102 protein-coding genes, 1 pseudogene and 1 other annotated feature (2 of these 104 cut by a window edge) are annotated in these 115343 nt (G+C 50.5%); of the genes and pseudogenes, 20 read left to right on the forward strand and 83 right to left on the reverse strand.

Annotated features, from left to right (window positions below):
• The 20 genes and pseudogenes from AC506A_RS16375 to AC506A_RS16470 all read right to left on the reverse strand — a co-directional run.
• Positions 1-518, reverse strand: partial view of an ABC transporter permease gene (locus AC506A_RS16375; protein WP_495462086.1) — the 5' portion only. It extends 442 nt beyond the left edge of the window; only the first 518 of its 960 coding nucleotides appear in the window; it begins with the start codon at positions 516-518; its stop codon lies beyond the left edge, outside the window.
• A 339-nt stretch (positions 519-857) separates the two neighbouring features.
• Positions 858-1736 carry a hypothetical protein gene (locus AC506A_RS16380; protein WP_495462087.1) on the reverse strand — a complete coding sequence of 293 codons (879 nt, stop codon included), beginning with the start codon at positions 1734-1736 and terminating at the stop codon, positions 858-860.
• On the reverse strand, positions 1705-1929 hold the full coding sequence (locus AC506A_RS16385) for a glycosyl hydrolase family 95 catalytic domain-containing protein (RefSeq protein WP_495462088.1): 225 nt from the start codon (positions 1927-1929) through the stop codon (positions 1705-1707). The genes AC506A_RS16380 and AC506A_RS16385 overlap by 32 nt, the downstream gene beginning before the upstream one ends.
• A 568-nt stretch (positions 1930-2497) precedes the next feature.
• Positions 2498-2641 (reverse strand): annotated as a pseudogene (locus AC506A_RS16390) (TCP-1/cpn60 chaperonin family protein); the annotation flags it as partial.
• A 113-nt stretch (positions 2642-2754) separates the two neighbouring features.
• The gene (locus AC506A_RS16395; protein WP_495462425.1) at positions 2755-2832 is read right to left on the reverse strand and encodes a topoisomerase DNA-binding C4 zinc finger domain-containing protein; all 78 of its coding nucleotides are present in this window, start codon (positions 2830-2832) and stop codon (positions 2755-2757) included.
• Positions 2832-3476 carry a nuclease-related domain-containing protein gene (locus AC506A_RS16400; RefSeq protein WP_495462089.1) on the reverse strand — a complete coding sequence of 215 codons (645 nt, stop codon included), beginning with the start codon at positions 3474-3476 and terminating at the stop codon, positions 2832-2834. Before AC506A_RS16400 ends, AC506A_RS16395 begins: the two co-directional genes overlap by 1 nt.
• Before the next feature lie 986 nt (positions 3477-4462).
• A complete protein-coding gene (locus AC506A_RS16405; RefSeq protein ID WP_495462090.1) occupies positions 4463-4603 on the reverse strand; it encodes a hypothetical protein in 141 nt (46 codons plus the stop codon).
• Between the two features lie 488 nt (positions 4604-5091).
• Complete coding sequence (locus AC506A_RS16410) at positions 5092-5667, reverse strand: hypothetical protein (RefSeq protein WP_495462091.1); 576 nt, start codon at positions 5665-5667, stop codon at positions 5092-5094.
• Between the two features lie 399 nt (positions 5668-6066).
• A complete protein-coding gene (locus AC506A_RS16415; RefSeq protein WP_495462092.1) occupies positions 6067-6597 on the reverse strand; it encodes a recombinase family protein in 531 nt (176 codons plus the stop codon).
• Positions 6598-6985: 388 nt separating this feature from the next.
• Entirely contained in the window at positions 6986-7711 is a 726-nt protein-coding gene (locus tag AC506A_RS16420; protein ID WP_495462093.1) for a stalk domain-containing protein, read from the reverse strand.
• Between the two features lie 32 nt (positions 7712-7743).
• On the reverse strand, positions 7744-7962 hold the full coding sequence (locus tag AC506A_RS16425) for a stalk domain-containing protein (RefSeq protein ID WP_495462426.1): 219 nt from the start codon (positions 7960-7962) through the stop codon (positions 7744-7746).
• Positions 7963-8815: 853 nt separating this feature from the next.
• Complete coding sequence (locus AC506A_RS16430; RefSeq protein WP_495462094.1) at positions 8816-9460, reverse strand: tyrosine-type recombinase/integrase; 645 nt, start codon at positions 9458-9460, stop codon at positions 8816-8818.
• A gap of 370 nt (positions 9461-9830) precedes the next feature.
• Entirely contained in the window at positions 9831-11468 is a 1638-nt protein-coding gene (gene groL / locus AC506A_RS16435; RefSeq protein WP_495462095.1) for a chaperonin GroEL, read from the reverse strand.
• A 141-nt stretch (positions 11469-11609) separates the two neighbouring features.
• On the reverse strand, positions 11610-11891 hold the full coding sequence (groES, locus tag AC506A_RS16440; protein ID WP_090983460.1) for a co-chaperone GroES: 282 nt from the start codon (positions 11889-11891) through the stop codon (positions 11610-11612).
• Between the two features lie 217 nt (positions 11892-12108).
• Positions 12109-12849, reverse strand: coding sequence for a twin-arginine translocase subunit TatC (gene tatC, locus AC506A_RS16445; RefSeq protein WP_495462427.1), 741 nt, complete (start codon positions 12847-12849; stop codon positions 12109-12111).
• A gap of 139 nt (positions 12850-12988) precedes the next feature.
• Positions 12989-13222, reverse strand: a complete 234-nt coding sequence (locus AC506A_RS16450; RefSeq protein ID WP_090983462.1) for a twin-arginine translocase TatA/TatE family subunit — start codon at positions 13220-13222, stop codon at positions 12989-12991.
• Positions 13223-13327: 105 nt separating this feature from the next.
• On the reverse strand, positions 13328-14359 hold the full coding sequence (locus AC506A_RS16455; RefSeq protein WP_495462096.1) for a molybdopterin-binding protein: 1032 nt from the start codon (positions 14357-14359) through the stop codon (positions 13328-13330).
• On the reverse strand, positions 14356-14850 hold the full coding sequence (locus AC506A_RS16460) for a MogA/MoaB family molybdenum cofactor biosynthesis protein (RefSeq protein WP_090983463.1): 495 nt from the start codon (positions 14848-14850) through the stop codon (positions 14356-14358). The genes AC506A_RS16455 and AC506A_RS16460 overlap by 4 nt, the downstream gene beginning before the upstream one ends.
• Positions 14851-14995: 145 nt before the next feature.
• A complete protein-coding gene (gene moaC / locus AC506A_RS16465; RefSeq protein ID WP_495462097.1) occupies positions 14996-15463 on the reverse strand; it encodes a cyclic pyranopterin monophosphate synthase MoaC in 468 nt (155 codons plus the stop codon).
• Positions 15464-15465: 2 nt separating this feature from the next.
• Positions 15466-16089 (reverse strand): 5-formyltetrahydrofolate cyclo-ligase, encoded by a 624-nt coding sequence (locus AC506A_RS16470; RefSeq protein ID WP_495462098.1) that lies wholly within the window; start codon positions 16087-16089, stop codon positions 15466-15468.
• 210 nt (positions 16090-16299) lie between these two features.
• On the opposite strand from AC506A_RS16470, the gene AC506A_RS16475 reads away from it, so the two are divergent.
• Positions 16300-18240, forward strand: a complete 1941-nt coding sequence (locus AC506A_RS16475; RefSeq protein ID WP_495462099.1) for an ABC-F family ATP-binding cassette domain-containing protein — start codon at positions 16300-16302, stop codon at positions 18238-18240.
• Between the two features lie 27 nt (positions 18241-18267).
• Here the strand turns inward: AC506A_RS16475 and AC506A_RS16480 are convergent, their stop codons facing one another.
• The 4 genes from AC506A_RS16480 to AC506A_RS16495 all read right to left on the reverse strand — a co-directional run bounded on the left by AC506A_RS16480 (position 18268) and on the right by AC506A_RS16495 (position 24007).
• Positions 18268-20478: a YhgE/Pip family protein gene (locus tag AC506A_RS16480; RefSeq protein ID WP_495462100.1), complete on the reverse strand. Its 2211-nt coding sequence runs from the start codon at positions 20476-20478 to the stop codon at positions 18268-18270.
• 528 nt (positions 20479-21006) lie between these two features.
• On the reverse strand, positions 21007-21855 hold the full coding sequence (locus tag AC506A_RS16485; RefSeq protein WP_495462101.1) for a class I SAM-dependent methyltransferase: 849 nt from the start codon (positions 21853-21855) through the stop codon (positions 21007-21009).
• 28 nt (positions 21856-21883) lie between these two features.
• Complete coding sequence (locus AC506A_RS16490) at positions 21884-22345, reverse strand: HIT family protein (RefSeq protein WP_495462102.1); 462 nt, start codon at positions 22343-22345, stop codon at positions 21884-21886.
• A 69-nt stretch (positions 22346-22414) separates the two neighbouring features.
• Entirely contained in the window at positions 22415-24007 is a 1593-nt protein-coding gene (locus AC506A_RS16495; protein WP_495462103.1) for a 2-isopropylmalate synthase, read from the reverse strand.
• Between the two features lie 456 nt (positions 24008-24463).
• Positions 24464-24773: a binding site (T-box leader), on the reverse strand.
• 548 nt (positions 24774-25321) lie between these two features.
• Here AC506A_RS16495 and AC506A_RS16500 point away from each other — a divergent pair.
• Positions 25322-27022 (forward strand): hypothetical protein, encoded by a 1701-nt coding sequence (locus AC506A_RS16500; RefSeq protein WP_495462104.1) that lies wholly within the window; start codon positions 25322-25324, stop codon positions 27020-27022.
• Between the two features lie 68 nt (positions 27023-27090).
• Here AC506A_RS16500 and tsaD read toward each other — a convergent pair whose 3' ends face one another.
• From tsaD to AC506A_RS16540, 8 genes are all read right to left on the reverse strand, one after another.
• Positions 27091-28128 (reverse strand): tRNA (adenosine(37)-N6)-threonylcarbamoyltransferase complex transferase subunit TsaD, encoded by a 1038-nt coding sequence (gene tsaD / locus AC506A_RS16505; RefSeq protein WP_495462105.1) that lies wholly within the window; start codon positions 28126-28128, stop codon positions 27091-27093.
• Entirely contained in the window at positions 28112-28615 is a 504-nt protein-coding gene (gene rimI / locus AC506A_RS16510; protein WP_495462106.1) for a ribosomal protein S18-alanine N-acetyltransferase, read from the reverse strand. The genes tsaD and rimI overlap by 17 nt, the downstream gene beginning before the upstream one ends.
• Complete coding sequence (gene tsaB / locus AC506A_RS16515) at positions 28602-29477, reverse strand: tRNA (adenosine(37)-N6)-threonylcarbamoyltransferase complex dimerization subunit type 1 TsaB (protein ID WP_495462107.1); 876 nt, start codon at positions 29475-29477, stop codon at positions 28602-28604. Before tsaB ends, rimI begins: the two co-directional genes overlap by 14 nt.
• A gap of 13 nt (positions 29478-29490) precedes the next feature.
• Positions 29491-29973, reverse strand: a complete 483-nt coding sequence (tsaE, locus tag AC506A_RS16520; protein ID WP_495462108.1) for a tRNA (adenosine(37)-N6)-threonylcarbamoyltransferase complex ATPase subunit type 1 TsaE — start codon at positions 29971-29973, stop codon at positions 29491-29493.
• A 13-nt stretch (positions 29974-29986) separates the two neighbouring features.
• The gene (gene thiL / locus AC506A_RS16525; RefSeq protein WP_495462428.1) at positions 29987-31123 is read right to left on the reverse strand and encodes a thiamine-phosphate kinase; all 1137 of its coding nucleotides are present in this window, start codon (positions 31121-31123) and stop codon (positions 29987-29989) included.
• A gap of 147 nt (positions 31124-31270) precedes the next feature.
• Positions 31271-32137 carry a YitT family protein gene (locus AC506A_RS16530; RefSeq protein WP_495462109.1) on the reverse strand — a complete coding sequence of 289 codons (867 nt, stop codon included), beginning with the start codon at positions 32135-32137 and terminating at the stop codon, positions 31271-31273.
• A 228-nt stretch (positions 32138-32365) separates the two neighbouring features.
• A complete protein-coding gene (locus tag AC506A_RS16535; protein WP_090984223.1) occupies positions 32366-32554 on the reverse strand; it encodes an H-type small acid-soluble spore protein in 189 nt (62 codons plus the stop codon).
• Between the two features lie 3 nt (positions 32555-32557).
• Positions 32558-32743, reverse strand: coding sequence for a hypothetical protein (locus AC506A_RS16540; protein ID WP_495462110.1), 186 nt, complete (start codon positions 32741-32743; stop codon positions 32558-32560).
• 135 nt (positions 32744-32878) lie between these two features.
• Here AC506A_RS16540 and ku point away from each other — a divergent pair, with 135 nt between their 5' ends.
• The 3 genes from ku to ligD are packed head-to-tail and all read left to right on the forward strand — an operon-like array spanning position 32879 to position 35772.
• The gene (gene ku / locus AC506A_RS16545; RefSeq protein WP_495462111.1) at positions 32879-33826 is read left to right on the forward strand and encodes a non-homologous end joining protein Ku; all 948 of its coding nucleotides are present in this window, start codon (positions 32879-32881) and stop codon (positions 33824-33826) included.
• 3 nt (positions 33827-33829) lie between these two features.
• Positions 33830-34876: an ATP-dependent DNA ligase gene (locus AC506A_RS16550; RefSeq protein ID WP_495462112.1), complete on the forward strand. Its 1047-nt coding sequence runs from the start codon at positions 33830-33832 to the stop codon at positions 34874-34876.
• Complete coding sequence (gene ligD, locus AC506A_RS16555; protein ID WP_495462113.1) at positions 34873-35772, forward strand: non-homologous end-joining DNA ligase; 900 nt, start codon at positions 34873-34875, stop codon at positions 35770-35772. The genes AC506A_RS16550 and ligD overlap by 4 nt, the downstream gene beginning before the upstream one ends.
• 560 nt (positions 35773-36332) lie before the next feature.
• On the opposite strand, the gene AC506A_RS16560 is transcribed toward ligD, so the two are convergent.
• Complete coding sequence (locus AC506A_RS16560) at positions 36333-37271, reverse strand: aldo/keto reductase family protein (RefSeq protein ID WP_495462114.1); 939 nt, start codon at positions 37269-37271, stop codon at positions 36333-36335.
• 173 nt (positions 37272-37444) lie between these two features.
• On the opposite strand from AC506A_RS16560, the gene AC506A_RS16565 reads away from it, so the two are divergent.
• Positions 37445-37777 carry a winged helix-turn-helix transcriptional regulator gene (locus tag AC506A_RS16565; protein ID WP_495462115.1) on the forward strand — a complete coding sequence of 111 codons (333 nt, stop codon included), beginning with the start codon at positions 37445-37447 and terminating at the stop codon, positions 37775-37777.
• A gap of 88 nt (positions 37778-37865) precedes the next feature.
• Here the strand turns inward: AC506A_RS16565 and AC506A_RS16570 are convergent, their stop codons facing one another.
• The 3 genes from AC506A_RS16570 to AC506A_RS16580 form a co-directional block, all read right to left on the reverse strand.
• Positions 37866-38885, reverse strand: coding sequence for an HD-GYP domain-containing protein (locus tag AC506A_RS16570; protein WP_495462116.1), 1020 nt, complete (start codon positions 38883-38885; stop codon positions 37866-37868).
• Between the two features lie 200 nt (positions 38886-39085).
• On the reverse strand, positions 39086-39667 hold the full coding sequence (locus AC506A_RS16575) for an RNA polymerase sigma factor (RefSeq protein WP_495462117.1): 582 nt from the start codon (positions 39665-39667) through the stop codon (positions 39086-39088).
• Positions 39668-39764: 97 nt separating this feature from the next.
• Positions 39765-40898 (reverse strand): glycerate kinase, encoded by a 1134-nt coding sequence (locus tag AC506A_RS16580; RefSeq protein ID WP_495462118.1) that lies wholly within the window; start codon positions 40896-40898, stop codon positions 39765-39767.
• A gap of 113 nt (positions 40899-41011) precedes the next feature.
• On the opposite strand from AC506A_RS16580, the gene AC506A_RS16585 reads away from it, so the two are divergent.
• On the forward strand, positions 41012-41701 hold the full coding sequence (locus AC506A_RS16585) for a Dph6-related ATP pyrophosphatase (RefSeq protein ID WP_495462119.1): 690 nt from the start codon (positions 41012-41014) through the stop codon (positions 41699-41701).
• Positions 41702-42019: 318 nt separating this feature from the next.
• On the opposite strand, the gene AC506A_RS16590 is transcribed toward AC506A_RS16585, so the two are convergent.
• Both AC506A_RS16590 and AC506A_RS16595 read right to left on the reverse strand, forming a co-directional pair.
• Positions 42020-43228 (reverse strand): stalk domain-containing protein, encoded by a 1209-nt coding sequence (locus AC506A_RS16590; RefSeq protein ID WP_495462120.1) that lies wholly within the window; start codon positions 43226-43228, stop codon positions 42020-42022.
• Positions 43229-43335: 107 nt separating this feature from the next.
• Complete coding sequence (locus AC506A_RS16595) at positions 43336-43950, reverse strand: phosphatase PAP2 family protein (protein WP_495462121.1); 615 nt, start codon at positions 43948-43950, stop codon at positions 43336-43338.
• Between the two features lie 116 nt (positions 43951-44066).
• Here AC506A_RS16595 and AC506A_RS16600 point away from each other — a divergent pair, with 116 nt between their 5' ends.
• Complete coding sequence (locus tag AC506A_RS16600) at positions 44067-44939, forward strand: SDR family oxidoreductase (RefSeq protein ID WP_495462122.1); 873 nt, start codon at positions 44067-44069, stop codon at positions 44937-44939.
• A 9-nt stretch (positions 44940-44948) separates the two neighbouring features.
• Here AC506A_RS16600 and AC506A_RS16605 read toward each other — a convergent pair whose 3' ends face one another.
• Positions 44949-45791: a protein phosphatase 2C domain-containing protein gene (locus AC506A_RS16605; protein WP_495462123.1), complete on the reverse strand. Its 843-nt coding sequence runs from the start codon at positions 45789-45791 to the stop codon at positions 44949-44951.
• Between the two features lie 115 nt (positions 45792-45906).
• Between AC506A_RS16605 and AC506A_RS16610 the strand changes: the two genes are divergently transcribed.
• On the forward strand, positions 45907-46092 hold the full coding sequence (locus tag AC506A_RS16610; protein WP_495462124.1) for a DUF1761 domain-containing protein: 186 nt from the start codon (positions 45907-45909) through the stop codon (positions 46090-46092).
• Between the two features lie 49 nt (positions 46093-46141).
• Here AC506A_RS16610 and AC506A_RS16615 read toward each other — a convergent pair whose 3' ends face one another.
• The 3 genes from AC506A_RS16615 to AC506A_RS16625 form a co-directional block, all read right to left on the reverse strand.
• Positions 46142-46417, reverse strand: a complete 276-nt coding sequence (locus AC506A_RS16615) for a hypothetical protein (protein ID WP_495462125.1) — start codon at positions 46415-46417, stop codon at positions 46142-46144.
• A gap of 5 nt (positions 46418-46422) precedes the next feature.
• Positions 46423-47922, reverse strand: a complete 1500-nt coding sequence (locus AC506A_RS16620; protein WP_495462126.1) for an alpha-N-arabinofuranosidase — start codon at positions 47920-47922, stop codon at positions 46423-46425.
• A 140-nt stretch (positions 47923-48062) separates the two neighbouring features.
• Positions 48063-48974 carry an apurinic/apyrimidinic endonuclease family protein gene (locus tag AC506A_RS16625; RefSeq protein WP_495462127.1) on the reverse strand — a complete coding sequence of 304 codons (912 nt, stop codon included), beginning with the start codon at positions 48972-48974 and terminating at the stop codon, positions 48063-48065.
• A gap of 99 nt (positions 48975-49073) precedes the next feature.
• Here AC506A_RS16625 and AC506A_RS16630 point away from each other — a divergent pair, with 99 nt between their 5' ends.
• From AC506A_RS16630 to AC506A_RS16640, 3 genes are all read left to right on the forward strand, one after another.
• Complete coding sequence (locus AC506A_RS16630; protein WP_495462128.1) at positions 49074-49394, forward strand: hypothetical protein; 321 nt, start codon at positions 49074-49076, stop codon at positions 49392-49394.
• 97 nt (positions 49395-49491) lie between these two features.
• Positions 49492-49848 (forward strand): YmaF family protein, encoded by a 357-nt coding sequence (locus AC506A_RS16635; protein WP_495462129.1) that lies wholly within the window; start codon positions 49492-49494, stop codon positions 49846-49848.
• 139 nt (positions 49849-49987) lie between these two features.
• Positions 49988-50722, forward strand: a complete 735-nt coding sequence (locus AC506A_RS16640) for an MOSC domain-containing protein (protein ID WP_495462130.1) — start codon at positions 49988-49990, stop codon at positions 50720-50722.
• A 144-nt stretch (positions 50723-50866) separates the two neighbouring features.
• Here AC506A_RS16640 and AC506A_RS16645 read toward each other — a convergent pair whose 3' ends face one another.
• The 10 genes from AC506A_RS16645 to AC506A_RS16690 form a co-directional block, all read right to left on the reverse strand.
• Complete coding sequence (locus AC506A_RS16645) at positions 50867-51649, reverse strand: ABC transporter permease (RefSeq protein WP_495462131.1); 783 nt, start codon at positions 51647-51649, stop codon at positions 50867-50869.
• Between the two features lie 9 nt (positions 51650-51658).
• Complete coding sequence (locus tag AC506A_RS16650; RefSeq protein WP_495462132.1) at positions 51659-52468, reverse strand: ABC transporter permease; 810 nt, start codon at positions 52466-52468, stop codon at positions 51659-51661.
• The gene (locus AC506A_RS16655) at positions 52465-53442 is read right to left on the reverse strand and encodes an ABC transporter ATP-binding protein (protein ID WP_495462133.1); all 978 of its coding nucleotides are present in this window, start codon (positions 53440-53442) and stop codon (positions 52465-52467) included. Before AC506A_RS16655 ends, AC506A_RS16650 begins: the two co-directional genes overlap by 4 nt.
• 76 nt (positions 53443-53518) lie before the next feature.
• A complete protein-coding gene (locus tag AC506A_RS16660) occupies positions 53519-54055 on the reverse strand; it encodes a GNAT family N-acetyltransferase (RefSeq protein WP_495462134.1) in 537 nt (178 codons plus the stop codon).
• A gap of 57 nt (positions 54056-54112) precedes the next feature.
• The gene (locus AC506A_RS16665; RefSeq protein ID WP_495462135.1) at positions 54113-54592 is read right to left on the reverse strand and encodes a hypothetical protein; all 480 of its coding nucleotides are present in this window, start codon (positions 54590-54592) and stop codon (positions 54113-54115) included.
• 85 nt (positions 54593-54677) lie between these two features.
• Positions 54678-55751 carry an ABC transporter substrate-binding protein gene (locus AC506A_RS16670; protein WP_495462136.1) on the reverse strand — a complete coding sequence of 358 codons (1074 nt, stop codon included), beginning with the start codon at positions 55749-55751 and terminating at the stop codon, positions 54678-54680.
• The gene (locus AC506A_RS16675; RefSeq protein WP_495462137.1) at positions 55748-56572 is read right to left on the reverse strand and encodes an ABC transporter permease; all 825 of its coding nucleotides are present in this window, start codon (positions 56570-56572) and stop codon (positions 55748-55750) included. The genes AC506A_RS16670 and AC506A_RS16675 overlap by 4 nt, the downstream gene beginning before the upstream one ends.
• An 8-nt stretch (positions 56573-56580) precedes the next feature.
• Complete coding sequence (locus AC506A_RS16680; protein ID WP_495462138.1) at positions 56581-57426, reverse strand: ABC transporter permease; 846 nt, start codon at positions 57424-57426, stop codon at positions 56581-56583.
• A complete protein-coding gene (locus AC506A_RS16685; protein ID WP_495462139.1) occupies positions 57423-58523 on the reverse strand; it encodes an ABC transporter ATP-binding protein in 1101 nt (366 codons plus the stop codon). The genes AC506A_RS16680 and AC506A_RS16685 overlap by 4 nt, the downstream gene beginning before the upstream one ends.
• Before the next feature lie 148 nt (positions 58524-58671).
• Positions 58672-59151 (reverse strand): DinB family protein, encoded by a 480-nt coding sequence (locus AC506A_RS16690; RefSeq protein ID WP_495462140.1) that lies wholly within the window; start codon positions 59149-59151, stop codon positions 58672-58674.
• Between the two features lie 136 nt (positions 59152-59287).
• Here AC506A_RS16690 and AC506A_RS16695 point away from each other — a divergent pair, with 136 nt between their 5' ends.
• Positions 59288-60136 carry a DMT family transporter gene (locus tag AC506A_RS16695; protein WP_495462141.1) on the forward strand — a complete coding sequence of 283 codons (849 nt, stop codon included), beginning with the start codon at positions 59288-59290 and terminating at the stop codon, positions 60134-60136.
• Positions 60137-60165: 29 nt separating this feature from the next.
• Here the strand turns inward: AC506A_RS16695 and AC506A_RS16700 are convergent, their stop codons facing one another.
• The gene (locus tag AC506A_RS16700; RefSeq protein ID WP_495462142.1) at positions 60166-61035 is read right to left on the reverse strand and encodes an aminoglycoside 6-adenylyltransferase; all 870 of its coding nucleotides are present in this window, start codon (positions 61033-61035) and stop codon (positions 60166-60168) included.
• Between the two features lie 14 nt (positions 61036-61049).
• Positions 61050-61982 carry a 5'-nucleotidase gene (locus AC506A_RS16705; RefSeq protein ID WP_495462143.1) on the reverse strand — a complete coding sequence of 311 codons (933 nt, stop codon included), beginning with the start codon at positions 61980-61982 and terminating at the stop codon, positions 61050-61052.
• A 161-nt stretch (positions 61983-62143) separates the two neighbouring features.
• On the opposite strand from AC506A_RS16705, the gene AC506A_RS16710 reads away from it, so the two are divergent.
• Together AC506A_RS16710 and AC506A_RS16715 are read left to right on the forward strand one after the other, a co-directional pair.
• Positions 62144-62692 carry a chromate transporter gene (locus tag AC506A_RS16710; RefSeq protein ID WP_495462144.1) on the forward strand — a complete coding sequence of 183 codons (549 nt, stop codon included), beginning with the start codon at positions 62144-62146 and terminating at the stop codon, positions 62690-62692.
• Positions 62693-62834: 142 nt separating this feature from the next.
• A complete protein-coding gene (locus AC506A_RS16715; protein ID WP_495462145.1) occupies positions 62835-63758 on the forward strand; it encodes a GH25 family lysozyme in 924 nt (307 codons plus the stop codon).
• 450 nt (positions 63759-64208) lie between these two features.
• Here AC506A_RS16715 and AC506A_RS16720 read toward each other — a convergent pair whose 3' ends face one another.
• Positions 64209-65159 (reverse strand): NADP-dependent oxidoreductase, encoded by a 951-nt coding sequence (locus tag AC506A_RS16720; RefSeq protein WP_495462146.1) that lies wholly within the window; start codon positions 65157-65159, stop codon positions 64209-64211.
• 161 nt (positions 65160-65320) lie between these two features.
• On the opposite strand from AC506A_RS16720, the gene AC506A_RS16725 reads away from it, so the two are divergent.
• Positions 65321-66202: a LysR family transcriptional regulator gene (locus AC506A_RS16725; RefSeq protein ID WP_495462147.1), complete on the forward strand. Its 882-nt coding sequence runs from the start codon at positions 65321-65323 to the stop codon at positions 66200-66202.
• A 62-nt stretch (positions 66203-66264) separates the two neighbouring features.
• Positions 66265-66486: an H-type small acid-soluble spore protein gene (locus AC506A_RS16730; protein WP_495462148.1), complete on the forward strand. Its 222-nt coding sequence runs from the start codon at positions 66265-66267 to the stop codon at positions 66484-66486.
• Between the two features lie 550 nt (positions 66487-67036).
• Here AC506A_RS16730 and AC506A_RS16735 read toward each other — a convergent pair.
• The 11 genes from AC506A_RS16735 to AC506A_RS16785 form a co-directional block, all read right to left on the reverse strand.
• A complete protein-coding gene (locus AC506A_RS16735; RefSeq protein ID WP_495462149.1) occupies positions 67037-67828 on the reverse strand; it encodes a carbohydrate ABC transporter permease in 792 nt (263 codons plus the stop codon).
• A 15-nt stretch (positions 67829-67843) separates the two neighbouring features.
• Positions 67844-68722 (reverse strand): carbohydrate ABC transporter permease, encoded by an 879-nt coding sequence (locus AC506A_RS16740; protein ID WP_495462150.1) that lies wholly within the window; start codon positions 68720-68722, stop codon positions 67844-67846.
• 88 nt (positions 68723-68810) lie between these two features.
• Positions 68811-70202, reverse strand: a complete 1392-nt coding sequence (locus tag AC506A_RS16745) for an ABC transporter substrate-binding protein (protein WP_495462151.1) — start codon at positions 70200-70202, stop codon at positions 68811-68813.
• Between the two features lie 149 nt (positions 70203-70351).
• Complete coding sequence (locus tag AC506A_RS16750; protein ID WP_495462152.1) at positions 70352-71938, reverse strand: response regulator transcription factor; 1587 nt, start codon at positions 71936-71938, stop codon at positions 70352-70354.
• Complete coding sequence (locus tag AC506A_RS16755; protein ID WP_495462153.1) at positions 71935-73725, reverse strand: sensor histidine kinase; 1791 nt, start codon at positions 73723-73725, stop codon at positions 71935-71937. The genes AC506A_RS16750 and AC506A_RS16755 overlap by 4 nt, the downstream gene beginning before the upstream one ends.
• A gap of 33 nt (positions 73726-73758) precedes the next feature.
• Positions 73759-76620 carry a GH32 C-terminal domain-containing protein gene (locus AC506A_RS16760; protein ID WP_495462154.1) on the reverse strand — a complete coding sequence of 954 codons (2862 nt, stop codon included), beginning with the start codon at positions 76618-76620 and terminating at the stop codon, positions 73759-73761.
• The gene (locus AC506A_RS16765; RefSeq protein WP_495462155.1) at positions 76617-78020 is read right to left on the reverse strand and encodes a glycoside hydrolase family 32 protein; all 1404 of its coding nucleotides are present in this window, start codon (positions 78018-78020) and stop codon (positions 76617-76619) included. The genes AC506A_RS16760 and AC506A_RS16765 overlap by 4 nt, the downstream gene beginning before the upstream one ends.
• Positions 78021-78065: 45 nt before the next feature.
• Positions 78066-79844 carry a glycoside hydrolase family 2 protein gene (locus AC506A_RS16770; RefSeq protein ID WP_495462156.1) on the reverse strand — a complete coding sequence of 593 codons (1779 nt, stop codon included), beginning with the start codon at positions 79842-79844 and terminating at the stop codon, positions 78066-78068.
• 8 nt (positions 79845-79852) lie between these two features.
• Positions 79853-80839, reverse strand: coding sequence for a glycoside hydrolase family 43 protein (locus AC506A_RS16775; protein WP_495462157.1), 987 nt, complete (start codon positions 80837-80839; stop codon positions 79853-79855).
• 206 nt (positions 80840-81045) lie between these two features.
• Complete coding sequence (locus AC506A_RS16780; protein ID WP_495462158.1) at positions 81046-81984, reverse strand: ArsR/SmtB family transcription factor; 939 nt, start codon at positions 81982-81984, stop codon at positions 81046-81048.
• Positions 81985-82306: 322 nt separating this feature from the next.
• The gene (locus AC506A_RS16785) at positions 82307-83098 is read right to left on the reverse strand and encodes a phytanoyl-CoA dioxygenase family protein (RefSeq protein WP_495462159.1); all 792 of its coding nucleotides are present in this window, start codon (positions 83096-83098) and stop codon (positions 82307-82309) included.
• Positions 83099-83297: 199 nt separating this feature from the next.
• On the opposite strand from AC506A_RS16785, the gene AC506A_RS16790 reads away from it, so the two are divergent.
• The 3 genes from AC506A_RS16790 (at position 83298) to AC506A_RS16800 (ending at position 84743) form a co-directional block, all read left to right on the forward strand.
• Complete coding sequence (locus tag AC506A_RS16790) at positions 83298-83948, forward strand: HAD family hydrolase (RefSeq protein ID WP_495462160.1); 651 nt, start codon at positions 83298-83300, stop codon at positions 83946-83948.
• 89 nt (positions 83949-84037) lie between these two features.
• Entirely contained in the window at positions 84038-84406 is a 369-nt protein-coding gene (locus AC506A_RS16795) for a MerR family transcriptional regulator (RefSeq protein WP_495462161.1), read from the forward strand.
• Between the two features lie 16 nt (positions 84407-84422).
• On the forward strand, positions 84423-84743 hold the full coding sequence (locus AC506A_RS16800; protein WP_495462162.1) for a thioredoxin family protein: 321 nt from the start codon (positions 84423-84425) through the stop codon (positions 84741-84743).
• Positions 84744-84745: 2 nt separating this feature from the next.
• Here the strand turns inward: AC506A_RS16800 and AC506A_RS16805 are convergent, their stop codons facing one another.
• From AC506A_RS16805 to AC506A_RS16885, 17 genes are all read right to left on the reverse strand, one after another.
• Positions 84746-85405 (reverse strand): hypothetical protein, encoded by a 660-nt coding sequence (locus AC506A_RS16805; protein WP_495462163.1) that lies wholly within the window; start codon positions 85403-85405, stop codon positions 84746-84748.
• A 479-nt stretch (positions 85406-85884) separates the two neighbouring features.
• A complete protein-coding gene (gene uvrA / locus AC506A_RS16810; RefSeq protein ID WP_495462164.1) occupies positions 85885-88788 on the reverse strand; it encodes an excinuclease ABC subunit UvrA in 2904 nt (967 codons plus the stop codon).
• A 3-nt stretch (positions 88789-88791) separates the two neighbouring features.
• Positions 88792-89751 (reverse strand): hypothetical protein, encoded by a 960-nt coding sequence (locus AC506A_RS16815; RefSeq protein WP_495462165.1) that lies wholly within the window; start codon positions 89749-89751, stop codon positions 88792-88794.
• Positions 89752-89914: 163 nt separating this feature from the next.
• Positions 89915-90583 carry a helix-turn-helix transcriptional regulator gene (locus AC506A_RS16820; protein WP_495462166.1) on the reverse strand — a complete coding sequence of 223 codons (669 nt, stop codon included), beginning with the start codon at positions 90581-90583 and terminating at the stop codon, positions 89915-89917.
• 39 nt (positions 90584-90622) lie between these two features.
• Positions 90623-91510 carry a carbohydrate ABC transporter permease gene (locus tag AC506A_RS16825; protein WP_495462167.1) on the reverse strand — a complete coding sequence of 296 codons (888 nt, stop codon included), beginning with the start codon at positions 91508-91510 and terminating at the stop codon, positions 90623-90625.
• A gap of 18 nt (positions 91511-91528) precedes the next feature.
• On the reverse strand, positions 91529-92428 hold the full coding sequence (locus AC506A_RS16830) for an ABC transporter permease (protein WP_495462168.1): 900 nt from the start codon (positions 92426-92428) through the stop codon (positions 91529-91531).
• A gap of 81 nt (positions 92429-92509) precedes the next feature.
• Positions 92510-94249, reverse strand: a complete 1740-nt coding sequence (locus AC506A_RS16835; RefSeq protein WP_495462169.1) for a type 2 periplasmic-binding domain-containing protein — start codon at positions 94247-94249, stop codon at positions 92510-92512.
• A gap of 177 nt (positions 94250-94426) precedes the next feature.
• Positions 94427-95845 (reverse strand): response regulator transcription factor, encoded by a 1419-nt coding sequence (locus AC506A_RS16840; RefSeq protein ID WP_495462170.1) that lies wholly within the window; start codon positions 95843-95845, stop codon positions 94427-94429.
• Positions 95842-97563 (reverse strand): cache domain-containing sensor histidine kinase, encoded by a 1722-nt coding sequence (locus AC506A_RS16845; protein ID WP_495462171.1) that lies wholly within the window; start codon positions 97561-97563, stop codon positions 95842-95844. The genes AC506A_RS16840 and AC506A_RS16845 overlap by 4 nt, the downstream gene beginning before the upstream one ends.
• 174 nt (positions 97564-97737) lie before the next feature.
• Positions 97738-98553, reverse strand: a complete 816-nt coding sequence (gene coaW, locus AC506A_RS16850; protein ID WP_495462172.1) for a type II pantothenate kinase — start codon at positions 98551-98553, stop codon at positions 97738-97740.
• 49 nt (positions 98554-98602) lie between these two features.
• Entirely contained in the window at positions 98603-98839 is a 237-nt protein-coding gene (locus AC506A_RS16855) for a hypothetical protein (protein WP_495462173.1), read from the reverse strand.
• Positions 98840-98944: 105 nt separating this feature from the next.
• Positions 98945-99769: a sugar phosphate isomerase/epimerase family protein gene (locus AC506A_RS16860; RefSeq protein WP_495462174.1), complete on the reverse strand. Its 825-nt coding sequence runs from the start codon at positions 99767-99769 to the stop codon at positions 98945-98947.
• The gene (locus tag AC506A_RS16865) at positions 99766-100842 is read right to left on the reverse strand and encodes a Gfo/Idh/MocA family protein (RefSeq protein WP_495462175.1); all 1077 of its coding nucleotides are present in this window, start codon (positions 100840-100842) and stop codon (positions 99766-99768) included. The genes AC506A_RS16860 and AC506A_RS16865 overlap by 4 nt, the downstream gene beginning before the upstream one ends.
• A complete protein-coding gene (locus AC506A_RS16870) occupies positions 100839-101756 on the reverse strand; it encodes a sugar phosphate isomerase/epimerase family protein (RefSeq protein ID WP_495462176.1) in 918 nt (305 codons plus the stop codon). The genes AC506A_RS16865 and AC506A_RS16870 overlap by 4 nt, the downstream gene beginning before the upstream one ends.
• An 833-nt stretch (positions 101757-102589) precedes the next feature.
• The gene (locus AC506A_RS16875; RefSeq protein WP_495462177.1) at positions 102590-105448 is read right to left on the reverse strand and encodes an S-layer homology domain-containing protein; all 2859 of its coding nucleotides are present in this window, start codon (positions 105446-105448) and stop codon (positions 102590-102592) included.
• 196 nt (positions 105449-105644) lie between these two features.
• Positions 105645-108857, reverse strand: coding sequence for a CARDB domain-containing protein (locus tag AC506A_RS16880; protein WP_495462178.1), 3213 nt, complete (start codon positions 108855-108857; stop codon positions 105645-105647).
• Positions 108858-109043: 186 nt separating this feature from the next.
• Positions 109044-115343, reverse strand: partial view of an S-layer homology domain-containing protein gene (locus AC506A_RS16885; RefSeq protein ID WP_495462179.1) — the 3' portion only. The gene runs 213 nt beyond the window's last position; 6300 of the gene's 6513 nt are visible here — the last part of the coding sequence; its start codon lies off the right edge, out of view — the gene reads right to left on this strand; its stop codon occupies positions 109044-109046.

A 115343-nucleotide genomic window follows, 5' to 3' on the forward strand; every position in this document is an offset into this window, starting at 1 on the left:
ATAAAGTTGATCGGCTCTAAGCCGAACAGTCCCGTAATCTGGTTGAACAAGCCATCGAGCGATGTGAACTCTTTGATCATCCCGACGAGAATGACGGTAGATATGAAGTGCGGGAAGTAGGAAACGGTCTGCACAAATTTCTTGAACGCAACCTGTCGAATCTCATTGAGCAGCAGTGCTAGTATGATAGGTGCCGGAAATGCGAATACGAGTCCGTATGTGCCGAGAATGAGCGTATTTTTGATCGTTCGCAAAGCCATCGGATTGTGTAGAAATTGGTTGAAGTATTTGAGGCCTATCCACTCACTCCCCCATATTCCCTTTGCCACATTGTAATCCTTGAAGGCTATGAGGACGCCGTACATTGGAAAATAAGCAAACACAAGCACGATCAAAAAGCCGGGGAGCACCATAAGGTACAAATATTTTTGCTGCAAACATTCACGCAAAAATCGGTTTGGCCCGCTTGTGCCGGAACGCGCCTTCATGGTGATATCCGCAGATACCGGCTGATTCATATACGATTCCTCCTTCTCTATTCGTCGACACAGTTATTGTTCATGTCGAACGTTCGTTGTATGGCCTACAATAGGAGAAACCGTTTTCATTCGCAATTTAAAAGATATTAGATCATCATCAATATGTTAGATTCGACCCTATATCATTTGTTAGGTACCCGGGAACTTGAGATAATTTCAGTTGTTTTGGCCAGGTGACTTGCATTTATATGAAACCCATCGTGAATTAACAACAAAAAAAGTTGCCCTTTGTGGGGCAACCTGTTGTGCTAATTTCCTTAAAGGAAGTAGTCTTTTCACCTATATCGTCAAGAAGCTCAATAAGCGAGATGCATAAGGCTAAGTTACATCAGCCACGATATGATAGGTAGTACCCTCATCGGTATCAAAAGTAATACTGTTACCAATGAGCTCGAAGGAAATTGGATCACCGTTCTCTTTCGTCACCTTGATAGACGCAGACCAAGGATTTACCAATTGGACAGTTTTTCCTTTCTCACTGGTGATATCAACATACTGAACCTCGTTCGTTGCTCCAGTATATTCGGACGAGACTACAAAAGCCCCTTTCTCCCTCAACCGAACGAATTTGGCGTTCTTATCTTTTACCCAATTTGGAAAAACCTTGATGACATAATCATCACTTTGTAACAACAAGTTATTAATGGCCTCTATTGCTCCCGCTTTCTCGATGCCATGAGAACCATCCGGTATTATAAAATTTTGAACCATTGCCGGGTATGTCTGCTGCAAGAAGTAATTAATAATACTTTCGGCCGGAAAGCCTACCCTGGCAGCCTGTGTATAGGCTTTTGGAGTATTATTTGCTTGGCCAAAGACCGCTGACTTTTGATTCAACGTATTAATCGCAATTTGTAATAGTTGAGGATCAGAGTTAAAGCCTAGTCTTTCCCCTGGATGAATGAATTCGAGTTCCACGTTTCCACTGGCTGGCCAGAAATCTCCGTTATCCGCCAAGGCAAATACAGTCTGTCCATTGCGCTCTATGGTTGGGGTATCTGCAAGATTATCCCGAATATCTTTCCATAGATCTGCTCTTTGCTGGGATATTCCTAATTGGTCCACACCCACTAGATCAACGGCTTCTGAAAGCATATCAAATACGTTCCAGGCAAGTCCTAACGTTAGCCCTGAATTTTTGGCGAAAGTATACTCATGATAACCATCATAAGCAATATACCGGTGCCCCCCCTCCATCACTCTCTTTTTCTAACCATTTTTCATAGAACTTCGCAACTTTTTCGAGATAAGGAAATAACATTGTTTTCAAAAATTTCTCATCCTGCGTATATCTATAATAAGAAATAATCTGTGTCGCACCATATGCGGCATTTATGGTTTGACCGATATAGGTTCTTCCCTCTGGAGCACTGCCCCATCGTTCCAGCACTCCAAAAATCACCTTTAGAAATTAGAAATTCTTTTGACTTGCTATCGCCATAGGAGGTAACCCCAACATCTCCATTACCTAGAATTGCGGTATTAGGCATTTGAGTTGATACTGCTCCGGAGTAAGAAGGCGTGCTCCACTCCCCATAAATGTTAGATAGTTTACCGGACAACTCTTCATCCCACCTCTGATCCCTAATCCTTGCTCGTAGACATACCTGCTTTTTGGCGCTTTTACTAGTTTTCATTAGGCATTGACCTCTTCCAATCGTAGCTCAGAACAGCAAATATCATCCTGCATGCAACAAAGTTCGACACCAGGATGCCATTTCCTTCAACCTGGAAACTATAGAAAACTAGAAACGATCATAGCGCGTCTTGGCCATAAGGACGACGATACGACTAAGAATTTGTATCTGAACGTCACAAAATCAACGAAAAAAGAGGCCTCCCACAAGTTCGATGAACTCATGAGAAGCCTCTAGTTTTCTGCCGACGTTACCCTTTAGTTACCCTCAGGATACCCCGGCACCTTAAATCCCTTATAAATCAAGGGCTAAGGGCGCATCTTACATCATGCCGCCCATGCCACCCATGTCGCCCATATCAGGCATGCCTGGTTTGTTAGCTTCTGGCTTGTCAGCAACAACTGCTTCAGTTGTCAGGAACATAGCTGCAACGGATGCTGCGTTTTGAAGAGCGGAACGGCTCAAACTATTGATATTATCAAATAAAAAACTAAATATTCAAGGAATAGGCCACTAATCAAAGTGTAATTGCTATTTCAAGTATAAAGTAGTGATGACTTCCAGTAAAGTGGTGTATTCTACTCCTTATTAATGTACCTACATTTAGGATAACCACTACACCCTTTAAACTTGCCATACTTCCCTGACCGTTCCACTAGGTCATTCCCACATTATTTTTCACCATCGTCTGCTTTGCAGCAGCCACCTCTTTGATTGCCCTCACATGATCTCTATTTACCTTCTTACCGACTACCTTGCTTGACCTCAATACCTCTACAATATTTTCTACTTGTCCCATGCTAAGAACAATCTGATCATATTTCTCAATCGTTCGAACCAGTTTGGAAGCATACACAACGTTCTGAGTAGTCTTCACTTTTAACTCTGCCCTTCCGCTGAAACTGACGATGCCAACAAGCGGTAGCTTACTGCCATCTGGAAACATTGAAGCAATCGCTTGTATGTGTCCATAATTTTGTCGCAGAGGATTAAATAATTTCTCTTTGCGTTTGTAGATTACCTGTGTCCAGTATTCAGACCGTTCATCACCTACAATCCAACCACGATAATTTTTCGTTTCTATCACAAAGATTCCATAGACAGATACTACCACATGATCTATCTGTGTCGTTCTGCCTGAAACTGAAGGTATTGTAAGGTCATGTAGCGTTATGTACTTGGTTTTATCCAGCTTATTTAATTTGTGTACAACTGACTTTTCACCAATGATGCCTTTGAGTTTTGGAGATTTACTGATGGCAAAGAGTATTAATAGTAGAAGCGCAATTACATAAATCATATAAGTTTACCCCCTAAAAAATATTCATTTTTTTGTTTTTTCTTATGTTTGTAATGTTTTATTTTATGTTACATCTGTCTATTCTTGAATGAAAATCGCCTTTCGACAAATATATTTTTTATTTATACCTCAATATGACATTTTATTCATTAAAGATAATCTATAATTAACTTGAAAACAATTACAAACTAAGGAGTGGTAAGTTTGGAGCGTTTTAAGTCAATTAATGATGCATTTAGTTCATATCAACAGGGCTTAGACTATATATGCCATGAGACTGGAAAAGATATACTAGAGGGTTTCAAAGATAAGCAGCATCAGTTTGAATTCTACCTATCCAATATTCCTCATTCCATATTTGAGAGATTACGGTGGTTCAAAAATTCTTGCGGACTTTATTTAATCGAAGCAGATTTCAGAAATTTCTATAAGAATTGGGAGAATAAGCACCCTAAACCAAGCAACATTATAAAATCAGACTATAGGCACGAATTTTTCCATTATTTACAACAACTATGGCAGTTTAATAGAGGTGGACGAGTACCTAATATTGTTGGGTCTAGGCTTTCAATTATAGAATGACTAACCCCTTCATACACGCGAGTCATAATTTTTCATTAAGTAATTTCTGAGTGAAGATAAAAGTTCTTCAACAGCTTCTTCCTTTGTGTTACATCTTGCTTTCACATCATTAAGAGTTTCTAGGATGAAATCAACCAATAAATTTTGAGGATTTACTGGCGGTAGGGACGGTATCAGCAAATGAAGCCCTCTACCAAACTTTTTTCAAAGTTCATTTATAATCACCTCTCAATATGAAATATCTTCATCGTATACGAGTAATTCTAAGGTATATTCATTTCCTGTTATCACTTTCAGGACTTTGCATAGGAGATCACTATATTTTATGTAAATCCAATCAACATGCACTTCTGTCTTCGCTACGAACACTGCATGGTGGTCGCTTTCGTGATCATTCATTTCCGTCAATAGAAAAAGGTATCAAACCAAAAACCATACTCTTCCTCAGGAATTAATGTCTGAACCATAGTCAATAACTGATTCTCTAGCTTTACTCGTCGTTCTGAACTTAATCTTAGTTTTTCAATAAAACTATTACCACTCATATCATCACCTCCTTTCAGAATGTAAGATAAAATACCTAACTTAATTTAATAAAAAGAAAAACGGAGAGGCTGATTAGCCTCTCCGTTTCTTGTTATTAATCTATATAGTAGAAAATTACATGTCACAAGATCAACTCCGTTCAATACGGAATAATAGATATTTCATCATTACCATATTCAAATCATTAAGTAAATATCTGACTTTTCAGCTTTCTCGCCGGGCTGATGTGCCCTTACTCATTGGCATCTCAAAAACCGCAGATTTAGTACCCCCCCCCCCGTCCCTATACTCTACTAAATATAAAAGCCTCAAAATAAAAAGCCCTCACTAGGAAGACTTCTTTGCTGAGTTGCGTTTAGCCACTTCTCTGTTGAGCGTTAGCTTACATACACCTATGAGGTTTTGATACTATCAATAATTACATCAAATTCTCGTGTAGCTATACCTTGTTGTCAGGTATTGAAGGCTTCTAACTTTATGTCCTCACTCAAGTTGGGTTGTATTCCAATGTCTCTACGAACTCCCCGACAATATTATGGTCAGAACCTGTTTCAGAAAAGAAACTTAATGTATTAATAAACAATCCAGTAGTTAAATCTCCTGAAAAGCTTGCAATATGATGAATATTCAGCAATTCTAATTCACTTTGAGTTAATTTTCTATTTAAAGACATGTCACCATATAATTTATAACTTAGTTCAAGTGACTTTTTATTATCATGAAAATCGATTGAAGTCTTACTTCCATACTCTTTCACTAATTTATTGATAATTAATTTAATTTCTTCTTTGAATCCTTCTTTTTTTAAATCTAAAGGTTCAGTTAAAACATATACATTTTTACCACCATCAAATCGTTTCGAATCCAGTGTATAGATTATTTTGTAATCCATTTCAATGTTAACTTGCAGTGGTTCTTGTACTTTTTTAGGAGGTTCTGTTTTCGATTCTGATGATGCAGTTGTATTGTGGTTTGTTCTATTAGTTACTGAACTACATCCAATAACTCCTGTAGAAGAAATCAAGATTACAAGAAACAATAAGCATCTTTTCATTGAAAACAAAGCTACTCCCCCCAGCTTCATATTCCTCAACTTTTACATGGATTTCTCTGTGTTTTTTCTACTCGTTGGGACAAAGCGCTTCTTTTGGTTATCATACTAAACTTTTCACATGAAATTTTGAATCCAACACAGAAGATGGCAATTTCAACAAAAGAAAGATACGTTATGTATCATTATAATAAAGCATCCGTTGTTCCTTGTAAATAAAACCTTTCATTTAACGTCAGATACTCACTTTTCAACACTTCACTTCTCCTCAAAGAGACATTCTTACGCAAAAATAGTTATTGCCCCCAAACAAAAAACAAAGCCCTCACTTGGAGGGCTTGCTAACGGGATCTTTCTCCAGCTTCTTAATCTCAGCGTACAGTGTGCTTTTTGGTATGCCCGTAGCTTTGACTATCTCACTAAACTCAGACCATTTGTTTCACGTTCAGAATACTGCTTTAAAGCACGTTTAATAAGGTTAGTATCCTTTGCTGGTCTTCCCATATGAGTTCCTTTAGCTTTTGCACGTTCCCTACCTTCTGTGGTACGGTCTACAATTAAGTCACGTTCAAACTTTGCAAATGACCCCAGCATGTTAAACATTAGAGACTGCATAGGACTTGGCTTCTCAAGAGATTCAAAGTGCAAATTGTCCTTTAAGAAGCGCACATTGACACCTTTAGCAAGCAAATCGTTGACAATATTGTTTAAGTCGATGATGGAACGTGCTAGACGGTCTATCTTGGTTACAACCAGTGTATCACCAGATACCAATGATGCTACTGCCTTCTTTAGTTCAATACGTTTCTCAGTGCTCGTCCCTGTCACCTGCTCATTGAAGACGTAAGCACATCCTGCATCAGTCAGTAGTTGTAGCTGTGTCTCCAGTCCGTTGTCCTGACCTACTGTAGCCGTTCTAGCGTACCCGATTGTCTTAGCCAATGTAATCGCCCCATTCGTACAAAAGTTAACTATCTTCTGTACATTTAATTCTAAACTATCTTTTGGACGATTTTAAGAACAAAAGTAATAGAGTTCTGCACCAATTATTGAACTGTTCAATAGTTCAAACTTTTAGACCATTCAATTGGTCAGGTTCATGCAGGACTCAACAATAAACACTCCAACCCAATCACCTGATTCGCAATTTGTTCAGCAGCAATTAACAGATGATTTGCTGCGATGAAGTCTCCTTCATGATGAAGGGGTCTTTGTTAAACAAAGAACACTGCGATGAGTAAATGGATGAAGTGTCTGTTGAATGAATAGTTGGGCAGCTAAAGCTAAGTTGAAGTTAGATTAGACCAGGTTAAGAGCAGAGCAGGTTCGTTTATTCTATGGTGACACTTAACACGTACCTTACTGCTGAATTTTGAACATTAAAACTCACTACATTGAAAGGTAAAGAAAATCCTCGGGCTAACTTATCGTAATACGTCTTAATTCCCGATCCCGCGACTCGGTCATATGCGTCATAGAACGTGACTTTGATAGTAAACACTACGCCAGTCCCGTACTCCGACTCAATATCATGATCTGTGTTATTCGTAATCTCGCCTGTGACGTGAACTTGTCCGGCGCTATCCATATAATAGTTAAGACCACCGATGTCAAATCCATTATTGGTGTTTGGCGCTGGTGCTGGTGCTGGTGCTGGTGCTGGTGTTGGTGTTGGTGTTGGTGTTGGTGTTGGTGTTGGTGTTGGTGTTGGTGTTGGTGTTGGTGTTGGTGTTGGTGTTGGTGTTGGTGTTGGTGTTGGTGCAGGTGCAGGTGCAGGTGTATCGTAGACCTTTCTGACATAAACCGTTTGATTATCTTGATCCCATTGAACCATTTGTCCCAACGTCTCAGAGACAACCCTTAGTGGAACCATCGTCGTGCCATCGATAATCACGGCAGGCACGCTACCTCTTACTTGGTCGCCGTCAACGAATAGACGGATGATCGGATATCCCTTGAACGTTCCCCAAGTATTAGCAGCCGAAACACCTGTTGCGAATGTTGCCCCTAGAATTAACGTCATGATTGCGATTTTACCGAATTTTTTGATACGCATATGATTCCCTCCCCCGAATGATGCTGTTTAAATTACCTCTTGGAGCTAGCCTCTACCCTGCCGTTGATTGAGGTTATAATAATGACTTCGGGCGCTACGGGAACTGCCTTCATTACGCCATTAAGCCAAGCGCGTTTAGACCCGATAGTAAGGTTAATGGTTGTTGTTGTGCTTACAGCGGCAATAGTCTTATCTTTAGGATTATAGAAAACTTCAAAACCCATTGCCTTTAGCAAGCTTTTAAATGGCACAATTGTAGAAAATGTTAGGTTATTAGAATTTGAACCACGTTGCCTATTTCCCTGTGATTTCAATGCTTAACGCAGTTGTACCATATTTAGCATCCTCTCTGTTTTATATCCTAATGATACATTATGTATCATTATCAACGCAATATGTTTTCTTCCCTTAGTATCGATCTTCCTTTCGGTGCTATTAGCTAAAAAGGTACTCATATGGACATACCTACACTGGATGCAAGTATCATTAAAAGAGTACTGAAGCTATACACTGACATTGAGCAATGGTTTGTCATTTTAAGTCAACAGGCATTCCGAAGTCCAACTAAGACGCTTATCCCTCTATTAACGCCAAGCCAAAATAATGAAGCAGCTCATTTACGGCTGCTTAACGATTGACCAAATCGATTTTATATGAAAAAACGTCGTATAGATATGAGTCGTTAATATGATACTGTTAGTAGATATCGCCTGCAGGACAACTTTCTGATGTGGTATTAACCCTCTTAGATATTCAAAACGACGAAAAAGAACGCCCCGAATCTTGGCGTTCTCTCCATCACCTATAATAGTATTGTATCGCACTTGGGAACAAATGTAAAATTTATGCTTGATTCGCTAATGTTTTATTAGCTTTGTTGTGTCTTTTCATAGAGTTAATCGATCTACTACCCTTAACTTCACCCTTACGCTGTGCGGGCTTCTTTCTAGGCACGTCCATCTTTACCGTATCCCAAAACAAGCTTACAGCTACTCTGAGCGCTTTGCACCTTACAAGGGCTGTTGTTTGTTCGTCCATGTTTGTGGGCGAGTTTTTAGGTGCGTTCAAGCGATTTTGAGAAGCATATCCCCGTCACCGTACATCCTATATATCCAAATCGTTTAGAGGATTAAACTTTTGATTCTGCAGCCTAAGCTCATTGCCCCACATTGCAACATAACGCATCGTAACAGTAATGTTTTCATATCGCATTAACTTTTGAATCGCAAAAGCACTCATTCCCGACATGGCTAAACGATGACAGAATGTATGACGAAAGGTATGAGCAGATACCCTCACATCCTTAAAGTTCATCCTTTGTCCAAGATACCTGAAAATCAACATCAGCGCATTCTCAGTCATTTGGGTATTATCTCGCTTCACGAACACAAAATCGCTTATGTCTCCCCAATGTTGCTTACAAAAACTTCTATAAGCTGATAACTCTTTTGACAGCTTATCAGTTATCGGAAGCGTATCTTTTCTTCTGGTTTTCCCAAATGCACTAATTGTTTGATTAATAAAGTCAATATCTGACCACTTCAGATTAATTATTTCACCACGCCTAATGCCAGTCCCAAGTATAGTGACTATCATCATGTAGTCCCGATAAGCAACAAAACTTTTTTCTCGTTGCTTAATGCGTCTGTAGAAATTCAACATTTGACGTATCTGTTCATCAGTAAAAACATTAATCTTCACATCTTCTTTTTGCACTTTCACTCGTTGTGCAGGACTCTTTGTAATCACTTCGCATTCCACCATGTAGTTCATGAATGCTCTAATTCGCATTAGTTTGGTATTAATAGAGCCTGCCTTATTCCCGCGCTCTTGGCATTCCATAAGATGTTGTCGAACATGATATAAGTAATCTCCTCTACCCTCACAACCTCATGACTAATACAATACTCCACAAACTCACCAAGCATGGTCTTATAGTTTCTAATGTTCTTCTGAGTTGTATTCTTGAAGCTTCTGTTATCCTTAATAACATAAAAAAGACTACCTCCTTGGAATTAGGAAGTAGTCTATTCATTAGAAAAAAGTTTTTTACATAACCAGTTCTCAATAGGAGTGAAAAATAGCTTTCACTATTTCTCCAATGCAAGGCTCGAAAGCCTTACATCATGCCGCCCATGCCACCCATGCCACCCATGCCGCCCATATCAGGCATGCCTGATTTGTTAGCTTCTGGCTTGTCAGCAACAACTGCTTCAGTCGTCAGGAACATAGCTGCAACGGATGCTGCGTTTTGAAGAGCGGAACGTGTTACTTTAGCAGGGTCAACGATACCTGCTTCGAACATGTTAACCCACTCGCCTGTAGCTGCATTGTAGCCTACTCCGATTGCTTCTTTTTTCAGACGCTCAACGATAACGGAGCCTTCTTGACCCGCGTTAGCCGCGATTGTGCGTACCGGCTCTTCAAGAGCACGAAGCACGATGTTTACGCCTGTTTTCTCATCGCCTGTTGCGTTTACTGCTGCAACTGCTGCGTATACGTTCACGAGTGCAGTACCGCCACCGGAAACGATACCTTCTTCCACCGCTGCGCGAGTAGCGTTCAAGGCATCTTCGATGCGCAGTTTACGCTCTTTCAGTTCGGTTTCAGTCGCTGCGCCAACCTTGATAACCGCTACGCCACCAGCAAGTTTAGCAAGACGCTCTTGCAGCTTCTCACGGTCGAAGTCGGAAGTTGTTTCTTCCAGCTGCGCACGGATTTGGCCGATGCGAACATCGATGTCTTTTCTGTTGCCAGCACCGTCAACAAGGATTGTGTTTTCTTTGGTAACGCGGATTTGACGAGCTGTACCCAGTTGGTCAACAGTAGTAGCTTTCAGCTCAAGGCCTAGCTCTTCTGTGATTACTTGGCCGCCTGTCAGAGCAGCGATATCGCCAAGCATTGCTTTACGACGGTCGCCGAAGCCTGGAGCTTTAACAGCTACGCAAGTGAATGTACCGCGCAGACGGTTAACGAGCAATGTTGCCAATGCTTCGCCTTCAACGTCTTCTGCGATGATCAGCAATTGCTTGCCGGATTGAACTACTTTCTCAAGAACCGGAAGGATCTCTTGAATGTTCGAGATTTTTTTATCCGTGATCAGAATGAATGGGTTGTCCAGGACAGCTTCCATTTTATCTGTATCTGTAATCATGTAAGGGGAGAGGTAACCGCGGTCAAACTGCATACCTTCAACCACTTCAAGCTCCGTTACGAAGCCTTTGGATTCTTCAACTGTGATAACGCCGTCGTTGCCGACTTTGTCCATTGCTTCAGCGATCAGTTGGCCAACTTCTTCGTCAGCGGAAGAAATCGAAGCAACTTGTGCGATCGACTCTGTTCCAGCGATTGGCTTAGCAATTACTTTCAGCTCTTCAATTGCTGCACGAACAGCTTTCTCGATACCTTTGCGGATAACCATTGGGTTAGCGCCAGCAGTAACGTTTTTCAAGCCTTCGCGAATCATCGCTTGAGCAAGAACGGTAGCTGTCGTTGTACCGTCACCGGCAACATCGTTTGTTTTAGTAGCAACTTCTTTAACAAGCTGTGCACCCATGTTCTCGAATGCATCGTCAAGCTCGATTTCCTTCGCGATGGTAACACCATCGTTAGTGATCAATGGGCTGCCGAATTTCTTCTCAAGCACCACGTTGCGGCCTTTAGGACCAAGTGTAACCTTAACGGCATTTGCAAGAGCATCAACACCGCGCAGCATTGCGCGACGAGCGTCTTCGCCGAATTTAATTTCCTTCGCCATCGTAAGTAACCTCCCGAATAATTAGTTTAAGCAAGAAGAAACGGCTGTCGCCATCCTTTAGAAGGCGTAGTAAGTTTCTTCCCTTAGACATTATAGAAAATGTTAAAAAGCGTTACATGTATGTGGAGTTAGCACGAAGGCTTAACCCAAGATCGCGTGAATGTCGCTTTCTTTCATAATCAAAAGCTCTTTACCTTCGTATTTCACTTCGGTACCTGCATATTTGGAGAACAATACGCGGTCGCCTTCCTTAACTTCAAGCGCAATACGTACGCCGTCCTTAACCGCTCCGCTGCCTACAGCGATTACTTTGCCTTCTTGCGGCTTTTCTTTAGCTGTTTCCGGCAACAAAATGCCGCTAGCAGTCGTTTCTTCTTTCGCGATTGGTTCGATCAATACGCGCTCACCCAAAGGTCTGATCATGAAAAATAGCCTCCTTTTGATATTAATGCTGCAAATTGTTTGTCCCGTTAGCACTCGCAATCATCAAGTGCTAATAACATTTCTAATCATACCGATTTTGATTGCAGATTTCAAGTCTCTCGCACGCAATTTATATGATTTTTACATTCCATTCTTGGGGGAATACGGCCATCACCCATGCACAGCATACAAAAAAAGCCGGCTTTCGCCGACTTTCTTATTTGTCACCGTACTCTTCTTCCCAAGCTTGAGCAGCCTTCAATTGTTTCCGATAGACAACGCTCGATAGCATCACGCTTACTTCATAGAGCAGGATGAGCGGAACAGCCACTAAGGCATCAGATATGAAATCCGGCGGCGTCACAATGATTCCCACGATGATCAGTAAGAAATACGCCAGACGTCTCATTTTCTTCAGTCGCTTCGGGTTCACAATGCGCAGCTGCGTGAGAAACATAATGACGATCGGGAGCTCGAAGAGCAGCGAAATCGGAATGAGGATGTTAAACAGAAACGTAAAGTATTGAATGATCCCGTAGTTCTCTTCGAGGTTCAAATGCTTCGCTACATCGGTCGTAAAATTAAACGCCATCGGAAACACTACATAATAAGAAAAGGCTAAGCCGATTAAAAACATGATTAGCACAAACGGAACAAACATAAGAGCAGCTCGCTGCTCTTTGCGGCCTAGCGCCGGCCTAACGAAAGCCCACAGCTGATATGCAGTTGCCGGCAAGGCGAAGATGAGGGCAATGACAAGGGCAAACTTCATGTACATGCCAATACCGTCCCACAAGGAGAAGGCATAGAACTTCATGCCCTTTACCGGTTCTTGGTTCAGCAAGAATTTGTATACCGGATTTGCTAAGAAGAGCCCGATAATCATCCCGATGACGAGGATGACAAGGATAATAATAATTCTCTTCCTAAGCTCGCCGATATGGTCGAACAAGGTCATTAACTGATCGCCGCGTGCCGATTCCTTCTCGGCCGCTTCATCTTTTTCAACCAACGCTACGCTCACCTCTTCTCATGTATGTATACGGCTTGTACCGCCTTGACTCAAAGTCATCACTCATAAAAAAAGCGGGCCCCACTTACTCTGGGAGCCGCTTTTCGTCTTTTTGCTCATCGCGGTTGACTTCAACCCGACTCACTGGCTTGCGGTTGCGATCATCATCGTCTTCCATGATGTCCTTCGCACCGGCTTTAAATTCCTTCAGCGTACGGCCAAATGCGCGTCCAAGCTCAGGCAGCTTATTCGGTCCGAACAACAATAAAGCGACAAGGGCAATGAGTAGAAATCCTGTTACGCCAATTCCACTAAACATGGTTAGTTAACCTCCTTTAATTTAAATAGCACACACTCGGAATTCCGCTCAAACAAGCAGAAGAAAATAGTAAGCTTCGCAGTGGAACATCTCTCGCGCAAAAGGTTAGCAGCCGTGTAAGCCGCCATAGCCCATGGAGACAATGTCCTCTCTAGTGATGGTATCGCCTGCCAAGATACGCGGCAATAGCACATTAAACGAAGTATAAGGATCATGCATGACGCAGCCTGGGAGTCCCATAATGGGAATGCCGTTCAAGTACCCCATAAGCAGCATCGATCCCGGAAGCATCGGTGTTCCGTAGCTGACAATTTCTGCACCAGACTCTGCAATTGCAGCAGGTGTGCGGTCGTCGGGATCAACTGACATCCCGCCTGTTACCACTATCATATCATAGGACTGCTGCAGCAAGTAGTGTATTTCCTTGACAATTATATGGCGCTCGTCCGGAGCGAATCGCTGCTCGATCACTTCGGAGCCAAGTGACTCCACGATGCGCCGTACAGCAGGCCCGAACTTATCTTCAATACGGCCGGAGAACACCTCTCCGCCTGTCGTTAAGAGCCCAATTCTAAACTTGCGCAGCGGCTTAAGTCGCAGCGGCGACTGCCCTTCATGCTGCGCGCGGTAGCTGCGGATCAGCTCCTCCACCGCCTGCACTTTCGCCTCCGGCACGACGAGCGGAATGACGCGTGTCGCGGCTAGCTGACCTCCGGGCATAACGACTGCATGCGTGCGCAAAGTAGCCAGGGCGATTTCTCCTAAATCATTGATCGCGTGCACGATTGCTGGATCGATCTCGGCAATGGCCGGCACATCAAGCGCAGACTTCACCGCTACCTTACCCTCATGAGGCTCCGACAGCTGCAGCCCTTCGTATTGGAGTGCTGCCGCCATTCGCCGTGCCGCGTCATCTTCATGAAGCTCATCTTCGCCAAGCTCCATAATATAAATATGCTCCTTGCCTATATCAAGGAGCTTCGGAATGTCATTCTCTTCAATAACATGACCTTTTTTAAACAATCTGCCTTTAAATTGCCCGGGAATAATCTGAGTCAAATCATGAGCGAGCCGCAGGCCAATCGCTTCTTGAACCGGCACTTCCTTCAATATAGTCCCGTTCTTCGGCTTCGTCATTCGTTGTGCTCCCCCATTCGCCCAGAGAGAATATTGAGTGCGTGAGGCAGCTGATCCATGATGGCCATCAAATTCTCATGCACGCCTTTGGGACTACCCGGCAAATTGATAATGAGCGAGCGTCCTCGAATGCCGCACACACCGCGCGAGAGCATTGCCCGCCGCGTACGCTGCATCGCACCCATTCGCATCGCTTCCGCAAGTCCGGGCACGAAACGGTCGATGACCTTCATCGTGGCTTCCGGTGTTAGATCGCGCGGAGCAAGTCCTGTTCCGCCTGTCGTTATCACGAGATCCGCTTGAAAATAATCCGTCATTTCGATAAGAGCAGCCATTATTTCATCCTGTTCGTCAGGTACAATTCGGTAATCGACAATTTCGCCGCTAAGCTCCTCTTCCACCAGTTCCCGGATCACCTGTGCACTGGTATCTTCCCGCTCGCCGCGCGATCCTTTGTCGCTGGCTGTCAACAACGCCACTTTCCACCGCATGAGCTTCTCCCCCGTTCACATTTTCGAAAAAGATATGTCATGTACAGCATGAAACCTAAATGCCGTTAACTTTATTCCTCGCGTCGCGGAAGTACGACGCTGCGCGCTGAATTCGGCACATCATTTCATTTCACGCTCTATCGTTTTATCGCTTATAATCGCCGTTCTTGCCGCCGCTCTTCTCTGTAAGCATGGTTGGTCCAATCACCATATCCTTCTGCAGCGCCTTGCACATATCGTACACCGTCAGCGCAGCTGCTGAAACAGCCGTTAGAGCTTCCATTTCAACACCGGTTTTGCCGGTGGTCTTGACCGTTCCTTCTATGTACAGTTCATCCTTGCCATTATCTGTAAAAGCAAGGTTTACGCCGGTCAGAGGAAGCGGATGACACATCGGAATCCAATTCGACGTATTCTTCGCAGCCATAATGCCAGCTACTTGTGCAACGGCCAGCACATCCCCCTTGCCGATTGTTCCCGCTTTAATGCGAGATAATGTATCCGGTGCCATCGTAACCGTCGTACGCGCGACGGCAATGCGGGAAGTGATCTCCTTATCGGACACATCTACCATCCGCGCGCGCCCTTGTTCGTTGAAATGCGTCAAATCCACGCCTAGCGCCTCCTTGTTAGCCCATGTTCAGTAATGACTGCATCCACATAGGCATCATGATCATCCATAGGAATGGGAGTTTCATCCTCCATCCACTGCGCCTCATACCCTAAACCGATCCACTCGGGCATCGATCTGCCTGACTTCGCTGCGAGCCCTCTCATTCGCTCATAAAAACGGTCATAATAACCGCCTCCATATCCTAAACGGCCGCCGCGCTTATCAAAAGCAAGTCCCGGTACAAACACAATGTCAGGCATAAAATCCGGTTCGCAGCGCTGTGCAGCCTGAGGATCAGGTTCCTTGATGCCATAGGCTCCCGGCATAAGTTCATCCCAAGCCCGCAGCCGGTACAGCTCCATTCCGCGGCTTGCTTGAATGCACCGTGGCGCAGCAACCTCAATTCCTTTGCGCCAGCACCACTCAATGAGCAAGGTGGGATCAAGCTCCGAGCGAAATGGAATATAAACCATTACGCTGCGGACCGCCTTGCTTGGTCTAGCCTGCAGCCACTCTACCGCACGCTGGCAGGCCGTGTCGGACCATGCCAAACGCAGTTGTTCAGGGTAGCTGTCGCGCTTCTTAGTCGCGGATAAACGGGCTGTTTTCTTCTCCGATTGACTCATTCATGGTCACCGCTTTGCCTCTTATTGGCCGCAATGGCGTAAGTTTCAGTCATAGTTGTTATTTAGTTTACCACTGTTGCCCAGATTTCGCCAATAAGGCGAAGGCATCCCAAATCGGCGTCTAAAGGCATGAACATTGTCGCGTTATGCGTCTTTTTCATGTACACTAAAACGTATAGGAATTCAACTTATTTGGAGGTTTCACGTATCATGCTTCTTCAAGTATCCGATATATCCAAAAGCTACGGAGTAAGCAGTGTGCTCTCGTCCATCACCTTCCAAGTACAGCCTCGTGAGCGGGTTGGGCTTGTCGGAGTCAACGGCGCAGGGAAATCGACGCTGCTTCGTATTATCGCCGGCGAGATGTCTGCCGATTCCGGCACCATCTATAAAGCCAAAGAAACAACCATCGGCTATCTCGCGCAATCCAGCGGCTTGCAGTCTGATCAAACCATCGATGCAGAGATGCATGCCGTATTTGCTCATTTAACGGAAGCCGAGCAGGAGCTTCGCGCTCTGGAGCAGCAAATTGCCGATCCGAAGCTGCACGAGGATGCCAAACAATATGAGGCTGTGCTGAATCGATATTCCACGCTCTCCGATTGGTTCCGCGAGAAGGGCGGATTTGAAGTGGAAACGAAGATCCGCGGCATTTTGCACGGGATGGGCTTTGGTCAATTCCCACCAGATACCATCATCTCGACTTTAAGCGGCGGTCAGAAGACACGTCTGGCACTTGCGCGCATTTTGCTGCAATCGCCCGACCTGCTGATGCTCGATGAGCCTACGAACTATTTGGACATCGAAACGCTCACTTGGCTGGAGGATTACCTGCGCGGCTACGATGGCGGCATTTTGGTCGTATCTCATGACCGGTATTTTCTTGATGCAGTCGTGCAGACGATCGTTGAAATCGAACGCCACACGGCCAAACGTTACACCGGCAATTACTCCCGTTATATTGAGATCAAAGCGGCTGAGTACGAAGCGCAAATGAAGCAATTCGACAAGCAGCAGGACGAGATCGCCAAGCTGGAGGATTTTGTACAACGCAATATCGTGCGCGCCTCCACCACGAAGCGTGCCCAGAGCAGACGCAAAGCGCTGGACAAAATGGACCGACTCGACAAGCCGCTCGGCGACTTGAAGAAAGCGAACTTCTCCTTTGAAATTGAACGTCAAAGCGGCAATGACGTGCTGGATGTTCGTGATTTGTCGATTAAGTTTCAAGAGAAATCCGACCCATTGTTCCAAAATGTATCATTCCGTTTAGAGCGCGGCGAGAATGTTGCACTTATTGGACCTAACGGAATCGGCAAATCGACATTGCTTAAATCACTTGTCGGCCAGCAGCCGTATGAACAGGGTACGATCCGATGGGGTACCAATATTAAGATCGGTTACTACGATCAGGAGCACACCGGACTGAACCACGCCAATACGGTGCTTGAAGAGCTCTGGGGCACATACCCTTCTATAGAAGAAGCGCGTATCCGCACAGTGCTTGGCAACTTCCTCTTCAGCGGTGACGATGTGAAGAAACGGATCAGCTCGCTAAGCGGCGGGGAACGAGCACGCGTTTCATTGTCGAAGCTGATGCTGGCTCGTGCCAACATGCTCATTCTCGATGAGCCTACCAACCATTTGGACCTCTATAGCAAAGAGGTGCTGGAGTCAGCGCTAATGGATTACGATGGCACGCTGCTGTTCATCTCCCATGACCGGTACTTCCTCAACAAAATGGCGGAGCGGATTGTCGAACTGGAGCCGCAAGGAACACAGCATTTCCTGGGAAATTATGACGAAATGATCCAGAAAAAACGTGAAAACGATGAACTGCAGATGGAAACGCTGTCATTTCCGCAAGGAAAACAGGGAAAGCCTACAGCAGCGCCGGATCCGGCCCCTGTTTCCTCTTATGAAGCCGACAAACAAGCGAAGCGTGACGAACGAAATCGTCAGCGCAAACAAGAACAGCTAGAGAGCGAAATCGCACGCCTTGAAGGCGAAATTACGGCGCTTGAGGAGCAGCTCGTAGACCCTGACATCTACAACGATTATGTCCGTGTGCAGAGCATCCAAACCGAATTAGATGGATTAAAGGCGCAGCTGCAAACCGTTTACGAGTCGTGGGAAGAGCTGCTGGCATAACGAGCTCCCCGTGCCCGTACTAGCTTGTTACCGCTCAGCCAGCCTGATTTCCGCCATGATTTTACGTCGTTTAAGCAGATAAAATAATAGAAGTGAACCCAATCCGAATCCGGCCAGCACACCTGCTGTCCGGATTATTGTTTTCCAGCCGCCAATCGAGATCAAGTGGCGGAAGCCTTCCACGGCATATGTCATCGGCAGCAGTGGATGAATGTGCTGGAAGAAGGAAGGTTCCAGCTCTACAGGATACGAACCGGAGCTTGATGTCAGCTGAAGCATCAGGATAAGTACGGCCGCGAACCGTCCTTTGTCGCTGCCAAGCACTGCAATCAGCATGTACAATATCGCGGTGAACACGAGTCCAACCAGTACCGCGTAGCCATACATCGCAATTGACGGTACGACAGTCGGAATACCGAGACCAACATGAAGAATAAAGACAGACAGCAGCGCCTGGCAGACACTAATAGTAGCAAGTGCAATATATTTGCTCACGATGTAGGACAATGGCCCATGAGGCTGCTCCAGCACCTGCCAAATATCGATCACGAAGAACAGTACCAATGAGCCTACCCACAGGGACAGCGCGATAAAATAAGGCGCAAATCCGACACCGTTGTTCGGCACCGGATGCAGATTATGCTCCTCCAGCCTCACTGGATCATTAATGACGGCTTGGCGGGCATCAGCCTGACCGTCCTCTGAGGCAAGTCCGGCTGCATCGGTCAGCTTATCCGCCAGCTCGGCTTGGCCTTGATGAATTTGCGCCAGCCCTCCCGATAGGGATTCAGCGCCTGCGACAAGCTTGGCATTGCCCGTTTGCAGGGCACTCACTCCGCCTCCCAGCTCCGCCAAGCCAGACTTCAGCTTCAAGCTCCCCGTCTGCAGTCGATCAACGCCCTCCGTCACGTCCTTCACCCGGTCATCAATCGTATTCAATGCGATATGCTGCTGATCCAGCTCTCCGGCTGCTTCGTCCACAGCCGATTGGAGATCGCCAAGTTGTGACCGAAACTGTTCGAGAGCCGGGCTCAGCTGCGAGATCCGTTTATTAAACCTGCTTACAGATCCATCAAGCGAAGTCGTAAGAGAATCGATCGCTTGGGCGATTTCGTCTAGCTTCGTCGCTGCCGAGTTCCCGGCTTGCTGCGCATTCACCAGCTCATCTGAGAGCTGCTTGAACTTGGCATCTGCTGCAACCTTGGGAAATTTGCTCCCTATATTTTGTAATAGCTCTGTTGCCGTATCGAGGCTGCCACTCCCCTCATCAATCGACTTCTTCACCTTTTGCAATTGGGTAGTTAAGTCCCCGAATTTAGTCGATGATTCCTTAATCGCATTAAGATCGCTCTCTAGGCCAGCCAGATCACTTGCTAATTGTTCTAATGTAGACGCGAAATCAGGCTTGGAAGCTCCGAGTAGGGCAGCTAGCGACTGATTCACAGCAGTCAGCTTTCCGTTCCAATTCTTCCATTCCGCAGCTACACGCTCTGCATAGGTATTCATCATAGAGATCCCTTTGTTTAGCTCATCTGCGCCGGCTGTAAGCTGCTGCACCCCTCCTGAAAGCTTGGTGAGGCCCCCTTCTGTTTGCCGCAATCCTTGTGTCAATTGTGTCGCACCTTGAAAGGCCCGTTCCGAGGCAGTTGATAATGCAGCAGCACCGTTCGCCGCCTCTTGCAAGCCTTCTCCCCCATTGAGCACCTGTTCAAAAATCACGCTCAAATAATTCCCCTGCAGCTCTCTGCGCAAATTATTTTGGATCTTTCCCGCTATAGCACGGACAACTTTCGCAGATAAAGCGTTGGCTCCTTCATTTAACTCTACATCCAGTATTGTTGGCTTAGGATCATCGCCGCTCACGCTGAAAGCCAGCTTGGAGAAATTCGCCGGCAGATACAGCACCATCGCATACTTGTCTTCCATTAAGCCGTTATGGGCTTGCTTACGATTCGTCGAGATCCAATACGTTTCGTCGCTATTCACTAATTTGTCCGTAAGCTCCTTGCCAAGATTACGTTGTTCACCGCTGCGCTTCGCTCCGATATCTTCATTTACAACTGCAAGCGGGAGCTCGCCGGTTCTTCCGGTCGGGTCCCAGAACGCCCATAAATAGATGAAGCTATACAATAATGGCAGAACCAGCAGCCCTAATAACGAGATACGCACAGCTCGGGATATCCACATCGTTTTCACATCAAGCCAGGCCAGTCTCAGACCGCTTTTACTCTCACTCATGTTGTAACCGCCCTTTCGGCATCTTCTGAGAAATAGCATTCTCCCCAGAGATAGGAAACATGCTGCGATTTCAGCTCGCCTTGGGACAACTTAGCAATCTATCCCCCTTGTCCACAGACATATCCACAGCTGGGAGTAAATTGTGCGGCAATTCTGGCACTATTAACGACGTAAAACAATAATAAATTTAACGTTTCTTTAACAATTGATCGGATGTGGATACAGTCGGTGGCATTTTACCCACATTATCAACATTATCCACAGTTAAGCTGTGAAAAACTTATCAAGATTTTGTTCACATTGTAAACGCCCGATTTATGCGGGTTTCACAAGGTTATACACATTCCTTGCTGATATTGTGGGTAACATTGGGGATAAGTTCCTTTTTCTGCCGCTTCATGCTCATCTAGCTACTATTTTTCCCTATGATGCTCGTCTTCGGGGAAACCTGCACAGCAAAAAGAGGCATCTCAAAGTTCGCCTTACACACTTTTGAGAATGCCCCTTTTTACTAATAACTGCTAAATGTTATACACGCCTTCCGATATAGAGTAAATGTGAGGACATCCCCAGTACAGACGATTCCCTCGCCATTCGAATAAGCAGCTGGATAAGCTTCTGATACGTTTCCTCACCTTGCTCCGACCAATAGCGCCACTGATCCGCTCCGAGAGCAGTGCCAATGTTCGTGGATCCGATCAAATCCAGCGTCTGAAAACCGTGCGATTCCATAAATGGCTTTATAACTTCAAGCTCATAAAAGTAAGCTCCCGTATAACGCCCTTCATCTGCATGATCGAATATACCGTTCTCTTGGAACGTTTCAATGGCATCCATGCTATTAAGCGGCTTCCAATGCTCCGGATCCCGCAGCGCAGTAATCACTTGATTCACTCGGCTGCGAAAAGCTACGAATACGACGCCTCCCGGCTTCATCACTCGGTAAAGCTCACGAATGGCCTTGGCGCGATCCTCTGCATCCTGCAAATGGTAGAGCGGACCCATGAGGAGCGCAGCATCATAGCTGCAATCAGCGATCGGAGTAAGATTGCAAGCATTGCAGACATGGAAACCGCCTGTGAAACGCTCGGTAAGCCCCAGCTCAATAGCCTTTGCTTCGGCAAGCTTCACAAGTCCCGGCGTAAGATCCGTCAGCGTCAGCTCATAGCCTTCAGCTGCAAGCGCCATCGCATATTTGCCGGGCCCGGCCCCGTTGTCCAGCACTTGACCCGCAGTCGGCAGATACTGTTTCAGGTAATGCATATTGACCGTGAACTCCAGCGGTTCCCGGTCCAGCCGGCTCCACTCCCGCTCGCCAAAGCCGGTATAATACGCCAACACGCGGTCCTTGTTGCCTTGATCTGCTAGTTGCCCCATCGCGATCCCACCTTCCCGTGCGAACCTTTCAGATCGCTTTCAAATAAACGCGCAGCCTTGAGCAAATCTTCTCTACCTCTGCTTCTCCGCCACGCGGAGCGTCAGGCCAGTTCATGAGGTTCATCGGATTCCGGTAGTCACCTGGCGTACCTGCATATCTCGGGATGAGGTGCATATGGAAATGCGGCACGCCATCTCCTTGGACGAAGCTATAAATATGTTCCGCTCGCAGAACATCCTTGAGCGCTCGACTCACCTCGTTCACAATAACCCCTACTGCCGCAGCTTCCTGTACGGACAGGTCCCCGAGCCCCGGTGTATGGCGTTTCAACTCCACCATGACATAGCCTAAGTAAGCGGTTTGCTCTTCCCCCCGCAACCCCATATGACCCACGTGCACATGCCCATCCTCATAAATGGTGCTCCCTATAGTCTGTATGTCACCGCGATGCTTCCGGCAAATAAAGCAGTCTTGTACGTTCTTAGACACCTGTTCCGCCCCCTCACGAACGAACCTTAAACCTTGAACCTAAGACCCCAAAGCGCGAATTAAGCGGAATCAGCCGCTCTTCTTCTGAATGAGATCTTCCACTGCATCCTCCTGCACACTCATCAGGAGTTGATTGCATGCACTCACATAAGCCTCAGCCGCCGCCAAAATAATATCGTTATGCACAGCCGTCCCCGAATAGCGCCGATTGTTATGCACAATGCTGACAATCGCTTCCCCGCGTGCATCCTCGCCTGTTGATAACGAATGCAGCTCCAGATCCTCGAACTCTGCTGTTACCGGAATCGCCTGCTGCAGGCAGTGTATGACCGCTTCCAGCGGACCGGTGCCTGCCCCAGTCAGCGTCCGCTCTTCACCGGTATCCCGCTCACGAATCGTCACCGAAGCAATGCGAGAACGCTGCGTTCCCGCAAGCACTTGCAAATCAACAAGCGTATACGGGTCGTGCTGCGTATCTGTTGACTCGCTGGCAATGCGGACAAGCACGTCGTCGGGTACGATTTTCATCTCGTCTGCTTTCTCGATGAAACGGTTATACACATCCAGCAGCTGATCGTCATTCAGTTCAATGCCGAATTCAGACAAACGATGCTTAATGGCATGACGTCCGGAATGCTTGCCGAGTACGATCATGCTGCGCGGAATGCCCATCGCTTCTGGATCCATGATCTCGTACGTGTTCCGGTTCTTCAGCAAGCCATCCTGGTGAATACCCGATTCATGTTGAAAAGCGTTCCGCCCCACGATTGGCTTATTATAAGCAATCGGGAAATTCATCGCCCGGCTTACCATGCGCGAAGACTCGTAAATCTCGCTCATGACGATTCCTGTCTGTGCGCCGATCGCCGATTTGCGTGTCTCGATCGCCATGACAAGCTCCTCCAGCGAACAGTTTCCGGCACGCTCGCCGATTCCGTTCACAGTCACTTCCACCTGCGTCGCACCTGCGTTAATCGCCGCTAAGCTGTTCGCGACCGCAAGGCCCAAGTCATTGTGACAATGTGCGCTGTATTGCACTTTATCCCCGCCTCTTGCGCCTGCTCTCACGCTGCGGAACAGTTCGCCGTACTCCTCCGGAAGCGCGTAACCAAGCGTATCCGGCAAATTAATGACCGTGGCGCCTTCGGCAATGACGGCTTCCACCATTTCGATGACGAAGTCGCGTCCCGAACGGCTCGCATCCATCGGCGAGAATTCAATTTCATCCACAAACTGCTTGCCGTATGCCACCATCTCGCGAGCGATAGCCAGCACCTGTTCGCGGGATTTTTTCAATTGGAAATCCAAGTGGATGTCCGAAGAGGAGATAAACAGATGCAGACGGCGGCGCGCAGCGTCCATCGTGGAGCGGACAGCGGCATCGATATCGCCTTTGATCGCACGGGCAAAGCCAACAATTTCGACACCTTGCAGTTCGCGAGAAATTTGCTGCACGGCAGCGAACTCACCTGGGCTTGAGATCGGGAAGCCCGGCTCGATAATGTCGACGCCAAGCTTCGCCAGCTGGCGGGCAAGTACGATCTTCTGCTCAGGGCGCAGCGTTGCGCCCGGTGACTGCTCACCGTCACGAAGCGTCGTGTCGAAGATGCGGATGATTTTGTTACCGGATTGAGCCCCAGTCGTTTGATTGTTAATGGTCATAAGAATTAGCCTCCTAAAGGTTTGTTTGGGATGGAGACAACAGAAAAAGCCCGCCGTCTCCTAATGAATCAAGAGACGACAGGCTTTGTGAGCATGCCGCGGTACCACTCTAGTTGCCCGGCCCTTATCGGGGCCGAACCCGCTTATGCAGCATAGATCGCCAACGGTTTGTAAGCCGGACAGCTGCTGCACCTGATGACGGAGGTTACCCGTAACTGAGGTAGGGGTACGCGAGCCATACTATCGCGCCATTCCCTCGTTCCGCTCCCAGGCGAGTTTCGGATATCCTTCGGCTGCGTCGCACCACCCCGCAGCTCTCTGCTTTTCCCGGATTGTTCCTACTGCTCCTGTTCTTCGCGTTTGATCTATGGGTCGTTCACGTACGATTGTTCCACTGACTGACTTTCGCTTCAATTTCGCTATTCCGGAAAACAAAAAAAGCCTGACGTCTCTTATTCAAGAGACGACAGACTGTTAGGTCCGGCGCGGTACCACCCTTGTTGACGTTCCTTCCTGAAAGGAAGTGTTAAACGTCCGCTTAAGCATGTCAACGACTCTAGAAATCGAAGCCATGCACCCGATCACGGAGGTAAACCGTAAGAACGTACTTGAGCATCCCGTTAGCCTTGGCCTTCGGCCGACTGCGAAGCTCATTTCCGTAATTCCGCTCCCAGGCGAGGTTCAAGCGGCCTTCGACTGCGTTGCACCAACCCGCAGCTCTCTAATCCCGGCTATACGCTTTACTGCTCCTGTTCGTCGCGTTTGTCAGATGTTTTGAAGTGTTGTTGCCTATTATATGCCTGTCGGAATCGTCTGTCAATTCGATTTTCAAAAATTTGAAAGTTGGATCTCTTGCAGCGACCATTCCGTAAATTCACGTTTTTTCGCGCTAACGAACCGTGAGGGCGTTATTTATGCGAAAAAAACCGAATCGGATAATGAATCGCAGGGCTTTTTTGTGAAGAGGAAATGGGGTGAAAATCTAACGAACCGTAGAGGTCTTATTAGACCGAATTTGGGAGCTTCGAGAATCTAACGAACCGCAGAGGCGTTATTTGGGGATAATCGGCTCCCCACTATGCCAAAACCATCAAATAGAACCCCTACGGTTCGTTAGAATTATTTCGGGGCTATTATTGGGCAAATAAGCGCCGTACGGTTCGTTAGAGTGACAAAGTTGCTGGGGATTCAATGAGATATCAACTTTCAACTGTGATTAGCTTCGGCTGGGCCGCTTTTATTAATCAATAATGAATGGATCACCGATATATTTAAGGAATTTAATTACATTTGTATCGGATGGTGAAGCCTTCAATGAGAAAGTTAGTAACGCTGCTGATCGCTTTGGTTCTAATGACGACAGTAATATGCACGTCCGCATTCGCCGCGAATTCGGTCAAGGCGAGCGTATCGGACAATCAAATCTACCTGAATGGCGAGGAAGTGTCCACGACCGCCTTCACTATTGCCGGCAACAACTACTTCAAGCTTCGCGACATCGCGGAGATGTTCTCCGGAACGACTAGTCAATTCAATGTCATCTGGAACAGCGGGGGCAATGCAATTGAGCTATTAACGGGCAAACAATATGTGAAGCAGAGGACAGATCAAGATCATTACTATTCGTCCTACGGTAGTTATTCTGCGCAACCCGCCACTTCCAAAATCATGATAGACGGCCGCGTGATCAAGATGACCGCCTATGTGATCGACGGCAGTACGTATTTTAAGCTGAGAGACTTGGGGGCGCAGATTCCATTCGAAATAGGGTTCGGCGGAAGCTCCAACGTGATCAACCTCTCCTCCAAGCTTCCAAGAAACGCTTACCGAGCAGAGACAGCCTACGAGGCTAATTCGGATTCCGTCTCCGCCGATTATCCGAGATGGCAGAGTCCGGTCGGCTCCCATCTGGTTCGCAACGCAGACGGTACGATTAGCGTAATTAAAGCCAATAACGGACTGACGATCGAGACCTACGATGCTAATTACAAGCTGCTCACTAAGAAAAAGATAAACGCCGAGCTTCCGCTCTATGGTGCTTTCTACAGCGGTCAGAAGTACAACTACATTGCTTTTGGACAAGAGAACCACGAAGAAAGCGATACGAAAGAAGTGATTCGAATCGTTCGGTACGACAAGAATTTCAACCGTGTGGACAGCGTCTCGGTGCAAGGTGGAGCGAGCTACACGACAGTTCCCTTCGACGCCGGTTCAGGAAGGATGGCTGAGAGCGGGAACACACTTGTATTCCATACCGCAAGGGAACGTTATACGACAGAAGACGGCAAAAACCACCAATCTCAATTGACTATCCTAGTGGATACCTCGACCATGAAGGTGACCAATGATCTTGGACGATTCCAGGCTAATCACGTTAGTCACTCCTTCGATCAATATGCGTTGTTCGATGGGACAATGCAAGTGCTGCTTGATCACGGCGATGCCTATCCTCGTTCGATCGCCCTGAGCAAAGGAACAGGAGACGCCTATGACACGGTTGATTTGTTCCGTATTCCGGGCGCAATCGGAGCGAATATGACCGGTGTGTCCGTCGGAGGCTTCGAGATGTCGTCGTCGGAGTACCTCGTTGCGATGAATACGATCAATCATTCGCTCGTCAGCGAATATACTTCGTTCGACATGGTAGGTCTGAACAACGACCAACGGGATATCCTTCTTGTCACCATACCGAGAAACAACCTGAACGAAAGCGCGGTTCACCAGACAACGATCGCCAAGTACATCGGAAGCAAACAATACGCATCAATCCCTAAGCTTGTGAAGATGAAAGTTAACAAGTTCATGGTCCTCTGGCAAGAGTTCGATGCCGAACATAACCGCGGGGACTTGAACTACGTACTGGTCGACCAGAATGGTCAGCCGACAGGCAGCGTGCAAGCCATCCCGAATTTTGTTCTATCCCAGTGCCAGCCCATAATTGCGGACAATAAGGTGCTTTGGTATGCGGATGAGAACGGTATTCGTACGTTCTATTCGATTCCGTTCTCGGCTTAGGGAGAGATATGAAAACAAGCGACCCGGCTTAAGCTGGGTCGCTTGTTTCTTGTGAAGCACTATTCATATTAACTCCGTACCGACCATTCTTCCAGCGACAAGCCCGGCTCAGCCTTCATGTCGAGCGGCGTAAACTCGCCGCGCTTCCATTTCAAGTGCGCCGCCGCGCCGATCATCGCCGCATTGTCCGTGCAAAGTTTAAGCGGCGGGATGAGCAGCGGAATACCAGCCTCTTGGCAGCGAGCAGTCAACGCCGCACGCAAGCCGCCATTAGCTGCAACGCCGCCGCAGAGCAGCAGCTGCTTGGCGCCAACTTCGCGAACGGCGCGAAGTGACTTCGTCACAAGCACATCGATGACAGAGGCTTGGAACCCGCGGGCAAGAGCAGCCTCGCGCGGCGTTTCCCCCTTCATTTTGGCCGAATTGATGGCCGCAAGGACGGCAGATTTCAACCCGCTGAAGCTGAAATCATACGAATCCGGCTCCAGCCATGCCCGCGGCAGCTGGAATTCTTCCTCCGACTGCTGTGCAAGCCTGTCGATGTACGGCCCGCCGGGATAAGGGAAATTCAGCGTGCGCGCGACTTTGTCATAGGCTTCGCCGACCGCATCATCACGGGTTCTGCCGATGATCCGGAACACGCCTTCACTCTCAAGAACGACTAGCTCGGTATGTCCGCCAGACGCTACAAGCGCAAGACATGGATACTCGATCTCATGCACCAACTGGTTGGCATAGATATGTCCAGCGATATGATGGGTGCCAATGAGTGGAAGGTCGAGCGCCATCGCTAAGCTCTTCGCGGCTACGATGCCTACCAGAAGCGCGCCTACCAGTCCCGGTCCCTGCGTAACCGCAATGGCAGACAAGTCGCTGAACTTCGCTCCGGCTTCCTTCATCGCCTGCTCCATGATGAGCGTGATCGATTCCACATGCTTACGTGATGCAATCTCCGGCACAACGCCGCCGAAACGCTGATGCGTCTCGATTTGGCTCGAAATAATATTGGTTACAATCTCTTTGCCGCCGCGAATAAGCGCAACAGCTGTTTCATCGCAGCTCGTTTCTACGGCGAGAATAAGTTCATTTTCATTTGTAGTCGTCATACATGCTCTCCACTTCACCCGAGGCATGCAGTTCGGCCCACATAATGAGCGCATCCTCTTTATTGTCTGAATAATAGCCGGGCCGAACGCCGGACGGTTCAAAGCCAAGCTTCTTGTACAGCCGCTGCGCCACATCGTTCGATACACGCACTTCAAGCGTCATCCGCTTCGCCCCGAACATGACCGCCGCACGCTGCAGCTCCACCATCAGCTTCTCGCCGAGTCCCCGCCCGCGGTACTGCTCGCGCACAGCCACATTGGTCACATGCGCCTCATCCATGATGGTCCACATGCCGCCATAGCCGATGACTTCGCCCTCGTAATCCATCACCATGTAGCGGGCAAAATGATTATTAGTCAGCTCGTTAATAAACGCTTCCTCTGTCCACGGCGAAGTAAAGCTCTCCTGTTCAATAGCAACAATCGTCTTCACATCGCTCATCGTCATCAGTCGAAAAACAAGCCGGTTCACATCAATGACCGTCACGTTTACCCGCTCCTTCCACCGCGCTTTGCTGCTGCGAAGCCGTCCGTTCCTGCAATTTCACTTCTGCTTCCGTTAACTGCGTGTAATTTGGAATAAACGTATGCACATCATCGGATTCCCCTGCTGCCAGACGCGAAAGTCCAAGTGCAGCAACGGATCGTCCTTCTAAGATATAAGTAAATGCCGCGACTTCCACTTCGGGGCAAATGTTACGCAACCGATCGGCTTCCGCCTCGTGAAGCTGCAATTCACCGACGATCCATAACGCCGCTGGTCTCGAAGCAGCGTCCATCTCTTTCACATCTGCGGCGAGCAGGTCTACCCAATCGTGCATCAAGCGGACTCCGTCTTTGGCCAGCCGTTTCCAGGCTGCCGGAAATGCAGAAGACGACGCAGTGGCAGCTAATGCCTCGAATGCGCCGGTATACACTTGTCCCCGCCTCGCATCCATGATTGGCACGATCCAAACCGGACGTTCCCCTGCGGATGCGGTGGCCTTGTCAGTTCCCGTTTGCCATGCTCCATAGGCCAACGCTTCCAGGCTGGACACGCCAACCAGCGGCTTCTGCCATACCCACGCTAATGTTTTGCCTACCGATACCGCGATTCTCATGCCAGTGTACGAGCCTGGTCCGCGACCGATTGCAATGCCTGCAAGCTCCTCCGGCGCAACTCCGCATTCCTTTAGCAGTTCCTTGACGACCGACACCGTATGGACGGAATGATTGCGTTCCGCAAGCGACTGAATGTCGCGCAGCACCTCATCTCCGCGCACGAGCGCGGCAGCGAGCGAAGCGGTCGATGTATCCAGCGCAAGCACAAGCTGTCCTTCCCGGCTGCCCGGCGTAGTAATTTCACTCATCTGTTCCGTGCTCCTATCTATGATCAATTGCCTGTAATTGTTGACACCAAGCCGCATACGGCGCACCAATGCCCGTAATCGTAATGCGTCTCGCTTCCCCGCCTAAATGCGCGATGTACATCTGAAGCCGATCAGGCGGAAGCAGCGCCTCGATCAGGCTTGCCCACTCGACAATCGTCACACCTTCACCGAAGAAGTAATCGTCCAAACCAAGCTCGTCCGCTTCTTGCTCGGAGAGGCGGTACACATCCATATGATAAAGCGGCAATTGCGCCCCTTGATATTCTTTAATAATGGTAAACGTAGGACTGTTCACAATACCCGGTACTCCAATTCCAGCTGCAAAAGCTTTCGAGAATCGCGTTTTGCCTGCTCCGAGGTCCCCATCGAGCGCCAGCACCGTTCCCGGAACTGCCAGCTCCGCAAGCTTCTCAGCCAAACGGACCGTGTCCGCTTCGGTTTCTGCCGTCCATATCATTTCGTAGCTTTCGTTCATGTTTCGGCCGCTCCTAATTTCCAAAATGATTATACCCGCGCTTGGCAACCGTTTCCCGCAGCACCTCATAGCGCCCCGTGCCGCTGCTGACATCTAAGTCGCGGATCAGCTCCACGCCTGCGCTGCCGGCCTCCACTTCACCGATGATGAACATCGGTAAGCCAGCCTCGGCCAGCTCGGCTTTCGCTGCCCCCGCATCTGCGGCAGCTATCGTGCCGAGCAGCACGTAATCTTCGCCGCCATAGAGAATCCACTCCAGTGGATTCACGCCGCAGCTGTGTGCGTAAGCGGTCATGCTGCCGCTGCGCGGCAAGTCCGAATCACGGAGCACGATGGTCACGCCTGAAGCCTCGGCGATTTCCCAGGCTTCGCTGGCCAGTCCGTCGCTGACATCGTTCAGCGACGTCACGGTTCCGCGCGCGGCTAGCAGCAGCGCCGCGCGCACCGAAGGCGCCGGCCGGCGGTGCGCTTGCACCAGCGCCGCCGTTCCGGGCGCTGCCGCGACCGGCGGCAAAGGCAATGGCGGCGAGCCCGCACCGCCGCCTTGCGGCTGTGCCGCAGCCCCCGCGCGCTTCGCCGCGGCGGCGAGCAGCGCATGCAGACCGGCCGCGGCCATCCCCGCCGCTCCGGTCACGAACACGGCGTCGCCGGGCTGCGCACCTGCCCGGCGAATCGCCTTGCCGGCCGGGGCGGTGCCCACGACCGTCACGGACACAACCAAGTGCAGCGGCGAACTCGTCGTATCGCCGCCAACCACCGCTACGCCGTAATGCTCGGCGCACGCGTAAAGCCCATCATAGAGCCGGCGCATACGTGCCGGCCCCCATGCCGGCGGCACGCTCACAGACACGAGCGCGTGCCGAGGCACACCGCCCATTGCCGCGATATCACTGACGTTCGCGGCCAGCGCCTTCCAGCCGATGTCGGCCTCGCCCATCGTCGCATCGTTGAAATGGACGGTCTCCACCATCGTGTCGACCGCCAGCAGCCACTCCAGCTTGCCGGCATCCTCATCCGGCGGGGCGGCGATGATGGCCGCATCGTCGCCGATGCCGAGCACCACGCCTTGCTTCGCGAGCACGGACTGATTTTGGCGGCCATCTGTCCAATTTCGAATGCGCTCAAACTCGTCCAGTTTTTCCGCCTCCAGTTGCCGGCCGAAGCCTTATTTTCAAAGTTTGTTGTCCCTATTATATCGGTCAGCAGTAAGACCCGCAACAAAAGCAGGCAAGGCCATGCTTGGCAGCACAGCCTTGCCTGTATGAATGTCTGCGAGCAGACCTGCTTGATTGCCTGGTTAATGGATGGCTCGCTTCTTAAAGCGGCCGCCCTTCACGTCATGGATGTTACCGACCGCAAGGAACGCTGTCGGATCGAGTTCCATGACAATCGACTTCATCTTCGCTTCTTCCAACCGCGTAATGACGCAGAAGATTACACGCTTCGTCCCACCGGAGAAAGCTCCTTCTCCATGAAGGTACGTAACACCGCGACCAAGCCTGCTCATAATGGCATCGCCGATTTCTTTGGATTCTTTACTAATAATCCAGACCGACTTCGATTGATCGATCCCCTCAAGGGTCACGTCAATGACCTTAAAGGCAATGTAGTAGGCAATGAGAGAAAACATTGCGCTATCCCACGAGAACACAAAACCTGCGCTCGCAAGGATGAATAGATTGAAAAACATGACAATTTCGCCTACGGAAAACGGTGTTTTCTTCGTAAACAAAATCGCAATAATCTCCGTACCATCGAGCGATCCTCCTGATCGGATAACTAAACCGACCCCGATGCCGAGAATGACGCCGCCGAATACCGGTGCCAGAAACGGGCTGTACGTCAAAGCCTGGACCGGATGAAGCAAGGTCGTGCCGATCGACATGACCACAACGCCGTAGAGCGTTGATATCGCAAATGTTTTACCGATCTGCTTGTAACCTATGACTAGAAACGGCAAGTTGAACAGGAATAGAAATAGACCGAGCGGCAAGTCTGTCAGATGAGCCACAATGATGGATATACCGACTATTCCGCCATCAATAATGTTGTTTGGTACGAGAAAAATCTCAAGAGCTACGGAAACGAGCGCCGCACCGACGGTAAGTAATACAATCCGCAGCAGCAACTCCAGCTTGGTTAGCTTATAGTGCTGTTTCGCCATACCTTCCCCCCTCTGTAATAAACTCTAAAAATCAAGCTTATTTATTCATTATACCCCAATTTGGCTCAATTTCCAAGAATAAGCACACCTTATCGCCACTTTTTGTTCAATTATGTCTCGAAATCGTCAATTATCGATAGATTGTCCATCATAATTTCATTCTGACCTCTAAAAAGACCCCCGGCATCCAACGATCGGTGTCCGAGGGTCCTGCTCCAGTACCGTTTCCTATTCGTCGCCTTCTTCTTTCAATCGGTCGACCGAAACGGTTTGCGTATTGAGCGGGTCTGAACCCACTTGCACCGTTGCCATGCCATTGGCCTCATCTACATTTTCGATCCAAACCGGCTTATCGCCCAGATGAACGGCAAATGTATCTTTCGAGCTGTAAATCTGCATTGCGCGTTTCGTATCCACTGTTTATTCCCTCGCTTCAGTTTCCATTGTATCCGTGGTGGACTCTGCAATTAACCCGTTATTCAAGGTCACTTGCCCGCCGCCTAATCCTTCATTCACCATCCGGTCGATGTCCATAAAATAATCATCGCGGCCTTCATTTTGCTTATCGTTGCTGTTCCCAGTCGGGGTATTGCCCGCTTCGGTCATTCCATATGCCTCCTTTAGATGATGATGTTGGCTCGTGCTACACGAAAATATGCCCGAACGAGCTTAGTTTCATGCATTCGGGGAACAATGAGAATAGAGGACTACGTTCCATATCTAATAAGAGGAGGAAATGATATGCATACCGTGTGGAAAGGGGCCATCAGCTTCGGTCTCGTGCATGTGCCTGTCAAAATGTTTTCAGCCACGGAGGATAAAGATATCTCTCTGAAAATGATTCACCGTGATTGCGGCAGCAACATCTCTTATATCCGCAAATGCCCGACCTGTGATGTTGACGTCGATTGGGACTCCATTGTCAAAGGTTATGAATATGAGAAAGGCCGTTATGTGTTGTTTGAGAAGGACGAGCTTGAGTCGCTGTCCAGCGATGCGACAAAGACGATTACGATTCTGGATTTTGTCGCGCTTGAAGAGATCGACCCGATTTATTTTCAGAAGACCTACTACCTCTCCCCGGATCAAGCCGGCAGCAATGCCTATAACCTACTTATGGAGGCAATGCGGCAGTCGGGACGGATTGGTATTGCCAAAGTTTCGATTCGTTCCAAAAGCTCGCTCGCAGCCATTCGCATCATCGATGATTGCTTAGCGATGGAGACGATTTTCTATCCGGACGAAATCCGTTCTGTCGATCAGGTGCCGGGACTGCCGGAGGCCGTCAATGTCAACGAGAAGGAGCTCATGATGGCGCGCATGCTGATCGAGCAGCTCTCTACCCCATTCGAGCCTGCAAAATATACCGACGACTATCGGGAGCGCCTGATGGATCTCATTCAGCACAAAATTGCCGGCGAGGACGTTCGCGTTGCGCCGGAGCAGCAGCGCACGAATGTGCTTGACCTGATGGCCGCGCTGCAAGCCAGTTTGGAGGCGGTCAAGCTGCCGCCGAATGCGCCTGGCGGCTTGGACACGAATGCGGCTGGAGCGGGCGCTGGTGTTGGGGCGAATGCTGCAGGAGGCGCGGCTGCTTCAAACGCCGGCTCTGGCGAGGGAGCCAGCGAAGTCGTGGCCAAAGTGAAAGCGCCGCGTGCGCGCAAAACCAAGAAGGACACGGTGTCTTAGGCGATGGAACAGCCATGGTCCGAGGCGTCGCTTCCTGAACTAAGCGGGCATCAGGAATATCAGCAGTATGATCAACCGCTGCCCTTGCCTGTTGAGCCCATGGCTCCGCTCTCCGACGAGGAGCTCCCTGTCGGCAGCGAATGGGGCTATCAGCTGAAATGGGATGGCGTACGCATCCTCGCCCGGCTGAACGGGCACGGGCAGGTCGAAATATTTTCGCGGAAGCTTTATCTGAAGAATAGTACGTATCCGGAAATCACGTCGCTGCTTGAGTCTAAAGCAGCGGCTCTGGGCCGATGCCTGCTGGATGGAGAAATCGTCTGGTGGGATGGCGTGCGGCCGAATTTCCAGCATGTGCTGAAGAGGGAACGTTCTCGCGGACTCATGCGGCAGCCGCAGCCGGAGCCAAGTGGCGGGGCGGGCAATGTCGCCGGTGCAGGTGCGAGGGGCGGGCTCGTCTTGGTGTTGTTCGATATCCTCGCGGATGCCTCCGGCGATTTGCGCCATCTCCCCTATGAGGAGCGGCACCGCCGACTTACCGAGTTATGTCCATCAGACGATCCGCGCATGTTCGTGACGGATTTGTTCCAGGATGGTACTGCGTTGTGGGAATGGGTGCAGACGAATAAATGGGAAGGCGTTGTCAGCAAACGGTTGGACAGTCCTTATCGGGAAGGCAAGAAACATCGCGATTGGCTGAAGAAGAAGATTGTCCTTGTTCTCGATGTCGATATCGTCGGGCTCAAATGGCGCAACGGCATCGTTGCTAGTCTCGTGATGGAGCATGAGGGCTACTATCTAGGCAGTGTGTCGCTTGGATTGAATGATGCACTGCGCAGAGTGCTTGCTGCAACCTTTAAGCCGCAACATTCCCATTTGGCGGTAGTTGCTTGTCCGTTCCCTGCGGTGCCGGAGGATCTGCGGCGTGAAGAGATCCAGTGGCTTTCGCTGCCTTTCAAATGCCGAGTTTCGGGACTTGAGCTCACTTCTGCCGGGCAGCTTCGCCATCCGAAGCTGGTTACGTTTCTTCCGAAGGAGCCGCTGTCATGAGCCGCTCCGTGAAAGGAACCGTTGTTGTTGACGGGCAGGAGCTGACAGTCAGCAATCCTGAGAAGCTGTTATGGCCGGAGATGGGCATTACGAAGGCGATTTTTCTGCAGCGGCTTGCCGCACTTTCGCCATGGCTATTGAAGCATTGCCAGGATCGACTGCTCACGACCATTCGGTTCCCGGATGGGGTAAATGGGAAATCCTTTTATCAGAAAAACTGCCCCTCTCCTGCTCCGGCTTTTGTAGAAACCGTGACCCGTGAGAGCATTAACTATGTGAAGCTGACCTCACTGCCGGTTCTGCTCTGGCTCGGCAATTTGGCCTGTTTGGAATATCACGCTTCCTTCGACCGTGTGAGCAACCCGGAGTATCCGACGGAATGGGTGCTTGATCTGGACCCAACGCTCGAAGAAGAGCCGCGTATTATGGAAGCCGCACTGCTTGTCGGCGATCTGCTGCGATCGCTCGGTATCTCCTCTGTGCCCAAGACGTCGGGAGCGACAGGCGTGCAGGTCATCATTCCGATCGTGCAAAATCTCACCTTCGATGAACTGCGCCGGATCGGAGAATTTGTCGGCGCTTTTCTCTCGGATAAGCATCCTCGCTTATTCACCATTGAACGGCTGAAAAAGAACCGCGGCGACCTGATCTACATCGACTATCTGCAGCACTATCAAGGCAAAACCATCATCGCCCCCTACTCTCCGCGTGCCCGCCGAGCCGCCAGCGTATCGACGCCGCTCCACTGGGACGAAGTGCGCCGTAACGTTGCGATCACCGACTACAACCTGCTCAACATCGAAGATCGGCTGCGCAAGGAAGGCGACCTGCTGGATACGATCGCCCCGCAGTCGCTGCGCTCGATTCTGGACTTCATCGGCGGCGGCAAACGCTGAGCAGATGCTACAAGCAACTTTGGAGCACATTTGCCATACTCTCGACACTCAACTTCCGACACCTGCATGATCATGGCTTCTCGAAGCTGAGAGTCGGGTTTTGCGACTCTCAGCTTCTTTTTCTCGCGGTTTCGCCTGTGAGAGTTGGATTTCGCGACTCTCACCGCACGCCTTGAGCGAAACCGCAGGCTTATCGAAGCTGAGAGTCGGGTTTTGCGACTCTCAGCTTCATTTTTCCGCGGTTTCACCTGTGAGAGTCCAATTTTGCGACTCTCACTTCCGCTATGGATGCTGGAGATCATGCGAGGCGGTTAGTTTAGACATCGCTAGTGATATATCCGTTATCGATTGTAGTAGAGTCCAAATTCAGAGCACTTTTGCAGCATTCTTGCAATAATCGACAGTGGAGATCATCCGTGGAGGTTACTCTGGACATCGAGAGCGGTACATCCTCTATCGGATGAACTTGACTGCGACTTCAGAGCCAATGATGCTGCATTTTACCGCTGAGAGCGGCAAAAAAAAGCCGGACCAGCAACGCCGGTCCGGCTCCCACACTACTATCCCAAAATCGTTTCAATTCGTGCCAGCACGTCTTCCGACAACTTGATGCCGGATGCAGCTACGTTCTCGATGACCTGCTCCGGACGGCTTGCGCCTACTAAGGCGCTGGCTACGTTCGGTTGACGCAGAATCCATGCGAGCGCCAGTTGGCCTGTCGTAATCTCGAGCTCACCCGCGATTTCGGACAAGGCGCGAACTTTAGCAAGCTTCTCGTCCGTGATGCCTTTGCGCATCCAATCGAGCTTCGAGGCACGGCTGCCCTCAGGCAGATTTTCAGCGGACGTGTATTTGCCTGTCAGAAGCCCTTGTGCAAGTGGCGAGAACACCACTTGTCCGATGCCGTTCTTCTCCCCGTAAGGAATCACTTCTTTCTCAATGTAACGCTCGAACATGTTGTAGACCGGCTGGCTCACCACGATACGGTCGAGCAAGTAACGGTCAGCTGTTCCGAGCGCATCTGCCATCTGGGAAGCCGTCCATTCGCTGACACCTGCGTACAGGACTTTGCCGGAGCGAATCAGATCGTCGATCGCGCGCAGCGTCTCTTGCAGCGGCGTCTCTTGGTCATAACGGTGGCAGTAGAAGATATCTACGTAATCCGTGTCTAGCCGCTTCAAGCTGGCATTCGCCTGCTCGATCACATGCTTGCGGGACAAGCCGCGGTCATTCGGGCCGTCACCCATAGGCCAGAACGCTTTCGTTGCGAGCACATAAGACTCACGCGGGAATTGCTTGATCGTTTCGCCAAGCAATACTTCCGCAGCACCGCGCTCGTATACGTTCGCCGTATCGAAGAAATTGACCCCAAGCTCATAGGCCTTCTCGATCGCTTTCACCGCATTCTCCCGCTCAACATAACCGCCATATGTAAGCCAGCTGCCCAAGCTGACTTCACTCACCTTTAGTCCGCTGCCGCCTAGTCTTCTAAACTCCATTTCTCCAACCTCCTAAAGATAATTGCAGTTCCCTGCATACGCTGTCAAACTAACGTAACCCCTATTCTACTCATATCATTATAAATTTTAAAGTAGTGAAATAATTGTCATTATATTATACTTAATATATATACTATACTTTATGTAACTACTTTTTATTGGAGGATTATACGATGTCTGCTAACAATTATATCCCTAAAGTACCGGCCATCATCGAATGCAATATTGAGCGAACACTAGATGTCATCGGCGGAAAATGGGCTTTTCTCGTTCTTCGGGAGCTATTTTGCGAGAAACGCCGCTTCGGCGAGCTGCAGCGCTTGATCCCATCAGTCAGTCCGCGAGCGCTGACGAGTACGCTTCGTCATCTGGAGGGACAAGGGGTGCTTGAGCGCCATGTTTTCCCTACCGTTCCGGTAACCGTCGAATATTCGCTGACACCTAAGGGCATCGATCTGCATCAAATTTTGCACGAAATGAAGCTATGGGCTGCCAAGTGGACTTAATCTTAAACGAACGCACACAGCAAAAAGAGCAGGGAATTTCACATCATGACGTGAACCCTGCTCTTGCTATTTCTTTATCCTAGTTATGCTATAGTCCAATAATTTGTTTAATTTGCAGTTGTCGTTCCGCGGACAAGTCCACGAACTCTTCACCGACTTTCACGAGCGGCGCTTCCTCGTCATGCGGATTAATGAATACGATCTCGCCGATGCGGTCATCTGTGAGGACGACTTTCTGCCCGATCATTTTGGTCGTAATATTCTCTAGGAATACCGATACGATATGCGGGTCCAACTGCCCGAAATACCCTTCACGCAGCTGGCGAACCACTTCGTAGAATGGCAATGCTTTATGATAAGGTCGATCGGATGACATCGCATGGAAGATATCCGCCACCGCTACGATTTTGCTGAAAGTATCAATTTTATCCGAGGTCAGGCCAAGCGGATATCCTTTGCCATCTTCGCGTTCATGATGCTGAAGAGCGACTAAAGCAGCGCGGTAGCTGATACCTTCGGTTTTCTTCAATATTTCATAGCCGTATATGGTGTGTTTCTTCACGACTTCAAATTCTGCTTCTGTCAGCTTGCCCGGTTTGTTTATAATCTCCGGCGGGATTTTCACTTTACCTACATCATGCAGCGTTGCCGCAAGCGTAAGCGCTGTCAATTCGTCTTCTTTAAAATGCAGCCATTTGCCGATCATAGTCGCCAGCACGCCAACACCGATATTGTGCTGATACGTATAATCACCCTGTGCTTTGACCGCCTCAAACAGTTCAAAAATATTCGGATGGCTGGCCACGCTTTTCACAGCGGGAATAATATTGTTCTGCAGCTCGTCCATCGGAATCTTGCCCGTATCCCGAATGGAGTGATACATTTCCTTGGCCCGGTTCGAAACCTGACTCACAGCGGAATGGGGAGCACTCGGCTTTGCCGTCTTTGCCGGTTCCACGACATCAAAGATAACGGAAATATGGTCGATTTTGTGCTTCTCCAACAGGAGCAAGTGCTCTTCTTCCAGCACGATGTTAGCAGGCAGCACGGTTACGCCAAATGCATTCACGACTTCATTTCTTAAGGTTTTCCCCAAATAGTTTCGCATAGCGCCTCCAACAAAAGTCGTACTTGTTCCTTTTTTCCAAGGTAAATGTTTACTGTTCACTCTACTCTACCATGATTATACAGCCATTGTCCTATGGTATTGTTTTACAGAATGCAATAATGATTCAAAAGTACTACTTCAAACGCCAAAAAAAGCCTCTTTTTCACCCGAGAGGCCCACATTCTTATCTAGTCATTTGTTTATAGTTCTCCGGTCATCAATGCCGTTGTCCAGCGGTCTACCATATATGGAAGCGCCGGCGCACTTCTGCGCTTACCGGCTCGACTGCGAGGAACAGGAGATTCTTGCTGAGCTCCGCGCTTGCGAAGTGTTGATTTGGAACGGTGCAGCACCATTTTGACAGCGGGAACCGTACATTGCAGCTCATCGGCAATGTCTTGGTAGGAATAATCGAACACCTCTGCGAGCAGCAGCATCTCCATCTCGCGTGCGGACAGATGCTCCGTTACCCATTCCAGCGTCCCGCGAATGGAGGCGTAATTGTTATCGTAATGCGGCAGCTGAAGCGCCTCATCGATCGGAACGGTTATGCCGCGTCGTCTGCGATGTGCGTCAATATGCACGTTGCGGGCGATTTTGTACAGCAGCGACCTAGGGTGACGAAGAATGCCGGTATCCCGATAATGCTTGAATGCCCGAAGCAGCGCCTCCTGCAGCAGATCCTCCGATTCCCATTTGGATGCGGTCAAATAATAACAATAGGTCCGCACATGCCGGAGATGCGGCTTGATAGCTTCTTCGAACTCGGTCCACGGCTTCATTCTGTCTTGTCTCCCCCTTGCTTCTAGTCATGTTTTCATCAGCTTTGACCCTAAGTCTAACAGGCCATTGTGAACATGATGTGAAAAAGAGGAGGATTTAGCATGAATTTTTTAGAAAGCCAAACAGCTGGGCAGCACATTCCTCAGCCCACTCGGAAGTATGCGCCATCGCCTCTTCCAAGGTACATGGACCCGGGACGATGGAGAATGCGCTCACCTTCCCCAGTTTGTTTAACTCATTAAGCGACAAAACCCGCATCCCGCACAAAATAATAACCGGAACGTCAAGCGGCCCAGCAGCCTTGCACACACCTGCCGCCACTTTCCCTGATAGCGTCTGCTCATCCAGCTTGCCTTCGCCGGTAATGATATAATCGGCATTCCTGGCGGCAGCCTCGAACCCACTTGCTTCCATTACAACTTCAATACCGGGACGGATGACCGCATTCATGAAGCCGGCAATTCCTGCCCCCATACCGCCTGCTGCACCACCGCCAGGTATCGTCAGCACATCAATTCCTCGTACGGCGCGGATCTGCTCTGCGAATAGGCGCAGCCCCTCATCGAGGACCGCGATCATCTCCGGTGTCGCTCCCTTCTGCGGGCCGAAGACGGCCGACGCGCCTTGCGGACCGCACAGCGGATTGATTACGTCGCTCGCGATCGTAACCTGCGATTCAGCTAGTCGCGGATCCAGAGCGGAAGCGTCTAGTTTCGCAAGCTTGTTCAGTTCCCCGCCACCCTCAGCTAGGGGCTGTCCTTGAGCGTCTTGGAGCTTCAGTCCCAGCGCTCGCAGCATACCTGCGCCGCCGTCATTGGTCGCGCTTCCGCCAAGGCCGATAATGAATTTGCGGTAGCCCTGATCCAGCGCATGTTTGATCAACTCCCCCGTACCGCGGGTTGATGTCAGAAGCGGCTGTCTCTCTTCGACTGCTAACAGTGGGAGGCCGGAGGCTTGAGCCATCTCGATAATAACGGTCTCGCCGTCGCCTAGAACGCCGTAGGCGGCTGTCATGGCGCGACCAATCGGGTCGGTCGCCGCTGTCTCTATCCGTTGTCCGCCGGTAGCATGCACAAGGTTGTCCATGATGCCTTCTCCACCATCGGCCAGCGGCAGTTCCTGCAGTTCTGCCTCCGGCATGACGGACCGAATCCCCTTTGCAATTGCGCTGCACAGCTCCCTTGCTGATGCGGAGCCTTTGAATGAATCGGGTGCAATGACAACTTTCATACGTTTTATCTACTCCCGTCAAGTAATCTCTATGCTGTTATTATAGCCCGCTGCCAGCATATCCGATATAATTTGAACAACATCACTACAATTAATAACGGGGAATGATCACGATGGAAGAAATGAAGGATTGGAAAAATGGTGCGAGCGGGCATCGGTTTATTGCTTCTTTCAGCGGTGGGAAAGACAGTTCACTAGCTCTATATAAAGCCATGCAAGTTGGAGAAGCAATTGGCCTTATCGTTATGCTGGAGGAAGAAGGGAAACGCTCCCGATCCCACGGCATGCCGCCCGAGCTTATTCGCGCCCAAGCGGATTCGATCGGACTGCCTCTTTATACAGCGGCTGCAAGCTGGGCGGACTATGAACAAGCTTTTATCGGCCTTTTAGAACAAGCGAAGGACTGCGGAGCCGAAGTGCTCGTAACAGGCGACTTGGAATTGACGGATTATGGCTGCTGGCAGGACGAGGTTGCGAAGAAAGCAGGCTTGAAGCTTGGTATGCCGCTCTGGCAAATGGATCATCTCGAAACCGTAGAAACGTTCATTAATCTCGGTTTCGTATCGGTTGTGGTGACGGTTAACTTATCACTCGGCATGCGAGAGGACGATCTGGGACGAATGTTGAACCATGATTTTGTGAAGGAGCTGCTTAAACGAGGTATCGATCCTTGCGGAGAAGGCGGCGAGTTTCACACGACTGTGCTGGACGGGCCAATATTTAAGTCCTCGATTTCGGTTCGCAGATGTGAGATTGTGAAGCATGGCGATTACGCCTTTCTGCCGCTGGAGCTGGACCAGTAAGCGATGAGGGAGGACCTTGTCCCCGAGGCTACGACCGTACCCGAGAGGGGCGCCATTCGCTAGTATCGCCGACTAAACGCTGATGTGTTGCTCTGGGAGTTACCTTTTGCTGTATTCCGCTCTAAATAAGTGAGTTGGTTGAACGTACATTCCTGCCCGCTTTCCCGCCAATGAGCGGTATCAGGTACCTCTCTTGTCGCCACCCTCCCTCACACAGCCGCAAAACACCGTTCATCCAGCCTACTAAAACACACACAAAAGGCCGTCTCAAAAGTCGCCTTGCACACTTTTGAGACAGCCCTTGGTCATTCCGTTATGCTACTCTTCCGTTTCGTTCATGTCGTTATACAGCTCGTTGCTGCCCGGCATGAGCAGCCACTTATTGTCTACCTTTTGCAGGTTGTACAAGTTAATCGATTGAATTGGCATCATTTCGCCACCGATCGTCACTTCAAACGTATGCAGCGTCAGAAGAAGCGCCTTGTCGCCGCTGAGTTCAACGATGGCGTTCTTCTCCAGCTTCATCTTCAAGCTTGTTTCTTCGTCCTTGAACAATTCATCCATGGAAGCCACATCGTCCTCGAAGCCTTCCGCTCCGGGTACCAGTGTCGCCTTGTATGCATTCAGGTCCTTCGCATTGACAGCCGCAGCATTGGCAGTAATCAACGCCGTAATGGCTGTCTTGTCTGCTTCAGGTGCTGCAATTTCTTGCTTCCACAAGCCATCGATATCCAGCACTTGATTGGAGAGCTGCTCTGCATCGTAGATCTTCCAGTTACCATTCTCTTTGTGAAGCGTGTACAGCATTTCATTCTCAACATTCGCAAAGAAGCCTGCTCCGTCTACTTTTACCGTCTGTTCTACTGTGTATACAACCGCTTCAACCGATGAATAGGAGTCGATTGTTTTCTCGGTGAACGTCGTTTTGGTGTGTGCTTTCGCAAACAATTCTTGCACCGAATCACGAATTAAATCACGAACCGGAGAAGCCGAATGGAAAACCGCCATGTAAGCTGCAGCATCCTGTGCATCCTCTGCCGCAGTCAGCTTGTCCAGCACGCCGAATACTTCTGCCTGCTGCTGAGCTGTAGGTCCTTTATCCACGATCGTAACGATTTTCTTCACGCCGTCCCAGTTGACCGTTTTATCCGAAAGCGTCGCAATGAAACGAACGCCAACCATCGTACGGCCGTTTAGAAGCTTCATCTCGCCGTTAACCGGAACCTTCTGACCGTCAACCAATGCGGTTGTACCGCTTGGTTTCATCTCAATGCTGCGAACGGCTGATTTCGCTTTAATCAGCTTCGTCGAAGCATTGTAATCAATGGAATAGCCCAGCTGCGTAAACAGCGTACGGAATTCCACATACGTTTTACCATTCTGAAGGACAGGAGGCGTTGGGAAGATGACCCACTCGCCATTTAGTTTAACTTTGATGTCCGTACCTCCGCTTGCCGCGGAAGCCGTTCCCGCCAAAGATGCGAATACGACGATAATGGCAAGTACTACACTTAACAAACGTTTCATGTGAAACCTCACTTTCATTCTCTCTTATTGGATGACATACCTAATTATAGTATACGAGAGTTTATCGACTGACAACGCTCCAAATGTTAACTGTGGCGCATAAATGACTACTTGCTCGTGCGCACCCAGCTCCGGAACAATCGAATGCATAATGCGACCCAGCATGCGCTGATCCAAAAACCTGCCAGAATATCAGACGGATAATGAACGCCTACGTAAATGCGGCTTAAGCCAATGCTGATTATCATCGCTGCACTAAAGATTAATAGGGCAATGCGCCACCTTCTCTGGTGTATGTGACGCCACAGCAAGTAAGTAACAAGGAAATATAACGTGAACGCTGCCATCGCGTTGCCGCTCGGATAACTGAATCCTTGCTGCTCTACAAGGCGGTGAATATCCGGACGGGCGCGCTTATAAATAGACTTCAGCAGCTCGTTCAGCAAGGTTGAACCCAGCATGCCGCCAAGGAGCAGGACTAGCTCCTTCCGATGTTTCAGTAAGATGAATAAGAGCACTGCAATAACTAGAACCAGCGGTATCAAAATAGAAGTTGAACCGCTTTTGAATACAACCTTTGCGATGGAAGTCAGCGTATCGTTCTCCTGCCCCTGGACCGCGCTAATAATCGCTTCATCGAACTGCTTCAGCTTGTCCCGGGAAACAAGCATCGACAGACCCTGAAACCCAGCGATTGCGAGAATAAACAAAATCAACCACATAACGAAATTAACCTCCACATTCCCAAAATGAAACTGACCGACTCTGTCAGTCAAGACAGGGTAGACTGAATAGAAACTCGCAATAAATTCGACCTATTAAAGGAGAAGATACGATAATGAGACCACTTGATGGAAAAATAGCCGTCGTCGCGGGAGCGACACGAGGCGCAGGACGCGGCATCGCTATCGCACTCGGTCATGCAGGTGCAACCGTCTATGCCACAGGCCGCAGCGTCCGAGGAAGCTTGTCAGACATGGGCCGCAGCGAAACCATTGATGAAACGGCCGAGCTTGTCACCGCAGCCGGCGGCAAAGGTATTCCCGTACGCTGCGACTATACGGTCGAGGACGATGTACGTGCTCTATATGCTCGTGTAGCCGAGGAGCAGCATGGCCGCCTGGACATTCAAGTGAATGACATATGGGGCGGAGATCCGCTTACCGTATGGCATGAGCCATTCTGGGAGCATTCGCTGCAGAACGGCCTGCTGATTCAGCAGCGCGGTGTCCACACCCATATGATGGCCAGCTACTACGCTGCGCCGCTGATGATTGCTCATGGCTCAGGCGGGCTGATTATCGAAATTACCGACGGCTACGATTATCGGTACCGCGGCAATCTCTACTATAGTTTAGCGAAGATTTCCGTCATCCATCTTGCGCAAGCGATGGCAGCTGACCTTCGCCCGCATAACATTGCAGCGATTGCCTTAACCCCCGGCTTCCTTCGTTCCGAAGCGATGCTGGATCACTTCGGCGTGCAGGAAAGCAATTGGCGGGACGCTGCTGCGAAGGACCCCCATTTTCTCCAATCGGAAACGCCCGCTCTAGTCGGTCAAGCTGCTGCTGCACTTGCATCCGATCCGAATGTGCTTCAGCGAAGCGGCCAGGCTTTGACCTCGTGGGACCTGTCCGAGGAATACGGATTCGCAGATGCCGATGGCAGTCGGCCGCATTGGGGCCGTTATGCCGCAGAGCACGGCTTCTAATCGAAACAGCTACAATTCGATCCAGAGCGCGGTTTTATCATCGGATTTCTTCACGCGAGGGAATCGTGTACAATCCGGGTCGGTCTCTTCGAGCTCTGTCAGCCACTCGATGTAACGGGGCAGGCCCATTTCACGGACAAGCGATGCAATCTCTACGCTGCTGTCCTTGTCCGGCTCTCCCGGAGGCTTCGGTATGTAGAGCCCATCGGTAAAGAGCAGCAGCGATTTCACATTCGTCCGGCTGATTCGGCCGAATTCCGCGTAGTCACTGAACGTTGGATCGCCGTTAATGACACCATAACCTTCAATCGTATTGGCGACTTCCCGCCCTTGTATAATAACCGGCTTGCTGTACGCCCAGAGTTCTTCACGAGTCGTTAGTCCGGCTGCGACGCCTTGTGCCCACACCGCTTTGGTCCGATCATCCACATGCGCCAATTGATCATTCGTAACGATACGTATGGAACCGTCCGTATAATAAACAGCCAGCATACAATCGCCTAATTGGGCAAAATCAATCCATTTGGGCTGAACACGCACTAGTGCAGCACATGCATTCCATACGGCTTCCTTCTGCTCCGGCGATATACCCGCTTCCACCATTGCTGCTCGCAACGCTGTATTCGCATTGGAGAGCAAGTCTATCAGCTTGTTCGCCTCTGCAGCTTCATTACAAGTCCGTGCCACCAGCTGCGCAGCCAAATAGCCGCCGCTTTCCCCGCCAGGCCCGCTATAGGGGACGAGCGAAGTCGCCCCGTCAATAACGCCGAACAGCTGCAGCGCATCATTGCGTATAATGGCATCCTCATTCCAAGGACTTACCCCTTTTACCGATACTGAAGTGAGTTCCATGATCGTTTGATCTCTCCTTTGAGATGGATTCGTTCGTAATAGCTGGCAGTAGATTTTAGCATATGCTAGACTCCAGATAAAGACAATCCATTTCCATAACTAGGGGGCTAGTTCGTTGGGCGGCGAAGATCCAACCGTATCTTCCGGACTGACGGTCGGGCTGATTCTCGGCTTGTGCGTCGCTGCTAAGATCAGCATGAACTACTTGTTTGAAGGCCGTACTATGAAGCTTTATCTCATCACCACTGGCTATCACCTTGCAGCTTTCTTGCTGTCTGGACTCATTATTGGCCTGATGTAAAGGGAAGACCCGAACCGGCTCACTCAGCCGACTCGGGTCTTTTTGATTGTTAGGTCCACCTCGTACCGCTTGGATGCGGACATCCCTTCGCCGCCAGCTTCGCTCGAACCTTCACGAAGCAGCCGCAGTGCGCGCAGGTTGTGCCATATTGAAGCGAGGAGCACCCGCCACACTTCGAGAGTCTGTCCTCGTACGCCATATCCGAGACACAGTCGCCGGGATGCAGTGCCAGCTTGCTTAGAATCCGCTGCAGCTGCGCTTCTTCCACATGTACCGATGCGCTGCATCCTTTGCAGCTTTCCTGTCTTTGCGTTTCAGCCTGCATGCGCATTAGCCTGCACGAAGCACCGCTACTGAAGCAGGCGGCAATGTCACGCGAATCGTGCCGTCCTCATGCTGCTCGATAGCCGTCAGCTCCGATGGTGTTACCTGATCCGGCTGCTCCACCGTGTTATGAGCGTTCAATGCACCGCTCTGCAGCACTGTGCCGCTGAGCGAAAGTCCGTCAATGGCTTGCTGGGTCAGTCCTCTCAGCTCAATTGTGATTTCCGCTGACTCCTCATGACTCAGATTACATAGGCTGACATGGATAATCCCATCCTTATCTCGCGATGCGGACACACTCGTCTGCGGAATTGAAGCACCATCCAGGCTATATGACGCAGCTTGATGATTGATGTCAAGCGCTTCCGCGTCGTGATGTACTTGGAACATGTCGAAGACATGGTAAGTCGGCGTAACCGTCATACGGGCGCCTTCCGTCAGGATGACGGATTGCAGCACATTGACGGTCTGAGCGATGTTCGCCATCCGCACCCGGTCACAGTGATTCTGGAAAATATGAAGCGTGGCTGCGGCTACAAGCGCGTCGCGCATCGTATTTTGCTGATAGAGGAATCCCGGGTTCGTGCCCGGCTCCACATCGTACCATGTGCCCCACTCATCCACGATGAGACTGATCCGTTTCTGCGGGTCGTACTTATCCATAATGGTGCTGTGCTTCTGAACGAGCTCGTCCATGACCAGCGCTTTGCGCAGCGTTCCGAACCACTCCGATGTCTCGAAATCGGTGGCAGAACCTTTCTGCTGCCAGTTATGTGGAATCGTATAATAATGAAGTGTCAGACCATCCATGTAACGAGCCGCTTCCCGCATCAGCACTTCCGTCCAATTGTAATCGAAATCGCTGGCGCCGCATGCGATACGGAAGATTTTGTTATCCCCGTAGTTACGCACGTAAGTCTGGTAGCGCCTGTAGAGATCCGCATAATATTCCGGCCGCATATTGCCGCCGCAGCCCCAATTCTCGTTGCCGACACCGAAATAGCTGACCTTCCAAGGTTTCTCGCGTCCATTAGCTGTCCGTTCATGCGCCATCGGCGACTCTCCGTCGAAGGTCATATATTCAACCCATTCTTGCATCTCTTGGACCGTTCCGCTGCCTACATTGCCATTGATATAAGGCTCGCAGCCAAGCAGCTCGCAGAGCAGCAGAAACTCATGTGTGCCAAAATGGTTATTCTCCACCACGCCGCCCCAGTGTGTGTTGATCATCCGTTTACGCGTCTCCCGCGGCCCGATTCCGTCTCTCCAATGGTATTCATCGGCAAAACAACCGCCCGGCCAGCGCAGAACAGGCAGGTTTAATTTGCGAAGCGCTTCCAATACATCATTGCGAATCCCCTTTGTATTGGGAATTTCCGAATCCTCGCCTACCCAAATCCCTTCATAGATACAGCGACCCAAATGCTCGGAGAAGTGGCCGTAAATATTGCGATTAATGCTGCCCTTGCTGCGATCTGTGTTAATGATAGTGCGGTTCGTCGTCATGCGGATAGACATCTCCTTGTTATGAATAGTTTTGGGTTGTTTTGGATTAATAATAATATTAATCAGTAAATAAAATAATAACTTATCTTATTTCCATTAAACAACAAGATGCTCCGCATTTCAATGTATTTATTATCCCGCTATGTGGAAGGCCCCAGCAGCTCCTCTACCCAGCTGTAGCATGCTGACAGCTCCTCATCGCTCACCTTCTCCGCTCGATGCTCGAACATGATTTTCACATCCGGATTGTGCCTGCCGATGATTCGCATATAATCCTCGATCGGTGCCCAGCCCTCGCTTGGATGTAAACGAGGGAGGACCGGATGCCGTGAATGCTCGCGTTCACCGCTCTCCGTTATGCGTAATGCAGACAAATGAACCGTCTCCGTATAGCTGGCATAACGCTCAATGACTGCTCTTGCATCGAAGGAAGGGTCTATCCTCTCCTGTATGTACAACCTCGCTGTATCCAGACAAAGCTTGACGGTGTTGTGCTTCGTGAGCAAGCGCTCCAAACAATCACTCTCCGTCACGTACCTATTCAGCGCATCCAGCTCCAATATCGGTGTGAATTCGTACTCCTGCCCCTTACGCGCCAGCCACTCGAACAGAGCTTCGCTCCTCTCTTGAAACAGCTCGAAGGGGTACGTGCTCTCGAATTCATATTCACTGCGATCGTCAAAATGCCAACGTCCCCAATTCACTCGATCATCTAAAATAACAGGCTTGGGATAATGGAATAACACATAGCTCGGCCGAATCGTGGTACTCATGTAATCGAGCTCTTGTTGAACCCGTGCGTAAGCTTGCTGCCTTACTGCTTCGTCCTTTGCAAGGAACAGCGCGTCCCGTACAGGTGATCTGCCTGCCCGCAGCGGGAAATGAACACCGATCTGGAAACGATCTTGTTTCGCCCGCCGCCAAAGGGTTTCGATATCGGACTCATTTTGAAATAAACAGGCCTCGATCCCGTAGAACCCCTCTCCAAAATCTCTCCGGTATTTCGCCTCGTTAAAGCCTCCATATTGCCCGATAATGAAATTGTGCCGCATCCTCTTCCCCTCTCCCGCCTGCCATTCGAACCCATGTCCGAACGTTCCGCTTTCTATTCTCATATACTATTCTATTAAACAAGTAAGTAGGTGATAAACATGGCTATCATTCCGTTTATTGTTGAAAATGAGGATAGGATCTTTCAAACCTTTGACGTACGCGTATTCAACTATGGCACCGATCCTGTTAGTTTGCAGCTTGAGGTGTCGTTTGCGCTGAATTCGTCAGATGGCCCTTCCGAGCTTCAGCCCTATGTGCTTCGCACTGTTGAACTCGCTGCCGGCCAGCTTTTCACATTCGCTAATATATTTGCAGGCTTTGACGTCATGACTGGTACACTGACAACGTGGGACTTAAGCGAAAATAATATCACGTTTAACGTCACTCCTGATTATCCTGTCTTCCCACCATTCGGGTAACCTTTACGACGACTGTATAACTGTAGATGCCCAACACCTCCTGTCGCCTAAATTAATAGCATGTGGAGAAGTCACCTTACCAAGGGAGGCGGAACACATGCAGAGGAAACGCACCTTCAAGAGAGCAGCGACCTGCAGACGTGCGCAGCGGCATGACCATGAATTCGAGGGCAGCACTAAATTAGCTGAAGAAGGCGACGATCGCCACAACCATCGATTCGCAGGCGTAACCGGTCAAGCAATCAGATCCGGAGACAGTCACGTTCATGAGATCGATCTGACGAGAACCGATTTCTTCGGTCATTTCCACAAGTTAAAGAAGATCACGACTGGTCCTGCAATTCCCGTCGGAAACGGCAAACACGTTCATTTTGTTATGGGAAAAACGACACTGGCTGATGACCATGTCCATCGGTTTAACTTTGCCACTTTAATTGATGCGCCGCTCAAATAATCCGACTGTCAAATTTATACGCCGGCATCCGTGCCGGCGTTGTTTGTTTTGTGACAGATTGATTGAGCCAGACTATAATGGAGTCAATTGGGAATACATATTTCATACCTACTAACTATGTTGAAAAGAGGCCCTTTCTGTGACGCAAACTCGTATTGGAACCATTACCGCAATCCATCGCTATCCCGTTAAATCCTTAGGAGGAGAAGCGCTCCAAAGCAGCCGAATTGAGAACTACGGCTTGTACGGGGATCGCTCGCATGCCTTCATCGATGAGACGAAGGAAGGCTGGGATCGATATTTGACGGCCAGAACGGCACCTGCCATGCTGCACTATAGAGCTGCACTGGAGGGTGCTACGGAAGCCGCGGATCATTTTGCAGGATTGCGTATTACGGCGCCTGATGGCCGTTCGTTGCAATGGGACGATGCCCTACTGCAAGAAATTCAACCCTACTCGAAGCAAAAGCTGAGCCTGCTCGCGCATACGCCGCAGTCGCTGGATCTGCTTGCTGTGGATGCGGCCAGCATTCTCATTATTACGGATTCCTCGCTTCGCAAGCTCGAAGCGATGTGGGGAAAGCCGCTAGACCCGCTCCGTTTCCGGGCAAATATGCTCGTAACCTTGGATGACGATGCGCCGGATGAGTACGAATGGCTGAGTAAGCGGCTGTCGGTGGGAAGTGCGCAGCTGCAGGTGGATGTATTCTGTGATCGCTGCTCGTTGATTACGATCGACCCCGAAACGCTTGAGCGTGACGCTTCGCTGCTGCGAACCGTGAATGAGCAGTTGAAGCTCAATTTCGGTGTCTATGCTTCGGTGAAACAAACCGGGCAGGTGCAGGTTGGGGATGCGGTATATTTGGCGGAGTAGCGGCTCATGTGCGGTAACCAGTACCTCATTTCCGCCTACTTTCTAAGAAATAAGCCCTTGAGCGGTATCGGTTACCGTTCATGGGCTTATTTTCGTTCATTTCAGCTAATGTGCAGTAACGGTTACCTTACATGCCAGCTACCTCTACGACCCCGTCGACCGATAATGCCTTACGCCTACGCGCCATACGAGCATGCAGGGCACGAGGAATAAGAAACCCGCAAGCGGCACCATCGCGTAGAACGGATGCTCGCCGCCTTCCCTGCCCAGAATGTAAAGCAGCGGCAGGTAGTTCACGCAGCCGAAGGGAATGACGAAGGTGAACAGCCGCTTCACCCATTTGTGATAGATATTAAGCGGATATTGCGTCATTTCGCGCCCGCCGTCCGTGAAGATATTGGCGATTTCGAGCCCCTGCACCGTCCAGAAGCTGATGGAAGCTGCGAGGATGAAGATCCCTGTGAAGATCACAATCCCGCTTAACACCATCAACACTAACGTGGTCACCTTCAGCAGCGTCCAGTCGACGTCAAGATTCCCTGCGGACCAGACCAGCACGGCAGCACTCAGCAGCAGCCGTCCGATCCGGGCGAATTCGAACCTTGAGCCGAACACTTGAATCACCGTTCCCCGGGGACGAACCAGCAATCGGTCGAAATCCCCGCTCACAACCATGCTTGAGAACATATCGAACCCTCGGCCAAAACATTCCGTAAACGAGAAGGCCATTTGCGTCACGGCAAAACAAAGCACGACCTCGTAGAGACTCCAGCCTTTCAGCTGGCCGAACCGTTCAAACATAAAGTACACTCCGGCAAACGTCGTAAACGGGGTTAAACATTGCCCCAGCGTCAGCAGCAGGAAGGAAACTCGGTACTGCATCTCCGATTTAAGAATGATTTTCATATACTTCAAATACAAGCTCATAACGCCTCATCATCCTCCCTGTACAACTACGCGCCGAAGCGAGCGGCCCATGGTGAATTTGCCGAATGCGACCAATGCGATAAGCCAAGCCGATTGCGCCGCCAGTCCCTTCAAGGCATCGAGCTTCGCGATGTCACCTGTAAATACTCGGAACGGAAAGTCAGCGGTCCAGTGGAATGGCAGCAAATACACGATCTCTTGCATCCACCCCGGCATAAGCGGCACCGGTACAATCATCCCCGCCAGAAATTCGCCAAAAATACTAAATATGAGCAGAGAACCGCCCGGTGACATCGTGACAAACACGGAGATGTAAATGAGCATCGAAATGGCAACGACCATCAGCAAACTAATAACAAGAACCGCGAGAAAGAGTAGGAATGTAAGCCAATCAGGAGGAAGCTCAAGCCGATAAGGCCGAGGCAAGAAAACCGTAACAATCAGAATCGGAAAACACCTTAGCAGCGCGCTCGACAATCGTTGTGCGATCAGCTTGGCATACCAGAAGTTATAGATACTGCTTGGCCTGCACATCTCATAAGCGATGTTGCCGCTCTTAATGAGCGAGAACAGTTCGTTATCTCGCAGCCATAACATGACCAGCGCGAGAAATGCTTGCTTCAGCCAGGTGTAGGTGATCACTTGGGACAGTGTCATAGGAGGAGTTTGCCCAGTGGAGTGCGCGTAGAACGCTATGAAAATCATAATAAACATAAAACCGAAGAAAAATTGCGTGCCGATTCCGGCCAGCGCTGCCGCACGATACTGCAGTCCGGTGCTGATTCGCAGCTTGAATACGGACAGATACGCCTTCATCATAGCTGATACTCCTTGTACATCTGCACAATGATGTCTTCAATCGGCTGCATCTCGATCGCAACATCCAGCAGCTCAACCTGTGCAGACAGCTGCGCGATCGCTTCCGAGATCATCACCTGTTCGGTATCTACGCTGAGGATGGCCCGCTCTGGTGTCCAAGAAAGGAGCGATACGCCGGGAATTGCAATGGGACGGCTGTTCTCATGATAATCGGCGGTTATCGTTCGTTTCGTTCCGAATCGACTGCGAAGCCCTTGCACATTCCCATCGTAGAGCAGCGTACCTTTTCCGATCAGCAGAATCCGGCTTGCCAGTGCTTCGATATCGTTCATATCGTGCGTGGTCAGAATGACGGTAACGCCCTTCTCTTTGTTGATTGTCTTAATAAATTGGCGCACCGCAATCTTGGAGACGGCATCGAGCCCGATGGTTGGTTCATCCAAGAACAAGATGCTCGGACTGTGCAGCAGCGAGGCGGCTATTTCGCAGCGCATTCGCTGTCCCAAACTGAGCTGTCGTACCGGCGTGTATAGAATGCTTCCAAGGTCAAGCGTTTCAGTAAGCAGTGCAAGTGTCTCCTTGTACTGCGCTTGCGGGACGTTGTAGATGTCGCGCAGAAGATCAAACGACTCGATGACTGGGACATCCCACCACAGCTGGGAGCGCTGTCCGAACACGACGCCGATGTTCTTCACATACTTGACCCGATCCTCCCACGGGGTAAAGCCCTTAATGACACAGGAGCCGCGGTCGGGCACGAGAATACCGCTCATGATCTTGATCGTGGTCGATTTTCCGGCACCGTTAGGCCCAATGTAGCCGACAATCTCACCGGGCGGGATGTGGAACGAAATATTTTGCAGCGCTTCAATGGCCGTGTATTCCCGATGGAACAACGATTTGAGCGCATGACCGACACCTGATTGCCTCTTGGCGACCAGGTACGTCTTACTGATTCCGTCTACGGTTATCACGTACGGATACCTCCAGAAATTGAAGATTTTTGAAAAGCGACAGGGAGAAGATAGTATCACTGCGTGGATAAATCTGTCAACTATAATTTGGAGCGATGTGATAGAGGACATGCTTATGTAATGGACTATCCGCTTCAACTTTTGGATGAGGAAACATTTTAACAAACTGCATTCCGATTTTCTGCATGACATGACTCGAAGGCTTATTACTATCGGCTGTAAAGCTATACACGTCACTAAAGCCAAGTTGGTTAAATCCATATTCTAAGCAGGCTTTCGCTCCCTCGGTCGCATATCCCTTACCCCATGCTTCCTTCTTCAGCCGCCATCCGATTTCGATGCAAGGTGTAAAATCCGCCTCAAATGTCGCCCGATGAAATCCAATAAATCCGATAAACGCGTTATTTTCTTTGACTTCCACTGCGTATAACCCAAATCCGCATGCCGTAAGCTCAGCTACGATGACGTTATAGAACGCCTTTGTTTCCTCAGCTGATAAGGGTTTTGGAAAATACCTCATCACCTCTTCGTCCGCATTCAGCCGAGCGAATGGCTCCAGGTCCTCTTCTTTCCAGTCTCGCAATCGCAGTCTCGTGGTCTCCAAATAGATCATGCTGTACCTCCTCCAAAAGAAAGCCCGCTCGCAGCAGCGAACGGACTATAGTCATGTTCAAAGCACCGGCCCGTATGCCACGCCTGTCAGCGAGACAGGTCCGATTACAGACGCGCCGGCTTTCTCGATCGGTTCAAGCTCCGCCGTTAGATTGTATACGTTAAACGGATTGGTCGCATTGTAATCAGCCCATTGAAGCTCAATCGTATAATAAGCCTCAGCGTTCGTTTCAAAACCGATCCGCGTATCGGCGACTTCCACGCCGATTTCGACGGGGTCAAACGATTTAAACAGCTTCACTATAATTTGGCCGTTAGCGGATGTCCCGATTACGCCAATGACGGCATTCAATACGATCCGATTATTCGGGGGCAGCGGGTCTGCGTATAAACCGACATCTGCCTGAAAATAACCGGGAGCAACATCGTACTTGTTGTCAGTCGGCGTGGTCGAGATGAACCCAACGGGAATCGGCACGCCGGGGCCTTGTCCGTATCTTGGCACACTCACTTTCATATCCAGCACTTGCACACTCACATGTGACTCCTCCTTCTTACAGCTCGTACAATATAGAATATGTAGACGAGCCGTATGAAGAAGCGGGACTTTTGCTGATTTTTCGCTACTTCCGGTGCATCTTAAACTCCAGAAACAGCTCGTTATAGTGGGAGAGCATCTTTTTGCCTAAGTTCTTGTAAACCTCCAGCTTCGCAGTCAGCTCAGGCTTCGGATAGAACCGTTCATCCGAGGAGATCTCCTCAGGCAGGAACTCCATGGCCTTCTCGTTTGGCGTTGAATAGCCGACATACTCCGCATTCTGCGCGGCGTGCTCGGGGTCCAGCATGAAGTTGATGAACTGATGCGCACCTTCGATATTCCGCGCCGTCTTCGGAATGACCATATTATCGAACCAGAGGTTCGAGCCTTCCTCTGGTACCACATAAGTAAGCTTCTCGTTCTCGCCGATAATTTCCGAGGCGTCGCCCGACCACACAACGCCAACCGCCGCTTCCTCATTGGCCAGCAGCAGTTTGATTTCGTCGCCCACGATGGCCTTCACATTCGGCGTCAGTTCCTCCAGCTTCGCTTTCGCTTCCTGCAGATGTTCTTCATTCGTATCGTTAAGCGAATAATGCAGACTGTTCAGCCCGAAGCCAATGACTTCACGCGCTCCGTCTACGAGCAGAATTTGATTGCGCAAGCTAGGGTCCCACAGGTCATCCCAGCTCTTGAATTCCAGCCCCTTCATCAGCTCCGTGTTATAAACAATCCCAACTGTTCCCCAGAAATACGGGATCGAATAGGCGTTGTCCGGATCAAACGAGAGGTTCATGAACCGCGGGTTAATATACTTCAGATTCGGCAGTTTCGACTTGTCGATCGGCAGCAGCAGGTCTTCCTCTTGCATTTTGCTGATGGCATATTCGGAGGGTACGCTGATATCGAAGGTCGTGCCGCCTTGTTCGATCTTGGTCATCATCGCTTCGTTGGAATCGAAGGTTTGGTAGATGACTTTAATGCCCGACTCCTCTTCGAAAGCTGCCACCAGATCAGGGTCAATGTAATCTCCCCAGTTGTAGATCGTCAGTGTGTTGTCACCGGAGTAGCCCTGTGACGAGTTAAGCGCCGATGCGCCATACATTAAGGCAAAAGCAAGCACGAGCACGACGAGCAGCATCCGAACGAGCGATTTCATTTGTTAGGAAGCCCCCAATCCGTGCGGTGGTCGCCGCGCCCCGAAACTTGTCCGCGGCGGTTGATGAAGTAGTAGCCGACAACGAGCAGCATCGTGAAAACGAAGATGAGCGTCGACAGCGCATTGATAGACAAGGAGACGCCTTGTCGTGCTCTAGAATAGATCTCAACCGATAATGTCGTGAATCCGTTACCAGTGACAAAGAACGTGACGGCGAAATCGTCTAGCGAGTACGTTAAGGCCATGAAGAATCCTGCGAAAATGCCGGACTTGATAAACGGCAGTACAACTTTTGACAGCACATCCCATTCGGTTGCGCCAAGGTCGCGTGCCGCATCGAGCAGCGATGAGCTCATTTCCTCCAGCTTCGGCAGCACCATGATGACGACGATCGGTACGCTGAACGCAATATGGGAGATCAGCACAGAGGCAAAGCCGAGCTTAATGCCGAGTATCGTAAACAGAATTAAGAAGGACGCTCCGATTATAACGTCCGGACTGACAATGAGCACATTGTTGAGCGACAGCAGCGCATTCTGATTCTGCCGCTTGCGCAGCCGGTGGATGGCAATGGCGCCAAGAACGCCAAGAATCGTTGAAATAACGGCACTGAGCAGTGCGATGACAAGGGTATTGAGCAGTATAATTAGCAACCGCGTATCGGCAAACACTTCCTTGTACCAATCCAGCGTAAACCCGTCAAACCCGTGCATCGTCCCCCCGCTGTTGAACGAGTAATAGGACAAGTAGATAATTGGCGCATACAAGATCATAAAGATGAGCCAGAGATAGACATTCGACAGCTTTAGTTTTCGGTTCATCGTTTGTTCTACCTCCTGCTTCTGCTGCGATTGCCGGTTAAGATCATAATGATCACCATCGCAATAATGAGAAATACAGCAATGGTGGCACCCATGCCCCAATCCTGCGTTACGAGAAAATGCTGTTCGATCGCCGTGCCAAGCGTAATGACACGATTGCCTGCGATAAGCCGTGTAATCATAAAGAGCGACAGCGCTGGAATGAATACAGCCTGACAGCCGGATTTCATACCGCTTAACGTAAGCGGGAAGATTACTCGGCGGAAGGTTGTCCAAGGCGATGCGCCAAGATCGCGAGCCGCATCCACAAGGGAAGGGTTCATCTCCTCAAGCGCATTGAATACAGGCAGAATCATGAACGGGATGAAGATATAGACAGATACGAAAATAAAGCTGAAATCGGTAAACAAAATTTGCTGATTCCCGATGCCGATCAGCTCGAGTATCGCATTGACAGCCCCGTAGGTGCCGAACAAGCCGATAAATGCGTAAGTCTTGAGCAGCAAATTGATCCAGCTAGGCAGAATAATAAGCAGCAGCCAGAGCTGCTTATGCTTGGTCCGGGTTAATAAATACGCCGCCGGATAACCGATCAGCAAGGAGAAGAACGTAATTAAGAAAGCATACCAGAACGAGCTGAACGTCATCTTCATATAAACCGGCGTGAAGAAATGAGCATAGTTGCTGAACGTGAAGTTACCTTCAACATCAAATAGTGAATCATAAACGATCAGCACGATCGGCGCTACTACGAACAGCACCATCCATAGCAAGTACGGAATGAGATACATATTGCGAGAACGAGACTGCGCTTGGATAGGAGCGTTGACAGAGGCGTGCGCTGCGTTCCTCATGAGTAAGCTTCCAGCCTTTTATCAAACTCTTCCTCGGTCTCATTGAAGCGCATGACATGAATGGCTTCCGGGTCGAAGGTCAGCCCGATGGCCTCGCCGACCTGTGCTTTGCGCGTGGAGTGCACCAGCCACTTATTGCCGGCATCATCCAAGCACTGAATTTCGAAGTGAACGCCGCGGAACAGCTGCGCTTCTACCTTCACTTGCAGCTTGCCGTCCTCGGGACGCGTAATCTCCAGATCCTCCGGGCGGATCACGATATCGACCGGCTCATTCGGCTGCAGCCCCTGATCGACGCACTCAAATGATTTGCCTGCAAACTCGACTAGGAAATCCTCAGTCATTTTGCCAGCCACAATGTTCGATTCCCCGATAAAATCAGCCACGAAGCGGTTGATCGGCTCATCGTAGATGTCCATCGGCGTGCCGCTTTGCTGGATTACACCTTTGCTAAGCACGAAGATCTCATCCGACATCGCGAGCGCTTCTTCCTGATCATGCGTCACGAAGATGAACGTGATGCCGAGGCGACGCTGCAGCTCGCGCAGCTCCACCTGCATCTCGGTGCGAAGCTTAAGATCGAGCGCTGAGAGCGGCTCGTCCAGCAAGATGATTTCAGGCCGATTCACGATGGCCCGTGCGATGGCTACCCGCTGCCGCTGACCGCCTGACATCTCCGTGATTTCGCGGTTCTCGTAGCCGACCAGATTGACGAAACGGAGCGCCTCAAGCACCTTCTCCTTGATTTCCGACTGTTTTATTTTCTTAATGCGCAGTCCGAATGCAATGTTCTCGAACACATTCAGATGCGGGAACAGCGCGTAATCCTGGAATACGGTATTCACTTGCCGTTTGTTCGCGGGAATATGGTTGATCACTTGGCCATTAAAATAGATCTTACCTTTCGTAGGCTCCGTAAATCCGGCGATTAGTCGCAGGATCGTCGTTTTGCCGCAGCCGGAAGGACCGAGCAGCGTATAAAATTTACCTCGCTCAATCTCGAAGCTGACATCCTTCAGCACGGCGGGATCGCCTTCGTACTGCTTTGTTACGCCTTGGAATGAAATGATGGCTTCGCTTGCAGGTTGTGCATTCATCGTGGCGCTTCCTCCTTATGCAAATAAATAGCTATCACTGACAACTGCAAACACTCTACTGGATAGTATAACCAATTGCCGCCATCACATGAAGCACAAAAAATGACCGCCAGGAATCCCATCCTGTCCGGCCATTCTAGACGCATTCTTAACTACGGTTTAGCAGCGTTTTATATGCTTTGATCATGCTCATATGCATGCCTTCATGATAGAGATTCAAGCTGAGAAACTCTTGCGGCGAGGACAGTGTAATCCCCATGGAAGTCGTATACGGCTGCGGAACCTGCTCATCCAAGCGATGCCCGATCGTTTCTTGAATGCGTTCCACCTGACTGCCGAGAAGCTGCTTCAATTCATCAAGCGTGGGCAGCGTCGCCTCTTCCCGCCACTGAAGCGGTGAAGTTCCGAATTCGAACCATTCCTTGAAGTTCTCAGGCCGGTTAAGAGGAAGCTCGAGGTATTGAAAAGCAAACCGTTCCTGCACAACGTAAATATGCCCCAGCTGCCAACGAATCGAATTGCGGAATCCATCCGGTATCCGATCTGCCAGCTCTTCCGTGACACCATCCAATAGCTTCAACGTCTGATTTCTTACGAATTTGAGCTGCGTGAATAGAAATTGTTCCATGGTCACTTTCACTCCCATCGATAGACTATGTGTTCCACTATATCATGTTCCATCTCAGAGGTGGGCAGGGAAATGGAAGCTTGAAGGCGAATTATTCGGCCTACAACTATCCCCCAAGGCAAAGGACGGTTTCGCCATGCTAAGCACAGCCTTCCTGCTCGTACTGGGCTCCGGATTTCTGCACTCCGTTTGGAATTTGTATACGAAACGCAGCCTCGACAAAAACGTGTTCCTCTGGTTATGTCAGCTCGTTGGCATTGTACTTATGCTGCCTTGGGCGATAGCACTTTGGGATGGCTCACAGTTAAGCAGCAGCGGATGGTGGATCATTGCCGCAGCCGCTGCTCTTCACGGTCTCTATACAATCCTGCTGGCAGCAGCTTACTCCATCGGTGATTTATCGCAGGTGTATCCCATCATGCGAGGCACAAGTCCGTTACTGGTTCCACTGGTCGGCGTCACCTTACTCGGTGAGCATTTGACCTTGGTTGGTTACTCAGGCGTAGTCTGCATCATCATCGGAATTGCGGCGCTCAGCAACATCAAATTTAAAGCAGGCGGCGGTACCTCACTGCGTGCACCACTGCTTGCTCTGGCAGTCGGACTCTGCATTGCCAGCTACATTATCGTGGACAAAATCGCACTCGACTACGTCCCAGCCATCGTACTGAACACGCTGACAACGGTAGGTAATTTGCTTGCTTTGACGCCAGCCGTTATCCGCTCTAAGGGCATCAAACGAGAGCTCGGTCAGAACGGAAAAATCATGCTGCTATGTGGAATAATCGCACCCGGCGGCTATTTGATTTTCTTATATGCCCTTTCGCTTGGACCAGTCTCACTGCTTGCGCCAATGCGCGAAATCGGCACCGTATTCGGTACGCTGATGGGCATTCTGATCCTCCACGAGAAGCAGGGCAAGCAGCGGATTTGGTCGTCCGTGTTGATCACTTGCGGTGTTATTGTGCTTGGCTTGTGGGGGTAAGCTCATGTAGCGCTGTGCGGAGGGCAGTTTTAGAACTGCTGCGCATCCGGCGCAAGCTGTTGTATCTTTCGCATAAATGTGATGACCCTGCTGTCCCGTGCATGAGGGTAATCGTAGCCAAGCTTTTCGCCGAGCTCGACTGCCAGCTTACGGAACACATCCGTCATCGCGAAGAGCGCCCGCCAATTGTCCTCATAGCTTGCGCCTGCATAGGTTTGTTCCAGCTCGGACCATGTCTGCCCGTCCAAGTAACGCTTGAACCAGCGTCCATTCTTCCCCGGATTCACAGTCCAATCATGGTTCACCCCGATGTGCCACTCGATCAGCGGCATGAACATTTCGATTCTAATGACACTGTCCAGCATGTACTTGGCGTAAAACAACTCATCTCGCCATAGACTCTTCGCCACGTACGTGATATCCCACCAAAATGCGTTCACTCTCGCGTGGTAGTCTTCACGTGTAGGCTTGTCGGTTACGAAACCGGTGTGCTGCGGCTGCTTCAAGCTCATCGTAAGACCGTCTTTATCCAGCAGCACACGGTAGCCGATATCGAGCTCTTCCGGCAGCAGCGGCATCCTCATAATCTCCTGCAGCTGCTCCACAAGGTATACTTGAAAATCGATCCGAACGCCATCCTCGAATAGAACCAGCCTTGTAATCGAGCGCTCATGATTTTCCCGGTACTCCGTCATCATGCCGCCGAACTGCGTCATCCACGCATCACTGCCGCGAAACGGAGTGACGTCCGTCACCACAAGCTCGATATCATAGTCCGATAGTAAGTCCACCGGAGCATTCGGGTTCGCGCGCGAGCTCGTCATGATAACGGCTCGAATCATGCTGTTCTTCTGCGTCCACTCCAGCAGCTTGCCGAGGATCTCCTCCATATTGCGCATTGTACTTATGCTCCTTATCGTTTCGTTGTATTCGTGATGCCAAAAGGTACATGAACAGAAGGAACGCTGCGCGCGACACCTTCAATATGACCCACCTGATCGTCGAAAAAGATATGCGGCTTAAAGATGCCAAGCACCCGGCCTTTATCGATGCCGCCTAGAAAGAAAGCCTCATCGACGCGAATATCCTGCTCTCGCAGCGTCGTTATGACTCGTTCATGCGCCGGTGCATTGCGAGCGGTCGCAATGGCGACACGAATCTTCGGCTTGTAGGCGGGATTAAGGAGCTTCTTCTCGCTTTCGCGCTTCTGCAGCTTGGCAATTTCGCCGAAGAATCGGAAGAGCGGCCCACCCGGCAGCGGCTCCCCTGCTTTACTTCTCTCATGATCGTGGAAAGAGCGCAGAGCACCGCCCCGCTGGAATATGGTCTCGGCCGAGTCGTCAGCGATAATGCCATCAAAGTCAAAGGCGATGCGCAGCTCCTCATCTTCATCGTCGTCCACGTAATCGGTTGGATAGATGCAGCCTGCAGGGTAGCCGTGCTCAACCGCTTCTTTCACATCCTCCGGGTTTCCGGAGAGGAAGAGCGATGCATTGAAGGCGTCTAAGTATAGAAATGGATTGCTGCCTGCAACGAAGACGGCCCGGCTAATTGGAAGCTTGTAATGCTCGATCGACTTGAACACGCGAAGGCCGGTATCAGGATCATTGCGTGAGAGCAGCACCACTTCTACGAGCTGTTCCTCGCCCGAAGCATGGATACGCAGTAAGCGTTTGATCAGTGGAAAAGCGACGCCTGTCGCCAAGATATTATTCTCGTTCTCACGCTGGAACTTGCGATACTCGTCCTCTCCACGTTCGCGGAAGACACGATCCGATTCTTCGAGGTCGAATAAGGCGCTGGAGGCAACGGCGATCACGAATTTATTTTCGATGGGATAGGGCATATTGGTTGGACCTCCTTATTCCTTATTAGCAGTAACGGTGTCTCATCCATCTTACCAAGCCGCTTGAATATCCGTACAGCGCAATATAACATTGTATCCCAGCGCGCCTGATGTTTATAATTAGTCCAACGAAGATATAGAGAAGAAAGGACGGATCAGCCATGTGGAGTGAGCTGTGGAAATTGTTTATCTCGTTCGGCAGAGCGACGTTGCTGGGCTATGGAGGCGGACCGTCCATCATCCCGTTGTATGAGAATGAGGTTGTGAGCCGCATGCGCTGGATGACGACGGAGGATTTCGGTCACGCGCTTGCTTTCGGCAACTCGCTGCCGGGACCGATTGCGACGAAGCTGGCCGCTTATATCGGATTCAAAGTAGCCGGCTGGGCCGGGGCAACTGTTGCACTCGCAGCCGTTGTACTGCCTACGGCCTTGTTGATGATTGTGCTTGTTGGCGTCATGTCGAAACTGCAGAACAACGCCATCATTAAAGGCATGATCCGCGGCATTCAGCCTGTCATCTTCGTGATGATGGCGATGCTGGCGTATGATTTTGCCAAATATGCGATGAAGACGACACCCGGGGTGATCACTTTTATTCCCTTCCTGCTTGCCGTTACTTTCTTCATCATGGTGTATTACTTGAACCTGAATGCGGTATGGGGCATTATTGGTGCGCTGGCGATCGGGGCCTTGTTCCTGCGGGGTTAGCCTGGTTAGACACATACGAACATCCCTGGGCTGAGAGTGAGCTAGGGATGTTTTTCCATATTTAGGCGGCTGTACGGGTGCATTCAGCCTCTAATTCTCATAAGCTAGTACAACGACATCTACTAGAATGGAGCTGAATGTGATGCAAGCAAAGAGCCCAAGCAATATTAAAGCCATTGATGTATCGCACCATCAAGGCGTCATCGACTGGAAGAAGGTACGGGAGGCCGGGGTACTCGCTGTTTTCATAAAGGCGTCAGAGGGTACTTCGTTTAAAGACGATAAATTCTCAACGAATGCTAACGCTGCTGCCGCGGCCGGCATCAAAACCGGATTCTACCACTACGCGCATCCGGAGTCGAATGACGCTAAGTCGGAAGCGGCTCATTTTGCCAATACGATCAAAGGATTCAAATCAAACTTCCCTCATGTGCTCGATGTGGAGGGAGATGCGGGTCAAGTGTCCGTATCCAAGCTGACACAATGGTGCGTCGATTGGCTGACCGAAGTCGAACGGCTGACCGGTCAGCCGACGATGCTCTACACAGGGGCTAGTTTCGCCAAAACCAATCTAGAACAGCCACTTGGTCAATGGCCGCTGTGGGTTGCTCATTACGGCGTAGACAAACCGATGGATAACCCGACATGGAGTGAGTGGGCCGTGTTCCAATATTCCGATAACGGGACTGTTGATGGAATCGGAGGCAATGTTGTAGACATGGACGCGATGGAGCAGGCATTCTACAACCGCTATGCCAATCCGGGCCAGCCTCAGCCGCAAAGTCCGGAAGATACGATCAAAATCGTCGTGAACGATGTATTAGCTGCTTACGGCCGGATTGTCGATGGCAGCACCTACGTGCCGTTGCGCCAACTCGGCGAGTCGCTGGGCGTTCCGGTCTATTGGGACTCCGCGACCTCAACCCCTTATGTGAATGGAAAGCCGGTCACGAACTACAAGCTGTTCGACGACAGAACGTACATCGGCATTCGCTCTACAGCTGAACTGCTCGGCGCCAAGGTTTCGTGGGATGGTGTGAACAAGAAGGTTTATATCTATATGTAGCTGGGAGCGACGCTACGTTAAGAGACAGGCGGCGGGAATGCTCAGCCATGGTCAGCCAGCAGCCATGAGTGCTCTTGTTGTCACTGTTTCCGCGCCGGACTGATGCTGAGAGATCGAAAATCGTACTCTCAGCAGTCACACTAACCAATCTGGCTCCGGGTCGTGGATGGAGACGAGGCCTGGGCGGATTAGCGCGTAGTTCAGCATCCCTCGAGGAAAGTAATCCGGAGTTGTCTCCTATCTTCTCCGTATGGATTAACGCGTTTTGGCTTGCGATTTAGATTCTCCGTACTGCCTCTATCCTTGTGAAGAACTCAAAACGACCACCTTTAGAAGGTGGTCGTTTTTCGATTGTCTTAACAGAGGGGCGTTCTATGAGTTACTTTACAGGGAGATCGTTCATCGAGTTGCCTTAGAGGGGGTTGCTTTTTCGAGCTGCCTTGCAGCAGCTCAATTCGCAAGATGCAGGACAATTCGTCCCCGGCCATGGCCGGATTGACTCAGATCTTGCGCCTCCGCAGCTTCTGCGAGCGGGAATCGCGCGCCGACATTCGTCTTCACAAGGCCCTGTGCCATAAGTGCCGCGATCGTGCTCAGCGCATCTGCCGTCGGCAGCTTGTTAGAGAACATCGCTGTAACCCCGCGCTCCTGCGCGCGCTCAGGTGATGGCTGGCCCACCAAAGAAATCAGCCGGCCGCCCGGCTTCAGCACATCGAACGATCGGTTTTGCGTCTCGCCTCCGACCGTGTCCAGCACCAAATCAACATCAGTCGCCGCATCCTCGAATCGCGCCTGCTTGTAATCCACGACAACGTCTGCGCCGAGCGAGGCTACATAGTCGACGTTGTCCGTTCCACAGGTACCGATCACTTCGGCGCCTCTCCATTTGGCTAACTGCACCGCGAACAACCCGACGCCACCGGCCGCACCATGAATCAGCACACGCTGCCCCGCCTCAAGTCCGCCGACCTCAAACAGTGCTGACCAGGCGGTCGAAGCACCGCCTGAGATCGTAGCGGCTTCGTCGTAGGAGATTTCATCAGGTTTCGGCACTAGATGCTCCACTGACGCAAGGGCATATTCCGCATAGGTGCCGTGCGTGGTTCTTCCGAAAACAGCCTGTCCCTTCGCAAATGAGGTCACTCCCGGACCCACTTCTTCCACGATCCCCGCCAGTGATGAACCCGGTATATAGGGAAAGGTCAATGGCCTAAACTGCTTAAACATACCTTGTCTTACTTTCCATTCAATCGGAAGCACGCCTGCAGCATGAACACGCACGAGCACTTCTCCTTCACCTGGCTGCGGACGTGGCATTTCTTCAAGCTGCAGTTCTTCTGAACCGCCGTATCGGTGAACGCGTATTGCTTTTATCGTCTGATCCATAGATTCTTGAGTCATTCTTCTTAACCCCTCTCATAATCACCCCTACACCACAACAAGTTTAAATCTTTACTCTCTGCTTCTTTCTCCAGTTTATCCACTCACGCTAATAATGTATAATACATATTAAAATATGTATTCATAACATGAATATTATGAATGAATGGAGCAAAATGAGCATGGAGCTGCAGCAGCTGGTTTATTTTCAAAAGGTCGCCCGACTTGAACATATGACGAAAGCCGCGCAAGAGCTGCACATCGCCCAGCCCGCGCTCAGTCAAAGCATCGCCCGATTGGAGGAGAACCTTGGCGTCCCGCTCTTCCACCGTCAAGGCCGTCAAATTCGGTTAAACAGTTACGGTCAAGCTTTTCTTGCCAAAGTCGATGTCGCCCTGCATGCCCTTGATGAAGGCAGGCGTGAAATCCATGATATGAACGGTACGGAGCGAGGCCATCTTCACATTGCGACAACGACGCTTGCCCGCTTCTCTGAGATGATTCGCTCCTATATGGAAGCTCATCCTGATATTCAATTGCGCATTACACAAGTATCGCCGGAGGAAACGATTCCGCTAATCGAAGCTGGTGAGATCGATTTCTGTTACACCACACCGCCGATCGACAAGCCAGGAATCGGCAGTATTCCGCTGCTGCATGAGGAGATTTTCATCGCGGTCCCTCCTCATCACCGACTTGCGGGCCTCCAGCAGATTAACCTCAGCGAAATTGCAGACGAGCCTTTCGTAGGCATGAAAGAAGGCACGCGACTACGCAGCATGATGGATCAGTTCTTCAGCACGCGAGGCATGAAGCCGAACATCATATGCGAGGTGGATGAACCCGCAGCGCTGCGGAGCTTTGTCAGTGCAGGTCTCGGAATCGCTCTGTTATCCGCCTGCAAGAAAGAAGATGCATCGCCGCTCGCCTTGCTGCCAATCAATGATCCCAACTGCCGCCGGACCATTCAGCTTGCCTGGTTGGAGAAACGTTATCTGTCGCAGGCTGCGCACTCGTTTAGGGAGTACGTCACGCACTATTTTGCAAAAGATGCCCAAACTTGAATAGTCCGACTGCCCTCCGCGAACAATGTAACTGACATTCACAGCCAAGGGGGCATCACCGTATGAACGCGCAGCGCGCACAAGAAATCGCCGAATCCTCTACCATGGTCGAGGTAACGTGCAACGGAGTTCCAATCTACATTCAACACGTCGATCCCGGCAATAACACGGCACGAATTTACCCGCTCGATCAACCAGGAAACGAAGAGACGGTATCGCTGAACAGCTTGACGGAGCGCTCGCCTTTCCAATCCGATGGCATCCAGATGCATTGTCCTGACTGATCGTTCGTCATACACAAAAGGCCATACTCATGGGTTCATGAGTATTGGCCTTCTTTTATCTTTGCTGCCCTAGAAAGTCGCTCCCCGAAGTCTAACCGTTGCCAGCACGCCTATTCTCCCCATTTTCGGCCTCCCACAATTGTAACGGTTGCCAGAGAAGCTATTTCGCAATTTAGGTAGGGTTTCCACCCGTAAACGGACAAATAAGGTCTCTGGTAACCGTTAGACCAAATAATATGCAAAAAAAGACCAAATAAGCGCTATGGCAACCGTTAGAACGCAGCCCCTCCACCTCACCAGGGGGACTGTATCTATCAATTCGCCAGGCCTCTGGAGAAGCGGGCAATTGAGCGATAAGTAAGTAGGTTTTTCTCGACAAGCTGAGACCGTATCCGCCAGATGGCAGATGCGGTCTTCTGGCTGTAGAGAAAGTCGCTCGCCTCTGGAGTCGCGGGCGAAAAAAAGAGTCGTAAGAAGATGATCTTCTTACGACTCTTACCTATTGCACGGTAAACTCGCTCTCCCAATCCATGGCTGCGCAATCGAGAATCTACTTGACGCTGCCGGCGGTGAGCCCCTTCTCAAGGAACCGCTGGCAGAAGAAATATACGAGGAAGATCGGGATACTGATCGCCATGAGCGCTGCAGAGATTTTGCCATAGTTTGAACCTGCGAATACGACGAATTTCTGCGGCAACAGCGTTACCGTCATCGAGGCCGGGTCCTGCAGGAAGATCAGTGGCAGCAAATAATCATTCCATGAACCGAGGAACGTGTAGATCGTAACCGTCGCGATGGCCGGCATACCCAAAGGCAAATAAATGCGCCGGAATATCGTGTGCTTGCTGGCTCCGTCAATCGTCGCCGCTTCGTTGATTTCCTTGGGGATTCCATCAAAGAAGGAGCGAATCAGCATTAAGCCGAAAGGGATGCCCCCCGCGACGTGAGGTCCGACAAGGCTAAGCGGATTATCGACCAGCCCCAGCTTCTTGATCGTCAGAAACCAAGGGATAATAAATCCCGCGCCAGGGATCATCATCCCTACGATAAGGATGAGAAATAGCGGCGTCCGCAGCGGGAAACGCAACCGCGAGAACGCATAAGCCGCAAGCGTCACGCAAGTAATCGTAATCGCGATATCCATGGCCGCTACGACAATACTGTTCCAGAAGTAGCGGTACACGCCTGCATCCAGAAACACCGCCGAATAGTTATTGACGAAGCCCCCCTCGAACGACTTCATCACCATTCGTATGAGTGGGTAAAGCCAGAGAATGCCCATAATGACAATGACAAGTTGTACAACCGTTCTGCCAAATAGATCTTTTCTATCGAATATCATCGTTGAGCTCCCCTCTTAAACATCCCATCTCTTCTGAATTTGGCTTTGAATCCAAGTCAGTATAAGGGCTATGATCATAATCAGGTTAGAGATCGCCGCGCTGTAACCGCCCTTGTATTCGAGAACGTAGCTGCGGTACAGGTAAGACGACACCACTTCGCTGGAGCGAGCCGGTCCACCTCCGGTAATGAGCCAGACGAGGTCGAACGTCTTGAGCGAACCGATAATGCCAAGGATGAGCAGCAAAGAATGGGTGCTCTTCAACATCGGAAAGATCATACGCGTGAACAATTGCATAAAGCCGGCGCCGTCAATCTTCGCCGATTCGATGACTTCTTGATTGAATTGAGTAATGGCCGTGAAATAGATAATCATACTGAAGCCCATATAAGTGAAAATGTTCGTGACCATAACGGCGTACAAAGCTAATTTAGGATCGCCGGTCCAATCCCGAACAAGGTTGTCCAATCCAATGGCTCTAAGCGCTTCATTAACCGCACCTGTATTGTAGCTGTATAGCTCGGTGAAGATGAGCGCCACAACGACAAGGCTCATAATGTTTGGCAGGAAGAATAGAGATTTAAACAGCCGCCTGCCAAAAAACAAAGAGTCATTGACAACAGCGACGAATAAGCCGATAATCGCTTGCACAATTACCGTGACGACCATGTACGTAAGCGTATTGGTCACCGCTTTGAGAAACTTGGGGTCTTTCAACAACGTGACATAGTTGTCGAAACCGATGAACGTCATATTCTTAGAGATGCCGTTCCATTTAAAGAAGCTGTGATAAATATTGAAATACGCACCGTAATAAATAAACACGCCGATGAACAGTACGGCCGGGATCAAATACAGGTACGCGTCATAATCGTATTTTCGCTTTGAAATCATGGTAACCTCCTCCTGCCTCCTGCTGCCCACTCTTGACCTATTTATGAAAAAAGAGGAGGCACCCTCCCCTTTTTCCATCATTCACTTATTAGCGCTGCACGGTTTTCGATATGGCTTCCAAGTCTTCAGCCGCTTTCTCCGGTGTCTTGCCGCCAAGCGCGACCGCTTGCAAGGCATCGAAGAGGCCATTTTGAAGCTCAGGATATTTCAGCTCTCGCGCTCCGCTGATGTGATTGGACATGAAGTCGGAGACGGTTTTCAGCGACTCCTTCTCCGTATCTCCGGCCATTTCCGCTGTTACTTCTACGCCTTTCTGGGAAGGAAGCACCTGCAGCGTATTCGTCCACAACTTCTGGCCTTCTCCGGCAGACATGAACTTAATGAACTTCCACACAGCTTCTTTGTGTTTGGACTCTGCGTTCATACCCCAAGCAATGTCAACTGTAGCTACCATGTTCTGCTCGCCGCCCGCAAGTGGAGGGAACGGGAACATACCCCAGTGCGTGTCTTCCGTAATGACTCCGTCTTTCACCATTTGGTCATGAGCAACCTTCGTCAAGCCGCTCAAATGCCATGTGCCGATCGAGAACATGCCAAGCTTACCTTTGGAGAAGTTATCGTTTACGTTCGGATACGGGGACTGCCCCATCGATCCCTCGGAGAACACGCCGTTCTTGAACAGGTCGCCCCACACTTTGAACGCCTCAATGATGCCCGGATCGGTCCAAGCAAGTTTGCCTTCCTGCGCTTCATACACTTTGCCCGGTGCGATTTCATTGACGATTCCCATGAAGACGTCGCGGTCCGTCCAACCGTCTTTCGCCCCGATGCCGACTCCGGCGATGTTACCCGGCTCTTTCTCTTTCAGCACCTTGATGACATTGTTCAAGTCGTCCAGCGTCTTCGGAACTTGCAGGCCGTGCTTCTGGAACATCGTGGCGTTATACATGATGACCGGTGTTGCCGTCATGCCGCCCGGCAATACGCGATAATCGTCACCGGAGTAAGCCGCTTGCTCCAGCGCGACATCTAGGAAATTGCTCTTCCACTCTGCGCCCCATTCCTGCTCTGCGAAAGGTGCCAGCGGTTCAAGAAACTCTTTATACTGATTGGCATTGGCACCGACTTGCATGGCGATGACATCCGGTCCTTCGCCGCCTGCGAGGCCAGCGGACAGCTTCTGGAAATAAGCGCCGGACTCACCGACATGAGTGACTTCCAAGTCGATATCCGGATTTTCTTTCTCAAATGCTGCTTCCAGTTCCGGCATTTGGCCTTCCGTCGGAATCCATTTCCAAAACGAGATTTTCGTTTTCTCTGTCGGCTCGCTCGAACTGCTCGAACTGCTTGCATTGTTCGTGCCAGCGCTTTCATTTGTGTTGGAAGCAGCACCTTCATTGTTGTTGCTGCCGCAGCCGGCAAGCATGGCGCCAACCATAGTCATCGAGAGCAATGCAGCGGTAACCTTAGTCTTTTTCATCTGTATACCTCCCCGATTATGAGTGCAATTTGTCGTTTTGAAAGCCCTTACAAATCGATTGTATCACCCATATCAGCGCTGAAAATTTCAATATTTTTGAATCAAACTCCAATATCTTTGAAACGGCAAAACACGGTCTGCCGAGCTCATCATCCGCTTTGCTCAGCGGACCTCTTCTCGTAATCAAGCGGAGTCGTCCCGGTCATATCTTTGAACACTTTGAAGAAATAATTGTACGTATTAAACCCAACCTGCTCGTAGATCGCTTTGACCGATACGCCTTCCTCAAGCAGCTGCTGAGCGCGGAAAATCCGCTTGCGATTCAAGAATTCCACGAATGACATGCCCGTTTCCTTCTTAAACAGATGACTTAAATAGGAGGTATTGATGCCGACGTATTCTGCGGTAAGCTGCAGGGAGATGTTATCCCGGAATCGCGAATCGATGAAGCGGATTGCCTTTCCCACATACCCGCTGTAGGTGGACTGTTCCTGCGTGCGAAGCGTCTCAACGAGCTCGCAATACATAGCCATAATCTGGTCCTTCATTCCTAGAGGTCCGGCTGCATCCCGCAAACCTGCCTGCATAGGCACGGTCAGCCGCTCGAGCGTCTGAGAAACTACACCATGCTTCTGACCCACTTTGGTCGCAAGCTGCACCATCTCGACCAGTGTTAATCGAACGCATTCATGGGAAGCTCCTTGTTCCGCAAGCTCCGTGAAGATCCGCTCAATTAATGTGACCATATCGAACTCGTCCTTCTGATCGAACGCGCCAAGAAGCAGCTTCTCCATCTTGATGCTCAGACCGGCTGAGGGCGAATGATGGTCCTGTCCGAATTCGGCATCGTTCATGGATTGCAGCTTGTCTTTCGCCTGTCGGTAACCATCTGCTACTTCCATTAACCGAAGCCCGCACCGGCTGAATTCGATCTTCATCTGAATGTTCATGAATTTGGAGAACATGCCCCTTAGCTTCTCTTTCTCTTCTTGGAGCAAAGAAGCAATCTGCGACTCGCTTCGAATGCGCTCGAAGCTGAACAGCAAAGCGAATTGATCCTCACCGATATGGGTAACGATCCCTTCCGACTGGCTTTGGCATAATTCAAGCACTGACCGAATGAACAGATTGCGATCCTTATCCTGCTGCCGCCAATCCATCATGTGGTAATGAACGATCGACATGGCGCCAACGACCAAGTTTCGAGTACCGAATCCAGCTTCGTTCAAGTGGACATTGATCTCCATTTGCTTCGTGCCGTTCACGTGTCCCATCGCCAATTCTTTTACGATATTTTGCTTCGTGTGAAGATCGATTGTTCCTGCAGACTTGGCGCCGCCGATACTACTTTTCTGCACTTGCAGCCTTTCATGTTTGGCCTTCTCCAGCACACTCAGCAAAGAAGCCTCGTCCAGTCTGTGCTTCAGCAGGTAGTCAACCGCGCCGTTATTGAGCGTCATACGTACGTAATCGTAGCTGTCGTAGCTGCTGAGCATAATGATTGGAATACCAAGATTCTGCTCTACCAAATAATTCGATAGGGCGACACCGTCCATTAACGGCATGGCAACGTCTGAAAGAATCACATCCGGTTCTAGCTCGCCGATCATCCGGATCGCCGCTTCCCCATTCGTCGCTTCTCCGCATAACTGGTAACCGTGGCCTTCCCAAACCGCCAGCGAACGGATATGTGTACGAGCAATCATTTCGTCTTCAACCAGCAGCACCTGAATCATGAGACATCCTCCCTATTGTTCAGCAATATAGGCAACGTCATTTCAACCGTCGTGAAGAGTCCCTGCTGACTATACAGCTTCAAACTGTACTCGTTCCCGAAGAGCAGCCGGATCCTTTGGGCGACGTTGATCACGCCAACGCCGGAGAATCGATTCTTCGAAGCTTCGTTCGCGTTGTCATGAGCTGGATCGAGCGGCTCCTGCAATAAACTGTCCAGACGAGCCAATTTCTCCTCAGGTATGCCTACGCCATTATCCGTAACGACGATTGTGAGCCGATTCTCCGCAGCTTGTATCTTAATGCTGACAATACCTTTGCGTTTGGTAGGCTCAACCCCATGAATGAGTGCATTTTCTAACAGCGGCTGGATTAGCATCCTTGGAATAAGGCAATGCTGCGCCTCATCTTCGACCTCATAATGTACGTTAATCGGTTGGACCAACCGATAACTCTGAATGTTTACATACCTTTGCAAATTCGTGATCTCATCCTGCAAGGTCGTAAACTCGCTGTCGTTCTTCGTGATGTCCCGAAGCAGTTCAATCAGCGAAGTCGTCACTTCCTTGATGTTCGGAACTTGCTGCAGCTGCGCCAAGAATTGGATGGTGTTGAGCGTATTGTAGAGAAAATGCGGATCAATCTGCGCTTGCAGCGCCCTCATCTCAGCTTTCCGCTTCTGCTGTTCCCGTCGCTTGACTTCCTCCAGCAGGCTGTGGATTTGACCCATCTGTTGGCTAAAGGCTTGGCTCAAATGGCCGACCTCATCCTTCGATTGCAGCGGGGTCACGTAGTTGAGATTCCCTTCGTCGATCTTGAACATCCGATCGCGCAGACGACGTAAATTATTGGTAATGCGCCGCGAAATGATGATGGACACGAGCAGTACGGCTACAAGCGTCAGCCCGATAACCCCAAACATGCGGTTGCGCAGCGTGACCGTATCGTGAATGAGTGAATCGACCGAAACGGCGCCGATCGTTGTCCAGCCCGAGAATGCGGAGTTTTGTTTGACGTATAATTGCCCATCCTTCTCTAAGACGTCCTGAAACTCGGGAGGTTTGTCTCCGGCGCGCGATTCGAATAAGGTTTGATTGTGCTTGTCCATGACAATGAACCTTGTCGTGGACAGCGGTCCATTATCGTACACCTTGCGAATGATATCGTAAGGGGCATATAAGAGCACGACGCCGATCGTTTTGTCGTTAGACTTGATCGTCCGGCCTATGACCAACATCGGCTTGAGCGTCACGCCGCTTGGCGTATAGTCATCGCGATCGATCCTTAGAAAAACAGGTTTTCCATTCGCCTTCACAATTTCGCGGAACCAGGGCTGCTGATCGTACGAACTGAAACGATATGGACTTCCCGAATTATACTGCTCTCCATTGAATCCAATGATGGTAACGGCTGATATATAAGGTTTGTACGAGTACAAGCTTCCGACGAAGTCCTCCAGTTTTTTCTGCAGCAGGAAATCGATGTAGGGGGTCAGCCCTTTTTTGCGATTCAGCACCTCCACCACATTGGTGCGATCGATCGATACGAGCGTAATGATGCTGACGAAATCCTTCAGGACGATCTCGAGGTTGTTGTGCGACTGGACGATATTGCTTCGAGCGTCCTGAATCGCATTGCGTTTGATCGTCTCAGCCGTACTTGCATACCAAATCCAGGTGACACCGGACAAGGTAAGCATCGATAGAACCAGGAACGAGACGAAGATTTGGGCTTGAATCGTACGGCGAACGGAAAATAGCAATAGTACATTCTTCATGATCGTCTTCATCCGATTCCGTCCTCCTTAACGAATGACCAGCGATTATGAAGTCGCCCAAAATGCAATAAGATGCTTGCCTTCCATATCGGCGGGAATTTGTTTCATTGCCTGTCCATCGCAATGCATCACGAATTCCGTCCCCCAGCCATGTACAACAATATCGAACACGGCCTTCCGATAGCGAAGGTTCTCTAGCTTCAGATCTCGCAGCATCTCAGGCACTGCCGGCGCGAAGGTAACACCTTGTTCGTCGTATTCCATGCCCAAGACACCAAGGAAAAAATAAGAGATAAAACCCGCTGCATGCCAGAGCTGACCCGGCCAGCGCCATGCCTTACCCGTTTGATAATCGATCACTTCATAGAAGGTCTTGTTCATCACGCTATTGCGCACCTGCTGCGCGATGAAAGTCGTGAGAATATCCAATCTACCTTCACGCCCAGCTGCAGCCGCCATTCCGCTTGTCCAGACGACCCAAGCCGCATTGCAGAAATGGTTCGTTTCCGGGCGATACGGGAATACGTTTACGCCGAATTCATTCATCGCCACCTCAGGCAGTCGGTTCAGCATGGAACGCCTTTGCTCCTTGCTCGCCACCCCGTATCTCGGCCACATCGCGATTTCTTGTCCGGCAGATTCCCAATACCCCTGCTGATAGCTCTCGCTGCCGACCGGACCGCTTGTATAGAAGCCCGCTTCCTCGTTCCAATAATGGCTTTGAATATTTTGAAGAAGAAGCTCTGCTCTGCCCTCCCATGCTCTGACCTGAGTCTCCGACTCTCCCATATAGACTCCCATACGCGACATTGCGCGGAAAGCCTCCATGAAATAGATTTCCGTCGCAAGGCTGAATCCGCCGCATTCCGGCTCAGGAAATGCATCATTGGAGGTCGCTTGATCGGCAGGAATTAAGCCTCGCTCCGGGTCAAATAAACCATCAAGCTTAGCAATCCGCTCTCGCAGACCATGCCAGGATTCTTTGATTAACGTCAGGTCGCCTGTTGCCAAATAATAATCCCAAATGCCGACAATAGGCATCGCCATACCGTCAACGCCATTGTCTAATCCGCCCTTCGTCGTGAAGAGCAGCGATTTCCTGGCGCCTTCCGGATCGAGGATGTTGCCCGATCGAATGGCAATATGCGCGGTATCGCGCACCCACACGCCAAACCCTTCTCCAGGGCCTTGAAATTGCCCCGCGGTCCACATGCTTTCCTCGCCCTTCCGGGCAAACTCGGCGGAGCCGCATCGGTAGAAAATATCAGATGCCAGGCGGTACGCCGCATCGATTGTCGCGTGACCCGTGAGGAGTGCGGGCAGCTTTGAAATCTCCGGTTTCGGATGCCAGACGCTGCCGCGGTCGATGACGCGGTTCATATCATTCGCCCAGTTCTTGCGCCAGACGAATTCTTCAATAGCGCGGGTAGGCGATATGATCGTATTGCGGTCGGGCGCGTAGGCCGGCGGTTCTCCATAGACGGAGTCCTCTACTCGATTGCTATACACCGTATAGCTATCCGATTGATAGACAACCGTATTGTCCATAGCCGCCTCGTGAATCAGCCGCCTTTCTTCCGGGCTCGGCCAAATGCCCCGAAGGCCATACACCTCCACCGAATTCGCCTTTGCGCTCCCGCTATGGCACAACAATCGAATAGTTCGCTCTGAATAGTTCGGGTCGGCGGCAATAGACATCAAGGCCGCGCCTTCGCATGCAAAGATCTCCAACGATGCGCGATCCAGCAGCAATCGCAGCTTCATCTTTCCTGCCGCTTGCGTTAAAGGAGCAGCGACGCCCCGACATTCAATTGTTTTCATCCCAGTATCTAATAAAACTCGGATCCCGTATAGCCCAATCTCCAGCATAGAATCCGCTTCCGTCTCGAGCTCCAGCACAACATCCAGTGCATCGGCGGTAATATCATCGGGCTTGTTCTCGGGCGGTAAAATGCGAACATCCGGCCAAGCTGCCGGCGCTATTCGAAATTGCAGGCTTTCTTCAAAGCCTGCCCCCTCTTTATCCAAGGCGATGCCTTGCCACGTTCTCTGCCAGATACGCAGGTTCTGCAACTCTTCGACCGGCTCGGTATGAACCTCTATCCCTTGCTCTGTCTGTCTCAATTTCAATTCGGCGGGAATGAGCATCTGTTGATTAAACGGCATCTCCGGATAACGCAAACCCCGGCTAAAACCAATAAGGATGCAGCGGCCATCCTCTGCCTTATAAATCAGCCCATCGGAATGGTTCCCGTACCGCAAGGCAGCAGGCTTACTCTCAGCCACGAAACGCTGCTCCTCCATGAAGCCGACCGAATAGGTGTTGTCTTCATGGAGACACAACCATTTCGTTTGATTCCGATCACCATTCACCGGCAATTCCATTAAGCGAGGCGACACCGTTTGACTGCCTTTATTTGACGTTTGCAGCGTATCATAGTCCGCATCCGCTTCGTGCCAATGGATTAAATCCTTGCTGACCGCATAACCCGAATGCACGGATTCGCTGTTTTCATATAATTTATGTACATACCGTACGTGCCACTGGCCCTCTTCTCGATAGAAGTCGGACGGTTCGCCGATCCAGCCCTTTTTCGTTGTAAAATGAAACCGGGGACGATAGTTCTCCCCATATAATTGCAATTCCTCCGCCGCTTGCTCGCTTTGAAAAACGAAGTGCTCCGCGCGGAGCACTTCGTTTCCCGATATAGCTTCCAAGACACAGCCTTTACAATCACTTACATCCAATGAGAACCACGATTGAACTTCATCCGTCGCAAGCTTCAATTCGAATCGTTTGATATCCACGCCGTCCCGAATCAATGTGATGACACTAAGCGGAGCATCATTGTGAATGGGGATATTTAAATAACGCTGCACAACGTTCACTGCGTCCCTTGTTGTCATTTAAGTTCCGCCGCCTTCATCTCCCAGATCTCCACATGGCAGACAGCCGAGCCGCCGCTCGAACGAAGCTCGATGCCCTTGCTATCCTCCAACGAAGGGTAGACCCTCGCCGTCAGGCAAGTTTCATCATCCGCAAACACTTCGACGATCGATTGATCCGCGAAAATGCGCAGCCTCAGCGTCTCAGCACCGTCCGCAGGAGGCAGCTTAGCCTCTACAGACGACTTATTCACGTTCGGGAACAAGCTCGATTGCGAGCGGTCGATGACAACCGCATTCGCCGCCAAATCGAGGCGCACGTCCGTACGCTCGCGGCCGCATGAAGACGTAAACAAGGATACGATTAAATGCCCGTACTCCAACGTCCGTCTATCCACATCCACCAAGCATTCGAAGGACGTCGAACGAACGCCTGCATCCACCGGCTTTTGCCCGATGCTCAATTTCGCGAAGCTCCGGCTCTCGCCTCTCAGCTTCGTAAGCTCAGGAACCGGGGACATGGCGAGTGCGCCGTTTGGCTTCAGATCGACGATTCGCGGCAGCGCCAGCGTCCCAGCCCAATCCAAGCTCTCCGGAAAACTCTCTCCTCTTCCTTCCGGTGCCCAGCCTAGCAGAATGCGGCGGCCATTCTCGTCCACAAACCCAGTCGAGGCATAATACCCTTCCCAACCACCGCTATCGACCGTGCCATGCTTCCTAACATCCGTCAGCCGATCCTCACGGATCGTTCCGGAAACGTAGCGAACCGGTCCGCTCGGGGAATAGAACAAGACGGCTTTGTCGTCGTCGAAACGGAACAGATGCGGACATTCCCAAATCCATTCCTCGCCTTTATAGAAAATCCCCTTGTAGCTCCAATTCTCCAAATCGTCGGAACGGTAGATCATGCCGCAGCCTTTCTCCCCTTCTATGCCTCCGAGCAGCATCCGCCACCCATCCTGCTCTTTCCAGACATAAGGGTCTCTCCACTCCGTAATGCGGGTTTCCCCATGTAATTCGGCGGACAACGCAGGGTTGGCGTCTCCTGGTTTGCGCCAATTAAGCAAATCTTGCGCCTCGGCCCCAGCCGTCCACTGCTGCGCCCCGTTCGTCGCATTCCGTTCGCCTTCCCCAATGCTCGTATAGAACAGCTTCACCTCGTCGCCATTAACGACCGAGCAGCCCGAGTAGCAATGAACTTCCCCACGCTCATTGGATGGAGCAAGCGCAACCGGCAAATGCGTCCAGTTCACCAGGTCGGCACTCTTGGCGTGCCCCCAGTGAATGGTGCCCCATTCCGGGGCCGAAGGGTTATGCTGGTAGAACAGATGGTATTCCCCGCCTAATTGAAAAGGCCCGTTAGGATCATTCATCCAGTTATGCGGCGGCGTAAAATGATAGCTCGGTCTATATCGGTCCATGATCATCGCTCCTAAACCAAATTTCCGGTATATACATTTTCGTCGTCATTTCGTTTCTCCTGTGCTCAGTCCGCACACGATCTGACGAATCGCTTCGAGCGGAACTTTAGGAACGCGGTCGTACGTGAGCAAACCGTTAATTTCCTGTTCAACATCTGTTAACTGCGTGTAACAAACTCCTTGCACGACCTTGGACAGGAGCAGCGGACGGAACACGGCGTTCAAGCGCTTGAGGAAATCCTCGTCGTTGCTTGCCCCGGAATACCCCCAGCCTTCCCAGTCGCTTTTTTGGAATGAAATTCCCCCGAACTCCGTTACGAGTATAGGCTGACCCTTATACGATGCATCGCCTACGAAGATTCTCCGATTGGCAGGCATGGCTTCAATAGCGCTGCTGACGGAAGCGTAACGCTCGGCAAGCACTTCTTCCCGCCACTCGTAATCATGGATGGCTACCAGATCCGTTTCGAGCATCTCCCATCCGTCGTTGCCGATAACCGGCCTTGTATCATCCAGCGATTTGACCAAATGGTACATCGCCAGCGCATGCTGCTGCTGCCTGACATCGATTTGAATGTTCGGAACGCCCCAGCTCTCGTTAATCGGAACCCAAGCCACGATACAAGGATGGTTATAATCCCGCTCCACAATCTCGTGCCACTCGCGAGTAAACCGACCTGCATAGGTCTCCGAATATTGATAAGCGTTCGCGCATTCTCCCCATACGAGCAGGCCATTGCGGTCGCAATGATAGAGGAACAGAGGATCTTCCGTCTTCTGATGCTTACGAACACCATTGAATCCCATCTCTTTCGTCAATTCGATATCCTTCACGATCGCTTCTTCCGACGGCGGGGTCAGAATACCTTCCGGGAAGTAGCCTTGATCGAGCACCAAACGCATGAAGTACGGCCGGTTGTTCAAATTGAACTTGCCGTTCTCAATGGATACCTTGCGCATGCCGAAGTAGCTGTCGCATTCATCCACGACAACGCCGTCTACGCTTAGGCGACAATGGACATCGTATAGGTTCGGCTTCTCCGGCGACCACCAGCGTCCCAATCCATGATCGTTAAAATCGTGAAGGCGAATCGTTCTCGATTCTTCTTTTCCGTTCACTTTGAATCTTTCTTCCGCTACCGGCTTGCCGCCAAAGCTAACGGCCGCTTCCATCCAAACCTCTTGCCGAGTAGTCGCTTCTGACATGAATGTGCGAATCTCGATTTCGTTCCGGTCGATATCCGGCTTAAACTTCAATTTATCGATATGTACAGCATGCACAGGCTCCAGCCACACACTTTGCCAAATCCCCGTCGTACGCGTATAGAAAATGCTGGCCGATTGCTCTTCCCAATACTGCTTGCCCCTCGGCTGCGTCAGATCCAGGCTGTCATCTTCCGCTCTTACCGTAATGACATTGCCGCCATTCTTCAATAGATCGGTAATATCCTGCCGGAATGGTGTGTGGCCGCCTTCATGGCTTACAGCCAACTGTCCGTTCACCCAAACCTTCGCCTGATAATCCACTGCGCCGAAATGAAGGATAATTCGCTGCCCGTTCCATTCGCTTGGAACGTGGATCGATTTCCGGTACCAGACGACATCGTGAAAGGAGGAATCACCGATTCCGCTGAGCGCGCTTTGGTAAGCGAACGGCACTTGAATCTTCAGATAAAATGGCGCTGCGTTCACATACCATTTGTCGCTTTCGCCCTTTCTCTCGTCGTCGAAAGCAAAGTCCCATTCTCCGTTCAAGCTGAGCCATTGCTCGCGCTTTTGACTCGGTCTTGGATATTCAGGTCTAACGCTATTCTCTTTAGTCATGTTGTCTATTACCTCCCAGTTGGTTTGTTCTTGGATGGCTCGTCCCCTGAAGGAACCGGATAATCGATGCCGGAGGCAATCGGTATACCGAAGTCAGGATACCCCGCCGCGGTCCAGCTGAACCTCTGCATCCGGGGCTGCCTCATGGCCGCGCCGCCTTCTGATTGTGGAATCGCATGATAAACGATCCAATCCTCAAGGCCATCCGGTGATTGCGTAAAGCTGTTATGACCCGGAGCATATACGGCGTTTTCCGTACACTTGGCGAATACCGGATGATCGCTTTTGGTCCACGAATCCGGGTCAAGAAGGTCGCTTCCTGCATCCGCCACAAGCATGCCTAATGAATAATCGTCCGACCACGTCGTACTGGCAGAGTAAATGAGGAAGACCTTTCCGTATCGAACCAGGAAACATGGCCCTTCATTGATCGCCATTCCTCCTTGCTTCTCCCATTCATAGTCCGGTTTAGTCAACAGCACTTCCGGCCCTGTCAGCGTCCATGGATTTGCCATCAAAGCAGCATAAATCGCAGAACCATATTCGGGGAAATGGCCGTATCCGGCATACATAAAGTAAAGGTTTCCATCGTGTTCCAAAATCGTTCCGTCCAGTCCGGGCAGCGCCGCATTGATCGCTCCCTTCTCCGTCCATGCGCCTTCTGTCGGGTTAGCGCTTTCATTTTCCAGGACGTAAACTTTGCGCCCGTCATCCCCGCTGCCATCGCTCGCCGTAAAGTAGACGTACCACTTCTCATTTATGAAATGAATTTCCGGTGCCCATAACTCCCTGCTGCCCGGACCTTCTGTAGGAGGAAGCCATATCGTTGCCGGAGGCGATTGAGCAATCCCGCTCATCGTTCGTGACCGATACAGCTCCAAACGGTTGCCGCAGGTCACCATGAAATAATAGAATCCATCGGAATGCCGATACATCCAAGGATCCGCTCCACTTTTCATAATGGGATTCTGAAAGGTTGTCGTTGTATTTGGCATCTATTCCTACTCCTTGTCGTTTTATAAACAACTTTTATGTTTCAATTGCCCGCTGGCTGATTACTTAACCAACTAAAACATTTATTGCATTGCAAAACAAATTATATGTTTGTCTCGCCGGAAATGTCAACGCTTTCTAACAATAATATTGTTATTAATAACAAAAAAACAAGCGCTAAAGCGCCGTTATAAACAACTAAGTTGTTTTACTCAATCATAGCAGGCTCATAATGAACCTTCATTATAATGTCCTGATCATAGTTTCCGAATCCACGGCCAAACACATTCAGACCACCTTTATGAATGGCATCCGGCTTCACACCAACTTTAAACCGTATATTCGGCTGAGCATCGATGTGCAGATCATGCAGCGTAACATCGGAAACCTTGTGATTATCAACCGTGCTCTTATCCCTGTCGACCCGAAACGTCTTTAACAGCCCGTATTGCGTGCTGCTGTCATGCCACCATTCCGGATTGTTCCTGCCTCTGCTGTCACCGAAATCACCTGGAGATGTCCAAGTCCCAACTTCGATGTCATTAATCCAAACCGTGATGTCCGATGGCCAGTCGTTATTGTAGTTAGGGGCTTCCGAACAAAGCTCCAATGAAAATTCGATCGCTTTCATGTCAATGTTCCTCGGCAGCGAGCGAGGAAACCGGTATTCGATCCAACCTTGTCTCAGCCAGACGATTTGCGCTGTTCTACATTCAGGATGAAAGAAGCTGGCCGGGTCGTCTTCGGGAATAACCATCGATTCGCTATTGGCGATTCCGCAAGTCGGATGCACTTCAACATCGACGTAATGGCCGATCGGCATTTCGATTTCGAAAATTTGTTCCTTCTTTATGTATCCCTTGATCGGATTCAATATCATTCTAACGTCGTCGAAATTCCTCTTGCATACTTTCATAGCTCCACGGCTTGCAGGCAAAATCTCGGTTAGGATAAGGCCCGCCTCTTCCAGAACCTTCACGTTCACACCTGCCGTCGATACCGGAATGCCCAATTTCTCGCCGATCTCATTTATATTCATATTGTTATGGTTCAAAAGCAGCTTGATAATCTTCAACCTTGTATGCGATGAAAGAGCGTGTGCAACCTTAACCAGTTCATCCGGTTCGTTGATAGAGAGTTCCAGCATCGAGCGTTCCCCATTTATAATATGTTTTATGTTTCTTAGCATAAACTGAATGCCTTCAGCATAACACCCGTAAAAATCGTTTGTAAAGTCTATTAATCTTCTTATTGCGCAGTATTGACTATTTCAATAGGAAGCAGACATTTGGCCCTCCGACACAAAAAAAAGGAGACCCGAGGCAACGGGCCGCGGGTCTTAAAAGAATATATATAATAGGGGGTTGAGTCTTATTATAGGCGCTGAAGATTAAAACCAGATGAATTTGGCATTTCAGTTACATTACAATTGCGTTGCAAAAATTAACCAGAAGTTGGTTATAGGCTGCTTACGCAAGCTTAGGCATTAAGCCGCCCTGAATCTTGTCGCCTACTTCCCAGCCGAGGCCGTCTGTGCACACATGACCTGCTCCGCTATAGGACGTGCCGTCCTTAAGGAAGACAATCGCAAGTGCCCGGCGCGGCTTCTCGGAATGGTTCGCATGTGCGTAATGGAAGGTCATCCCGTCATGGAATGTACAGCTGCCCGCTTTCATGCGGCAGATAACGGCTGTGTTGCGATCCGCATCCTTTGCCCCTTCCTGCGCGAAAATATCCTCAGGCGTAACGAGGTCAACGCCTTTCAAGTTGCGGATCTTCTGCGATTTCGGAACGAACATCATGCAGCCGTTGTTCTCATCGACATCGTCAAGCGCGATCCAAATCGAGAAGGCGACCATCGGATCGGTGTCTTTAATCGGCCAATAGGGCCGGTCTTGATGCCAAGGCGTTACTTTGGAATCGCCGGGCATCTTGAGCAGCGCATGGTCATGGAAGAGGCGAATGCCTTCGAATCCGGTCAACTGCTTGCCCATATCCGCGAAACGCTCTCCGAGCACGAACCGTGCCATCCCGCCATGATCACGCCATGTATTCACCCGTTGATTCAACACTTTGTAATAAGCCCCGCCGACCTGACTTGTCTGCAGCCCGCGTGAGCCTTCGTTATTCATCGTCTCGTCCATATATTCGCGAAGCTCGGCAAGCTCATCTTGCGAAAGTATATTATCGATTTGCACGAAGCCATTTTCTCTGTAAAATTCCACATGCTCGTTAGTCAGTTGGATTTTCGAATTCAACATGCTCTCAAGTCCCCTTTATGAATCGGATATATCTTCAATTTACACCCGAAACGTCCATTCATCTTGGAGGATATGGGATAAAACTAAGACGATCTGCCAAAAAAGAGTATGTTCATGATGATCACGGCTCCTTGATATATAATGAGGCTGCAGTCATGACAATTGGTCGATTTCTATAAACCTATAAGGGGCTGATTCTATGGTTCCACTGAAGCGACAAGGTATCATTTTGGATATGGATAACACCCTTCTCCGCTCGCGCATTGATTTCAAGCAGATGAAGAATGCGGTTTTTTCGTTGTTAGTCAGAGAGGACATGGTCACGGCAGATCTTCCGCTGCATGATTTTACGGTTTCCACCCTTATTGAACATGCTCGGTCATCGGCGAAGTTCAGCGGAGAAGCAGAACAGGCGGTTTGGACCATTGTGGCGGAGTTAGAGCAAGCTGGAATGAAGGATGCGGGGCTTGAGTCCGGTGTCGTGGAGCTTCTAGACCACCTGCAAGCTGACTTTCACCTAACGATTCTCACTAATAATTCGTATGCTGCAGCCATGCAAGCGCTTCGTTCCACTGGAATTGAAGCCTATTTTGAACATGTCATTGGCCGTGAGCAAGCCGTAACAATGAAGCCCTCACCAGCGGGCATCCATCATATTCTTGGGCATTACCCTCACCTCTCTAAGGAGGATTGGCTGTCTGTAGGCGATGCTTGGATCGATGGCAAGGCTTCTATGGAAGCAGGCGTTCGATTTATTGCCTATCAGGCCAATCAACCGGAGTTGGAACGAAGAGGAATTGTACCGCTCGCACATATATATGAACTCCAACAGCTCTTACGTTATCTATGACGATTACGCCATGATCGGGACTTGACTCTGACATTAATGTCAGCCTTTATAATGAACTGGAAACCAGGTATTGCGAAGAGAGGATGCCCATGAAAATCGGTCAATTAGCCAAAGAAACAGGAGTGAGCATTCGCTCGCTCCGTTACTACGAACAGCAAGGCTTGATTTCCCCGCTGCGTCAAGCCAACGGTTATCGCGAATATTCGCCCTTAACCGTTCACACCGTAGAGACGATCAAGCTCTATCTGAACTTGGGTCTGACGACCGAGCAAATCGCCGGGTTTCTTACTTGTGTCTTGCGGAACAAGGAAGCATTTTGCAGTGAAATCATGCCGATTTATGAGCGAAAGCTGGCAGAGATTGAAGCACAAATTATGCAGCTGAATCAAATCCGGACGAATTTAGTAGATCGGATCGCTGCCGTTCAGTCGGAAACAATCGAATCGCCGAGAATCTAAGCAAGGAGTGAGTCTTATGGGAATTGAACAAGTTGAAAGTCACGAACACCTCAGGCAACTCGTTAAGGAGGGGGTCGTGCTGGTGGATTATGGTGCGCCTCACTGTCCGCCATGCCATACGCTGCTTCCGATCCTGGAAGAATTAGGAGAGGAACTAAAGCATCAGCTTCGCATCGCATATGTCGACTGTGATCAACTGCCAGATGCCGCTGCTTCGGCCGGTGTAATGGGCACCCCGACAGTCGTCGTGTTCAAGAACGGCCAGCCGATGGATAAATTGGTTGGTCTCCGTTCTAAAGCAGCCTACCGACTGGCAGCCGAGAAGCAGTTAGGCTAGTACTATTCAAGCGACAGGATACCTCTCAGATAGCCAGTCAATGCGGTCAATGGATTTGCTATTGGGATATGCATGGTTTTCTCGGCTATTCGAGCGCCTGGGACCATCGATAACTGTGCGGCTACAATCATTTTGCCTGGATTATTCTGAATGATATTGATTAAACCGGCGCTTACCTGATTGTGATACTGTTCCTTTTTCCCTTGCATGATCAGCTCGAACGTACCCGGCAACACGCTTGAATCGACATCAATGATTTTCCCGTTGCTTTCGAAGAACCGTATGAACTGTCCCATTGTGCCCTCCACCGTTGCTGGGTTCGTAAATACAAGTATAATCGGTTGATCGCCATTTAATAAGTTTCGAAATAACGGTTCGTCGATCTTAATAATCGGAACCGGAATTCGATGTACTTCCTTGCTAAGCATCGCGGTAAAAAAAGTACAGGTCACTAAGATGGCATCAACATGGCTTTTAGCGATCCAATCCAGCGTCTCGCGCACTTTTTTCTCGGCGATCTCATTCGTGAAATCAGGATCGTACTTCATTCGATCAAGGCCGGGATCAACAAAATGTATACATTCGACGTCATATTCGCTCAGCGCTTTGTCGATGTGTTCGATATTTGAATAATGCGCATGAAAGCAACCGATTCTCTTCATGTTGGATTAATCCCGCCTTTCTTCTTCTTTACTTAGTATGAGAAAGATTGTGTATTTTTTCAATCCCAATGCTTTAGCTCGTTTTTTATCGTTACTCCTCATCTGGCATGCCGCGAAAAGCTAACGAACCGCAGGGGCGTTATTGGGCCGAATTTCGAGGCTTTCAGAATCTAACGAACCGTAGAGGCGTTATATTGGGATAATCGGCTCTCAGATACTCAACAACCGTCAAATAGAACCTCTACGGTTCGTTAGAATGTTTTCGGCGCCATTTATGGGTAAATAAGCGCCGTACGGTTCGTTAGCGCAATCCGCACTTAACAGGCATAGCCGCCAAAACCCGCCGTTTCAATAAACGGCGGGTTTTCACCTTCATTCTGTTGAAGTTCTAGGATGACAAAAAGACCCCTTATCGGAGTCTCCTCATCATAAACCATTTGCGGCTGTCGGCAAAGCAAGCGAACCTGCCGCTCGTCAAATCATGCCAGCGCCTGCGTCTCCACAGCCAGCATCCCCTGCAGAAACTTGCCGGTGAGCGAGCCTTCCGTACGCGCTACTTCTTCAGGCGTGCCGGATGCGACAACCATGCCGCCTTTCTTGCCGCCCTCCGGTCCCATGTCGATGACATGATCGGCTACCTTGACCAGGTCCAGATGATGCTCGATCACAACGACGGAATGCCCCGCTTCTACGAGCTGATGGAGGCAATCGATGAGCTTCTGGATGTCTCGCAAATGCAGACCGGTCGTCGGCTCATCAAGCACGTACAGATTATGCGAGCCCCGCGTAATCTTGCTTAGCTCCGTCGCCAGTTTGATCCGCTGCGCTTCGCCGCCTGACAGCGTGGTCGACGATTGGCCCAGGCGCAAGTAGCCAAGTCCCAGCTGATGCAGCACCTTTAATTTATGCTGAATATAAGACTGATCCTCAAAGAATTGAACGGCTTCCTCGATACTCATCTCCAGCACCTGCGCGATATTCTTCTCCCGAATACGAACATCGAGCACTTCCTCGTTGAACCGTGCTCCCTTGCAAACAGGGCACACCGATTCTACATCCGGCATGAATTGGAGCGCCGTCGTTACAATGCCCTCACCCTGACAGTTCTCGCAGCGACCACCGTTCTTCTGGTTGAAGCTGAAATCATTCTTCGCGAGCGACTTTCCTGCTGCGCTGGCAGCAGCCGCATAGAGCTCGCGAATCTTATCGAAGAAACCGACGTACGTCGCCGGATTCGAACGAGAGCTGCGACCAATTGGTGACTGGTCGATATTGATAATGCCCGTCAAATGCTCGTGCCCGGTCAGCTCGTCATGTTCGCCGGGAACAATGCGCGCATCATGGAAGGTCGAATACAACTGCTTGCAGATGACCTCGTTAATGAGCGTGCTTTTGCCAGAACCGGAAACGCCCGTGATGCAGACCAGCACGCCAAGTGGCAAATCAATATCGACATTGCGCAGGTTATTGGCTCTTGCGCCGCGAAGGGACAGCACCCGGCCGTCCGGCTGTCGACGCGTGGATGGCACTTCGATTCTCCGCACTCCCGCCAGGAATGAGCCGGTGATGGAATCGGGATTCGACCGCAGCTGCTCTGCGGTACCTTCAGCGGTAATCCGGCCGCCGTGCAGCCCCGGTTCCGGTCCGACCTCAATGATATGGTCGGCGCTAATAATCGTATCCAGATCATGCTCGACTACGATGATGGTATTGCCGATATCGCGCAGCTTCTTGAGCGTTTCGATGATGCGAATGCTGTCCCTCGCATGCAGCCCAATACTCGGCTCGTCAAGCACGTACAGCATCCCCATAAGTCCCGAGCTGATCTGCGTGGAAAGCCGAATACGCTGGGCTTCACCTCCGGATATCGTATCGGAACGGCGGCCGAGACTAAGGTAATCAAGGCCGATATCAAGCAGCAGATCGATTCGGGACTCGATCTCCGCGATAATCTGCTTGCCCACTACCGCATGCTTAGGCGCGAGCGTGACGTTCTTTAAGAAGGCGCTCAGCTCAAGCAGGGAGCTATTGCATAGCTGATGAAGGTCAGCCTCGCCAACCTTAACTGCGAATCGCTGCGGCCGCAGCTTCCGTCCATCGCAATCCGGGCATGTATGCTCGACCATCACTCGCTTATAGAACTCGTCTTCGCTGACGGACGCTGCTTTGCGCTTCAAGTACAGCTTGTACCACCAGTTGATCGTATGAACCATACCGCCGAAATTCATCATTTTACCGGCATGGCGTTCTTGCGATTTAGTCGCTTCTTCCCCGGGAATGAACGGAAACTTTTCCCCTTTTGACCCATACATCATGATGTTCTTAGCCGCCTCAGACAGCTCCCTGTAAGGCGTATCCAAACTGAATCCGTAGTGTGCGGCAGCACTGCGAACGATCGACCAATGCCATGTTCCGGTGCTTGTGCCAAGCAGTTTCTGATCTATCGCTCCCTTGTTGATGCTCTTGTCCGGATTCTTCACCAGAAACTTGGCTTCGGCGCGCATGAAGGTACCGAGTCCGCCGCAGGTCCGGCAAGCGCTGTTCGGATCGTTGAAGGAGAAGTAATTCGACTGCAGCTCACCCATCGTCAGATGATGCTCCGGGCAAGCAAAACCGCGATAGAACCGTTCAACATCAACCTGCTTGTGCCCCTCTTCCGGCACATGAACGATCTCGAACCGGATGAACCCTTCTCCCACCAGCTTCAAGCTATTCTCGATCGTTTTGGCAAGCGCCTTGAACGTGTCCGCTTGGACAACGACTTTGTCGACGACGACCTCGATTCTATACTCCGCTTCCTCTTCAAGCTCGATCGGATCACCGAGGTTGTGCCTGCTTCCCTCGATGCGAACCGTCCGAAACCCTTTCGAGCGAATCTCATCCAGCGTCGTTTCGTAGTTCTCGCCGAAGATTTTATACACCGGTGCCAGTACTTCAAGCTCCGTCCCTTTTGGCAGCTGCTTGATATGATCGATCATCTGCTCCGCCGACCGAATGGGGACGGGATGCTCGCAGAACGGACAGCATGCTTCACCGACCGAAGCAAAGAGCAGCCGCATGAAGTCGTAGATGTCCGTCATGGTGCCGACAGTGGATCTCGGATTGACGATCCCCTTCTTCTGCTCAATGGCGATAACAGGGGACAAGCCGAACACGAAATCGACATCCGGTTTCTTCAACTGATTCATACGGCTCTTGGCAAAGGTCGAGAGCGATTCTAGAAACCGGCGCTGCCCTTCCCCATAAATGACATCGAAGGCCAGTGACGACTTGCCCGAACCGCTGACCCCGGTAATGACCGTGAGCTTGTCCCGCGGAATATCGACGTCAATGTTCTTCAGATTGTTCTGCCTTGCACCCCGTACCTCGATAAACTTCTTCACGCGTTAGCCCCTCTCCCACTCTGGAAACTCATCGCTCTCATACAAGTATGCTGGTTGCAGCAGCATACTCCGGCTCTTCGGCGTGGCTTTCGTCTCTGCTTCTATCTTCATGAGCAGCCCCCGCTCAGACAACCAATCGCATATCGATGTCACAGACCCCGTATCGGTATCGATGACCGGTTTAAACTTCATAACAATATCCGTGACGGTGCGAACATCCGCTTCTTCCTTCAGATAAGTGAGCATCGGTTGGAATAGCTTCTCTGCCCTGGCGTTCAAATAAGCGTTGATGAGATCGATGGCGGACTGGACTTTAGCTTCCGTAACGATGCCCTCGACCATCTCCGTATAGATCGCATGAAAGAAGTCCGGGTTAAAGCTGAGCGCCTGTTTGACCGACTCCCGCATGGGCATATCGTCGTTCATCAGCACCTCGATCTGCGATAGGACATCAACCATTTTGATAATCCAGAAGGCACTGTAAACCGCATCTTGTTTCACGTACTGCCACTTCTCCGCCTTGTACAGAAGTCCGAGCGTATACCCTCCGAGCTGCTGCAGCTGAAGCTGTCTGTCGCGCGCGCCGACGATTCGAATTTGTTCAAAATAATCCGTAATGGAAGCATCCTTCGTGAATAGCAGCGTACTTCGATAAAGCATCGACTGCTGAATGGAGCCGCCTACCGATCGTTCGATCCAGCGCTTGAACTCGTTGCGAGTCTGAATGCTGGCGTTAATCGGAACATCATTCTCCACGAAGCACATATACCCTGAACCCAGCTTCTGATCATGAACGATCAGTTTCAGATCAATATCTGACTTCTCCCATACCTGATCGTACGATAAGCTGCCAAGCAGCACAGCTGCGATCACCTGATCGTCCTTCTTCACCTTCTCGATGAACTGGTTCAACGCTTCCCGAAACAGCACAGTCGTCTGCTCGCCGAACTTCTGTACGCTCACATTCGTCCTCCTTCGAAACCAGCCTTGCCGCCGGCTCTTTATCTTCCAATGATATACTAAATATCCTAAAAATTCATAGACTTGTTGCTAGATTTACGCAAGAAAAAACCGCCGCAGCTGACAATCCAGCTGCGGCGGTTTTCGCACCATCACCATCGGTATTCTACCTAGCATACGCCTCGCGATACTGTGCAGGCGTAAGCAGGGAATGCTTCTTGAACACGCGCGTGAAATGCGCAGGTGAGCCAAACCCTACCTTGCGCGCAATTTCGTGGACCTTCAGGCGCGGCGACTCTTTCAAGTACCGCTTGGCCCTAGTCAGCTTAGCCTCGGCGACGTAATCAAACAACGCACGTCCGGTCGTCTGCTTATACAATCTGCATAGATAGCTCGGATTGAAATAGACCGTCTCGGCGAGCTTCGTTAAGGACAGATCCTCTTCGAGATGTTTCTCAATGTAAGCATGCAGGCTTTCCAGCCACCCGCCTTCATCCCGGTATCCGGGACATTGAAGCAGCGCGCCTGCGAAAGAACGCAAGTAATCCGCCGCCTGCCTCGCCGAACTGTGGGCATCCCAGCGCAGAAGCGCATCCGCGTCCAGCGGCTCGAGATCCGTGAAGGAAATGCCGTTCTTATGCATGAACGCCAGAAACTGAGCGGCCAGAATCATATACGCTTCCAGCCAAACCTCTTTGTCCGTTTCCGGAATCGCGGCGAACAGCGAATCGAATTGCTTGAAATACGCGCTTCGCTCGCCGCCTTCCAGGGAGGCCCGAAGGCTGTCTCCTTGTTTCAGTAAATCCCCGAAGCTAATCGAGTTTGTTTGTCGCATAGCTAGCTGCAAACCTCCTTTGCCAGCCGGTACCCTCGCTTATTCCTTTACGGAACCCAGCATAATACCGGAGATGAAGAACCGCTGCAGGAACGGATAGACGAGCATGATCGGCAGCATGGAAGCGAAGATTTTGGCCGCTCCCAATGTCTTATCAGATACGGATGCCAGACGCTTCACGTCATCAATGGATTTGATTAGCGTCGGATCGATCCGCACAACAATCTGCTGCATATAAGTCTGGAGAGGAATACTGTCCTCATGGTTGATGAAGATGAGACCGAGCATAAATTCATTCCACACGGTCACGATTAGGAACAATGTCGTTGTCGCAAGCACTGGCATAGATAGCGGCATGTAGATGCGGAACACCTTGAACCACGGACCTGCGCCATCCATCGAAGCCGACTCATCGAGTTCTTTCGGGATACTGCGGAAATAGTTGACGATCAGTATAACGTTAAAGACGTTAACCAGCATAGGGAGCACAAGCACCCAGAACGAGTTCATCAGTCCCATTTGGCGAATAACGAGGTAGAACGGAATCAACCCGCCGTTAAACATCATGGAGAAGATCAGCAGCCACATGTAGACGTCGCGGAGCTTGAACTCTCTCTTCGAGCGGGACAGCGGGTACGCCATCAGCAAGGAAATGAAGAAGCTGATTAAACAAGTGACCCCGACCCGTTTGACTGAAATCCAAAACGATTGAAAGAAGACGCTGTCTTCAAACAATTTCTTATACGATTCAAAAGTGACACCCTTCGGAAAGACAGTGACAAAGCCGGCCATCGCTTTCGCTGGTGAGCTGAAGGAAATCGCCAAGTTATGAATGATCGGGAACAAAGATGAGAACGAAACGAGCGCAAGAATGAGAATTAGAACAGCTTCTGCAACTTTTGTGCCCATCGTTTGACTGCGGACCATGCGGAATTCCTCCTTTTGCTAGAAAATGCGATAGTTGGCTAATCGACTTGCCAGACCGTATGAGATGATGATCAGTATGAAGCTGACACCTGATTTCAACAAACCAATGGCTGTACCGACCTCATAGTGCCCTTCCTCGATACCGGCCCTAAAAACGTAGGTATCGATGATGTCCGAGGAATCATAGACCAGCGTGTTGTACAAATTGAATATTTGATCAAAGCCGGCATTCAGTACGTTTTGCAAACTGAGCGTGCCGACCAGAACGATCGTGGTTGCGATGCCAGGCAGGGTGACATGCTTCAGCTTCTGCATCCGAGTTGCGCCGTCAATATCGGCTGCCTCGTAAAGCGAAGGATTAATACCTGTCAATGCCGCCAAATAGATAATCGTACCAAAGCCGAACTCTTTCCAAATGTCGGAGCCGACGATGATGGTACGGAACCAGAAATTATCACCTAGAAACATAATCTCGTTAACGCCAAACTTACCTAGGAATTGGTTAACGATGCCGTCTACGGCAAAGAAATCTCTTAGAATACCTGCAAGCAGAACCCATGATAGGAAGTGTGGCAAATAGACGATGGTTTGAACCGCACGCTTAAACCACTGGATGCGCAGTTCATTGAGCATGAGCGCAAATACGATTGGAATAAAGAATCCGAAAGCGATCTTCATTAGTGCGATAATAACGGTATTTTTAAAAACGCGTAATGCTACAGGCGTATCAAAGACAAAGGAGTAGTTCTCCCAGCCTGTCCATGGCGAACCCCAAATTCCTTTAGTTGGAATAAAATGTTTGAACGCCAGCACAATGCCGCCCATAGGCCAGATTGTAAATAATAAGACAAGTAACATGCCGGGGAGCAGCATCAGATTAAAATGGATTTGCTCAGACCATTTGCGGCGCACTCGCATTACCTCCGCTTCATATATCATTCGTAATGAATAGAAGGACGCAAGACACTGCCTCGCGTCCTTCCAGGATTTAAGTACAACTTATTTGCTCAATGCCTCGTTGATTTCTTTCAAAATATCGTCTCCGCCTTGTGCTTTCCAGTCCGCTACGAATTTATCGAACTCAGCATCTGCATCGGCTTTACCCATAATGATGCGGTGGTAGGCCTTCATTTGAAGCTCGTTAAGCGCCGTCAGCTTCTTCTCCATCGTCGGTGTTTGGCCGTCGAATGCGGAGTAGACGATGTTGGATTCCAATTTAGCCGCGGAACCCATTGCATCATACCAGCTGCGCGTGTTTTGCCATTGCAGCACATTTTTGCTTGCCGGCTGCGTTTGCAGCTCGTCAATGAATTTCTTGATGTTCTGGAACGCATCATTGTTCTTGAACGGAAGCGTTGCCGCATCCTTCTCGCCGTTTACGGCAGCTACGATATCTTTCGCCTGGTTGAGAATATCGTCCGTGCGAATGATCGTCATTCCGCCCCATACAGTAGCTTTTTCGTTGGCGTCTTTATACTTTTCTTGCGATGTTTTGATCCACCACTCGGTATCGTCGTTTTCGTTGACAACGTTCAGCCATTTCATTGGCAGCTCTGGGTATTTGAAGCCTTTCTTAACGACCATAACGGAACCGGATGTGTTCATAGCGCCCATGTTCAGCTTGCCGTTTGTTTTTGCAGGGATCGCATACGGCTTCCAATCCGCATCAGGAACGTTCTGCAGCGTCATGAACAATGGGTACCATACGCCCCACCATGCTTGACCGACGATGCCTGCGCGGCCGCTTGCCAGAACCTCTTGCAGCTGACCTGTATCTTTAAGCGCGAAGTCTTTCTCAATCAGACCTTCTTTATATAAGTTAGCGATAAGCTTCAAGCTGTCTTTAATTTGCGGTTGGATACCGCCGTATACGACAGCGTCCGATGCATCCTTATAGAACAGGCGAGGGAAAGCTTCGAATTGGTCGAAAATGTAGCCCGGACCGAACAATCCGTCTGTTTCCGTTTGCATCTGCATCGCCATCGGTACTGTTGTGCCGTTGCCCGCCGGATCTTTTTCTTTGAACGCTTTGGCGATTGCCTCAACGTCTTCAATCGTCTTCGGCTCAGCCAGGTTCAGCTTCTTGCGCCAGTCGTCACGAACCCAGACAAAGTTGAAGTTCTCCAAGCCGCCTTGGCTCGGAATACCGTAGAGCTTGCCATCGACTTTGTACAAGTCAAGTCCGCGGTTGTCTGCAGAAGCGTAGGCTTCTTTGATAGCCGGGGAAGCGTATTGCTCATACACGGTCGACAAATCCTCGATCATGTCCGCTTCAACGAGACGTTTCACAGTGGATTGTACTTCCGTGATGTTTTTGCCGACGATTTGGAATACATCCGGGATGTCGTTTCCGCCGATGGAGAGATCAAGCTTCTTCTTGTAAGCGTCACCATCTTGCGGCGCCATCCATACAAACTTAGGCTTTACATTCAACTTCTCTTCCATGAATTTGTTGAAGACGTTATCTTCATACGATTCGCCTTCAGGGAACTTCGGATTGTTCATTGTCGGTCTGATCGTTGTGAACTCAACCAACTCGGGATACTTGCCGAATGGATCCGCAGCAACCTCTGGTTCAGCTGCCGGTTCTGTTGTCTCTGTTGTTTCAGCAGCCGTTGTATTATTGGTTTTGTTGCCTTCCGCTGTGTTGGCTGTATTGTTGTTACCGCCATTGTTGCCGCATGCGCTTACAAAAACCATAAGCGAAAGCAAACTCACACTTGCCCACTTTTTGATCATTCTGTCAAATGCCCCTCTCTATGACAAAGAATATGGTGTTGATTCGATTCCAATCATAACGCGCTTTGAACAGGGGGCAGTACAGAAAAAACGCATCTTCTGACCGAACTTTGTCAGAACATGCGTCCTTCATCGTACAATTTTCACTGGTCGGAAGACATTTTTCACTTACTCGTCTTACTTGCCCACCGGCGGCCAGTGCATAAACTCCTCGAACACGGCTTCTTCTTCGCGGTAAGCACGCGGCGATCGGCCTGTTTCTTGCCTGAACAGCTTGCGGAAATACGATTCATCGGCGAACCCGCATTTGGCTGCGATCTCCTGAATGGCTTGACTACTATGAACCAGCAGTCGCTTAGCCTGGTCCATGCGAAGCATCCGCATGAAATCGTTATAAGTAGCGCCGGTTGTTCGTTTGAAGCAGTCGCTGAAATAGCCGCGGCTGAGGTGCACCTCTGCAGCAGCCTCCTCCTGTGTAACCCCTTCATCCAATCGCAGCAGCGACCATTCAATCGATTGGATCATTCTTGCCGTAATATCCTTATCGATTCCGCTCTGATCCAGTATTGCCCGAAGCGAACGACGAAGACGCTGCAGGAAGCTCTGCCACTGCGCCCATGTCTGCAAGCCGCCGAGCTCATGCAGCAGCTCGTCCCGTTCCGTCCATCTCAGCATGCTTCTCCACGCCCAGATTGTCTGGTGAATCATGCCGCACAGCTTGTTTGGATCAGGCCTTTGTTCCGCAATTTGCTCGATAAACGTGTGGAACGCCTCATCCTGAAACAGCCACTCGAAATTCCGCCAGCCTTTTATCCAATCCTCACGAACCGGCTTCGTCTCCCAGAGCAGCACATCCTGCATGGAATCATGCACGGCTGCGGCCGACAGGGTCGTCGCCATCACATAGAAGGAGTGACGCTTGATATAGGTATCCAGCACCGACTTGAGCCGGCTTCGATCCTTAACGCCAACCTGATGCAGGCAAAATACCGCCCAGCGCGCAGACAATGCTGACTGCGCTTCGCCTTCCGGCTGGAAAGCAAGCTCCTCTGTAAACCAGGCATTGCCTTGCAGCGCGACAAGCGGTTTGTCATTCAAGCCGGGCTGCGCGTACAACTCCTGTACTTTGCAGTCAGCCTTGAGCGCGAGCAGCAGTGTGACCGAAGACTGCGCTGAAGCCGGTGCCGGCTGCGTGCGGGAAGATTTCTCTTCCCGGTCCGCGAGCAGCCGCTCGGCAATGCGGCCGAACAATCGATCGAGCTTCTCATCGTCGAGCTCCGTCTTCACAATATAATCAATTGCGCCCAGCCGCAGCGCATCCTGTACATACTGAAAATCTTGATGACAGGTGAGAATCGCCGTTTCCGTGTTCGGAAATCGCTCCTTCACGATTCGCATCAGCTCAAAGCCCGACATCCCCGGCATCGACAAATCGGTGACGAGCAAGTCGACCTGCTCATGCTCCATCCATGTAAGTGCCTTCTCCCCGCTTTCAAAGTCGGCGGCAACCTCCATCCCATGCTTCTGCCATGGAAGAATATGAATTAATCCTTTGCGTACGATATGCTCATCATCGACCAGTATGGCTCGGATCATGGCTGCTCGCCTCCCTTCCCTGTCAAAATTTCAATCGTAATCGCCGTACCTTCGCCCAGTGTGCTTTCAATGCGCAGCCCGGAGCTCTCTCCATAATAGGCCTGAATTAATCGATGCACAAAGCTTAAACCGATGCCCATGCCGACCGAGCGTGAATCCGGATTCTTCTCTTCAAGCAGCGATTGAAGCCGTTCCTCCGACATGCCCTCTCCGTTGTCGGATACGCACATCGTAATCCCGCCTCCAAGGTGAGGTTCGATCCGAACACTAATGGTGCCATCTTGGTTGCGGAAGCCATGATAAATCGCATTCTCAACGAGCGGCTGCAGCACAAAACGAGGGATCTGGACATCCAGCGTCGATGGATTCACATCCATTTGCACTTCAAACTGATGGCTGTACCGGATGCTCTGCAGCGCCATATAGTCGTTAATATTATCGACTTCCTCCTGCACGCGCACATGTGTCCCTTCTTTGCCCAGGTTGTAGTGCAGAATGCGGGTGAAATGTGTGATCAGCTTCACAATCTCATTTTGCTTATTCATCTTGGCAATGACCTGTACCGTATTCAGCGTGTTATGGATAAAATGCGGATTGATCTGATGGCGCAGCTTCTCGACCTCCACGTTGCTCCTTGCTTTTTCTCGGCGCTCAATTTCTTTCAACAAATCAAATACACGCTCTTTCATCGCATAGAAGCGGCCGAGCACCTCATCAAACTCACGAAGCCGCAGCCATTTCTGCGGACGATACGACGGATTGTCGCCTACCCATTCAATCTCTCTGCGGAATACATGAAGCGGTCGATATACGGTCCGCCAACCTATAAAGGCAAGCAGCAGACTGAGCAGCAGCGTGAACAAGCCGACTGTTACGAATTTACCTAGCCAAGAATTGATTTCCTGCTGGAAGGCATCGCCTTTCATCACGACGGCAATCTTCCACCCTTGCTCGCTGGTAGCGATAAAACGCAGGTCATCGGAGGCTTTATCTTCTGCTTCAAACTTGGCAAACAACGGGAACCTTGCGCGATCCTCACTAAATACGATTCTATTGTTGGCATCTAACAACAGGTGCTTAACAGGCTCACCATATTGCACGTCGTCGAACAGTCGCTTCAACGTGTTGAAATTGCTTTCCGTATATACATAAAACGAGGAATTCGTATCAAAGTCATTCACTTTGCGGACGAGAGAAAACACCTGCGTATTGTCCGTATTATACTTGTCTGTCGATCGATGAGGGGCAAAGTACGATACACCGTTCGCTTCCAATAGCAGCGGATTCTCAAACATGGTGATCTTGTCCATCATCGGGTAGCTCTGAATAAACACATGGTAATCCTTCGCATCCACCAGTGCAATCGCTCCGGCATACGGACTTGTGTAATTAATAAGCGACATCCGGTCCTGCACGAGCAGCAAGATATCCGTTTTGCGAATCTGATCATCGGTCGTCAGATACTCTTGGATGCGCGAGGTGATCGTTTTGTCCAGTGCGAGCTGCTGAGAGGCGAAATTCATATTTTTCAAAATATTATCGAGGCTGACAAGCTCCTTCTTCACATTCTCATTGATGCCGCTCTTCAGCTTGTTTTCCATAAAGGAATGAAAGGAATAATACGACATGCTTCCGATTAAAGCCAAGGGCACGACGGAACTGAGCAGCAGGATGACGATCATTCGGCCTTTAATGGAATCTCGCAACATCGACAGCATAGGATTACCTCGTTTTCTATAGTGAATGGCGCTTGTAAGTGAAGTTGTATTTCAGTGTATCAGAGAAATCCGACTTTTTGTAAGCACTATTTTTTCCTGATGTGTCAGTAACCGCGGTGAAGCAGCTTGCACACAAAATAACCGGGCCTCCGTCGAAACGGATTCCCGGTCTTGCTAAACGCTTAAACTCAGAAGCGCACCAATGGCTCCGCTGTACTCGCCGTTCTCGATGAATAGTGGAGTGGCACCCCGCAGCCTGGTATACCCTTCGACCACCTCTTTAAGGAGATCGTTCCGAATAAACGAAGAACCTACAAAAATAATAGAAGCGATGTCGTATTGCGCAGCCGCAAGCACACTGGCTGTTGCTACGGTCTCCCCAACTAGCCCCACTACGGAAGCTAACAGTTCTTCCTTAGACAAGTGATCCGAAGCCGCTAATGCGAAGACTCTCCCAAAATTGCTTGCCGTTAAATCCCCCGGTATCGGAGGCTCCGCGCCTTGATAGATATGTTTGACCTTCAAGTCGATTCGGTCACGATCTCCCGCTGCCGCAAGCTGTATGAGCTCATGATAATCCGTGACCCCGGTCAACACCTGAGACAGACCCATAAGGGTTCCGCCGCCGACGCCTGTTCCGCCAAGCCGCTTCTGGCTGCTATGGTCAAAATAGTGAATCGACGTGCCTGTTCCCACATTCGTCAGGATGTGTGCTTCCTCGGTTACGCCTGACTGCAGAAGCAGATAGCGAACACCCTTGCATGTGGCTTCAAACTCAACCATGCCAAGCGCAGGACGCCCCAGCATAGACTGCAGTAGGCTTGCTTTTCCGCCTGTTATACTGATCTGCGCATCGTCGCCGAATGCGTTAATCCACCTCACAGCTTGCTCTGGCTGCAAGGCCGGAAACGTCATAAACGAGATGGATTCGCCTTGTTTATAAGCCAGTTTAATTAATGTGCCGCCGGCATCGACACCGATTTTCACCATGTATCAGACACTTCGCTTTCTTCGATCAGACTTACGATATTGCCTTCATCTATTGAACCCCAGACCCGATAATGGTCATGGTTGGATGCAGCGACTCCGCTACAAAATCCTGGAGTATCTCGCCCATCTTCCGTATATCGTCCAATGTAGATAATAACCCGCCGCAAGCCATTGGTATAGCCCCACTGCAAAAAAGCGGCGAATCCGACCAGTCTGCCTCCAGAGGCAATACGAGCGAAACGAGCGACTCGTGCTCTGACGGAAGCTTAAATGAAGTCACTGTCATCAACTATTCCCATTCTATGGTCATACATTCGGATTGCCGCTTGAAATATCCTCTACATAGAAAACCCATGAACATTGTTCATGGGTTGGGTTCTGCTTGCTATAGCTATATCGTTACCGCTGGAAAAGCTTCCTTAATTCGATCATAGAGCTTAACTGCATCTTCCATGACGTCGAATTGATCCGTCTGTAAATATTCGATCGAGAAGCCTCCTTGATAATTACGCTGCTTCAGTTCTTCGAGAACCCGCTCGAAATCGACAGCACCGGCGCCGAAGCGAACCTGCATCTCATCCTTTGCCGCATCCCGTAGATGTACATGTGCTGCCCGGTCTAAGAATACGAACGTCTCTTCGAGCGGTATCCCCTGCATTACAAAATGGGTCGGATCGTAGACGATTGGCATGTCCGGCATCTGCTCCATCAAACGCAAGCACTGCTCCATCGTCTCAAATGGACTGTTTACGTGGAACTCCAGCGCCAAATGGATGCCTTCTGCATTCGCAATGGCCAGTTGCTCTCGGAGCGATGCGATGCAATCGTCCAGCACCTCTTCCCAAGGGCGAGTTCGATCGGGCTGCCGTGGCTGGATTGCAGCGATGTTGATGTTCAGTGCCTTCATCCACTGCATCAGGCCGGCAGTTTCTGCCTTTCTGCGCGTTATGGCTTCGGGTGAACGGTCATGAAGCTGCGGGGATACACCACTGTTTGTGGCCACTGGCTGTAAGTTATATTGGGCTAACAGCTGCTTGGATCGGCTAATTTGTTCGGCCTGGTCTTGTCCCGTTACAAGCTCGCTCGTGTGGACGTGAACCCAACCGTCGATTGCGAGGATATCCACGTAGCGGAAGCCGGCAGAAGAGATGGACGCCAGAGCTTCTTCAAAGCCGGAACCGCAGCGGACAGAGGTAGAGCAAGCAATGATACTCATGACGTTGTCACCGTACCTTCCAGCATAATATCAAGCGGGAATCGGTCTTGGCTCAGCGGCAGCTCGATTCTGCGTCCAAGTCTTGCTGATTCGTATGCCGCCATGACAACCTCCATTACGTTAATTGCAATGGATGCTGCAAGCGGATGAGGAGCGCCGGTTCGCATGGAGATTGCCAATTGACGGAACACGCCTGGGAGTCCATCGTTGAAGTCATCCGGCGCATCCAGCTCAGCGGCGCGGAAGCCTCCGGCCTGTGCATCTTGAATTTGCACCTGTGGGTTCGCGCTATCACCGGCACGCCACAGGCGACCTTGATCGCCGATGACCTCAATGTCTTGGTAGTCACTGCCCGGCAGTCTCGCATCACCTGTTAGAAATTCCGCGCGGATGCCGCTTTCGAATTCGAGCGTCACCATCATGCCGCTTTCCACCGCATGTCCGTACCTGCGACCGGTAAAGATGGCATAATCGTATTGATCCGGCAAGCCTGGCTCTACGTCTTGTCTGAACATGGCAGCAAGCACCCATTTCACTTTGTCATCGCCTGTAAGACTGAGTAATATGTCTACGCTGTGTGTGCCATCGCTCAAGAAATCGCCTGCGCAAGTTGCACGCAGCAAGTGCGGCTTGCCAATTGCACCTTCTTGAATTAATCTGCGCATTGTCATGAATGGCGCGGACATACGTCGTTGATGGCCAATAATGAGTAAGGTATCGTTAGCTTCGCATACTTCCATCATTTTGCGGGCATCACCCATGTTAACAGCCATCGGCTTCTCACAGTAAACTGCTTTCACGCCCGCTTCCGCGGCTATGATGGTCAGACGGGCGTGAGAGCCTGTTGGTGTTGCAATAATGACAACATCCGGCTGCAGTTCCTGCAGCATTTGGGCGAAATCGGTATAAATCGCTGCAGAGCCGCCGGCTTGAGCAGCAGCATCGCGTGCTGTGTCTGCGTTCAGATCGCACAGGCCAACGAGCTCAAACTCGGACAGCGAGGCAATCGCCTTGGCATGGTTTAATCCCATTCGGCAGCCAATAACGGCTGCACGTAATAAAACTTCACTCATTGCATGATCTCTCCTTTGGCGATGGGTTCAAGTGATTGTATGAATCGAAGCGAACGCTCTAGGCACAGCTCGGGATCCATGTCCAATGGGCTAATCATCTCAACTTCCATGACCAGCTTATCCTTCAGAGGAGCATGCTTCATAAGCAGCTCGTAGCATTCGCGTAGCGGAACGTCGCCGTCGCCAAGCGCAGCTCCCTTTACTTCAAATTGAAGCGGATACACATCCGTACGCGGTCCAACGATGTGATCCTTGAAATGTGTGCCGATCGTATACGGCGCCGCCAGCTCGAATGCAGGAAGCGGACGTTCACCGATCAAGTAGGTGTTTCCGGTATCCAGATAAATGTAGAGCTGCTTGGTCGCTTGGCATAGCTGGACCAAGTCGGCGATGTAGTAGTCACCGTGATTTTCCACACTAAGCGGTGCCCCGAGTTCCGAACAAATGGCAGCAAGCGGCGCCATCGCTTCCGATATACGAGCGAGCTTATCTTCCAGCGGCATCACCCGGTCAAACCGGTGCCCGGCCCGCATCCCTGTCGTCGCGATTTGACCCCTCATGATCGGCAGACATAATCGCAGCTGCTCCGCAATGCGCTCCGTTTCCCGTTCTCGCTCGTCCTTACCGGCATTTAAGTAGTTAAAGCCGATGTGGGGTGTCAATTGAAGTCCGTGTTTCACTAACTCTTCACCGATGTGATCGCGGCGTGCCTCGTCCATAGCTGCCATTTCACTCAAGTCTATGCCGGTCGTGACAAGCCCATGCCGCTTCAAGAAATCGAGCTTCCCCAGCACCGAGTCGTCTCCCTGCCGTATAAATCCGTGGTACCACACGAGCGCATACCCCCAGGTTAACGGGCGGCGTGCCGCTCTCCCGTTCGACCAATCCGGACTACTGCCATTCGTTAAACCCATTGCAGCCTCTCATCCCTTCTATCCCTAAACTTCAGCCAAAAGTGACATAAATGGCCTTTTACTTGATTGTAGCAACTGCCCCGCGGCGGTTCTATGAGTCAATATTGACATCCGTTGCTTTTCATTTACTTATGACGGCTGCTGAGAGTCGCCATACTCGACTTTCAGCAGCTAATCCCGGCTAGTTCAGGGCCGATAGTCGAACCCTACTCTCAGCTCTCAAACTAACCCAATCACCTGCGTTCTACCTCCGAAAGAGGTATATCCGCTCTCAGCAGGTATAACCATCCAAATTACACTCCGATAGCGGAATAGCCGCTCTCATATCTCACATTCACACAATAATGGCTTCAATCCCCTACTTTCTATCTCCGAAAGAGGTATATCCGCTCTCAGCTAGTAAAACCATCCAAATTGCACTCCGATAGCGGAATAGCCGCTCTCAGCTCTCACATTCACACAATACTAGTCTCAATCCCTTACTTTTCTCTTCATATTGGAAAAGGCGCATATCAAACTAAGCTAGGTGGCAGGTGATACTGAAACCGATTAGTTAGTTGGAGGTAGTAGAGGGGTTCGGGTTCGGGTTCGGGTTCGGGTTCGGGTTCGGGTTCGGGTTCGGGTTCGGGGTTCGGGTTCGGGTTGCACCTCCAACAACACAGAAAAACGGACAAGCCGACCGTAACCGGTCAACTTGTCCGTCCCATTTCATTCTGTCCTGCTGTCCTTCTGTCCTTCTGTCTTTTCTGTCCTTCTGTCTTTCTACTATTCCATCATTCCGTCATTCCGTCATTCCGTTCCGTCTAGCTTTCTACACCTCAAGCTCCCTCGTCTTAGCGAACGTACTCGAGCAATCTCGCAAGCGCGACTGCCGCTTCCGCGCGGGTGACCTTCGCCTGCGGCTTGAACTTGCCGCCATCTGCCGACAAGAGGCCGGTTGCGACTGCGGCTTCCACCGCAGGCAGCGCATCTGCCTTCACTTGCTTCGCATCCTTCAGCACCACTGCTTCAGGGTGCTTCACCGTCCGGCCCGTGCCAGCCTCATAGGCTTGCACCAGCAGCACAGCCAGCTGCTCGCGAGTGACAGCGCCATCGCCCAAATCCGCTGCCTTATAATCAGCAAGCGCTGCGACCGAACGCGATTGCACGTAAGTCGCTAAGCGGTTCAGCATCACTTCCAGCTCACCGCCGGCAAGCAAGCGCTTCGGAAGGAAGCTTCCATTCTCGCCTGTCACAATATGAGCGGCATACAGCGATTTCACTGCCTCATAAGCGAAGTGAGACTTCGTCACGTCGCTAAACGGCTGCGCATCGGTGCCGAGCAGAGAGGTTAGCGCCTCATATTTTGGCGTCTCCAGATTATCGAGAATATCCTCGGACGCTCCCCACATGCCATAACGGTTGTAGCCGCTCGTCAATGTGAAGTACATGAACATGTCGCCGTTCTGATCCAAGAAATTGTTTCCAACATCATACTTAACGAGATCTCCCATACGCTCCGAACGATGTGCAGCGATACGGTTCTCCACGTTGATCGTACTGCCGCCGCCGGAGTCCGGTCCGCCTTCATACGTGTACGATTTGAGGCCATACTGATCTGCCAAACTAATCAGTTCCTGTTTCGTTCCATCCGGACTGCTAAACCGTTTGCTGTCTTCCTGCATCGCCGTCAGTACTTCGGTTGTCGATGCTGCATCGCTTGCCGCGCTTGAATTAAAGTATGGCGCACTGGCGATCGCATAGAAATAGTTCTTCGGATCGCCGTGCACTTTGCTAACCCAGTTCAGCATATCCTCGTACTGATCCGGAATGATCGCGAACCAGCTGAGAACCGGTCTAACCCGCGTGTTTAGCGAGTCTTCGCCGAAGACGGTCTGGAACTGCTGACCGATCTCGATCAACCGCTGCGCAATCCGGTGGCGCGTCCAAGAACGCTTCTGCGGCGTATAGTCGCCATCGTTCGGATCGTCAAAATACGATTGCATCGTATACTGATTCAGCACCGATCCCTCTTTCGCCCCTTCAGCGATTGCCGCAGCTTTGTTGTAAGCCTGCTGACTGAACAGATCGTTCCACACTTCATTGGAGTACTCCAAGTAAATCTTGATACCCGGATTCAGCTTTTCTTTCAGCAGCGCTGCCAGCGACTTCACGTAGTCATCGCTTGCCGCAACCGGGATGTTGATCCAAATATCCTTGTTCGTTTGGTTAGCAAGCTCAATTACATACTCCCACGCTACTCCATGCGTCCCGTCTTGGAGCAGCTGCGTTGCATCTGTCGTCAGCTTACGATCGCTCCACTCGGTAACCGCCGGATAAGCGGGATTGTTGTTATTCGTGCTCAGCCAGTCCATGAAACGAAGCGTGCCAAACGGCTGAAGCGCCTGCAGAAACTCCTTCGTGAACGTATCTCCAGCAGAATAGCCCGGACGCAGGAGCTTCACATCGCTCACGCCGCCGCTTGTCTTCGTGAAGTTCATAAACAGCAAGCCATTACCTTTCGGCAGTACGATATCTGCCGTTGTCGTATTAGACTTCTTGTCATACTTTTGATTCTCTACCGTAAACGGACTCGAAGCATCCAAATTGCCAAGCACCGCTTGACCTTTGAACGACAGCTTGTACACGCCGCTGATGTCCGGGAATTGCTTCGTTGGATCATCGATATCATTGAGCCACGCCGCAACCGGGCGATGATCGAAGAATACGGTCGCCGCATCCTCAGTCGGCCAGCCATTGGCATCCACCTTCACGCCTTCGCTGCCGTCTGCTTTCACCCATTGCCGCAGCGTTTTAGCCGCATCCGCGAACTCGTATCCACGCCCGCCAAGACCTTCCAGACCGACACCGATTTGGCCCGGATACAGCTCTTTCGTCAGCGCAGGAAGCGGTGTTACCGTATGAACATTGAGTGTATTTGTTGCAAAAGAAGTCTGGCTTTCCTTAGCCGCAACAACTTTAAAGTTGTACGAACCGCCTGCTTCCAGCCCTTCCACCGTAAACGATGTATTCGCCGTATCACCGACTGCCTTATCATCCTGATATACGGTATATTTCACAGCCGGATTCCCTAGCGGCTTCTCCCACACCAGATCGACTGCGGTTTCCGAATTGTCCGTCGCATGCAGGAAAGCTGGCGCGATGGCCTCTTTCTTCACATCCTCCGCGCTCGAAACCTTCTCCAGCACAACATCATCCAGATAGAAATCTGCCCCTGACCACTTCACGAGCGTTAGATTCGAATTCGAGGTTGGCATTAGCTCAGGAGGCGCGGTAAATATCGTTTCGATATAGTGGTACTCCCCATCACTTTCAACAAAATCAAGCTGCTTCGAGAAATTCTTGCCAAGCGTCAGCTTCAAATTGCCGCCGGCATCCCCATTCACAAACTTGTACCATGCGCCAAAACGATACGTCCGATTCGGTTCAAGCGCACCGAAATCAAGTCCGGTAATGCCAAAGCCGGCAGGGATTTTCAAAGCCTGCTCTTTCCCATGTGGAGATTCCTTGCCGATATTAATATTGACCCAGTTCGGCCAACTTATGGCACCGCTTTCAAAATCACCATTAGGAACAAGATTCGCTCCGTAAACGACGCCGTCCGCCGAGGTAGCCCCAGCATCAGCCGCAAACGTATTCATAGGTGCAAGCATCATCATCGCCATTGCAAATGCGCCTATCCGCTTCTTCATGTCATCTTTCCTCTCTGCATATGTTTTCTCCTAAAGCTTACATTTCCTACTAATTGTACAATTGCCGCATGATCGTTACTATTGCATCCTATTTACTTTCCTTGCTATCCATTAACCTCTTCTCCCGCTACAAACAAAACAAGCCGGCACCCTAAAGGCACCGGCCTGTTCCATCACTCTAATCTACCAAAGGGGTTTACCAATTGTTCCCCGTACCCGTTGCCGTAAAGCTCGCCGAATCATTTTTAAACTTACCTGAAGGAGCTACATTTACCGTATTCGTGTTGAATGCAGCCGATCCATTTGCGGAACCTCTTACATAGACGCCATAGGTGCCTGAATTGTTAATCGTATTGGACGTGTAATTCACGACTGCACTTGCGCTTGCTTCCTCAATGAATACACCTGAATACGTGCTGCTGTCGATCACATTGCTGCTTACATTGACGGTTAATCCTTGAGCGAGACCGTTATTATTCACCCAATATCCCCAAATCGCCCCGATTTGGTAGCCATAATCATGATGGTACGAGCCGCTGCGAACCAGCTTGTTGTTCGTAATCGTAAGCGTGCCCGTAAACGCTATAGGTCCGTGGTTTGTGCCAAACTGGATGCCTGAGCCGTTATCAACGATATCCAGGATGAGGTTATTGCTTACCGTATTATTTTTGCCACCGTAAATGCCGATGCCGTTCGCCAGGTTCGGAATCTGCACCGTGTTATAGCGGAATGTGCTGCTTTCAACCGTTCCCGTACCGCCATTCAACGATTTGGACCACATCGCCATACCGTCATCGCCATTATTACGGAAGTTGCTTTGCTCCACAATCGTATTAATCGTGCCTCCGTTAATGTTGATTCCATCCGCCCAAGTGTCCCGTACCCTTAGTTTGGAAACGAGCGCATTTGCCGTTCCTTCATTCAACCATAGACCGACCTTCGTATGCTCCATCCAAATATTCATGATCGTAGAGTTGAGTGCATTTCCTTCAATCCCGGCAATCCCCGTCGCATTCGAACGATAGGTTTCCTCAGCCTTGATCATGAAATCGGAAAGCGTCACATTCCCGCCTTGCAATAGAATGCCGGCATACGCGCCTTGCAGCGTCGAACGCCACATGCCTGCACCTTTGACGGACACACCGCTTGGCAGTTTAATTTTGGTCGTACCTCTTGTTCCTGTTTTAAAGTCGAAGGTGCCCTCAGGGATCCATACGCCTTTAATGGAAGTGCCATTCACAGCCGCAATTGCGGAGGTCATAGCTGCCGTGTCATCTACGCCATCATTGGCCGTTGCCCCATAATTCGTAATCGACACATAATCCGATGGCTTCGTAAGTGCCGCAGTGACTGCTTCTGTCTCGATTAAATCAATCAGCACGTAGGTGTTTCCCGAAGGATTGGAATCATTGGCATCCCACTGGAGCTTGATCTTCGTACCTGCCACATATTGCTGACCCAGAAGGACACGGCTTTCGTCAAAATAACGATGGTGGTTGATTCCCGGCGTATTCGACCACTGCATTTCAGCGCCGTCAGAACCATATTGTCCATATTGGTGGGAGTATCGGTTTGTTAACGAAATATCTGCCGCATGGGTGGTGCCCGCATAGAGGCTAATATTTTGAGAAATATCTGAACCCGATGCACTATCTGGCATCGAGTATCGCACTACAATACCTTGTGCAGGGTTACTCAGCGTTAGTTCAACGGATTGCCCTTGTGCTAGACGTACTGCTTTTCTTCCTGAAGCTTCCGATTCCGCTGTCGTCCATGTTGTGCTTGGACCCGTTACGGATCCGCCGACAATCGTTAAGTCCTCTGCTTCATAGCTGTCGTAAGGCACGGTTGCGCCATAGTTCTGAACGACTCCGATAGTCAGACTCTTGCTATAGCTGTTGTTGTTCTCATCCAACTCGCTGATTAGCGATGTCTCGTCTACAACAACGTTCACCGTATGAATACCGTTTACGGCTGTCCATGACCCGGAGTTCTGCGTAAGCGTTACGGAAGCACCTGCTGCAATGGATGTGGTGTAGTTAATGACTGAGCTTACTTTGGTACCGTTTACATAGAACGATACATTGCTTGCCGTTCCAGCGGTTGTAGCTGCTGTTCCTTGATTCTTCACTACTGCACTGAAAGTGACAGCGTTCCCTGCAGCAGGAGAGGCAGGTGACCATGTAACATCCGTTACGACTAGGTCAGGCTTGCTAGGTACGCTTACTAGAATGCTTTCATCGAGGGTGTTATTGTTATCATTCGATTCCGTTATTCGGTTAATGTCATCCACAAAAGCTCTTACGGTCTGAGTGCCGGCCGCAGCCGTCCAGGTAGCTTTGCTGTTTGGTCCTCCTGTAGCCGTTACCGTAACGGAGCTGCCCGCCGGAATGGAGGACGTGTAGTTGTCACTCCAGTTCACGGATGTCCCGTTAATGGAGAAAACGACGCCGTGTATCGTTCCAGCTGGAGTCGCAGCGGTACCTTGGTTCTTAAGGACAGCGCTGAAGGTCACTTCATTGCCTGTCTGAGGAGAAGCCGGTGACCAGGAAACATCGGTTACGATCAGGTCTACTGTTCCAGCACCTGCTCCAGGTGTGATGGTTTTGTCAAACGTGTTGTTCGACTCGTTGGATTCCGCAATTCTATTCACGTCATCAATAAAAGCTCGCACCGTATGGGTACCGGATGCTGCAGTCCACGAAGACTTGGCGTTTGGACCTCCTGTAGCCGTTACCGTAACGGACGCACCTGCAGCCAAGGAAGAGGTGTAATTGTCACTCCAGTTGACGGATGTCCCATCCACGGTAAACAACACGCCGTGAATCGTACCAGCCGGAGTTGCTGCTGTTCCTTGGTTCTTGATGACAGCACGAAACGTAACTTCATTGCCTGTCTGAGGAGAAGCCGGCGTCCACGTAATATCGGTTACTACCAAGTCAGGCGTTCCCGAGCTGGATAAGGTTATGCTTTGGTTCCAAGTATTGTTGCTTTCATTGGATTCGGCAATTCGGTTCACATCATCCACATAAGCGCTCACGGTATGCGTTCCGGAAGTTGATGTCCATGAGGCTTTAGCGCTCGGACCTCCTGTGGCCGTCACCGTTACGGATGCACCCGCCGCGATGGAAGAGGTGTAATTGTCACTCCAGCTTACGGACGTACCATCTACCGTAAATAACACACCGTGAACAACGCCTGCCGGACTCGGATCAGCACCTTGATTCTTAATCGTGGCGCTGAAGGTTACCTCATTGCCAGTCTGAGGTGAAGCCGGCGTCCATGTAATGCCCGTTACCACCAAATCAGGTCCGCCAGCCGCTTTCGCCAGATGCGGAAAAATGACCAATTGTGAAAAGATAAGTGCCACAACCATTAAATATACGGATATTTTGCTTCTACTACGCATTAACAAACCTCCTCAATGTTTTCGATCCAAGCCGCGGAATACATACAGCTATGTAATTCTGTACCTTAGCTACCATACTAACTTTGCTGACTGGCCCCACCTCCTTAACGATTTGCGCCAAAGGAAGTCCACTCGCCTCCCCCTTTTGATAGGAAGGGCGAGTGGAATGGTACGACTATGATTCCTCTAGTTCTGGAATGCCAATGGTTTCAACAGATTCGTCAGCATCAAGGCCGCTTCAGCCCGCGTTGCCTGCTCCTTCGGTCCGATGCTGCCATCCGAATGACCTTGGACAACCTTCAGCGCGACCGCTTCTTTGATCGATGGAAGCGACCATGCGGCGATTTGATTCGCATCCTTAAATGATAAGTTCTGTACCGCTGTCGAATCCTTGGCATGGCCTGCAGCACGATATGCCCGCATTAGCATAACCATCATTTCCTCCCTGGTAATCAACTCTTTCGGGCGGAAGGTGTCGTCTGTATAACCGCTAATAATGCCTGCTTTCACTGCAGCGCCGACTGCTCCGTTGTACCAAGCATCTGACGGTATGTCTTTGAATCGGTTTGTTGCAACCGCTGGAAGTCCCAGCGCCTCGGCTATCATTTTCGTAAATTCAGCACGGGTTACGGCTTGAGTCGGCCTGAAGGTCTCGCCATCCGATCCGGACACGATCCGCCTCGAAGCCAAAGCATGAATAGCTGCCTCTGCCCAATGTCCTTGCAAATCCTTGAATGAAACTTGCTGGTCGATGACGGCATACAGGCTGTTCGTTACGCTCTGAATGGTCGCTTCTACCGTTCCATCTGCTAGTTTAGTAAAGTGCGTCGGAACATGGCGCCACTGCTTGGCAGCCTCGTCATAGACGACGCCGGTTGCCGTATCGAATGAAATCTCACCGCTGACCGGGATCACTCTAGTGAAATACATGCCGCCTAGATCATGCAGATCTACAGCTGCTGATCCTTTAGCCTCCACGGATAAACGGAACTCATAGATGTCGCTGCGTAATTCGGTCCCTGTTGTACCAGCAGCTGGGTTGCCCGCCTCACCAGGCTCTAGATGCCGGATGAAAATCCGCAGTTCTGCATCTGCGTCCACTGGGAGCAACGCCGCAATCTTGCTAAGTGAAAGCACATAGGATGCCCCGCCATGGTTAATCACGATGCTGGTGTCTGCTGTAACTTTAGCGCCTTCACGCAGAATCGCGGCTGGCAGTACGACCTCAGCGGCTGGCTCCTTCGAACCTGTCGCAATGACCAGCTCCTTGGCCTCGCTTCCGCTTTGCAGCTCAAGTAATTTGCGCTTCAGCACAGCTTGATCCACTGTAAATACCGGTATGCCCTGCGCTGTCTCGCTTTCACGAATCCACGTGTTCTCAGCGTCGCCTGCTGGCACAGTCGTCGGCAATACCGACGCGGTCGTGAAGGAAGCCGTAAGTGGAACCGCTGTCCAGTTACCGGAAGAGTCGCGTGCATCTACATGGACAACATACGCCGTCCCCGAAGCCAAATCCGTTATCTTCAGTTGAAGCATGTCTGCAGATACGGTCCGGTACTTCCCGCCCCATGTAACGCGGTATGCCGAGACACCGCTGTCATCTTGTGCAGCCGGCCATTCAACGGTCCAAGCTGTGCCCGTATCCGCCGTCAACCTCAGCTCGCTGGTTTCATTCCACGCCGGAGCTGTCTTATCCGTGACCTCCAAGGTGAACACTCTGGCAATCATGTCTTTCGTAACTGTCAGCGTCGTTCTGCCAGCTCGTTTCGCAGTTACCAAACCGGCTTCACTTACGAATGCGATCTCTGGATCGGAGATCGACCAGTTGACTCCCTCTGTAACCGGAAGTTGATTCTCAATAACAGCTGCTTGCTGGCCCGTTCCTGCTTCCAGGCGGTAAGAAGCATCCGAAGTAGAAACGCCGTCCAGCAGCACTTCGTATGGCTCCTCGTCAAAGTTAAACCCGGCATCCTTTGTCAGGAATTCAAAACCTTGCGCCCCGTCCATAAATTCACCGACACGGACACCTCTGACGACGGTATTCCCGAACATAGCCATGCCGCTAATATTACCGGCTGCATGGATGCCCCAAGTTCCGGCTCCGTCCACTACGTTATTCTCAAACACGATGCCTTCCGTTGCTTTCTCACCGAGCAGCGATATGCCTTGGTAGGTGCTGTCTTGAATGAGATTGTTCCGGATCGCAATGTTCCCGGTCATCTCCCTGCTGTCGGTGAACAGGAACAATCCGCCGAAGTCTGCCGGCCAGTTGTACTCCCGTCCTCCGGTTCGAAGCAGCGTGTTGCGTTCAACGATTGTCTCACCCTCGAAGGCTTGCGGGTTATGGCGCGTACTTACGCTTATGCCCGCACCGAAGGCTACCGTATCCGTAACCAGATTATCGGTTACTCGAATATCTTGGCCGCCGTAAACCGCAATATTGTTGGAGAGCCAAGGCAGTTCTGCCGTATTGAACCGGAACGTATTGCCTACCGACTGTTCGCCGTTTGCCCATATCGCGAGGGCGTCGTCCCCGGTATTGCGCAATTGGCTCTGCTCGACCACGGAATGTTTCGTGCCTGTACTGAAGTTGATGCCGTCCGCAAAGGTGTTGCGGATTTGAACACCGGCAATGTACAGGCCGTCCGTCGCAAGCGACGAGCCGTCACCAAGCTCTTGTCGCGTGACCCAAATTCCGGCCTTCGTATGATCGATTCGAACCTGCTGGATGGTCGATCCTACGCCAAAGGTGCCGTCGAAGCCGGACTTCTGCTCTTCATCCCGTCTTGCGGTAACTTCACCGTCAATCGCCAAATCAAATACCTGAATGTGATTGCCTATCCCCATAAATCCGCCGCCTGCCAGCACGGTATGCCATTTGCCCGCACCGCGGATCGTAATATCCGCCAGCTCGATTGGCCCGCTATCCACGCGGAAGGTTCCTTTTGGAATCCATACCCCTTTGCCTTGCTGCTTTGCCGCCGTAATCGCACTTCGGACCGCTTCCGTATCATCTTGATCGTCATCCGGAACCGCACCGAATTCGGCAGCGGACAGGAAGCCCGCCGGCATCTCATAAGGAGCATCAGCCCAATCCGCTTCGATCAAATCCACAAGGATGTAGTCCGCGTCACTGTCCGCTTCTTTGCGAAGCTCAAGCGTCGCTCTTGCCGGAAGATTGCCGAGCTCAAAGCTGCTTTCATCGAAGAAACGATGTGCATCGCCATCTTCCGGACGGTTCGTCCATGGATAGGAGCCGTATACCCATGCGTACTTGGAGGTCAAATCAATATCGGACTGCTTCTCTCCGTTGATATACAAACCAACCTTCGACTCCGCTCCGGCTCCGTCAGCGGAATCCGGAATGGAATAGCGTACCGTTACCCGGTTAGCAGGATGGTTCAGCGTGAATGACACCCGATCTCCCGTCTCACTGAGGCGTACCGCTTGCCTGCCGGACGCCTCGGAAACCGCTGCATGATAGGTCCGATCCGGCCCGAGAATTTCGCCATTCGTGTTCGCGTGCTCTGCTTCCAATCGATCATAGGTCACACTTGCTCCCCTATAAGCAGGAGACACTGCGTTCTTCAGAGTCAATCGATCTAAGAAAACGGAGCCCGTGTCCCCAGTTCCATACTCAATCGTTACTGTATTCAAGCCTCTGCGAAGCTTCAGCTTCAGATTTAACGCCTTCCATTCATCCCAAGACGATCCCGCGCCGAAGCTAAGACTGTCCGCTTTCACCCCATTAACTTTTGCCGTTAATCGCTTACCAGACTCAGAACCGTTCGCATAACGCAGCACCGCATCATACTCGCCTGCTTGATCTGCGAATACGGAGAATACCGCCGCATCACCGACGCTCTGGAATCCTTCTAAAAACCCTGTACCTGTATAGCCCTTCGCCTCTATTGAAGCTGCCGCTCCACCGTTCACGAAAGCTTGCTCTGCCTCATAGTCTACGTCCATCTTCACCGGAACAAAGGTAACCATCTGTCCGTCAGCTGGCGAATCGGCCTGCCCCGCCACTAGTGCAATCCCGCTTCCTGAAACCTGAAGCAGCATACCCACTTCATCCACATTCTCCAGCAAGGCCTTGCCATTCCGTTCCGTCATGCGCCACTGCATAGCTGTCTCCGAAGCCGTGTCGACTCCTATGGACGGATGCATGACAAGCTCACCATCCTGAGCGGCCAAATACTCCCCTGATGCCAGATTACGAATCAGCTTGTAGCCGTTCTCATCCTGAAGTAACCAATCCAAATGCGTGGAGCCCGCATCCGATGCCGTCGTACCTGGAACACCGTTCAGGTCTGCAACTGCTTTACCGCTTGCTTCATTCACAAGCTTGAAATAGCCTGCATCTGTCCGTCCGGTCCAGATCGACTCGGAGCCGCTGCCGCCATCCGGAATGCTGCCTTCCTCCGGCGCGGTCTCCAAGACCCACTGCAGTGCCGGGGATTCAATCGAACGAAGTCCAAGCTGCACGAATCCCATCCGATCCTGCACATGGGCATATTCCAACGGACGCTCCACACTGCGCAGCAGCAGGTTCGAATTGCCCTGCGCCGTTTCCACCGCCCATTGATCGGCAGCGGTACTGACGGCTACCGGTTTGCCTTGGAGATACGGGAGCTTAGCGTCCATGACTATGGCATGACCAGTCGCTCGGTTGACCAGTTGATAATGGCCTTCCGTCTGTCCGAGCTTGCTGAAATTCCAGTGAGCACGGGCATCATCTGCAGCCTCAGATCCATAGAGAACAACGCCATGCTCGTTCTCCAGCATATATAAGCCCGTATCCGCATTCTTCAGACGGACAAATTCATCCGGCAGCACCGTCTCCGAAGACGCAGGCGCATCCTCCGCTACCCACTGTGCGCTTCCCCAGAACTCGGGAATATTGCTGGATTGGGCGTAACCCAAATTGTCTTCCACATGTATCACTTGATCCGTCTGATAGCCATTTCTGAACACATATACACCTGTGGAAGGCTCCGTTACAGTCCACTTGGCACTGGTCCAACTCTCCTCAACATCCGTGCTGCGCAGCGGATTCTTGTGAGGTTCCGGCCCTTCCTGCATGCCCTCTACATTCATGGAATGACCCGTAGACCGGTTCTTGATTCGCATCAATCCGTTGCCTGCATCCACCAGCTGCCAGTGGGACAACGCGTTGTCCACCCCTGCATCACCGGCTATGACTTGACCGTTCTCTTCGACCAAATACGAGCCTCTGTAGCTATTTTTCAACCGAATATAATGGGGAATATCTTGATCGCGCACCGGAATGAATGACCATTTCGGACTGCCCCACTCTGCGGGAATCGACCCATACTGTACGAAACCAAGCTTCTTCTCCACATGGAGATACAAGTCGCCTTCCACCGAAGCGCTGCGAATCAGCTTGTTGCCTTCCGTATTCAAGTTGTCGATAATGAGCTGCTCCGAGGGCTGGCTCTCGTCCGCCGCCACGACCTTTACCGGCATTTGGTCAGAAGTAATGCCGGACAAGCTGATATAATGACCGGTCTCTCGATTTTGCAGCCGCTGAACCCCGTCCTCCTTCACAACCAACCAATGCGAAGCACGATTGGCAAGCAGCGCATTGCCGTATTTCAGTTCGCCATTGTCTTCAATCATATACAGGCCGAGCCAGTCATTCTTGATGCGAACATAGGCCGGGCCCGACTCTCCCGGATCTGGATTCGGATTGTACGGCTCCTTCACGGTTACCGTTTCGATCGCCCACTGCGGGGTTCCCCAATCAGGCGGAATAACGCCTCCTTGGGCATAGCCGGTGTTGTCCTGCACATGAATATAGCGATTCGCATCGACCGCGGATTGGATGACATAGAAGCCGGCATTAACGGCATCTAAAATCTTCCACTGCACGTACGCCGGATTGTCGCCAACGTCCAGCAGCTCGACCGGGCTCGCCCAATCCGTCCAATGCTCAACCGACATGAATTGGCCGGTTGCTCGGTTCTTGATCCTCACCTGCTCGCCGTCTTGTTCGATCGCCCAATGGGAAGCCGGATCTGCCGGATCAGGATTGCCATAGCCGACTTTACCGTCTTTCGCCATTAAGTATTTATCCGGGTCTGCCGGATTGGGCTTATAGTAGTTCTTGAACCGGACATAGTCGGTTACCGGCGTCAGCTTCCACTGAGCGGAACCCCATTCTGGCGGTATTGAGCTGGATTGGGCATAACCCGTCTTATCCTCCATATGTAGATAATTCGCTGCATCCACCTTGCTTTGGATGTTCACAAACCCGTTTGTAACCGCATTCATAACATGCCATTCCAAAACGAATGAACCTGCGCCTGCATCCGACAGTTGAACAGGGCTTGCGTAGTTCCCCCAATTCTCAACAGACATATAAGTGCCCGTTTCACGATTCTTGATCCGAACGGTCCCTGCCTCTCCCTCTGAGGAGACTACTTCCAACTCCCACTGTGACGCTTGGTCCGTCTCTTCAGG

The organism is Paenibacillus sp. N22P23 (assembly GCF_059383735.1).

Coding starts and splice junctions, on each gene's coding strand:
- AC506A_RS16635 (WP_495462129.1), top strand. CDS start 49,492: ATGCAGAGGAAACGCACCTTCAAGAGAGCAGCGACCTGCAGACGTGCG.
- AC506A_RS16795 (WP_495462161.1), top strand. CDS start 84,038: ATGAAAATCGGTCAATTAGCCAAAGAAACAGGAGTGAGCATTCGCTCG.
- AC506A_RS16500 (WP_495462104.1), top strand. CDS start 25,322: ATGAGAAAGTTAGTAACGCTGCTGATCGCTTTGGTTCTAATGACGACA.
- AC506A_RS16725 (WP_495462147.1), top strand. CDS start 65,321: ATGGAGCTGCAGCAGCTGGTTTATTTTCAAAAGGTCGCCCGACTTGAA.
- AC506A_RS16625 (WP_495462127.1), bottom strand. CDS start 48,974: ATGCGGCACAATTTCATTATCGGGCAATATGGAGGCTTTAACGAGGCG.
- AC506A_RS16380 (WP_495462087.1), bottom strand. CDS start 1,736: ATGGAGGGGGGGCACCGGTATATTGCTTATGATGGTTATCATGAGTAT.
- AC506A_RS16735 (WP_495462149.1), bottom strand. CDS start 67,828: ATGATATTCGATAGAAAAGATCTATTTGGCAGAACGGTTGTACAACTT.
- AC506A_RS16835 (WP_495462169.1), bottom strand. CDS start 94,249: ATGATCAAAAAGTGGGCAAGTGTGAGTTTGCTTTCGCTTATGGTTTTT.
- groES (WP_090983460.1), bottom strand. CDS start 11,891: ATGATCAGACCTTTGGGTGAGCGCGTATTGATCGAACCAATCGCGAAA.
- AC506A_RS16630 (WP_495462128.1), top strand. CDS start 49,074: ATGGCTATCATTCCGTTTATTGTTGAAAATGAGGATAGGATCTTTCAA.
- AC506A_RS16550 (WP_495462112.1), top strand. CDS start 33,830: ATGGAACAGCCATGGTCCGAGGCGTCGCTTCCTGAACTAAGCGGGCAT.
- AC506A_RS16495 (WP_495462103.1), bottom strand. CDS start 24,007: ATGACCATTAACAATCAAACGACTGGGGCTCAATCCGGTAACAAAATC.
- AC506A_RS16865 (WP_495462175.1), bottom strand. CDS start 100,842: ATGAGTGAAGTTTTATTACGTGCAGCCGTTATTGGCTGCCGAATGGGA.
- AC506A_RS16820 (WP_495462166.1), bottom strand. CDS start 90,583: ATGCGACAAACAAACTCGATTAGCTTCGGGGATTTACTGAAACAAGGA.
- AC506A_RS16675 (WP_495462137.1), bottom strand. CDS start 56,572: ATGAACCGAAAACTAAAGCTGTCGAATGTCTATCTCTGGCTCATCTTT.
- AC506A_RS16760 (WP_495462154.1), bottom strand. CDS start 76,620: ATGACAACAAGGGACGCAGTGAACGTTGTGCAGCGTTATTTAAATATC.
- AC506A_RS16755 (WP_495462153.1), bottom strand. CDS start 73,725: ATGAAGACGATCATGAAGAATGTACTATTGCTATTTTCCGTTCGCCGT.
- AC506A_RS16450 (WP_090983462.1), bottom strand. CDS start 13,222: ATGTTTAGTGGAATTGGCGTAACAGGATTTCTACTCATTGCCCTTGTC.
- AC506A_RS16565 (WP_495462115.1), top strand. CDS start 37,445: ATGTCTGCTAACAATTATATCCCTAAAGTACCGGCCATCATCGAATGC.
- AC506A_RS16750 (WP_495462152.1), bottom strand. CDS start 71,938: ATGATTCAGGTGCTGCTGGTTGAAGACGAAATGATTGCTCGTACACAT.
- AC506A_RS16845 (WP_495462171.1), bottom strand. CDS start 97,563: ATGCTGTCGATGTTGCGAGATTCCATTAAAGGCCGAATGATCGTCATC.
- AC506A_RS16620 (WP_495462126.1), bottom strand. CDS start 47,922: ATGACGACGAACCGCACTATCATTAACACAGATCGCAGCAAGGGCAGC.
- AC506A_RS16825 (WP_495462167.1), bottom strand. CDS start 91,510: ATGGTCCGCAGTCAAACGATGGGCACAAAAGTTGCAGAAGCTGTTCTA.
- AC506A_RS16420 (WP_495462093.1), bottom strand. CDS start 7,711: ATGCGTATCAAAAAATTCGGTAAAATCGCAATCATGACGTTAATTCTA.
- AC506A_RS16590 (WP_495462120.1), bottom strand. CDS start 43,228: ATGAAACGTTTGTTAAGTGTAGTACTTGCCATTATCGTCGTATTCGCA.
- ligD (WP_495462113.1), top strand. CDS start 34,873: ATGAGCCGCTCCGTGAAAGGAACCGTTGTTGTTGACGGGCAGGAGCTG.
- AC506A_RS16745 (WP_495462151.1), bottom strand. CDS start 70,202: ATGAAAAAGACTAAGGTTACCGCTGCATTGCTCTCGATGACTATGGTT.
- AC506A_RS16875 (WP_495462177.1), bottom strand. CDS start 105,448: ATGAAGAAGCGGATAGGCGCATTTGCAATGGCGATGATGATGCTTGCA.
- AC506A_RS16715 (WP_495462145.1), top strand. CDS start 62,835: ATGCAAGCAAAGAGCCCAAGCAATATTAAAGCCATTGATGTATCGCAC.
- AC506A_RS16780 (WP_495462158.1), bottom strand. CDS start 81,984: ATGCTGGAACTCTCTATCAACGAACCGGATGAACTGGTTAAGGTTGCA.
- AC506A_RS16485 (WP_495462101.1), bottom strand. CDS start 21,855: ATGGGGCAACTAGCAGATCAAGGCAACAAGGACCGCGTGTTGGCGTAT.
- AC506A_RS16645 (WP_495462131.1), bottom strand. CDS start 51,649: ATGAGCTTGTATTTGAAGTATATGAAAATCATTCTTAAATCGGAGATG.
- AC506A_RS16575 (WP_495462117.1), bottom strand. CDS start 39,667: ATGAAGCCGTGGACCGAGTTCGAAGAAGCTATCAAGCCGCATCTCCGG.
- AC506A_RS16660 (WP_495462134.1), bottom strand. CDS start 54,055: ATGATCTATTTGGAGACCACGAGACTGCGATTGCGAGACTGGAAAGAA.
- AC506A_RS16710 (WP_495462144.1), top strand. CDS start 62,144: ATGTGGAGTGAGCTGTGGAAATTGTTTATCTCGTTCGGCAGAGCGACG.
- AC506A_RS16670 (WP_495462136.1), bottom strand. CDS start 55,751: ATGAAATCGCTCGTTCGGATGCTGCTCGTCGTGCTCGTGCTTGCTTTT.
- AC506A_RS16775 (WP_495462157.1), bottom strand. CDS start 80,839: ATGCCAAATACAACGACAACCTTTCAGAATCCCATTATGAAAAGTGGA.
- AC506A_RS16830 (WP_495462168.1), bottom strand. CDS start 92,428: ATGCGAGTGCGCCGCAAATGGTCTGAGCAAATCCATTTTAATCTGATG.
- AC506A_RS16720 (WP_495462146.1), bottom strand. CDS start 65,159: ATGACTCAAGAATCTATGGATCAGACGATAAAAGCAATACGCGTTCAC.
- AC506A_RS16880 (WP_495462178.1), bottom strand. CDS start 108,857: ATGCGTAGTAGAAGCAAAATATCCGTATATTTAATGGTTGTGGCACTT.
- AC506A_RS16790 (WP_495462160.1), top strand. CDS start 83,298: ATGGTTCCACTGAAGCGACAAGGTATCATTTTGGATATGGATAACACC.
- ku (WP_495462111.1), top strand. CDS start 32,879: ATGCATACCGTGTGGAAAGGGGCCATCAGCTTCGGTCTCGTGCATGTG.
- AC506A_RS16805 (WP_495462163.1), bottom strand. CDS start 85,405: ATGAAGAGAATCGGTTGCTTTCATGCGCATTATTCAAATATCGAACAC.
- AC506A_RS16785 (WP_495462159.1), bottom strand. CDS start 83,098: ATGTTGAATTCGAAAATCCAACTGACTAACGAGCATGTGGAATTTTAC.
- AC506A_RS16570 (WP_495462116.1), bottom strand. CDS start 38,885: ATGCGAAACTATTTGGGGAAAACCTTAAGAAATGAAGTCGTGAATGCA.
- AC506A_RS16700 (WP_495462142.1), bottom strand. CDS start 61,035: ATGCGCAATATGGAGGAGATCCTCGGCAAGCTGCTGGAGTGGACGCAG.
- AC506A_RS16595 (WP_495462121.1), bottom strand. CDS start 43,950: ATGTGGTTGATTTTGTTTATTCTCGCAATCGCTGGGTTTCAGGGTCTG.
- AC506A_RS16730 (WP_495462148.1), top strand. CDS start 66,265: ATGAACGCGCAGCGCGCACAAGAAATCGCCGAATCCTCTACCATGGTC.
- AC506A_RS16460 (WP_090983463.1), bottom strand. CDS start 14,850: ATGCGGTGGAAAGTGGCGTTGTTGACAGCCAGCGACAAAGGATCGCGC.
- coaW (WP_495462172.1), bottom strand. CDS start 98,553: ATGGTGAAAATCGGTGTCGATGCCGGCGGCACATTAATTAAACTGGCT.
- AC506A_RS16840 (WP_495462170.1), bottom strand. CDS start 95,845: ATGATCCGAGCCATACTGGTCGATGATGAGCATATCGTACGCAAAGGA.
- AC506A_RS16530 (WP_495462109.1), bottom strand. CDS start 32,137: ATGGCGAAACAGCACTATAAGCTAACCAAGCTGGAGTTGCTGCTGCGG.
- AC506A_RS16540 (WP_495462110.1), bottom strand. CDS start 32,743: ATGACCGAAGCGGGCAATACCCCGACTGGGAACAGCAACGATAAGCAA.
- AC506A_RS16680 (WP_495462138.1), bottom strand. CDS start 57,426: ATGAGGAACGCAGCGCACGCCTCTGTCAACGCTCCTATCCAAGCGCAG.
- AC506A_RS16585 (WP_495462119.1), top strand. CDS start 41,012: ATGGAAGAAATGAAGGATTGGAAAAATGGTGCGAGCGGGCATCGGTTT.
- AC506A_RS16580 (WP_495462118.1), bottom strand. CDS start 40,898: ATGAAAGTTGTCATTGCACCCGATTCATTCAAAGGCTCCGCATCAGCA.
- AC506A_RS16455 (WP_495462096.1), bottom strand. CDS start 14,359: ATGACGAAGCCGAAGAACGGGACTATATTGAAGGAAGTGCCGGTTCAA.
- tsaE (WP_495462108.1), bottom strand. CDS start 29,973: ATGAACGAAAGCTACGAAATGATATGGACGGCAGAAACCGAAGCGGAC.
- AC506A_RS16560 (WP_495462114.1), bottom strand. CDS start 37,271: ATGGAGTTTAGAAGACTAGGCGGCAGCGGACTAAAGGTGAGTGAAGTC.
- AC506A_RS16470 (WP_495462098.1), bottom strand. CDS start 16,089: ATGAGTCAATCGGAGAAGAAAACAGCCCGTTTATCCGCGACTAAGAAG.
- AC506A_RS16855 (WP_495462173.1), bottom strand. CDS start 98,839: ATGACAGTGACTTCATTTAAGCTTCCGTCAGAGCACGAGTCGCTCGTT.
- AC506A_RS16690 (WP_495462140.1), bottom strand. CDS start 59,151: ATGGAACAATTTCTATTCACGCAGCTCAAATTCGTAAGAAATCAGACG.
- AC506A_RS16480 (WP_495462100.1), bottom strand. CDS start 20,478: ATGAGTGAGAGTAAAAGCGGTCTGAGACTGGCCTGGCTTGATGTGAAA.
- AC506A_RS16600 (WP_495462122.1), top strand. CDS start 44,067: ATGAGACCACTTGATGGAAAAATAGCCGTCGTCGCGGGAGCGACACGA.
- AC506A_RS16800 (WP_495462162.1), top strand. CDS start 84,423: ATGGGAATTGAACAAGTTGAAAGTCACGAACACCTCAGGCAACTCGTT.
- AC506A_RS16685 (WP_495462139.1), bottom strand. CDS start 58,523: ATGAATGCACAACCTGCAAGCGAAGCCATCATTTCATTCCAAGGCGTA.
- tatC (WP_495462427.1), bottom strand. CDS start 12,849: ATGACCTTGTTCGACCATATCGGCGAGCTTAGGAAGAGAATTATTATT.
- AC506A_RS16770 (WP_495462156.1), bottom strand. CDS start 79,844: ATGACTAAAGAGAATAGCGTTAGACCTGAATATCCAAGACCGAGTCAA.
- AC506A_RS16705 (WP_495462143.1), bottom strand. CDS start 61,982: ATGCCCTATCCCATCGAAAATAAATTCGTGATCGCCGTTGCCTCCAGC.
- AC506A_RS16475 (WP_495462099.1), top strand. CDS start 16,300: ATGCTTCTTCAAGTATCCGATATATCCAAAAGCTACGGAGTAAGCAGT.
- AC506A_RS16860 (WP_495462174.1), bottom strand. CDS start 99,769: ATGAGTATCATTGCTTGCTCTACCTCTGTCCGCTGCGGTTCCGGCTTT.
- AC506A_RS16870 (WP_495462176.1), bottom strand. CDS start 101,756: ATGGGTTTAACGAATGGCAGTAGTCCGGATTGGTCGAACGGGAGAGCG.
- AC506A_RS16405 (WP_495462090.1), bottom strand. CDS start 4,603: ATGAGTGGTAATAGTTTTATTGAAAAACTAAGATTAAGTTCAGAACGA.
- AC506A_RS16605 (WP_495462123.1), bottom strand. CDS start 45,791: ATGGAACTCACTTCAGTATCGGTAAAAGGGGTAAGTCCTTGGAATGAG.
- tsaB (WP_495462107.1), bottom strand. CDS start 29,477: ATGAGTGAAATTACTACGCCGGGCAGCCGGGAAGGACAGCTTGTGCTT.
- AC506A_RS16695 (WP_495462141.1), top strand. CDS start 59,288: ATGCTAAGCACAGCCTTCCTGCTCGTACTGGGCTCCGGATTTCTGCAC.
- tsaD (WP_495462105.1), bottom strand. CDS start 28,128: ATGACGACTACAAATGAAAATGAACTTATTCTCGCCGTAGAAACGAGC.
- AC506A_RS16400 (WP_495462089.1), bottom strand. CDS start 3,476: ATGATTTATGTAATTGCGCTTCTACTATTAATACTCTTTGCCATCAGT.
- AC506A_RS16615 (WP_495462125.1), bottom strand. CDS start 46,417: ATGCAGGCTGAAACGCAAAGACAGGAAAGCTGCAAAGGATGCAGCGCA.
- AC506A_RS16740 (WP_495462150.1), bottom strand. CDS start 68,722: ATGATTTCAAAGCGAAAATACGATTATGACGCGTACCTGTATTTGATC.
- AC506A_RS16765 (WP_495462155.1), bottom strand. CDS start 78,020: ATGGACCGATATAGACCGAGCTATCATTTTACGCCGCCGCATAACTGG.
- AC506A_RS16650 (WP_495462132.1), bottom strand. CDS start 52,468: ATGATGAAGGCGTATCTGTCCGTATTCAAGCTGCGAATCAGCACCGGA.
- groL (WP_495462095.1), bottom strand. CDS start 11,468: ATGGCGAAGGAAATTAAATTCGGCGAAGACGCTCGTCGCGCAATGCTG.